Source organism: Acinetobacter sp. G18 (assembly GCF_052660225.1).
In genome coordinates this window covers 2364534-2479876 of sequence record NZ_CP109658.1, presented here as the reverse complement: position 1 = coordinate 2479876, position 115343 = coordinate 2364534, and the positions used below count along the sequence as shown (strand labels likewise).

At 37.7% G+C, this 115343-nt stretch carries 106 protein-coding genes, 1 pseudogene and 1 riboswitch (2 of these 108 cut by a window edge); of the genes and pseudogenes, 88 read left to right on the top strand and 19 right to left on the bottom strand.

What is annotated here, in order from left to right:
• The 10 genes and pseudogenes from NE363_RS11810 to NE363_RS11765 form a co-directional block, all read left to right on the top strand.
• Nucleotides 1-2402: the 3' portion of a type VI secretion system Vgr family protein gene (locus NE363_RS11810; protein ID WP_445535126.1), read on the top strand. The gene continues 745 nt to the left of window position 1, outside the view; 2402 of the gene's 3147 nt are visible here — the last part of the coding sequence; its start codon lies off the left edge, out of view; it ends in the stop codon at nt 2400-2402.
• Nucleotides 2403-2414: 12 nt separating this feature from the next.
• The gene (locus NE363_RS11805) at nt 2415-7316 is read left to right on the top strand and encodes an RHS repeat-associated core domain-containing protein (RefSeq protein WP_445535125.1); all 4902 of its coding nucleotides are present in this window, start codon (nt 2415-2417) and stop codon (nt 7314-7316) included.
• An 11-nt stretch (nt 7317-7327) separates the two neighbouring features.
• Nucleotides 7328-7741, top strand: a complete 414-nt coding sequence (locus NE363_RS11800) for an NTF2 fold immunity protein (protein WP_416715711.1) — start codon at nt 7328-7330, stop codon at nt 7739-7741.
• A gap of 331 nt (nt 7742-8072) precedes the next feature.
• Entirely contained in the window at nt 8073-8741 is a 669-nt protein-coding gene (locus NE363_RS11795; protein ID WP_445535124.1) for a hypothetical protein, read from the top strand.
• Between the two features lie 500 nt (nt 8742-9241).
• Nucleotides 9242-9547 carry a hypothetical protein gene (locus NE363_RS11790; RefSeq protein WP_336930890.1) on the top strand — a complete coding sequence of 102 codons (306 nt, stop codon included), beginning with the start codon at nt 9242-9244 and terminating at the stop codon, nt 9545-9547.
• A 422-nt stretch (nt 9548-9969) separates the two neighbouring features.
• Nucleotides 9970-10362, top strand: coding sequence for a hypothetical protein (locus tag NE363_RS11785; protein WP_445535123.1), 393 nt, complete (start codon nt 9970-9972; stop codon nt 10360-10362).
• Between the two features lie 404 nt (nt 10363-10766).
• Nucleotides 10767-11093 carry a hypothetical protein gene (locus NE363_RS11780; protein WP_445535122.1) on the top strand — a complete coding sequence of 109 codons (327 nt, stop codon included), beginning with the start codon at nt 10767-10769 and terminating at the stop codon, nt 11091-11093.
• A gap of 183 nt (nt 11094-11276) precedes the next feature.
• Nucleotides 11277-11555, top strand: coding sequence for a hypothetical protein (locus NE363_RS11775; protein ID WP_445535121.1), 279 nt, complete (start codon nt 11277-11279; stop codon nt 11553-11555).
• A gap of 142 nt (nt 11556-11697) precedes the next feature.
• On the top strand, nt 11698-12138 hold the full coding sequence (locus tag NE363_RS11770) for a hypothetical protein (protein ID WP_039248258.1): 441 nt from the start codon (nt 11698-11700) through the stop codon (nt 12136-12138).
• Between the two features lie 23 nt (nt 12139-12161).
• A pseudogene (locus NE363_RS11765) lies at nt 12162-12347 on the top strand (hypothetical protein); the annotation flags it as partial.
• A gap of 33 nt (nt 12348-12380) precedes the next feature.
• Here NE363_RS11765 and NE363_RS11760 read toward each other — a convergent pair.
• From NE363_RS11760 to NE363_RS11745, 4 genes are all read right to left on the bottom strand, one after another.
• Nucleotides 12381-13271 (bottom strand): hypothetical protein, encoded by an 891-nt coding sequence (locus NE363_RS11760; protein ID WP_445535120.1) that lies wholly within the window; start codon nt 13269-13271, stop codon nt 12381-12383.
• Nucleotides 13268-14335 carry a peptidogalycan biosysnthesis protein gene (locus tag NE363_RS11755; protein WP_107973733.1) on the bottom strand — a complete coding sequence of 356 codons (1068 nt, stop codon included), beginning with the start codon at nt 14333-14335 and terminating at the stop codon, nt 13268-13270. Before NE363_RS11755 ends, NE363_RS11760 begins: the two co-directional genes overlap by 4 nt.
• A gap of 9 nt (nt 14336-14344) precedes the next feature.
• Nucleotides 14345-15784 (bottom strand): aspartate aminotransferase family protein, encoded by a 1440-nt coding sequence (locus tag NE363_RS11750; RefSeq protein WP_191102783.1) that lies wholly within the window; start codon nt 15782-15784, stop codon nt 14345-14347.
• Between the two features lie 78 nt (nt 15785-15862).
• Nucleotides 15863-16630: a MipA/OmpV family protein gene (locus tag NE363_RS11745; RefSeq protein ID WP_445535119.1), complete on the bottom strand. Its 768-nt coding sequence runs from the start codon at nt 16628-16630 to the stop codon at nt 15863-15865.
• Nucleotides 16631-17065: 435 nt separating this feature from the next.
• Here NE363_RS11745 and NE363_RS11740 point away from each other — a divergent pair, with 435 nt between their 5' ends.
• From NE363_RS11740 to NE363_RS11715, 6 genes are all read left to right on the top strand, one after another.
• Nucleotides 17066-17785: an MtnX-like HAD-IB family phosphatase gene (locus NE363_RS11740; RefSeq protein ID WP_077168276.1), complete on the top strand. Its 720-nt coding sequence runs from the start codon at nt 17066-17068 to the stop codon at nt 17783-17785.
• Entirely contained in the window at nt 17782-18666 is an 885-nt protein-coding gene (locus NE363_RS11735; RefSeq protein ID WP_445535118.1) for an alpha/beta hydrolase, read from the top strand. Before NE363_RS11740 ends, NE363_RS11735 begins: the two co-directional genes overlap by 4 nt.
• Nucleotides 18663-19022 carry an EamA family transporter gene (locus tag NE363_RS11730; protein ID WP_077168278.1) on the top strand — a complete coding sequence of 120 codons (360 nt, stop codon included), beginning with the start codon at nt 18663-18665 and terminating at the stop codon, nt 19020-19022. The genes NE363_RS11735 and NE363_RS11730 overlap by 4 nt, the downstream gene beginning before the upstream one ends.
• Nucleotides 19019-19417 (top strand): DMT family transporter, encoded by a 399-nt coding sequence (locus NE363_RS11725; RefSeq protein WP_410566017.1) that lies wholly within the window; start codon nt 19019-19021, stop codon nt 19415-19417. Before NE363_RS11730 ends, NE363_RS11725 begins: the two co-directional genes overlap by 4 nt.
• Before the next feature lie 299 nt (nt 19418-19716).
• Complete coding sequence (locus NE363_RS11720; RefSeq protein WP_445535117.1) at nt 19717-20661, top strand: DUF4424 family protein; 945 nt, start codon at nt 19717-19719, stop codon at nt 20659-20661.
• A 91-nt stretch (nt 20662-20752) separates the two neighbouring features.
• On the top strand, nt 20753-21550 hold the full coding sequence (locus NE363_RS11715) for an SDR family NAD(P)-dependent oxidoreductase (RefSeq protein WP_445535116.1): 798 nt from the start codon (nt 20753-20755) through the stop codon (nt 21548-21550).
• On the opposite strand, the gene NE363_RS11710 is transcribed toward NE363_RS11715, so the two are convergent.
• Nucleotides 21547-22149, bottom strand: coding sequence for an HvfX family Cu-binding RiPP maturation protein (locus tag NE363_RS11710; protein WP_004702534.1), 603 nt, complete (start codon nt 22147-22149; stop codon nt 21547-21549). The two genes, NE363_RS11715 and NE363_RS11710, sit on opposite strands and share 4 nt — an antisense overlap.
• A 164-nt stretch (nt 22150-22313) precedes the next feature.
• Between NE363_RS11710 and NE363_RS11705 the strand changes: the two genes are divergently transcribed.
• From NE363_RS11705 to NE363_RS11630, 16 genes are all read left to right on the top strand, one after another.
• Nucleotides 22314-22622 (top strand): HvfA family oxazolone/thioamide-modified RiPP metallophore, encoded by a 309-nt coding sequence (locus NE363_RS11705; RefSeq protein WP_445535115.1) that lies wholly within the window; start codon nt 22314-22316, stop codon nt 22620-22622.
• Between the two features lie 69 nt (nt 22623-22691).
• Complete coding sequence (locus NE363_RS11700; protein ID WP_445535114.1) at nt 22692-23555, top strand: HvfB family MNIO-type RiPP peptide maturase; 864 nt, start codon at nt 22692-22694, stop codon at nt 23553-23555.
• Nucleotides 23506-24267, top strand: a complete 762-nt coding sequence (locus tag NE363_RS11695; protein WP_445535113.1) for an HvfC family RiPP maturation protein — start codon at nt 23506-23508, stop codon at nt 24265-24267. The genes NE363_RS11700 and NE363_RS11695 overlap by 50 nt, the downstream gene beginning before the upstream one ends.
• Nucleotides 24264-24884: an RNA polymerase factor sigma-70 gene (locus NE363_RS11690; protein ID WP_086497297.1), complete on the top strand. Its 621-nt coding sequence runs from the start codon at nt 24264-24266 to the stop codon at nt 24882-24884. Before NE363_RS11695 ends, NE363_RS11690 begins: the two co-directional genes overlap by 4 nt.
• Nucleotides 24878-25057, top strand: coding sequence for a zf-HC2 domain-containing protein (locus tag NE363_RS11685; RefSeq protein WP_004702527.1), 180 nt, complete (start codon nt 24878-24880; stop codon nt 25055-25057). The genes NE363_RS11690 and NE363_RS11685 overlap by 7 nt, the downstream gene beginning before the upstream one ends.
• Before the next feature lie 90 nt (nt 25058-25147).
• A complete protein-coding gene (gene mumR, locus NE363_RS11680) occupies nt 25148-26059 on the top strand; it encodes a LysR family transcriptional regulator MumR (RefSeq protein ID WP_107972503.1) in 912 nt (303 codons plus the stop codon).
• Nucleotides 26060-26401: 342 nt separating this feature from the next.
• Complete coding sequence (locus NE363_RS11675; RefSeq protein WP_077168285.1) at nt 26402-27655, top strand: NRAMP family divalent metal transporter; 1254 nt, start codon at nt 26402-26404, stop codon at nt 27653-27655.
• A 34-nt stretch (nt 27656-27689) separates the two neighbouring features.
• Nucleotides 27690-28454, top strand: coding sequence for a LamB/YcsF family protein (locus NE363_RS11670; RefSeq protein WP_174744805.1), 765 nt, complete (start codon nt 27690-27692; stop codon nt 28452-28454).
• A gap of 12 nt (nt 28455-28466) precedes the next feature.
• Nucleotides 28467-29273, top strand: coding sequence for a putative hydro-lyase (locus tag NE363_RS11665; RefSeq protein ID WP_445535112.1), 807 nt, complete (start codon nt 28467-28469; stop codon nt 29271-29273).
• A gap of 32 nt (nt 29274-29305) precedes the next feature.
• Nucleotides 29306-30889, top strand: a complete 1584-nt coding sequence (locus tag NE363_RS11660) for a 5-oxoprolinase subunit B/C family protein (RefSeq protein ID WP_445535111.1) — start codon at nt 29306-29308, stop codon at nt 30887-30889.
• The gene (locus tag NE363_RS11655; RefSeq protein ID WP_445536387.1) at nt 30889-32607 is read left to right on the top strand and encodes an acetyl/propionyl/methylcrotonyl-CoA carboxylase subunit alpha; all 1719 of its coding nucleotides are present in this window, start codon (nt 30889-30891) and stop codon (nt 32605-32607) included. Before NE363_RS11660 ends, NE363_RS11655 begins: the two co-directional genes overlap by 1 nt.
• A 262-nt stretch (nt 32608-32869) precedes the next feature.
• A complete protein-coding gene (locus NE363_RS11650; RefSeq protein WP_039255009.1) occupies nt 32870-34090 on the top strand; it encodes a chloride channel protein in 1221 nt (406 codons plus the stop codon).
• Between the two features lie 254 nt (nt 34091-34344).
• Nucleotides 34345-35517 (top strand): dsDNA nuclease domain-containing protein, encoded by a 1173-nt coding sequence (locus NE363_RS11645; protein ID WP_445535110.1) that lies wholly within the window; start codon nt 34345-34347, stop codon nt 35515-35517.
• Complete coding sequence (locus NE363_RS11640; RefSeq protein WP_191028446.1) at nt 35514-36008, top strand: hypothetical protein; 495 nt, start codon at nt 35514-35516, stop codon at nt 36006-36008. Before NE363_RS11645 ends, NE363_RS11640 begins: the two co-directional genes overlap by 4 nt.
• On the top strand, nt 35995-37776 hold the full coding sequence (locus tag NE363_RS11635; protein WP_445535109.1) for an AAA family ATPase: 1782 nt from the start codon (nt 35995-35997) through the stop codon (nt 37774-37776). The genes NE363_RS11640 and NE363_RS11635 overlap by 14 nt, the downstream gene beginning before the upstream one ends.
• Before the next feature lie 1002 nt (nt 37777-38778).
• Nucleotides 38779-39333, top strand: a complete 555-nt coding sequence (locus NE363_RS11630; RefSeq protein ID WP_445535108.1) for a TetR/AcrR family transcriptional regulator — start codon at nt 38779-38781, stop codon at nt 39331-39333.
• Between the two features lie 52 nt (nt 39334-39385).
• On the opposite strand, the gene NE363_RS11625 is transcribed toward NE363_RS11630, so the two are convergent.
• A complete protein-coding gene (locus NE363_RS11625) occupies nt 39386-39817 on the bottom strand; it encodes an SRPBCC family protein (protein WP_445535107.1) in 432 nt (143 codons plus the stop codon).
• Nucleotides 39818-40042: 225 nt separating this feature from the next.
• Nucleotides 40043-40138, top strand: a riboswitch (guanidine-I (ykkC/yxkD leader).
• 28 nt (nt 40139-40166) lie between these two features.
• Here NE363_RS11625 and NE363_RS11620 point away from each other — a divergent pair.
• The 3 genes from NE363_RS11620 to uca are packed head-to-tail and all read left to right on the top strand — an operon-like array spanning nt 40167 to nt 45184.
• Nucleotides 40167-40907, top strand: a complete 741-nt coding sequence (locus tag NE363_RS11620; RefSeq protein ID WP_445535106.1) for an urea amidolyase associated protein UAAP1 — start codon at nt 40167-40169, stop codon at nt 40905-40907.
• Between the two features lie 15 nt (nt 40908-40922).
• Nucleotides 40923-41576, top strand: a complete 654-nt coding sequence (locus tag NE363_RS11615; RefSeq protein ID WP_000217380.1) for an urea amidolyase associated protein UAAP2 — start codon at nt 40923-40925, stop codon at nt 41574-41576.
• 2 nt (nt 41577-41578) lie between these two features.
• The gene (uca, locus tag NE363_RS11610) at nt 41579-45184 is read left to right on the top strand and encodes an urea carboxylase (RefSeq protein WP_445535105.1); all 3606 of its coding nucleotides are present in this window, start codon (nt 41579-41581) and stop codon (nt 45182-45184) included.
• Nucleotides 45185-45222: 38 nt separating this feature from the next.
• Here the strand turns inward: uca and NE363_RS11605 are convergent, their stop codons facing one another.
• On the bottom strand, nt 45223-45759 hold the full coding sequence (locus NE363_RS11605) for an NAD(P)H-dependent oxidoreductase (RefSeq protein WP_410565963.1): 537 nt from the start codon (nt 45757-45759) through the stop codon (nt 45223-45225).
• Nucleotides 45760-45851: 92 nt separating this feature from the next.
• On the opposite strand from NE363_RS11605, the gene NE363_RS11600 reads away from it, so the two are divergent.
• From NE363_RS11600 to NE363_RS11575, 6 genes are all read left to right on the top strand, one after another.
• Nucleotides 45852-46205 (top strand): winged helix-turn-helix transcriptional regulator, encoded by a 354-nt coding sequence (locus tag NE363_RS11600; protein WP_191108417.1) that lies wholly within the window; start codon nt 45852-45854, stop codon nt 46203-46205.
• A gap of 86 nt (nt 46206-46291) precedes the next feature.
• Nucleotides 46292-46831: a hypothetical protein gene (locus tag NE363_RS11595; RefSeq protein ID WP_311087910.1), complete on the top strand. Its 540-nt coding sequence runs from the start codon at nt 46292-46294 to the stop codon at nt 46829-46831.
• Between the two features lie 171 nt (nt 46832-47002).
• Nucleotides 47003-47128, top strand: a complete 126-nt coding sequence (locus NE363_RS11590) for a hypothetical protein (RefSeq protein ID WP_001000625.1) — start codon at nt 47003-47005, stop codon at nt 47126-47128.
• A gap of 4 nt (nt 47129-47132) precedes the next feature.
• Nucleotides 47133-47567 carry a CopG family ribbon-helix-helix protein gene (locus NE363_RS11585; RefSeq protein WP_001118705.1) on the top strand — a complete coding sequence of 145 codons (435 nt, stop codon included), beginning with the start codon at nt 47133-47135 and terminating at the stop codon, nt 47565-47567.
• A 12-nt stretch (nt 47568-47579) separates the two neighbouring features.
• Nucleotides 47580-49391 carry an allophanate hydrolase gene (gene atzF, locus NE363_RS11580; protein WP_445535104.1) on the top strand — a complete coding sequence of 604 codons (1812 nt, stop codon included), beginning with the start codon at nt 47580-47582 and terminating at the stop codon, nt 49389-49391.
• Complete coding sequence (locus NE363_RS11575; RefSeq protein ID WP_445535103.1) at nt 49388-50410, top strand: ABC transporter substrate-binding protein; 1023 nt, start codon at nt 49388-49390, stop codon at nt 50408-50410. Before atzF ends, NE363_RS11575 begins: the two co-directional genes overlap by 4 nt.
• Before the next feature lie 50 nt (nt 50411-50460).
• Here the strand turns inward: NE363_RS11575 and NE363_RS11570 are convergent, their stop codons facing one another.
• The 4 genes from NE363_RS11570 to NE363_RS11555 all read right to left on the bottom strand — a co-directional run bounded on the left by NE363_RS11570 (nt 50461) and on the right by NE363_RS11555 (nt 54116).
• Nucleotides 50461-51342, bottom strand: a complete 882-nt coding sequence (locus NE363_RS11570; RefSeq protein WP_445535102.1) for an ABC transporter ATP-binding protein — start codon at nt 51340-51342, stop codon at nt 50461-50463.
• Nucleotides 51342-52286 carry an ABC transporter permease gene (locus tag NE363_RS11565; RefSeq protein ID WP_445535101.1) on the bottom strand — a complete coding sequence of 315 codons (945 nt, stop codon included), beginning with the start codon at nt 52284-52286 and terminating at the stop codon, nt 51342-51344. Before NE363_RS11565 ends, NE363_RS11570 begins: the two co-directional genes overlap by 1 nt.
• A gap of 95 nt (nt 52287-52381) precedes the next feature.
• Nucleotides 52382-52783, bottom strand: coding sequence for a hypothetical protein (locus NE363_RS11560; protein WP_445535100.1), 402 nt, complete (start codon nt 52781-52783; stop codon nt 52382-52384).
• On the bottom strand, nt 52776-54116 hold the full coding sequence (locus NE363_RS11555; protein WP_445535099.1) for an MFS transporter: 1341 nt from the start codon (nt 54114-54116) through the stop codon (nt 52776-52778). Before NE363_RS11555 ends, NE363_RS11560 begins: the two co-directional genes overlap by 8 nt.
• Before the next feature lie 98 nt (nt 54117-54214).
• Here NE363_RS11555 and NE363_RS11550 point away from each other — a divergent pair, with 98 nt between their 5' ends.
• The 19 genes from NE363_RS11550 (at nt 54215) to NE363_RS11460 (ending at nt 77890) form a co-directional block, all read left to right on the top strand.
• Nucleotides 54215-55111, top strand: coding sequence for a LysR family transcriptional regulator (locus NE363_RS11550; RefSeq protein WP_445535098.1), 897 nt, complete (start codon nt 54215-54217; stop codon nt 55109-55111).
• Nucleotides 55112-56176: 1065 nt separating this feature from the next.
• The gene (locus NE363_RS11545) at nt 56177-56866 is read left to right on the top strand and encodes a hypothetical protein (protein ID WP_445535097.1); all 690 of its coding nucleotides are present in this window, start codon (nt 56177-56179) and stop codon (nt 56864-56866) included.
• A gap of 16 nt (nt 56867-56882) precedes the next feature.
• The gene (gene tssB / locus NE363_RS11540; protein ID WP_107973378.1) at nt 56883-57386 is read left to right on the top strand and encodes a type VI secretion system contractile sheath small subunit; all 504 of its coding nucleotides are present in this window, start codon (nt 56883-56885) and stop codon (nt 57384-57386) included.
• Complete coding sequence (gene tssC, locus NE363_RS11535; RefSeq protein ID WP_004702469.1) at nt 57379-58860, top strand: type VI secretion system contractile sheath large subunit; 1482 nt, start codon at nt 57379-57381, stop codon at nt 58858-58860. Before tssB ends, tssC begins: the two co-directional genes overlap by 8 nt.
• Nucleotides 58861-58909: 49 nt before the next feature.
• Complete coding sequence (locus NE363_RS11530; protein ID WP_000653195.1) at nt 58910-59413, top strand: Hcp family type VI secretion system effector; 504 nt, start codon at nt 58910-58912, stop codon at nt 59411-59413.
• A 79-nt stretch (nt 59414-59492) separates the two neighbouring features.
• Nucleotides 59493-59969, top strand: coding sequence for a type VI secretion system baseplate subunit TssE (gene tssE / locus NE363_RS11525; RefSeq protein WP_039255167.1), 477 nt, complete (start codon nt 59493-59495; stop codon nt 59967-59969).
• A gap of 16 nt (nt 59970-59985) precedes the next feature.
• Nucleotides 59986-61797 carry a type VI secretion system baseplate subunit TssF gene (gene tssF, locus NE363_RS11520; protein ID WP_445535096.1) on the top strand — a complete coding sequence of 604 codons (1812 nt, stop codon included), beginning with the start codon at nt 59986-59988 and terminating at the stop codon, nt 61795-61797.
• Nucleotides 61761-62759, top strand: a complete 999-nt coding sequence (tssG, locus tag NE363_RS11515) for a type VI secretion system baseplate subunit TssG (RefSeq protein WP_191012997.1) — start codon at nt 61761-61763, stop codon at nt 62757-62759. The genes tssF and tssG overlap by 37 nt, the downstream gene beginning before the upstream one ends.
• Nucleotides 62756-64168 (top strand): hypothetical protein, encoded by a 1413-nt coding sequence (locus NE363_RS11510; protein ID WP_191012998.1) that lies wholly within the window; start codon nt 62756-62758, stop codon nt 64166-64168. The genes tssG and NE363_RS11510 overlap by 4 nt, the downstream gene beginning before the upstream one ends.
• Nucleotides 64169-64198: 30 nt before the next feature.
• Nucleotides 64199-68044 (top strand): type VI secretion system membrane subunit TssM, encoded by a 3846-nt coding sequence (tssM, locus tag NE363_RS11505; RefSeq protein ID WP_445535095.1) that lies wholly within the window; start codon nt 64199-64201, stop codon nt 68042-68044.
• A gap of 37 nt (nt 68045-68081) precedes the next feature.
• Complete coding sequence (tagF, locus tag NE363_RS11500; protein ID WP_017398210.1) at nt 68082-69041, top strand: type VI secretion system-associated protein TagF; 960 nt, start codon at nt 68082-68084, stop codon at nt 69039-69041.
• Nucleotides 69042-69043: 2 nt separating this feature from the next.
• A complete protein-coding gene (locus NE363_RS11495; protein WP_004702456.1) occupies nt 69044-69811 on the top strand; it encodes an OmpA family protein in 768 nt (255 codons plus the stop codon).
• 16 nt (nt 69812-69827) lie between these two features.
• On the top strand, nt 69828-70091 hold the full coding sequence (locus NE363_RS11490) for a PAAR domain-containing protein (protein ID WP_002048345.1): 264 nt from the start codon (nt 69828-69830) through the stop codon (nt 70089-70091).
• 217 nt (nt 70092-70308) lie between these two features.
• On the top strand, nt 70309-72993 hold the full coding sequence (gene tssH / locus NE363_RS11485; RefSeq protein WP_445535094.1) for a type VI secretion system ATPase TssH: 2685 nt from the start codon (nt 70309-70311) through the stop codon (nt 72991-72993).
• Nucleotides 72994-73014: 21 nt separating this feature from the next.
• Nucleotides 73015-74109, top strand: a complete 1095-nt coding sequence (gene tssA / locus NE363_RS11480) for a type VI secretion system protein TssA (RefSeq protein ID WP_445535093.1) — start codon at nt 73015-73017, stop codon at nt 74107-74109.
• Between the two features lie 16 nt (nt 74110-74125).
• Nucleotides 74126-75490 (top strand): type VI secretion system baseplate subunit TssK, encoded by a 1365-nt coding sequence (gene tssK, locus NE363_RS11475; protein ID WP_445535092.1) that lies wholly within the window; start codon nt 74126-74128, stop codon nt 75488-75490.
• Between the two features lie 17 nt (nt 75491-75507).
• Complete coding sequence (gene icmH, locus NE363_RS11470) at nt 75508-76314, top strand: type IVB secretion system protein IcmH/DotU (protein WP_198071306.1); 807 nt, start codon at nt 75508-75510, stop codon at nt 76312-76314.
• A gap of 12 nt (nt 76315-76326) precedes the next feature.
• The gene (locus NE363_RS11465) at nt 76327-76929 is read left to right on the top strand and encodes a hypothetical protein (RefSeq protein ID WP_019457588.1); all 603 of its coding nucleotides are present in this window, start codon (nt 76327-76329) and stop codon (nt 76927-76929) included.
• 7 nt (nt 76930-76936) lie between these two features.
• Nucleotides 76937-77890 (top strand): M15 family metallopeptidase, encoded by a 954-nt coding sequence (locus NE363_RS11460; RefSeq protein WP_019457589.1) that lies wholly within the window; start codon nt 76937-76939, stop codon nt 77888-77890.
• A 4-nt stretch (nt 77891-77894) separates the two neighbouring features.
• Here NE363_RS11460 and NE363_RS11455 read toward each other — a convergent pair whose 3' ends face one another.
• Nucleotides 77895-78746, bottom strand: coding sequence for a LysR family transcriptional regulator (locus tag NE363_RS11455; RefSeq protein ID WP_445535091.1), 852 nt, complete (start codon nt 78744-78746; stop codon nt 77895-77897).
• A 268-nt stretch (nt 78747-79014) separates the two neighbouring features.
• Between NE363_RS11455 and NE363_RS11450 the strand changes: the two genes are divergently transcribed.
• The 3 genes from NE363_RS11450 to NE363_RS11440 all read left to right on the top strand — a co-directional run bounded on the left by NE363_RS11450 (nt 79015) and on the right by NE363_RS11440 (nt 81966).
• Nucleotides 79015-79497: a nucleoside deaminase gene (locus tag NE363_RS11450; protein WP_068935607.1), complete on the top strand. Its 483-nt coding sequence runs from the start codon at nt 79015-79017 to the stop codon at nt 79495-79497.
• The gene (locus tag NE363_RS11445; protein WP_445535090.1) at nt 79497-80690 is read left to right on the top strand and encodes a cyanate transporter; all 1194 of its coding nucleotides are present in this window, start codon (nt 79497-79499) and stop codon (nt 80688-80690) included. The genes NE363_RS11450 and NE363_RS11445 overlap by 1 nt, the downstream gene beginning before the upstream one ends.
• A gap of 118 nt (nt 80691-80808) precedes the next feature.
• Nucleotides 80809-81966, top strand: a complete 1158-nt coding sequence (locus NE363_RS11440) for a winged helix-turn-helix domain-containing protein (RefSeq protein WP_445535089.1) — start codon at nt 80809-80811, stop codon at nt 81964-81966.
• 66 nt (nt 81967-82032) lie between these two features.
• On the opposite strand, the gene NE363_RS11435 is transcribed toward NE363_RS11440, so the two are convergent.
• Nucleotides 82033-82488, bottom strand: a complete 456-nt coding sequence (locus NE363_RS11435) for a GNAT family N-acetyltransferase (protein ID WP_445535088.1) — start codon at nt 82486-82488, stop codon at nt 82033-82035.
• A gap of 113 nt (nt 82489-82601) precedes the next feature.
• On the opposite strand from NE363_RS11435, the gene pdxR reads away from it, so the two are divergent.
• Nucleotides 82602-84077 carry a MocR-like pyridoxine biosynthesis transcription factor PdxR gene (gene pdxR, locus NE363_RS11430; protein WP_445535087.1) on the top strand — a complete coding sequence of 492 codons (1476 nt, stop codon included), beginning with the start codon at nt 82602-82604 and terminating at the stop codon, nt 84075-84077.
• Between the two features lie 293 nt (nt 84078-84370).
• Here the strand turns inward: pdxR and NE363_RS11425 are convergent, their stop codons facing one another.
• Nucleotides 84371-85030: an epoxyqueuosine reductase QueH gene (locus NE363_RS11425; RefSeq protein WP_004702432.1), complete on the bottom strand. Its 660-nt coding sequence runs from the start codon at nt 85028-85030 to the stop codon at nt 84371-84373.
• 424 nt (nt 85031-85454) lie between these two features.
• On the opposite strand from NE363_RS11425, the gene NE363_RS11420 reads away from it, so the two are divergent.
• The 4 genes from NE363_RS11420 to NE363_RS11405 all read left to right on the top strand — a co-directional run bounded on the left by NE363_RS11420 (nt 85455) and on the right by NE363_RS11405 (nt 88854).
• Nucleotides 85455-85742: a hypothetical protein gene (locus tag NE363_RS11420; RefSeq protein ID WP_004702430.1), complete on the top strand. Its 288-nt coding sequence runs from the start codon at nt 85455-85457 to the stop codon at nt 85740-85742.
• Between the two features lie 196 nt (nt 85743-85938).
• On the top strand, nt 85939-86391 hold the full coding sequence (gene soxR, locus NE363_RS11415) for a redox-sensitive transcriptional activator SoxR (protein ID WP_019457597.1): 453 nt from the start codon (nt 85939-85941) through the stop codon (nt 86389-86391).
• A gap of 158 nt (nt 86392-86549) precedes the next feature.
• Complete coding sequence (locus tag NE363_RS11410) at nt 86550-86984, top strand: I78 family peptidase inhibitor (protein ID WP_445535086.1); 435 nt, start codon at nt 86550-86552, stop codon at nt 86982-86984.
• 490 nt (nt 86985-87474) lie between these two features.
• Nucleotides 87475-88854 (top strand): L-serine ammonia-lyase, encoded by a 1380-nt coding sequence (locus tag NE363_RS11405; protein WP_445535085.1) that lies wholly within the window; start codon nt 87475-87477, stop codon nt 88852-88854.
• A gap of 44 nt (nt 88855-88898) precedes the next feature.
• On the opposite strand, the gene paaZ is transcribed toward NE363_RS11405, so the two are convergent.
• Nucleotides 88899-91001 (bottom strand): phenylacetic acid degradation bifunctional protein PaaZ, encoded by a 2103-nt coding sequence (paaZ, locus tag NE363_RS11400; RefSeq protein ID WP_445535084.1) that lies wholly within the window; start codon nt 90999-91001, stop codon nt 88899-88901.
• A 265-nt stretch (nt 91002-91266) separates the two neighbouring features.
• On the opposite strand from paaZ, the gene paaA reads away from it, so the two are divergent.
• From paaA to NE363_RS11335, 13 genes are all read left to right on the top strand, one after another.
• Nucleotides 91267-92205 carry a 1,2-phenylacetyl-CoA epoxidase subunit PaaA gene (gene paaA / locus NE363_RS11395; RefSeq protein ID WP_445535083.1) on the top strand — a complete coding sequence of 313 codons (939 nt, stop codon included), beginning with the start codon at nt 91267-91269 and terminating at the stop codon, nt 92203-92205.
• Nucleotides 92206-92237: 32 nt separating this feature from the next.
• Nucleotides 92238-92528, top strand: a complete 291-nt coding sequence (gene paaB, locus NE363_RS11390; RefSeq protein WP_000389648.1) for a 1,2-phenylacetyl-CoA epoxidase subunit PaaB — start codon at nt 92238-92240, stop codon at nt 92526-92528.
• A gap of 12 nt (nt 92529-92540) precedes the next feature.
• The gene (gene paaC / locus NE363_RS11385; RefSeq protein WP_445535082.1) at nt 92541-93296 is read left to right on the top strand and encodes a 1,2-phenylacetyl-CoA epoxidase subunit PaaC; all 756 of its coding nucleotides are present in this window, start codon (nt 92541-92543) and stop codon (nt 93294-93296) included.
• 16 nt (nt 93297-93312) lie between these two features.
• Nucleotides 93313-93813 carry a 1,2-phenylacetyl-CoA epoxidase subunit PaaD gene (gene paaD, locus NE363_RS11380; protein WP_445535081.1) on the top strand — a complete coding sequence of 167 codons (501 nt, stop codon included), beginning with the start codon at nt 93313-93315 and terminating at the stop codon, nt 93811-93813.
• 23 nt (nt 93814-93836) lie between these two features.
• Complete coding sequence (gene paaE, locus NE363_RS11375) at nt 93837-94898, top strand: 1,2-phenylacetyl-CoA epoxidase subunit PaaE (protein ID WP_445535080.1); 1062 nt, start codon at nt 93837-93839, stop codon at nt 94896-94898.
• Nucleotides 94899-94906: 8 nt separating this feature from the next.
• Complete coding sequence (locus tag NE363_RS11370) at nt 94907-95680, top strand: enoyl-CoA hydratase-related protein (protein ID WP_445535079.1); 774 nt, start codon at nt 94907-94909, stop codon at nt 95678-95680.
• A complete protein-coding gene (gene paaG / locus NE363_RS11365; protein ID WP_014206400.1) occupies nt 95680-96471 on the top strand; it encodes a 2-(1,2-epoxy-1,2-dihydrophenyl)acetyl-CoA isomerase PaaG in 792 nt (263 codons plus the stop codon). The genes NE363_RS11370 and paaG overlap by 1 nt, the downstream gene beginning before the upstream one ends.
• 2 nt (nt 96472-96473) lie before the next feature.
• Nucleotides 96474-98012 (top strand): 3-hydroxyacyl-CoA dehydrogenase, encoded by a 1539-nt coding sequence (locus NE363_RS11360; protein ID WP_445535078.1) that lies wholly within the window; start codon nt 96474-96476, stop codon nt 98010-98012.
• 12 nt (nt 98013-98024) lie between these two features.
• On the top strand, nt 98025-99233 hold the full coding sequence (pcaF, locus tag NE363_RS11355; protein ID WP_445535077.1) for a 3-oxoadipyl-CoA thiolase: 1209 nt from the start codon (nt 98025-98027) through the stop codon (nt 99231-99233).
• A 40-nt stretch (nt 99234-99273) separates the two neighbouring features.
• Nucleotides 99274-100563 (top strand): phenylacetate--CoA ligase PaaK, encoded by a 1290-nt coding sequence (gene paaK, locus NE363_RS11350; RefSeq protein ID WP_000377865.1) that lies wholly within the window; start codon nt 99274-99276, stop codon nt 100561-100563.
• Between the two features lie 53 nt (nt 100564-100616).
• A complete protein-coding gene (paaX, locus tag NE363_RS11345) occupies nt 100617-101582 on the top strand; it encodes a phenylacetic acid degradation operon negative regulatory protein PaaX (protein ID WP_000062822.1) in 966 nt (321 codons plus the stop codon).
• The gene (locus NE363_RS11340) at nt 101569-102174 is read left to right on the top strand and encodes a DapH/DapD/GlmU-related protein (RefSeq protein WP_445535076.1); all 606 of its coding nucleotides are present in this window, start codon (nt 101569-101571) and stop codon (nt 102172-102174) included. Before paaX ends, NE363_RS11340 begins: the two co-directional genes overlap by 14 nt.
• Before the next feature lie 77 nt (nt 102175-102251).
• Nucleotides 102252-102635 (top strand): PaaI family thioesterase, encoded by a 384-nt coding sequence (locus NE363_RS11335; RefSeq protein WP_445535075.1) that lies wholly within the window; start codon nt 102252-102254, stop codon nt 102633-102635.
• Between the two features lie 165 nt (nt 102636-102800).
• On the opposite strand, the gene NE363_RS11330 is transcribed toward NE363_RS11335, so the two are convergent.
• A complete protein-coding gene (locus NE363_RS11330) occupies nt 102801-103517 on the bottom strand; it encodes a FadR/GntR family transcriptional regulator (RefSeq protein WP_270907032.1) in 717 nt (238 codons plus the stop codon).
• Nucleotides 103518-103675: 158 nt separating this feature from the next.
• Here NE363_RS11330 and NE363_RS11325 point away from each other — a divergent pair, with 158 nt between their 5' ends.
• The 6 genes from NE363_RS11325 (at nt 103676) to NE363_RS11300 (ending at nt 110518) form a co-directional block, all read left to right on the top strand.
• A complete protein-coding gene (locus NE363_RS11325; protein WP_140947342.1) occupies nt 103676-104554 on the top strand; it encodes a fumarylacetoacetate hydrolase family protein in 879 nt (292 codons plus the stop codon).
• Nucleotides 104551-105339 carry an alpha/beta fold hydrolase gene (locus NE363_RS11320; protein ID WP_270907034.1) on the top strand — a complete coding sequence of 263 codons (789 nt, stop codon included), beginning with the start codon at nt 104551-104553 and terminating at the stop codon, nt 105337-105339. Before NE363_RS11325 ends, NE363_RS11320 begins: the two co-directional genes overlap by 4 nt.
• Before the next feature lie 31 nt (nt 105340-105370).
• Entirely contained in the window at nt 105371-106729 is a 1359-nt protein-coding gene (locus NE363_RS11315) for a metal-dependent hydrolase family protein (RefSeq protein WP_174757237.1), read from the top strand.
• A 70-nt stretch (nt 106730-106799) separates the two neighbouring features.
• Nucleotides 106800-107579 (top strand): outer membrane protein OmpK, encoded by a 780-nt coding sequence (locus NE363_RS11310; protein WP_270907036.1) that lies wholly within the window; start codon nt 106800-106802, stop codon nt 107577-107579.
• 778 nt (nt 107580-108357) lie between these two features.
• Nucleotides 108358-108942, top strand: coding sequence for a TetR/AcrR family transcriptional regulator (locus NE363_RS11305; protein WP_445535074.1), 585 nt, complete (start codon nt 108358-108360; stop codon nt 108940-108942).
• A gap of 235 nt (nt 108943-109177) precedes the next feature.
• On the top strand, nt 109178-110518 hold the full coding sequence (locus NE363_RS11300) for an aspartate aminotransferase family protein (protein WP_191011184.1): 1341 nt from the start codon (nt 109178-109180) through the stop codon (nt 110516-110518).
• A gap of 150 nt (nt 110519-110668) precedes the next feature.
• On the opposite strand, the gene qhpR is transcribed toward NE363_RS11300, so the two are convergent.
• The 3 genes from qhpR to NE363_RS11285 all read right to left on the bottom strand — a co-directional run bounded on the left by qhpR (nt 110669) and on the right by NE363_RS11285 (nt 114412).
• Nucleotides 110669-111703 (bottom strand): AraC-like transcriptional regulator QhpR, encoded by a 1035-nt coding sequence (qhpR, locus tag NE363_RS11295; RefSeq protein WP_002157169.1) that lies wholly within the window; start codon nt 111701-111703, stop codon nt 110669-110671.
• 307 nt (nt 111704-112010) lie between these two features.
• The gene (locus NE363_RS11290; RefSeq protein WP_445535073.1) at nt 112011-113336 is read right to left on the bottom strand and encodes a haloacid dehalogenase-like hydrolase; all 1326 of its coding nucleotides are present in this window, start codon (nt 113334-113336) and stop codon (nt 112011-112013) included.
• 74 nt (nt 113337-113410) lie between these two features.
• A complete protein-coding gene (locus tag NE363_RS11285; RefSeq protein WP_013198390.1) occupies nt 113411-114412 on the bottom strand; it encodes a phosphotransferase enzyme family protein in 1002 nt (333 codons plus the stop codon).
• Nucleotides 114413-114592: 180 nt separating this feature from the next.
• On the opposite strand from NE363_RS11285, the gene eat reads away from it, so the two are divergent.
• Nucleotides 114593-115343, top strand: partial view of an ethanolamine permease gene (gene eat / locus NE363_RS11280; protein ID WP_445535072.1) — the 5' portion only. The gene runs 665 nt beyond the window's last position; only the first 751 of its 1416 coding nucleotides appear in the window; it begins with the start codon at nt 114593-114595; its stop codon lies off the right edge, out of view.

Sequence of the window (115343 nt, the reverse complement as noted above, 5' to 3'; positions counted from 1 at the left end):
AGCGTACTCTTCAACCTAACGTTATGCATATACAACGTTGGCAAGCAGAAATATTAGAACAAGAAGAAGGGATTGGAAGCGTTCAAAGTAAGCATCAGCATAGCGAACAATATGACAATGCTACACTTGGCTTAGAGCAAGCTTGGAACTATGCGCCTGCATGGATTGGTGATTTAAAGGGTGAGGATGGTGTAACTAAATCTGGAAATCAACAAGTTGAACGATTAAACCAGAACCTCCACAATTACTACGAGGCGCAGGCGAAACGCTTTATTGCGCAAACGACAGTCCGCGATGCCTATGTGGGTTACTATTTCGAATTAAATGAACACCCAGAAATAGACCAGCATGAAAGCTCAGATAAAAGCTTTTTGATTGTTTCTAAAAACTTCTTTAATCAGAATAATTTACCTAAAGATTTAAATGACCAAATTAATGGTCTATTGGCGCAAAGTAACTGGTCAATACAAAACCCCGAGAACAGTGATGAACGCCAAGCGAATCAACTGATTTTACAACGTCGTCATATTCCAACAACACCAGCTTATAACCCACAAATTCATAGCCCTACAACTCATCCGCAACGTGCAAAAGTGGTGGGTCCTGAAGGTGAAGAAATCTATGTAGATGAATGGGGGCGTATTAAAGTCCGTTTCCTGTTTACCCGTAGTGATGATCATAGCCATGATGGTGGAGCAGGGACCAATAACAATGACACCGATTCTGCTTGGATTGATGTTCTAACACCGTGGGCTGGAGAAGGTTACGGTGCACGTTTTTTACCGCGTATTGGTGAGATTGTTGTTATTGACTTCTTTAATGGCGATATCGACCGACCATTTGTGATGGGTCGAATTCATGAGGCACAGCGCCAACCAACCAAGTTTGATAACAAAGGTAAACTTCCCGATACTAAAAAACTGAGTGGTATCCGTTCCAAAGAAGTGTCTGGTGGTGGGTTTGGACAACTTAGATTTGATGATACACCGGGCCAAATTAGTACCCAGCTACAAAGCAGTCATGGTGCAAGCCAGTTAAATCTGGGGAAACTCAGCCATCCTAAAGAAAAAGCGGAAAGTGAAGACCGCGGTGAAGGTTTTGAACTGCGTACGGACCAATGGGGAGCATTGCGTGCGGGGCAAGGTTTATTGGTATCCACCCATAAACAGGATAATGCCAAAGGCGAGCACCTCGATGCCGAAGTTGCGAAAAAGCAACTTGAAGGTAGTCAAACGAATAGTAAAGCACTGAGTGACATCGCTAAAAACCAGAAAACCGATGAAATAGAATCGATTGAGCAGTTAAAAGACTTTGCCTCACAAATTCAGCAGCAAATCGCTAAATTTGAAAAAGCTTTACTGCTTTTAAGTTCACCAGATGGCATAGCCTTGAGTACGTCCGAAGATATTCATATCTCGGCTGATGCACAAATCAATCAGATTGCTGGAGACAGCATCAATATAAGTACTCAAAAGAATGTCATTGCCCATGCCCAAAATAGGCTCAGTCTCTTTGCAGTGCAAAGTGGACTAAAAGCAGTAGCTGCGCAAGGCAAGGTAGAAATACAAGCCCAGTCAGATGCTTTAGATGTGCTTGCTAATAAAGGTATTACCATTTCTTCTACAGAAGATCGGATTGAAATTAGTAGTCCTAAAGAAATTGTAATTACTGGTGCAAGTTCACAAATTACCTTAAATGGTTCAGGAATCTTTCCGAAAACTGGCGGGAAATTTCAGGTCAATGCCGGACAGCATGTGTTCCAAGGCGGCGCATCGGCAAGTGTTCAATCTAGTTTGCCACCACCACCAAAACGTGCACAAGGTGTACTTGAGCTTTTGCACGACTACTCACATGGAGCTTTTGTTAAAGGAGCTGGTTATACCGTAACTGATAATCTGGGTAAAGTCGTTAATGGCAAGCTAGACGATAAAGGTTTTGCTCGTGTTTCAGGTTTGGCAACGGGCTCAGTGAAAGTTCTGTTCGATCCAGACCCTCGTAATCCTTGGGATGAGGCAAGTGATTTTAAACGCAAGGTAGAGTGGCCAAATCAAAATGATGTAGAAGGCAGCATTGGTATTGCATCTGGCAGTAAAGGGTTAACTGAAACATTGAAAAATGACTTTAAAAAGTTGAGCCAACTTGCGAGCAATGTGAAATCTGTACAGCAGAAGATTGAATCGGTTAAAAAAATCAAAGATCAAGGTGCTAAAGCATTATTACCAATGGCGATGGAACAGGTTTTAGGAGGGAGTGATGGATCTAAGTTAAGTCAATCATTTGTTAGTCAAAATAGCTTTATGCCTTCAAGTCAGCAGAGTAATCCACTCAGAAGATTGGCTCAAGCAAGCTCTGACAAAAAAGCAATAACAGAAATCCGATCACCTTTTGAAACGTTTGTATAATTTGAGAAGAACATGTCACAAAATTCAGTGGTTGCTCCTTTAAATACTTTTAGTCCCAAAGATTTAACAGCAAAGAAATCAGCAGTTGATAAATGGTTTAGGGAATATACAAATGGTGTGGTTACAGTTGACCGATTAGAGACAATCTGTAGAAGTGTACCTGTTTTAGGAAGTGCCTTTGCTGTTGGTGATATCATTATTGATATCATAAGTATGCTCAATAAAGGTGTTGATAAAGTTGAGATTTTTGATTGGTTGAATTTAGGAATCGATGTTATTGGATTGGTACCAATGGGACCGGTTGGACCTTCTGTGCGTGGTGCAGCACGGCCAGCATTATTTTATGTAAAGAATGAATCAGAACAAATTATTAAAGCACAAGCAAAAAAATTAGGTAAAAAAACATTAACTTCTCAAGAAGTAAAAAAAGCTTTAAGTACAGGGTTTAAAGACAGCGCAAGTGTATTTTTAACTACCATTATTGCTGAAAATGTAGCGGGGACTTTAGAAAACTTTGCTAAGAAAGGACAGAGTTTACTTAATCAGGTATTAAAAGAAGTTGGTAACTGGATTGTCTTATTAACAAAAACTATTGATGACGGCTTTAAGAAATTAGTCAGCGGCTCTTTAAACGGACTTCCAAACCTTAAGCGAGCGGGTCAACAGTCTTTAGGAGTTATAAAAGGAATATTTGAACTTGACGGAACTCGTATAGTAAATAATGCAAAATATGCTACCGAGAACGTTGCAAAAACTGTAGGTAAAGGGTATGTCAACCTAGCCAATTTGGCAGTCTCCGATGAAGCAAGAGCCAAAGTGTTAGCTTTAGGCGCAAAAATAAGATCTATAGGACAAGTTGCCCAAGGAAAAGTAAATAGTTTAAGTGACCCTAATACTTTATGGACCATTGGTTGGCTATTTAGCATTATGGGAATGGTTGCAGCAAAACATCGGCAAAAGAAAGCACAGATTAAGGCAAAAGAAACGACAAAGGCCAATGCAACTCATCCATCAAGTGCCACTGACAAATCAACTAAACAAGCTCATGCAGAGAACAATGCCAAACGATGTAAAAATTGTATGGGGGGGACGGGTGGTTCAATTACCTTTGCAATGGGTACAGAGTTCTTTACTCATGTTGATGCACAACTTGGCAGCATAATTGAGGACAGCATTAGCCGTACTTATGTTTCAAACCTTTACCAGATGGATGACTCTATTTTTGGAGCACGTTGGGTTACACCATTTACAACAAAAATTTCTCGTAAATTTAAATATAGTCCAAAGAAAAAAGATCACAAAGACTATTTAAATGGACTTGAATACATTGGTTTAGATGGCCGAGCAATTGATCTGCCTGACCTAAAAAAGGGTCAAAGTATTTATGATCCTATTGAGCAATACACTTATACAGTTTTATCTGATCAGCTTCATTTAATTGCCTACGGTGAAGACGAGAAACACTATTATGAAAAATACGGCGAGGACTATCGTCTATCCTATATAGAGCGTAAAAATGGTTTCAAAGTCGCTTTACGTTATGACCATGTTTCTATCGATAATAAAACAATTTTATCGGACATTTTATTTAAACAGGACGATAATTTGCTGGCTCATTTAGCTTTGCAATTAAATCCACAAGGTCTGGTTTCCGATATTTGGACAATCAAAAATGGCCAATTAGATCGTGTGTTGGCAAGTTATGATTATAATCAACAAGGTGACTTGATTCAGGCAACAAATGAATTTGCAGCTTCTTATTATTATCAATATACCCATCACTTAATTACACGTTATACAGATCTTACACATCGTGGGATGAACCTAAAATGGGATGGTATTTTACCTACTTCAAAAGCCATTGAAGAATGGGCCGACAATGCTAGTCGTGCTTCAAAGCTGGAGTGGGATAAAGATATCAGAAAAACCACAGTGTTAGATGTTGAAGGGAATAGCACTGAACATTACTACGATATTGATGGTTATACATACCGTATTGTTTATCCTGATAATTTTGAAGAGTGGTTCTTTCGAGATGATGCGAAAAATATAACGCTCCATATTGCTAAAGACGGTTCGAAAACTTCTTACACTTATGATGAGCGCGGTAATGTCTTGACTACAACTCAAGATGATGGTGCGACAAGTTATTTTGAATATGATGAAAAAAATCAACTCACTGGTATGGTTGATGCCGAACAGGGACGTTGGTTTAAGCAATATGATGGTTCTGGAAACCTGATCAAAGAAATTGATCCACTTAAGCATGAAACTGCTTATGCTTACAATGCCATGGGCTTAGTCACTTCTATTACAGATGCTAAAGGTGGAAGTAAGTCACTCAAATATGATGATCAAGGGAATTTAATTAGTTATACAGATTGCTCAGGTAAAGAGACCAAGTGGCAATATGATGAGCGTGGTCGTGTAATCAGCATTGAAAATGCATTAAAACAAAAAGTTGAGTATTTTTATACTGAACTGACCTTAGAAAATCGGGAACCAATTATAAAGGGTTTACCTCTGAATGCTTTTGGTCAACTTGAAAAGATTAAACATGCTGATGGAACAGAAGAACACTTCATTCATGATGCGGAAGGACGTTTACTGGCACATGTAGATCCTAAACAGAACATCACTCGCTATGAATATGATGAGGCGGGTTTAATTCTGTCTCGTACAGATGCTTTAAACCACAAATTAAAATATAAATGGGATCGATTGGGACGTCTAACCCGACTCATTAATGAAAACGGTGCCAGTTACCAATTCTTCTATGATGTCGCAAGCCGACTCGTTAAAGAAATTGACTTTGATGGTAAGGAAACGGTTTACCACTACAATGAAAACTCGGGCCAACTTGCAACCAGTATTGAAGTTGCATCTGCTTATGGACAAGACCTCAAAGACCGAGCTGCACCGAAAGATCGTATTCAGCAATTTATCTTTGACAGTATGGGGCGTTTAGAACAGCGTACTGCAGGTTATGGACACTATGGTTTAGAACTTGAAGAAAAGCAGACTGAAGAATTTGCCTATGATTATATGGGGCGAATCATTCAAGCTAAAAATGCTCAAAGCAATTTACAATGGTTTTACGATGCAGCTGGTAATTTAATACGGGAACACCAGCAAGACTATAAAATCAATAAAACTGCGGTGTGGAAACACCAATATGATGAAATTAATGATCGAATCAAAACGACTCGCCCAGACGGGCAGATTATTGACTGGTTGACCTATGGTAGTGGTCATGTACAAAGTTTAATAGTGAATGGTCAAGACCTTGTTAGCTTTGAGCGTGATGATTTACACCGAGAAATTTCACGTCACTATGCCAACGGAGTGAGTCAAGAACAGCAATATGACTTGGCAGGTCGTTTGACAAGCCAAATCATGTTGAGTGAACATGAAAATGGCTATCAAAACCAATATAAACCACGAAACAATGCATTAGAGCAGACCAGTCAATTGGTACAGCGTCTTTATCAATATGACAAAACAGGTGAGTTAACTGCAATTCGAGATACTCGCCGTGGCAATATTGTCTATAAGTACGATCCTGTAGGTCGTTTACTTGAAGCGAGCAGTAAACTTGGAAAAGAAACGTTTAACTTCGACCCTGCCAGTAACATTATAGATTCATATCATAGTCAAAAGACTCAAAGCCATTCACAAAGTGCGGAAGAAAAAGACTATGGTTATAACCGTTTAGTTAATAACGTAGTTAAAGAATATCTAGATCAACAATACCAATATGATGCTTATGGACAACTCGTACGACAAAAAACGAGCCAAGGTGATTTAAACCTTGAGTGGGATGTCTATGGCCGCATGGTGAAGAGCCATAATAGTAAATACACGGCAGAATATCGCTATGATGCTTTAGGCCGCCGTATTCAAAAGCGGAGTAAGCATCACCATACAGGTCAAGAACAGAACATCATTTATGGATGGGATAGCGATACGCTTGCTTATGAGTCTACCGAGCAGTTGACCAAGCATTACATCTATGAAAAAGACAGTTTTGTGCCAATGCTACAGGCTGTTTATTTAAATCCAATAGAATTACACCAAACTCCAGATTGGTCAGATAGACCTTATAACATACACCGTGACCCGCTTTGGAAAACTGAAAAACAGGGTAAAGAATTTGATGATGTATGGTTCTATCACTGCGACCATTTAGGCACACCGCAAGAAATGACCGACCATACAGGTGCAATTATTTGGAAAGCCGAATATAAAGCTTGGGGCGAGTGTAAAGCAGAGAAAGCCAAGTCGAATTTCTTCGAAAACAGTGAAATTATTTCAAATAATATCCGTTTTCAAGGTCAGTATTTTGATGAAGAGACAGGGTTACATTACAATCGTTATCGTTATTATTTATCTTATTTAGGGCGGTTCATAAGTAAGGATCCATTAGGGCTTTTAGGAGGAGAAAATAAATATTTATATGCTCCAAACCCTTTAAAATGGACAGATCCATTAGGGCTTTTAGTTACCCCGACATATACTAGAGGTGCCAATGGGCGTGTTGAGAGAGTTCAAGCAACAGTATTAAAGAGTGATTTAAATACAGGAACTAGTACAAATGCTAGTTCAATTGCTGAAGCAAGAAGAATGGGAAATTGTAGTAAGGTACAAGCTGGTCATTTACTAGCTAAAAGATTAGGGGGAAGTGGTGGTGTTGGTCATGTATTCCCACAAACTCCTGGGATAAATATGGGAACTTATCGCGTTTATGAAGGAAAAGTGGCAAAAGATGTGGAAGCTAATGGTTCTGCAAAAATAGATATAAGATTTATTTACCCTAATCCAACAAGTAAAATGCCGAGTGGTATAATTTATCAATATGAATCGGGAGGTAAAACGCATGTTCAACCTTTCGCTAATCCAAATCCGTGTAAATAAAGGTAATTATTATGAGCGTAGAAAATGCAAAATTAGTATTAGAAAATTTTATTAATAAAATGAAAGATTGGGAGAAAAAATGGGGGGGTGTTTTAGAAAAAAATCCTGATCTTATTTTTAATGAGGAGGGAATGGAAAGCCGTTTAAATGAATTAGTAATGATCCAGAATGAATATTTGTCAGATAAAGCATTATCATTAAAACAAGATAGAAGGGTTACTTTAACTTTTGGTATTCCTCCTGAGTATGAACAACTCATATCAAAAGAAAATATTATAAATGAAAAGAAAATTGAGTTTTATACGAAAAATAATGAAGGTAAAGAATGTAGAATTTATACATTAATTTGTGAAAATAATAATTGGAAAGTTGATATTATGAAAATTGATTCATTAGATTGGAAGTCTAGTCGACAAGTATTTTAATAAATAAAATATCTTGATAAAGATATTTATATGAAAAGGGTAATCTTCATTAAATATTTAATTGGAGAGGTAAGTGACATAATTTACAACGTGACCCATTATAGAAGGTAATGAAAACTGGAAAATATTTTAATGTTTTATAATTATGGGTCACTTTCTATATGTTTTGTAGGTGTTAATTAAAAATTAGGATGAATTGAGTCACAAATTAATAATGGTGAAATTACAGTTTATTAAACTAACGAAAAGAGTTGATCTATATTAGTCACTACGAGTTGTTTTATTAGCACCACGAACAAAATCGATTCGATTAAGTTAGGATTAAATAAATATGAAGTATTTTGTTTTAAGTGCGATGCAAAGTAATTTTTGTCCAATTTCACTTGTGGATGATGCTGTTCTATATATGAATAAAGAGCAAGTTAGCCAAAATATCGAATGTGGATCTTTACCGTGGTATAGCTATAAAACTAGCAAAAACTGTGATTTACCGATTGAAGGTGTACTTATTTTAAAAAGTAAAAAAATAGAAATAAGTATTAGAAATATAAATGACAATATATATGTTGTTGATGAGATTTTTAAAAATATTTTTGGAAAGTATATTGATTCTGATTTTATAAGGGTTGAAGTGTTAAGTGAAAGTTTAGAAAAAATAAATAACAAAAATTATTATATTTTTAGGTTTAATCAATTTTTTGATTTTACTAGTGTCTTGGATTTAAATAATTCATCTTGTAGATTGATTAATGATTTTTTAGTTTTAGAAAAGGCAGAGTTTTTAAATGATTTAGATGTTAATGTATTGAAAATTAATAATATAGATACTGCTCAAGATACTTTTTTTATCAGTGAGTTTGTTAAAGAAGAAATTGAAAAAAATAAATATCAAGGTATAAATATTTTTGAACTTAGTTTAGCTCAATGGAGAGATTCTGATGATTTTAGTTTTATGTTTTTGAGCGAGGATGAGGTGAATAAATTTGTGTGGCCAATTTAGTAGATATCTCTCTCATATAAAAAATAATATTTGTAATTATTTTTGATTTGATAAAATGTATACGTAATAGTTTATTATAAACCTATTATCCAACTTTATGGGTTTCTAAAATGGAGCATGAGGTATGATTCTATTGTTGTGATCATGCCTTTTTAATCTGTCCTATGTGAAAATTCAATAAATATTGGATAGAGTAATTATGTACCACAAAATAAATTAAGTTGGAAGCAGATAGTAAATAGTACAAAAAATGGTAATGCTGCTAAATATAAATCTGATATTAATATTCAGGCACTTGAGCGAGTAGCTTGGGCTAATGGTACTAAAGTAAATGCTAGTGTAGGTAAGAATTCAACATGGAAAGTATATAAATCATCCGATATAATGGGAGCTAATAGTGGAAAAGAAACAGAATATATGCGTATTGAGTGCTCGCAAGGGATAATACATGGTCATCCGATATCAAAAGATACATACAATAAATATCTAAAGAGGTCATAATGAATATTTGGTGGAATATTGATATTAAAGATGGAGTTGTTAGTCATGACTCCATTTCTTGGATTGATGATAATTTTGAAATAAATGAAGATACAGTTTTTGATTTATCTGAAGATTTATTACAAATTTCTTTTAATAATAAAATATTAGATGTCGGATGGTATCCGGATCTAGAGGTAGATGGTTTTTTTAGAGTTGTATTAATAAAAGATATGAATTGGGAATCACCTATAATTGAAAAAGAGTGTGGGGATATAAAGAGCTTAAAGGAGAATATATCAAATATTATATCTAATAATATTTAGGTGCTGAATGTGTTGGTTTTGAATATAAACTTTGTTTAAGTCTAGCTAACTCAAGTGAAAAAATAAAATTTTAGATTTTATTGAGTTTGATGTGGGAAATATTTTTAATTTATTAGAGCTAATTAATATTTTTTATCATTTTTATCGCTTAATTTAAATGAAATTATTCAAAATAAAAGCTATCAAATTAGTAATTTTTTAGAAGATTTAGTAAGGAAGAGTAACTTAGGGAAAAAATATCAAGAGATTGATATTTTGATTGCGAAAAACTGATAAATATTGATAGAAAAATATATAGAGCTTGTGTTAATGGTTTTAAAAAGTTCTATATATTTTTATTAAAATTTAATTAATTTAGATAGGGTGATAAATACACATTTATTGTATAAAAAAGATTTGATCGTAGATGGGAGAGGCTGTTGGTGAAAAATAAGCTCTGGAAAAAATATAAATTTCAAACTGAATCTAATAAATTTTATTCTATTTTATCAGATTCAGATTTTAATAAGGAGGATGGAGTTAAGTTAAATCCTTATATAAATAGTGAAAATTTAATGGATAAAGAGATTTTAGTAATTCAGGAAATGGATTTAATAGACTTACCGTGTTTTAATATCCGAAATACAGATATTGGTATTTTTTTGGAAATATATAGTTTAAATCAAACAGAAGTGTATATTGTTGATAATAACTTTAATATTAAAGATGTGCTTGAATTAGTAAATAAGCTGAGCCAATTTAGTTATGTCTCTGCATTGAAATATATTAAATTTAAATATGGGTTTAAAGATCAGTATATTTTTTTTGAAAATTAATTAATACTTATATTTTAAATTAATCTCTTGAGGCTTAATTTAAATAAAGTTTTATAAAAAATTTAATTTAATAAATGTATATAACGCCTGATAGTGTTCAGGATTTATATACATTCAATAGCTCAAAGGAAAGTAAATGGATGGGAGCAATATTTATATAAAGTTGGTGCCAATCCAAATGATGTAAAATCCTATAGAATAGTTAGTCATCATCAACCTGATAAGCAGCATGTTTATGCACATTGGCATGTTGGTATACCTTAAACGACTTCATAGTTATAATTTTTCTTTAGCTGATCAGAGAATAACTATGGCAGCAAGATTAAAGAACCGTTGTCATAGTCATATTTGGGAACACCAAGCGGGAAATTTAAAGTTAACGGTCCAAAAGGCGATTATGAGTTATGAGTAATAAAGAATGGCGCGAACATTTTAATAGAAATGAGTATCACGAAATTACGGGATCTTATCTTTTAGTTATTGAGGATGCAAAGAGAAAATTTGAGGAGATTTCCAAGGGGGAATGGGATCTGAAGAAATATGTATTATGGCTACAAATCTCAATTAATCAAAAATATGCATCAATAGGTTTTATTCCAAATATTGAAAACTTCATTGATGGAATACCATTTGAAATTCCTAATCAAGGAATGTATCAAAACGGACGAGGTGTACAATTTTATTATGAAATTGATAATGTAGAGCTTAAAGAAACTATCTTTATGAGATGATTCATACTGTATGTAATTAACATATAAATTCGGGCTATATAAAGAAAAGTCAATCACACGAAAAGTATTTTTGTGGTTGGCTTTTGTTTTGTAAGTTATTTTTTCTATTAAAGATTAATAAGTAATGATTAAAGTCTCAATTCCATCTAAGGCGTATCGGATTATAAACTGAGGTAATTAACTATGAAATTTGAAGGGTTTAATCAACTTATAGATAAGCTTTCGGAACAGGAAAAATATGAAAAAGTTGATGAAATCTTAGATGATCAAATAGATGAAATAATAAAGTTAGATAGTAAAGAAATTGAAAAATATTTAATGCTTTATGCCTCATTAGCAGGAGATGCTGAATCTTTAGCTAGATTTGATAAATTATTTAATAAGGCAGTATCTTTAGGGAAAATTAAACAGACTGATTTAAAAAAACATGAGGAATTATCACCAGCTAATAGATGGTTGTAGTTTGTATAAAATTTCAAAATAGAACTTTATATTTGCTATTAGGTTCTATTTTTTAGGTAATTATGAGAATTTTCATATATAAATCAAAAATGAATTTATATTTTTATTGTAATTTTAATATAGTAGGGTTAGTGCGTAAGTTATGGATTTAATTAAAGATATTGAAGGGTTTTGTAGAAAATATGAGATTGATTTTTTAATAATGTCTTTAGATTTAACTGATGAAATTAATGAGTTTATGAGTCCTTTATGGCAGGGAACAACAGGGGAAATGAATTGGGAAATCACTAATACAGAATTTTTAAAATTGAGTTTTCCAAATGAAATTGATAATACTGTGATAAATAAAATTGTCTCAAATTTAAAATTTAAATTATTAAATGAGGAGAGCGTATATTTATATTTTTCCGGATTTGAAGCAGTGATCAAGATAAATACTAACAAATTTTTTCTGAATTTATTTAACTTTATGGATGAATTTTGTTTTCTAGATTTTATTTATTTTTTAAGTATAGATAGTTCAAAAAAAGATATAAAATTAGTGGAGTTGAGAATTTTTGAATATATATGCGGAAATTTATGATTTTATATTAATCTTGATAATTAGCAATTGAACACGGAATTTTAAAGCCTGAACAAGTAAAAGAGTTAGGTGAGCTTACAGGTCAAACCCTTAAGAAAGATTATGCTTCTGTGGCATCAAAATTTAAGTTTTCTGAAAAGCAGTTAGGGAATGCTTCTGAAGGTTCTAATTGTAGCCAATTTATCGTTGGTGTGAATGCAGCGAAATAATTAAAAGAAAACCCACATGTTGTGGGTTTTTTCTTATTGATTTGACCAAGCTGAATCTATGGCATGAATTAACCGTAGGTTCAGTGCTTTCTGTTCTAATTGCCAATTTGAGAGTTCTTCGGCAGTTGGTTCTTGTTGTCCATCCGAAGCTGCTAAAAACCGTTTAAAGTAGTTTTTATAATGATAGGCGGAAACATCGCCAGTAATATCAGCTGCTACTAATCGGCCCTTGCATGCTTCAATTAAGCTCTTTAAGTGCTTCTCTAGAAACTTACCTTGATCCCAGTTTGTCATGACGACTTCGCTTGAAAGCACATCCTTATCAATCGATAAATAAACATGTAAGTTCGATGCTTTTATTTCTGTGAGAAATGCGGTTAGTAACTCATCTGGATGATCGAAGTTTTGCCATGCATTCTTTTTGCCCGTAAAACGTACCCATGAAGCATTTTGCTGAATACTCCAGTAATGTAGTTTTCCTTTTATTAAAGGCGACCAATGGTTTTCTACTGCATGTAACCATCCAATATCACTTGAGCTAATTCCAAGTACATCTATTCTGGCAACTTGTGGAAGCTTACTTGCCCAATACACCCATGAGCCACAGTGAATACCAAAAGGATAACGCATATTGTCAGGGTGGTTATCACACACAATCAGATGAATTGGCTCATCAGATGGCAGTCTTTCTAGTAAAAGCTGAGTAACATGGTGATAATCACCACTACCTAACAGGACACAACCCAACTTTGAAGGTAAATGCTGATTTAGGTGAGTACGTAACTCATCGAACTCTTTTAATTTACAACCAAAGCGAATTACTTCTTGCCATGAGGTGAGATCAACGCGTACAGCATCATCAGGATCACCAGCAGAATCATCAAAGTTTAAAACGACAGGTGTTCTGTTATTTACTGAACTCATGATCGTGTTTCCTGTTTAACATGCCACTGATGATCTGCTTCAAATAAAGGACGTAATTTCTTTAAAATAAAACGTAAGGCAGGAGAATGTATCCATACCAGATGTCGGGTAAATGTAAATTTAGCACCCAGTTGAGCTTTGACTTCAGGGTCTGTCCAGCCTGCGATGTAAAATTTGAGGTTATTAGCTAATGCATAGTCTAAATTTACGAACCAGCTAATAAAATATAAATTGTAGTCTTTTGCGAGCGGGTAATTGAGACCAATATATTTATCAACCAAATTGTTTTTATATTCATAACAAATGTTATAGCCAACTAAGGTTGTATTTGCCCAATATAAAAAGACTTTACCGCCACTGTGTACATCTTGAAGAATTTCTGAAAAAAACTCAGGGCTGAGTAGGTCAAAATGTATTTCGCTTTGGTGATAAACGGCCAGATAGAGTTCATATAAATATGTTCTAAACTCAGGATCATTAAAGCGTTCATCCCCCGTAGACAGTTGTTCAATGTTTAATTCGTTTAAACTTTTGAGTTTACGTTTAAAGTTTTTACGGCGTGGCCTAGATAATCTAGAGAGATATTCTTCACGGCTTGAAAAATCGATAGGGACATAAGCTAAAGCTTGTCCCTCTACAGATAGAAAACCTTTTTTTTCTGCTTCTTGAATAAAATTGTGACTGTAATTATTTTCAAGTTCGCTGAGTAAAGGTGAATCTAACGGAAGATCTTTAATAATACCTAACTTAATGTTTTGATCATTATTTTTTAAAAAATCTGCTATTGAGTCTAGAGGAAGTTCACTAGGTAATAAGCTGTATTCTGTGACAGTTGTCCCGATAAAACATGTTTTAAAATGAAGAATTTTTCCCCAGGTTGAATACCCTGGCAATGCTTTAATTTTTTTAAGAAGGTCTGTATCTAGAGTCGTTAATAAATCAAACTCTGTATAAAAATAAGGTAAAAAATCGCTAGGCGAATGAACCTGAAAACTTAAAGGTGGATGCTTTAAAAAAGCATCCACCACTGCCTGAGGTTCTAACTGATTCAGGTTTATAGTCATAAAGTAATTTTATATTTCCCGTTTAGCTCGAACTAATAATTGGTCAAGTAATACCATTGCTTGATCGATTTCAGCTCTTGATATCTCTAGTGAAGGTGCGAAAGTAATTACGTTCTTGTAATAACCGCCTACATCTAGCACCAAACCACATTGCTGTCCTTGATATTCAAGGGTACCTGAAAGGCCGATATCGACCATTTTATCCAACAATTCTTTGTTTGGAGTAAATCCATCAGCCTGACAAATTTCTGCACGTAATGCTAGTCCTAATCCATCAACATCACCAATTTCTGGGTGACGTGATTGCAAGTCTTTTAGACCTTCTAGGAAATAAGCACCACTTTCCATGATTTGCTTTTCATAGTCTTTTTCAGCCAACATGTTCATGACTTCAAGACCTACTGCCGTACCAAGTGGGTTAGATGCAAACGTTGAGTGAGTTGAACCCACTGGGAAAATTTCAGGATTAATCATTTCTTCTTTTGCCCAAATACCAGCAAGAGGATTTAATCCGTTGGTCAACGCTTTACCAAATGCAACAACGTCTGGCGTAATATCGAAATGTTCGAAAGACCAAAGTTTACCGGTACGGTAGAAGCCCATTTGAATTTCGTCTACAACCAATAAAATACCATGGTCATCTAGAACTTTTTTCAAACCTTTGTAGAAGTTCTTCGGTGGAATAACATAACCGCCAGTACCCTGAATCGTTTCGATATAGAAAGCAGCAAATTCACTTTCACGAACTTTAGGGTCCCAAACACCGTGGTATTCATTTTCAAAGAGACGTGCAAATTCAGCAACTAACTTATCTGCATATTCTTCTGGTGTCATACCTTTAGGACGACGGAAAGGATATGGGAATGGAATGAATTGGGCACGCTCACCAAAATGACCATAACGGCGACGGTAGCGATAGCTTGAAGTAATTGAAGATGCACCTAAAGTACGGCCATGATAACCGCCCTCGAAAGCGAACATACGGCTTTTGCCTTTAGTAAAGTTACGTACAACTTTTAGAGAGTCTTCAATTGCTTGAGAACCACCAACGTTGTAGTGAACGCGACCTTGTACACCCGTCTTTTTGAGAATGTCTTCAGCAATCACTTTACTGAGTTCAATTTTAGTTGGATGTAAATATTGGCTGGCAATTTGAGGAAGTTTATGAATTTGGTCGATAAGCGCTTGATCTAAACGTGGGTTTTTATAACCAAAGTTGACCGCTGAATACCACATTTGTAAGTCTAGATATGGGATATTCTGGTCATCAAAAATATAGCTGCCCTGACAATCCGTAAAAATTTTAGGTGGGTTTACATAGTGTACTGTATCGCCGTGTGAACAATACTTTGCCTCATCTGCTAGAAGTTGCGCTTCATCTAGTGGAACGCGGTTATTAGAACTAGTTGCAGAAGTGCGTTCTTGTTTGAATGTATGATTGTTGTTCATACTTCTATTCCTTTTACGGTTGGTATTTTCAGTATGTATGTTTTAGATACAGAGGCTGAGTGAAAAGAGTTGTCATGTTTAAAAGGTAAAGGTAAGTCCCACAGCTGGTGTAATATCTGTGCGTTTTTTTACCATCGGACTTTTAAACTGTTCGTTTGATAGATAATTAAATTCAACAGAACTAAAAGCATTCACATGTTTGGAAAGTTTGTAGTTGGCTGTCATGCTTACAAAAGGCGATATACTTTGGCCCGGTTCATATGCTGCGATACCACTACGTTTACTTTCAGCATCACTGACGCCGTAGTAATATTGGTTATATTTTGAGTTGTTCCACTGAAAACCAGCTTCTGGATAGACGGTTAAATTACCTTTGTCCAATTCAGCAAGGTAAGAAGCTCTTAAAATGGTTCCTTTACTACGTGATAAAGTATCGGTATTAAGCCGTGCTTTAAAACCGCCATAAGGTGTAATTCGCATATAACTTGCACCTGCTAGGACAGACCATTTGCGTTTATCTAATAAATAGAGTTCGCCGCTTGGATCATAAGTGTTGCCGTCATAGTGAGCATCGAGTCGTAATTGATTTTTGTCATCTTTGAATAGGTAATAACCGGCATCATCGCCTTCAATATAAAACTTGTCATTGTCATAGAAAAAAACAGGTAAAAGCGTTTGAGAGGTTTTATGACCTTTATAAGCTTGAAAATTTACAGAATAGTTAAAACCCATTGTGAAATCTGGTGATGAGCTTTCTTCTTGCGCATCTTGTGCATAAGCAGAACAGTAAAAAAAGCTACTGCTCATTACTATTGCTATGGAAATTCTTTTCAATGGTTTAATCATATTCAGTTTTTCTAGCTTTGTAGGGTGAAAAATAATCGTTTTTTGGTCGTGTTCTGTTCAAAATTTTTTTGAATATAAAAGTTAATTCTTATACAAATCTTAATAAAAAATTAAAAAAATCTTAATTTTGTATTTTCCTGTCAAATCCTTCTAATTTTGAATAAAAAATAGTCTATATGAAGGGGATTAAATATTTATTTCATTAAAAAATTATTTTAATTAATTGATTAATAATAAATTAAATTTAAAAAATGGAATTTTTGAATTTCTAACTCATTTGTTCACTATTTATGCTTTTGTAATTAGTTGAATCTTATAATACTGGATTCAAAATTTTTTTGAATACTCCTAATTAAAGAAATTTTTAAGATTTCCCGCCTAAAGTCAGACCGTGATTTTTATAAAAATTCTTAAATTATTCGTATGAGGCATTTTATGTTCATGGTCGACCAGCATTACTATACAGATCACACTGTACCTTGGCATATTTTATGTGACTTTGATGGAACAATCAGTTTAAAAGATACAACGGACTATTTGCTTGAAACTTATGCAAAAGCTGGTTGGGAAGAAATTGAGGAAGAGTGGGAGCAAGGGAAAATTGGTTCCAAAGTCTGTATGCAAAAACAGATTGAACTCTTGGATGTCTCTATTGATGAGCTGCGAGATTGCCTTGATCAAATTGAAATTGACCTCGGCTTCATCGAATTAGTGAAGATCACTGCTCAGTATAAAATTCCGTTGACTATTGTGAGTGATGGGCTCGATTTTGTTATTCGCCATATTTTAAAAAAATATCAGTTAGATCATTTACCTATTATTGCGAACCATTTGATTCAGACAGATGAAAGGTCATGGAAATTAGAGTTTCCAAATCAAGAAGCGAGTTGCGTAAGTCAAAGTGGAACATGCAAATGTAAGGTTGCAAATCAAAAACCTCAAAAGCATATTATCTTGATTGGCGATGGACGTTCAGATTATTGTCTAGCGGGAAATGCAGACTATGTTTTTGCAAAGAAATCTCTAATAGACCATTGCAAAGAAAACCAGATTTTCCACACAAAGTTTGAAAACTTTGTAGAAATTTGCCAACCCTTGGCTAAGCTACTCAGTAGTGATTTTGGAATAGATACTCCAGTAACGGTGATTACATGATAAAAGACAATTCATTTTTTTTATCGGGAAACCGAACTGGTATTTTACTCATTCATGGTTTGACGGGCACACCGAATGAAATGAGAGGAATTGCGCGAGTACTTCATCAGGCAGGCTATAGCGTATATGGTGTGCAGTTGGCTGGACACTGTGGTGATGTCGAAGATTTGGTGAATAGCCAATGGGAAGATTGGTTTAATAGTGTTGTCGCAGCCGCAGAAAAGTTAAAAGAACATACAGATGAGATATTTGTTGCCGGTTTATCAATGGGTTCTTTGCTGGCATTAAAATATGCATCGGCATATCCAGTTGCTGGCGTTATTGCCTATAGTCCGACTTTCCAATACGACGGTTGGAGCATTCCTTTGTGGTCAAAAGTGCTTGCACCTATTGTTCTGCCGAGTGTTCATTATTTAAATATTTGTCGTAACAATACTTTTGACGAAGCTGAACCTTATGGCATCAAAAATAAGGTATTGCGTTCTCGTATTGTTCAGGCGATGAACAGCGGCGAAAGTAGTGAAGCTGGTTTGCCGGGCAACCCTTGGCATTCATTGTTCCAGTTACAACGTCTTTCGCGGAATGTTCGTAAAAATCTCTCAAATATTACGGCTCCATGTCTGTTATTGCATGCCTATGATGATGATATTGCTCACCGAAGAAATAGTGAGTTAATTTATGCCAAAGTGAAGGGGCCTAAGACCTTAATCTGGCTTTATAACAGTTATCACATGATTACGATTGATAATGATCGAAAACAAGTGATTGATGAATCCATTCGATTTATTGAACAGTACCAACATCCAAAAAAGCAGTTAGAGCATCCATCAACTTGTCAAGAACGTAAAACTTCACCTGAAAAAATTGGTGAGCTTTTATGAATATTGTGGTGTTCAGTGTATGGATGCTAACCATTTTGATTGATACTGTTGGGCAGTTGGCTTTTAAGGCCGCTGCTCACGAAAGTAAAACCAATGAAGGCCTAGAACATTGGTGGTTCATGGCGAAACGTCCATGGATATGGCTCGGTATTTTTTGTTATATCTTTGAGTTTGTCGTTTGGCTTGCTTTCCTCTCGCTGGTTCCACTTTCTGTTGGGGTCATGTTAGGTTGTATCAACATTGTTGTGATTATGCTTGCTGGACGCTTGTTTTTTAATGAAAAATTAACTCGAAATCGATTAATTGGTGTAGTTCTGATAGCGATCGGTGTCACTATTGTTGGGATTGGGGCATGAAAAAATTTTATATTATTGGTTTTTTAATATTAATGCTCTTCGATACTTTGGCTCAGATTAGTTTTAAGCTAGCTTCCATTCATGCGATGCCTTTGACTTTTGATGTACATTGGTTAATCAGAGTTTTTGGGCATCCTTGGATTTATGGGGCTTTTATTGGATATATAGGTGCCTTTTTTATCTGGATGAATTTGTTAAAGCATGCGCCTATTGGGCCTGCTTTTGCAGCTTCACATTTAGAACTCATCACGGTGATGTTTTTGTCGATTTGGCTGTTTAATGAACCGCTAACATTTACAAAAGTTACTGGCGCTATTCTTATTTTTGCTGGTGTTTGCTTCTTGGCTAAAGATGAAGAAGAGAGCCATAGTCATGAAGAAGTCCCCACAAAATAAACTTTAATCAATTATTCTTAAAACCGTCGTAACACCCGTAACTAATATTTGCGAATGTTAGTGTAATGCTAAATAAGCATTATGAGTGTATGGCGGTTTTTATTGTTTCTGAAGTTAATAAATTGAAAATTAAAAAAGCTTCAAAATAAGCAATCTAGTTATATATAAATAAATATGTTCTTATCCATTACTTATTTTTCTTAAATAGCATTATGTAATGCTTACTGTGGCAAAGCTAAACCGTTATTATTTATATCAGATTGATACTCCATAATGAAAAACGATATAGAGACTTTAAAATGAAAAAGCTTGCAATGACTTTAGCTGTTTTGGTTCCACTCTCAGGCTATAGCTTCGCCAATGACTCGACGGGTTATGTCGGTACAGGTGGCATTCAGTATTTAAAAAACGCACAAGTTGCGATGCAAAGTGAAGATTTATTTATTAGTAAAAAGATAATTAAAGTTGATTATCTATATAAAAATTTAAGCAATAAGGATGTTACTGAAACCGTTTTATTTCCACTACCACGTGTAAATAACTTTTTTGAAGCAGATTTTGCAAATACTGAAGCACTTTTAAAAAGCTTTAAAATTGTAGTGGATGGTCAAAATATAAAACCCGAAATGCATGTCAGAACGTTTATTCAAAAAGATGAAAAATCGCCTTTACTGGATGTAACCGATGAGTTTAAGCAATGCGGTTTTACTGAAAAAGACATGCTCAATCCATGGATTCGTAGTAACTATGATTATTTGAATTATCAAGATAAGCTAAGCAAATGTAATAAACCACAAATGCAGAAAATTTTAGCTCAATTTGAAAAAGATGATGTGATTCCGTGGTCATCTCAAGTTATTTATAGCTGGAAGCAAACCTTCAAAGCAAATGGCTTAACTAAAATTCACCATGAATATAAACCTTTAGTTGGCGGGTCTGTAGGTCTCACACCAGAAGAAGATAGCAAGCAATTTTGCATGGATAAGCAATTTAAACAGGGTCTTAAAAAAGCACAGGCAGAAAATTCGCCGTTTAGTGCTTTAGGTTATATTTTGACGACAGGTGCTAACTGGGCAAAGCCTATTGAAAACTTTAAGTTAACGATTGAGCGTGATAAAGACGAACTGGTTTCATTTTGTTGGGATGGCAAAGTCAATAAAATTAGTCCGACTCAATTTCAAATGACCAAAACCAAGTTTGTACCAAAACAAGACTTAGACGTTATTTTTGTTCATCTGCCATAAGCTCATACAAACTTTAATCTGTATAAAATTGCATCACTTTTGATTGTGTGTCATAACCTAACTATGGCGCACAATAACAAGAGGATGCCGTATGTTGCTCAAGGGAAAAGTAGCAGTAATTTTTGGAGGCAGTGGCGCGATTGGAACTACCATTGCGCAGGTTTTTCTTCGTGAAGGAGCACATGTTTATTTATGCGCAAGAGATTTAAATAAACTGCAAAACATTGCGATACAACTGCAAAAATACGAAGGCGCGGTACATACCGTCAGTGTCGATGTGCTAGATAGCCAAGCAACCAGTGAAGCAGTTGCTCAAATTGCTCAAGCGACGAGTGGTTTAGATATCGTCATCAATGCGACCAGTTTTATTCATAATCAAGGCAAAGAAATTTTAGAATTAAACCTTGAGGAGTTTGTCGGGGGAATACAGCCATTTCTTACAGCACAGTTTAATATCTCTAAAGCTGTGGTTCCTTATATGGGCGGTAAGCGCGGCGGAACCATCATTTCAATTGTGGCACCTTCAGCACGAATGGCGATACCAGGACATTTAGGACATATTGTGGGCTGTGCTGGTATTGAGGCATTTATTAAAGCGCTTGCAAGTGAGCTAGGCCCTAAGAATATACGGGTACTCGGTGTGCGCTCACATGCAATTATTGATGCTGTTCAAGCGGGTTCTTATACGCGCGAATTGTTTGAGTCTAAAGCACAGGCCATGGGGCTCAGCATAGGGCAATGGCTTGAAGGTGCGGCTCAGAGCACCATGCTAAAACGACTACCTACACTTTCACAAGTTGCAGAAACCGTTGCTTTTCTTGCCTCGGAACATGCGAACTCAATGACCGCAACGGTTGTAAACATGACTGCTGGTGCAATAATCGATTAGCGTAGTTTATTTTTAATCCAATAATCTAAACTAAAGTAACGGCCACCTCCAAGTACAAGCAGGGCAAGTAGCATAATCATATAGGTCGCGGCAAATTCAATTCCGTTATTTAAAATAACAAACGAACCGCTCGATGTAAGCCAGTCATAGTTGCCATAGTTCTGTAGGATTTCACGAGCTTTATCTAACTTTTCAGCAGAAGCCAATACTTGCATGTTCGCGAAGGGCGCATGCGGGTCTGCGATTGCTTGCCATCCATTTGGGAGGTGTACAGTAAATATTGCAACCAACATGGTAATAATAAGTGGAATACTAATTAAACGGGTAAACAAACCCAGTGTTAAGAGTATTGCACCTGCCAGTTCAGTTGACGTTGCAAGCACAGCCATTAAATAGGGGAAAGGAAGTCCCAATCCTCCATCTGAACTGCCAAACCATTCTACAATGTCATTGAAGTGCATCAATTTATTTGTACCCGCCATCCAAAATATAGGGACGAGGTACAATCGAAGAGCAAGTGCTGCAATGCCATCAATATGTTGTAAAGACTTACCGAGATTTTGATAATATTGAGATAAGCCATAAATAAAGTTCTTCATGATAATTTCACATCCAATGCGATTGAATAATAATTAGTCGGATGGAAACTGTATTTCTTACATAAAAAATTTTTTTATTTACGGTGTAATAAAAAAGGATTTGGTCCGTCTAACTTTATGTACATGTGTACAAACCGAGAAATTAGCATTAAAGGAATACGAAAATGAACAAACTCAACTCAATGACTTCAGTGGCAGCATTATTAGCACTTTCAGTTGCAGGTGCTACGCAAATGGCTGTAGCAGCAACCAATACAACAACTGAAGTACATGCAACTAAAGCAGCTGATGGTAAATGTGGTGAAGCGAAATGCGGAGCTAACAAAATGAAAAAAAATGAAAAATCTGCGGAAGCAAAATGTGGAGCAGCTAAAAAAGCAGCAGATGGTAAATGTGGTGCAACTAAAAAAGCAGCGGACGGTAAGTGCGGTGCAGATAAAAAAGTTGCTGATGGCAAGTGTGGCGCTAAGTAAACCATCTGATCATGGATGATGTCGGCCTTCTATTAAGTGTCGGCATCATTTCCAAAAGGAGAAGTCACCATGATGCAGTTGAATGGTGTAGGGCTTGGTTTAAGACGTGACTTTATAGATGCATTTCTAACGGCAAAAACATATCCCGACTTTATTGAGGTTGCCCCAGAAAATTGGCTAGGTTTTGGTGGTCGACATGCAAAATTACTTGCACAGTGTGCAGAAAAAGCACCGTTAATTTGTCATGGCTTGTCATTATCTATTGGAGGACCGCATCCACTTAATCTCGAATTTATAGGTAAAGTAAAAAGCTTTTTAGAACAATACGAAGTACCAATTTATTCTGAACATTTAAGCTATACAAATGATGGTGGCTATTTATACGATTTGTTGCCAATACCGATGACAGAAGCCGCTGTTAAATATGTGGCTGAACGCATTTTGCGTGTACAGGATATTTTAGGGAAAAGATTAGTCATAGAGAATGTTTCTACTTACGTCATGCCGAATGCCGAAATGAGTGAAGCCGAATTTATTCGTGAAGTGATTCAACATGCTGACTGTGATTTGCTGCTTGATGTAAATAATGTCTATGTCAACAGTACCAATCATGGTAGCGATGCATTCGGATTTATTCAGAACATGCCAAAGGAACGAATTCGTTACTTACATATTGCTGGACATGAAAAAGTTCAGAAGAACTTATTAATCGATACCCATGGGGCGGAAGTTTGTGACCGTGTTTGGGAGTTGTTGAGATATACCTATCAAGTATGCGGAATAAAACCGACATTATTGGAACGCGATTTTAATATTCCATCATGGCAAGAATTAGAAGAGGAACTCGCCAAAATCAAACTCATTCAACAACAGGAGACTGGCTATGAAGGGAAATCAAATATCCTTCCAAACCATGCAACGTCAGTTTTGTGACTGGATTCGTGATCCTGATTTGGAATTACCTCAAGCACTTCCTCCTCAAAGAATGCAAATTTATCGGGATTTACTTTTTAATAATATTTGTTCATTTATTGACTTAGTTTATCCAGTAGCTCGTGCCATGTTGCCAGAGTTAAAGTGGCAACAATTGCTGTTAGAGTTTTTTCAAAAAGCTAAAAGCCGCTCACCTTTATACAATGATATCTCTTTAGAGTTTAGAGAGTATTTAACAGAGCAACAGCATCCGATATTACAAGAGTATCCTTGGTTGGCTGAGTTATTACAGTTTGAATGGCTAGAATTATATTTAGACACTGTTGAAATTGAAGATGTTGTTTTACATGAAAATTATGTTTGGCAGTTAACCACCAAAGTATGGGTATTGGTTTATCAATATCCCGTTTATACGTGGACGACTTTAATGACTCCAGAACAAGTAGAACTTGCACCAGGCGCTGTAATGGTCTGGCGCGATGAACAAGATAAAGTATGTATTGAACAACTCTCTCCACTTTTTGCTATGCTGATTGAACAGTTAACGCAAAATATAACCTTAACTGACCATGATATTTTCACCCTTATTCAATCTGTACTCGCTAACTTGTCTGAGTCTGAAATTTATCTGCAAATTCAAGAACTCAAAAACCTCTTATCTCGACTACAATTAATCCAAACTCTCCATGATTTTAAAGAGGCACAAGTATGACTTCAGCCGCGGCATCACGTCATGACGACTTAGGGGATCAACTGCATAACCCGGCCTTTTTACAAGACTTAAGGCAGCAAATGATTAAATTTGCTTTTTTACAGTTATCCTCACTTCCGCAAGCTGAAGATGTAGTGCAAGAGGCTTTAACCAGTGCTTTTCAAAACTTAGATTCATTTAAAGGGCGGGCCGCGTTCAAAACATGGGTATTCGCTATTTTAAAAAATAAAATTATTGATGTGGTTCGGCAAAAGTCACGTTTGGTTGCCATGTCTGAATTATTTAAAGATGAGGAAAGCGAACTCAGTGTTGATGAATTGTTTGATGCTTCAGGACACTGGCATAAATATGAAGCACCTCAAGTATGGCAAAGTCCTGAAGAAATGATGGAGCAGTCAGATTTTTGGATAATTTTTGAAGCCTGTTTAGATCATTTGCCTGCCAAATATGCTCAGGTTTTTATGATGAGAGAAGTGGTAGAGCTGAGTTCTAACGAAATTTGTAGCAAGCTGGAATTGTCTATTTCAAATTTTAATGTGTTGATGTATCGAAGTCGTACCCGTTTACGGGAATGCTTAGAAAATAAATGGTTACTGAAGGAGGATTGTTCATGTTGACATGTCGACAAGCCACCCAACTGTTGTCTGAAAAACAAGATAGACCGCTTTTTTTACGTGAGCAAAGTAGTTTACAACTGCATTTGTTGGCATGCCGATCATGCCGCCGTTATGCAAAACAGATCAAAACAATTAGTCAGCTTTCCAAAGCATTTAAAAATTTGGATAACTAACTTTAGTTAAAAATTTATTTATTGCTGGCCTTAACACGCTAAAAGCTTACATACTATAAAAGTAAAGGAATTTTTAAGACAGGATGAAACGTGAATTTAAAGAATCTTGAAGCATTTTATTGGGTTGTGACGTTAAATAGCTTCAATAAGGCGGCAATTAAATTACAAACGACGCAGCCTGCTGTCTCTCAAAAAATCACATCTCTTGAAAATGAATTAGGTTTTAAGGTTTTAGACCGAAGCTTGCGGCAGTTTAAACTGACCCATAAAGGTATGACTTTATTTAAATATGCCGAAAAGTTTATGCGTTTAGAAACAGATCTGGTCGCAGAGCTTACCGAAAACCAGCATCTGACGGGAACCATACGTTTAGGCGTTTCCGAAACCATTGTGTATACGTGGCTCGTTGAATATATCGAAAAAGTTCAACAAGAATTTCCAAAAGTTTCGGTCGAAATTGTGGTTGACCTGACACCTAATTTACAAGAAGGCGTTCGTACAGGTGACTTGGATATGGCCTTTTTACTTGGGCCAACGTTGGCTTTTGAGTGTATTGAACAGTCGCTATGTAACTTTGAGCTGAGCTTCTTGGCAGCACCTTCATTTAAAGGTGGAATTGGGCAAATGTCTTTTAAAGCCTTAATGTCGCATACCATTTTAACCTATCCAAAAATTACCTATCCCTATAAAGAATTAAAGGCCAAAATGAAAGAAAAGGGCATTGATGAGCCGCTTTCAATTACCAGTTATTCATTAGCGACTTTATTACGTCTTGCCGAGCAGGGCTTGGGTATTGCAGTCGTACCGACTTTAACGGCGTTAAAGGAAATTACCGATGGTCGGCTGGAAATATTAAATACGCCTATTCGCTTAAAGACCTTTCATTTCACCTCTATTTATATTCATGGCAATGATGTTGCCTTGAAAGAAAAACTGACAGAAGTTGCTGTAAAAGTGTCGGCAAGTGCCATGAAAAGACTCAATGAGCAAATCAAAAAATAAGCAGGATTGATGATCTTTTCATCTCATTTTTCTTATCTAAATTACTGCTGCTTGTATGCAAAGTCATAAAAGCAGCTTATATAGTTTGATAAGTAAAATTTATCCTGATTTTTAATAAAATTAAAAAATAATAAAAATCAAAAACTTAAAAATTTTAATTTATGTAAAAAGTCTTATTGTTCGTAGGGATTAGCTATGTTTTTATTTGAGATACAAGATTTGATCACCGATTAAGTTGATTGGGGAATAGGGAATCTTTGTCATTTTAAAGGATTAAAGAATATCGTTTGGGACGAAAAATGGTGTTCTTGGTTCAACTTGAAATAGCGTTGTTAAGCTCAAATGGATGAGGAACGCATTAATATGTCTTTACTGAAATCTTCTTTTTTATCAGATCGCCAATGGGCCATTGTTGCCTCAATCTTTATGATGGCGACCTCTGCAATGGGGCCAGGATTTTTAACCCAAACTGCTGTATTTACAGTGAAGTTAGGTGCTGCATTTGGCTTTGCAATTTTAGTTTCCATTCTCATTGATTATGTAGTTCAACAAAACATTTGGCGAGTGGTAACACTGACTCAAATGCGTGCATCAGATATTGCCAATAAAGCATTACCGGGTAGTGGTTATTTACTGGCGTTTCTGGTGATTTTGGGCGGTTTTTTCTTTAGTGTTGGTAATATTGCCGGTGCAGCTTTAGGTTTAAATGCACTTTTTGGCCTAGACACAAAGTGGGGCGGTATTTTAAGTGGTGCATTAGCGATTTTGATTTTTGCATCAAGAAAAGCAACGCTTGCCATGGATAAAAGCATGATCGTGTTGGGATTGCTTAAAATCTTGCTGATTATTATTGTTGCCGTCATTGTAATGCCTCCTGTGGGACAAGCTGTACATCAAACTTTTGCTCCAGATCATATCGACTTTGCCATTATTACCACCATTGTTGGCGGTACGGTTGGTGGCTATATCTGCTATGCAGGTGCACATCGTTTACTCGATAAAGGCGCGGTTGGCCCTGAAAATATTGATGAAGTTGCAAAAGCTGCGACCAAGGGCATTGTTGTCGTTGGTATCATGCGCTATGTGCTGTTCTTAGCATTCTTAGGTGTGGTGGTGAGCGGTGCAACCATTGATTTAGCCAGCCATGATGCCAATCCGGCAGCTCAAGCATTCCAATATGCAGCGGGTACATTTGGTTTTAAATTATTTGGTTTAATTTTCTGGGCAGCAGGTATTAGTAGCACGATCGGCGCAGCATATACTTCGGTTTCATTCTTTACTGCATTTAAAAAGAATTTAACGCCAAAACAAACCAACTATACGACCATTACCTTTATCGCATTGGCTTTATTGCTGTATGTGTTATTGGGTGCAACTCCAGCAGGTCTGCTCATTTTTGTAGGTGGTTTTAACGGTTTGGTGTTGCCAATTGGTCTTACAATTTTTGTGTATGTTGCTGCATGCCGAAAAGATTTGATGGGTAATTATAACTATCCAAAATGGTTACTTATTTTGGGTGGTTTAACATGTCTGTTGACGTGGTGGATGGGTTATATGTCATTTACGACAGTGTTTAACTATTTGACCAAGCTTTAAGCCAGACTGCGTAAAGTAATAAAGGAATAATGCCATGTTTGTAGATTTAAATAGTGATTTGGGTGAAAGCTTTGGCTCATGGAAAATGGGTAATGATGACCAGATTTTACCAGTCGTGACCAGTGCCAATATTGCTTGTGGCTTCCATGCTGGCGACCCGCTTGGCATTTTAAAAACGGTTCGTAAAGCAGTGGAGCTTGGTGTAACTATTGGCGCTCACGTGTCTTATCCAGACCTTGTAGGTTTTGGCCGCCGTAATATGGATTTGTCACGTGACGAACTGATTGCCGATGTGCTTTACCAAATTTCTGCACTCGATGGCTTGGCAAAAGTAGCAGGCTCAAAAGTGCAATACGTTAAACCACATGGCGCACTTTATAACACTATTGCACATGACCAAGCACAGGCAGCGGCAGTAATTGATGCGATTAAAATGTATAACCCTGAACTGGTTTTGGTGGCTTTGGCTGGGTCAAACTTAGTCGAGCAGGCACGTGCGGCTGGTTTAAAAGTTGTATCTGAAGCATTTGCAGACCGTGCTTATACCAGCGATGGTTCATTGGTATCTCGCCGTCTAGAAGGTGCGGTTTTACACGACTCGGCATTTGTCGCAAGCCGTGTGGTGTCTATGCTTAAAAATGGTGGGGTCGAGTCAATTGATGGCGTATTTACCCCAATTCAAGCCGACACCATTTGCTTACATGGCGACACCGACGGTGCGCTTGAGATGTCGGCTGCAATTAAAGCCGAGCTTGTAAAAAACAATATTGAAATCCGCCCATTTGTAAATAAAGCATAAGGATGAGTAACCATGTATAAGGATATTAAAGTCGACCCAGCTCAGCTTGAAGCCGCATTAGACGCGCGTTTAAAAATCCGTGCAGGATTTGATAAACCGACAGCTGGTATGGCTGCGGGTATGACACAGGTCAACATGATTTCGGTGCCAAAAGAGTGGGCTTACGATTTCCTTCTTTATGCACATCGCAATCCGCAAAGCTGTCCAGTGCTTGATGTGCTCGAAGAAGGCATTTATGCAACTAAGCTTGCAGCAGATTCAGACATCCGCACCGATTTTCCACGTTATCGCATTTGGAAAGATGGCGAAATGGTTGATGAGGTGACTGATGCGAGTGAGATTTATAATGCACATCCTGATTTGGTGACTTTCTTAATTGGTTGCAGTTTTTCGTTTGAAACAGCTTTGCAAGAAGCAGGTATTGAAGTTCGTCATATTCATGACGACACCAATGTTCCGATGTATTTGAGCAATATCAAGTGCGAACCGGCAGGGCGTATTTCAGGAAATATGGTGGTTTCAATGCGACCAATTCCATCTCATCAAATTAGTGAAGCGGTAAAAATTACATCACGTATGCCAAGCGTGCATGGTGCACCTGTACATATTGGTCACCCTGAAGGTTTGGGCATTAAGGATGTAAATAAGCCTGACTTTGGTGATGCTTCTCGCATTGAAGCAGGTGAAATTCCAGTGTTTTGGGCATGTGGGGTAACACCGCAAGCCGCTGTGATGAACTCGAAAATTCCTTTTGCGATTAGTCATGCACCAGGTCATATGTTTATTACTGACATTCCTGACCGAGCTTGGATTGGCTAATTGGATTAAAGAAGAATTAAAAGGATAAGCAAATGCGTTTTTTATCGGTAAACGCCGATTGTTTTCTGATTGAGCTTGCGAGCTTAGAGGAAACTTTGGCGTTGTACAATAAATTGCAAAATACGCAATTGAATGGAATTAAAGACTTAGTCCCCGCTGCAAAAACAATTTTGGTTTTTTTTAACGAGATCGAAACCAACTTTAAAACGCTGGTTGCTTCAATTCAGAGCCTTAAAGTTGATTCTGGATTTGAGCGCAGTAGCCAAGAAGTGATTGTGCCGATTCGTTACGATGGCGAAGACCTTGCTCAGGTTGCCGAGCTACAAGGTTTATCTGTAACCGATGTGATTAGAAAACATCACCAAAGCGTGTGGAATGTGGCTTTTATTGGTTTTGCACCAGGCTTTGCTTATATGAGTAGTCCCGATAAGCCTTTTACCGATATTCCACGCTTAACGGTTCCGCGAAAAAAAATACCGTCAGGCTCTTTGGGTTTGGCTGGAAAATACTCTGGAATTTATCCAAAAGACAGTCCGGGTGGTTGGCAGCTGATTGGAACCACATCGGAAAAAATGTGGGATCTAGAGCGTAAAAATCCTGCATTGCTGTTACCAGGCATGACTGTACATTTTGAGGATGTGACGCATCGTCCAACTACAGTGACCATACCGCAGCAAATTACGCGTAAGGTTGAACCTCAAAAATCGGTGCCACTGTTTAAGATCACTGCGCCAAGTTTACAGATGCTCATTCAAGACGAAGGGCGTTTAAACCAGACCAATATTGGGGTTGGGGTTGCAGGTGCAATGGATTTATCTGCAATGCATAGTGCCAACCGTATTGTGGGTAATCCAACCGATACACCCGTTATTGAAGTTTTAAATGGCGGCCTAAAAGCCAAAATGGAGCATGCTGGCGTTATTGCGGTGGCAGGTGCCATTTCAAACATTCGTGTGAAATTTGCCGACGGTCAAACCGCGGACTTTGCAAGCTATCAACCGATTGATTTAGATGAAGGCGATGAATTTCAAATTCAGCCACCAACAGCAGGCTTAAGAAATTATTTGGCAGTTCGTGGTGGTATAGACGTTGAACCAATACTCAATAGTGCTTCGTTTGACAGCTTGGCAGTATTAGGGCCAGAGCCTTTAAAGCTTGGAGACATTATTTACCAAGGGCAGGTAAAGGCAGCCAATATTAGCGTAAATGAAGTGTGTAAAAGTGACTTACCGCGAACTGGCGAAGTGGTTGAGCTAGATATTGTGATGGGGCCACGTACCGATTGGTTTGAACAAGACAGTATTGAACTGCTGTGTAAGCAAGAGTGGCTTGTGACCAATGAAAGCAACCGAGTCGGGCTAAGACTTTCAGGTGAGCAGGCTTTAACTCGCAAAATTACCTACGAGTTGGAAAGTGAAGGCACATGCATTGGTGCTTTGCAGATTCCACCGAGCGGTCAACCCGTTTTATTTATGAATGATCACCCTTTAACGGGCGGATATCCAGTCATTGGCTCTGTTGCTAAACACCATTGGGACTTGGTCGCACAGATTCCGGCAGGTTGCCGCATCAAATTTAAAAAAATTGCCGAATTTACAGATTTTGAGAATGAATGATGAATACAGAAAAATTATTGATTGCTAACCGTGGCGAAATTGCCGTTCGTATTATTCATGCTTGCCGTGATATGGGCATTTCATCGATCGCGTTATATGCAGATGATGACATTGGCAGCATGCATGTCGAACTTGCAGATGAAGCATGGGGCTTGGCTGGTGCGACTGCCAGTGAAACCTACCTAAATATTCCTGCCATTATTGAAGTTGCTAAGAAATCAAAAGCGACGATGGTACATCCCGGTTATGGTTTTTTATCTGAACGTGCCGAGTTTGCCCAAGCCGTGATTGATGCAGGCTTAAAATGGGTAGGGCCATCACCAAGTGCTATTGAAAAACTGGGTGATAAAATCGAAGCGCGTAAAATTGCTGCTTCAGTTGGTGCACCGTTAGTTCAAGGTACGCAAGATCCACTCAACAATGCAGACGAAGCTTTAGAGTTTGCTAAACAGTTTGGTTTACCGATTGCCATTAAAGCGGCGTTTGGTGGTGGTGGGCGCGGCTTAAAAGTTGCTTGGAAACTCGAAGAAGTGAAAGAGCTTTATGAGTCGGCAGTACGCGAGGCAAAAGCTGCCTTTGGTCGTGGTGAATGTTTTGTCGAGCAATATCTCGATAAACCGCGCCATGTAGAGGCACAAGTCATAGCCGACCAACATGGCAATATTGTGGTACTTGGTACACGTGATTGCTCGTTGCAACGCCGTAACCAAAAGTTAGTCGAAGAAGCACCAGCGCCATTTATTAGTGATGAGATTTATCAGCAAATTTTAACTTCGGCAAAAAATATCTGTAAGGCTGCAAACTATGTGGGTGCGGGAACAGTTGAATACTTACTTAGTCGTGATGGCAAGCTTTCATTCTTAGAAGTAAATACGCGTTTGCAAGTTGAACACCCAGTGACTGAAGAAACTTCAAAAGTCGATTTGGTGGTTGAGCAAATTCGCGTGGCACAGGGCCATGAGCTTTCGATTAAAGAAACACCAAAAGCACAAGGTCATGCGATTGAGTTTCGTATAAATGCCGAAGACCCAGCACGTGGTTTTATTCCAGCCTTTGGTGTGTTGAGTTTATTTGAAGCACCATTTGGTAACGGTGTACGCGTGGACACTGGTGTTCGCACTGGTTCTCTAGTGTCTAGTCACTTTGACTCACTCATGGCAAAACTGATTGTGACTGGCCCAACTCGTGAAGTTGCAATTGCTCGCGCTAAACGTGCTTTAAAACAATTTAAAATTGAAGGCGTAGCTTCGGTTTTAGACTTTCACCGCGCGGTACTCAACGAGCCTGACTTTACCGAAGAATTTAATGTACACACGCGTTGGATTGAAAATGACTTTAAACAAGAGTTAAAGCCGACTAAACGTGGTATTCCAAACCATCAACAGCCGATGTTACTCAGCTACATTGAAATTGATGGCAAGTTACACCGTTTAGGTTTACCAGCAGGAATGTTTGCACAATGCCCAGCAACCGCCGCTCAAGCCCAAACGAATGAGCCAGAAGTGAGTGCCGAGCATTTACTTGCGCCTATTAATGGAGTGATTAGCGCTTGGAAAGTCGAAAATGGTGAGCAAGTGACCGAAGGGCAAGTGGTTGCCATTATGGAAGCCATGAAAATGGAAGTGCAGGTACTGGCACACCGTAGTGGTGTGATTCAGATTAGCGCAGAGAAGGGTGCGACCTGCCATGCTGAAACCGTGATTGCGAGTATTAATTAAGTATTTACTTTATTGATTGTTTATTAATTAATTGAGTCGATGGTTTTAACCTTTCATTAACCAATTTCAACTTGAAAGCCTGTACTGGTTATGAGATATTTATCACAGTTAAGTGATATAAATATTGATCACTGTATTTAAAGCTCGCTTATGCGAGCTTTAATTTTTAGCCCAGTTTAAGCATTTCTCACTTAATGAGCTGGCTGCATAAAAAATAATTTGAGAATTTGGCACTCACTCAAAGGCGAATTGAAGAAAGCGAATGAAAATTCTACCTTCATCTGAATATGATCAAATTCTAAAATACAGTGTTTATTGGCTCGTCATATCCATTGTGATTGGAGTCGTCGCGGGGCTGGCATCGACCTCAATTTTTGTGGCTTTTGATATTTCAAATAAAGTCAGAAGTTTGCACCATTGGCTCATCTACTTTTTGCCTTTTGTGGGTTTTGGTATTGGTTATCTTATTAAAAAATATGGATCGCCGATTGAACGCGGAACACATTTACTCATAGATGAGATTCATCAGCCCAAGTCCTTCATTCCAAAACGAATGAGTCCCATCATTTTTATTACATCAATTTTAACGCAGTTATTTGGTGGTTCCGCAGGGCGTGAGGCACCAGCGGTACAGCTTTCGGGTGCTTTAATTGACCACTTAAGCCATATTTTAAAAATCTCGGAAGACAACCGCAAAATCTGTTTAATCGCCAGTATTGGTGCTGGTTTTGCTGGCGTGTTTGGTTTGCCTATGGCTGGTGCAATTTATGGTTTAGAAATTACCGCTTTAGGTAATTTAAGATACTCAGCTATTTTTCCATGTTTTGTGTCAGCTCTGATTGCTTCGACCATTCCTGAGCTGTTCGATATAGTTCATCCACATGTTTTTTACGTCATAAGTGAGTTTCCAGCCATTCATTTTGGCACGCTCATGAGCTTAATTGCGGCAGGGTTAGTATTTGGCTTTGCTGCACGTTTCTTTATTGCTGCCATTCATTTGGCGAGTGACCTCTTTTATAAATACATTCGCTATTTGCCATTAAGAACAATGGTAGGCGGTATTATCATTATGCTACTTACGCTGTTCACTGCACATCAGCAGTACAACGGTTTGGGTACAGATAAGATCATTGCATCTTTTTATGTACCGATTGAATTTTACGACTTTTTTAATAAGACCGTTTTTACTGCTATTACTTTAGGTTCTGGTTTTAAAGGTGGCGAAATTACGCCATTGTTTTATGTTGGTGCGACATTAGGTAATGCTTTAGGTGCAGTTTTAAACCTACCCATTTCACTGCTTGCAGGCTTAGGGTTAGTTAGTTTGTTTTCAGGGGCAAGTAAGGCGCCGTTAACGTCTATTATTTTAGCAATTGAACTATTTGGAATGAATGTTGCCACTTACGCGATTATTACTTGTTTATTGGCAGCGCTATTTTCAGGAGATTGTGGGTTGTATCGCCGTAAAAAGTTGATGGATTAGGGGGGAGTTTATAGAGAAAAGGACAAAGAATTATAACTATATTCTTAGTTACTATATAAAAAAATATTAATAGAATTGATTTGCTAAAAAGAAGATAAATAAAAAAATAACTAATCGGCATAAAAATTAGTAATAGAACATGTATTGTAATTTTTTTTTTATTTTTTGTTAATATATTGTCTATACATTCATTTAAAGTTCTAATTATATAAATTTTAAAATTGACTACTTTAACTCTTATGGTGGTAGGGTAAATGCTTCATACAAAAAAACCTAGAGAACAAAATGGCCGAGATTCTTTTAGTCGTTTTAAAGCTCAAATACGTTCTGCTGCTATTGCCTCACTTTCTATTTTAGAAGGGAAAGAGATTGATTGGGTGTACTGTGACTTTCATGATGATTTCGTTGTTAGGAAAAATGATAAAGGAAAGCTAAGTTACTTATTTTATCAAGTAAAAACGAAAGGTAAACAGAATCATAATTGGACAATTAATGAGTTGATAGGTATTCATTCAAAAAAAAGTATTGAAAAACAAGATTGTAATAGAATAAAAGAAAGTTTTATTGGTAAGTTATTATTACATACTATCATTTTTGAAAATTTTTGTAGTGCCGTAATTTTTCAAACTAATATTAATAATTCAGATGAAGTTGAAGATTTTTTTTATGATATAAAGAACAATAAATTTGAAAATAAAAATAGTAAAATATTAATTGAAAAATTTAATGAAATTTATGCAGAAGATTTAAACTCTGAAGAAATTACCGATGAAGTTATTAAAAATAAACTTGGTAAGATAGATTTTGATACTGATGTTGAATATTTGAAAGATACCAAAGATAATTTTGAGCCTATAGCTAGGAAAAGGATATATAACTTTAGTGAAATAGATTTAAGTCAGACTGAATGTAAAGAAATAATTATAAAACTCTTAGAGTTAGTAGAAAAAAAGTCTAGTGGAATCATTAAGGAGTTGACTGAAGAGGAAATTGATAAGTTAGCTGGTATTTCAATTGAAGAATTACTTGAAATATTAAGTATTACTTACGATGCTTATCAAATTCTTTTAAAAAATGGTGATCCGAAAGCAGTTAAAAGTGCATCCATTATTCAGCGAATTTTATCAGCTTCTGGTGCTGGAAAAGAAACTATTGAATATTGCTCAAGATGTAAGTCTGAATGGGATGTTTGGTTGAGAAATGCTCGGCATAGTGTTCCTGAATTCGACCTCCAAATGATAATAGGTGGTATTCGAAAAATATTAAATAATTGTATGGGGTTCGATAATAGTCTAGATATTGATGTATTAAAGAAACCTATTAAAAATTATTATAAAGAACTTTCAGAAGAAGATGGATTATATGGTTTAAATCAAAATCTTATTTTGGGTGGGGTTTTTGCGGAAATAGTAAAGGGTAGAGCATGAATTTTGATGACTTTTTTGAAAGTATACCAAAAACTGTAATTACAGATATTAAATTAGAGAATCAAAAAAAAGAGAAGAGCACTTTTTTAAGCAATGAGGCACTTTTCCAATTACCATTGATATGTTTAATCATTTTAATGTTGTCTAAAGATAGACGTAAACCTGATATAGCAGAAATTGGTCAATTAGTTGGAGAGTGTATTGAAGCAAGTTTTCATGGATTTAAAAGTTCTGCTCAACATATAGGTTGGTCAGCTAATTTAAGAATTAGAACTATTAAGGCCGTAAATTTTTTAGAAATCACTAAATTAATTGAGGTCGATTACAGAAAGAAAAAAATTATTGCAACAGATCTAGGAATGAAAGTCATTAATAGTGCTTTGTTAAAAGAAGATGATCTTTCATACAATTTGGCTAAAATTTCAAGATCATATAGAAATATTTGTTTATCTAAAAATCTGGATATGGAGTTGTGGAATGAAATTAATTAATATTCAGATATTTCCTAAAGGTAATAATGGTTGGGGGTCGGATCTTTTAACTTTTGGTGATGATATAACACAATTATTTGGGCCAAATGGATGTGGGAAAACACCTATCATTCAGTCAATTGCATATTGCTTAGGATACCCTTGTATTTTTCGACAAGATATTTATGATCGCTGTCATGATGTTCAATTAAAGATAAAAACAGAAAAAGGCAACTTAGTTATAACTAGAAAATACCATAAAAGTGACTTTGAAATAAAAGTAATTGAACCTTTAGCAAATACAAAAATTTTTTTTAATGAATTTGAATATTCTAATTATATTTTTGAATGGTTAAATTTCGATGTTAAAAATTTAGTTTCCTCTTCTAACAAGAAAGTCCAGCCTTATTTATCTACAGTTTTACCTTTTTTTTACATAAATCAAGATAGTGGATATTCAAAGATTTATTCACCTGCTCAAAATTTTATTAAAGATCAATTTTCTGAAATGATAAGATTTTTATTTGATTTACCAGTTAGGAATTCTTTTGATGAAAAGAAACAAAAGATATTAGCAAAAGAAAATTTAGATTTGTTGGATAAACAAGTTGAAGAACAAAGGCGACAATTAGATAATGCTAAATTACTTCTTACCAAAAAAATAAATCTGAGAACTCCAGAAGAGCTAAGGGCAGAAATTCAAAAATTAGAACAGGAAATTGATAGCCTAAAATCAATGGGAGCTGATCAACAACAGGTAATTTATGCTTTCGATAAGTTAATAGTATCTCACATGAACTCAATTTCAAAAATTAATAATAAAATTTCTGAAATTAAAAATAGGGCGAATGGAATAAATCAAATTATTAATGAAATTGAAACTGAGATAAATACATTAACTCTTAATGAAAGTGCAAGAAGAGTTTTTTTATCTTTTGAGGAAATCTGTAGTTTTAATTCTTGTAATCTGTTTTCACGCAGCTCAGATTCGTATGCAAAAAATCTTCTATATCTTAAAGATCAAATTAAGGATTTAGAAAGAAATAGAGAAATCGATGTATCTTATGTGACTGAATTAGAGAGTGAAAAACAGCTTTATGAAATAACTATTAAAAATATTGAAGTTGAAAAAAAATTAGCTTCCGAAAAAAGTGAAATATCTTCAATAGTTGAGTCAATATCTGAGTTAAAAAATATAATTTTTGATTTAAATAATCAATTGAGTGAATGTGAGCAAATAGATTTTTTTGAAAATAAATATGTTTCAAGCCAAATTAAAAGAAATCAAGCATTAGAGACTTATAACTCATTCTCTAAAAGTGAACAAAAATCTATTCCCTCGATTCTTAAAATTAAATCAGAACTTAAAAGTTTATTGATAAAATGGTTGTGTGTTTTAAGAACGAAAAATATTAGTCTAGATATTTCTTTTTCTAATACTCAAGAGTTCATGCCAATTTTAGGAATTGAATCAATACATCATTTAACCGGTAGTACGAGGATTCGTGCTGTACTTGCATATCATGCTGCTATAATGGAGCTGCTTCTTAATAATGATAAAAATAAGTTTAATTTTTTAGTTCTTGATACACCTAAGCAGCATGAAATACAAGTTGAAGACCTAGATAACTATATGAAAGAGCTTAAAAACCTATGTAGTAAATTTGATATTCAAGTTATATTCTCTACTACTGAATACCATTATAACTGTCAGAAGGGTGATGCTGAATGGATCCCAAAATATCAAGGTAAGGAACAAAAAATGTTTCTTTATATGCTTTCAGATTAATTTGAATTAATTGATTGATATTTATCTTTTGGTAGTTAATAAGAATGAGTAATTATTCTTAGACTTTAGTTCGTTCATTTATAATAATCTAAGCCATTACTAAACCGTAATGGCTTTTTATTCCCCAACCGCTCTACTTTAATACAAATGTCATTTCCCACGCTTGACGATAACAAAAGCGAATACTATGCTTTTCTCGGGTAGAGTGAAAAGGGGACATCTTTTGATGTGCCAGATTCTAGATGTCTGGTCTGCTAACCCTTCTTCATTCTATCTATCACTATCATTATTTTGTAGAGATTAAACTTTATATTCATTTATATCTGAGTTTACCTTTAATAAATTTTTACCTATCGAAATTTTATATTTTCTTAATTTTTATAACTATATTCTATATACCCATATTCAATTAAGTTTAAAATCTAACTGAAACGCTCGAACTTAATACAAACTATATTTCCTACGCTTGACGACACGAAAAGCGAATACTATCCTTTGCGGGCTGGCCTACATTGCCAGTTGGTTTTAGCAGACCATCAGCCAAAGTACACGAAAAAGTAGTAACTTTATTTGTGGAAATCCCTGTGTGCCCCCCTTTGCGGTGGAACGGAAGGGGGACACCCTCGGGTGTGCTGGATTCTTTGGCTCCAGTCTGCTAACCCTCTTTCGTTTCACCACCATTATTTAGCAGTAATGCGGTGAAACTTCTTTTATAGCCAAAGGAGTCCGCTATGCGTACTAATTCTTCTCATTTATTGGCCTACGCCAAAATTTCTCTATTTATACCATTTAAATACTCTCTAAATCGGTTTAATCGACTCTAGGTTTTCTACACCTTAAGAATCGTTACGCCTCAAAAATCATAGCAACAATAAACCCGAGATAGGCGAGCATACCTTTATTGTGCTGCTTCTGCATGCCCGTTTTTAGCACTCAATTTAAGAGTGACGGCATTTCTATCTCTTTTACATACAACAAAAAATTATTTTAAACGGTACAAATATGTCACCTTTAATACTTTCTACACGTGCTTTAAAAGTTGTGAATCAGGCAATTCATTTATTCCATCAATACGGATTTCACCCTGTTGGTGTCGACAGAATAGTGAAAGAGTCTGAAATTACAAAAATGACGTTTTATCATTACTTTCAGTCCAAAGCGCGGTTTATCGAAATTTGCCTACTTGTGCAAAAACAACGGCTACAAGACAAAGTCGTCGCAACGGTGGAATATGACCAAGACTCAAATGTGAGAGACAAACTCAAAACACTATATGACTTACATACAGACTTAGAAGGAATGTATTACCTGCTATTGAAAACCATTTTTGAAACTAAAAATAATTACCCAAACGCTTATCAAACTGCAGTGAGATATAGAATGTGGCTAACCAATGAACTTTATAGCCAGCTTAGAACATTAAAAGCGGATGCTTCATTTCACGATGCCAAACTACTTTTACATATAATTGAAGGAACCATTATTCAAAGGCTCAGTCATACCGATGTAGATGAAAGAGACAAGCAATTTGAATATTTTATAGCAATACTTTCGTAGAAATATTTAAAAAATAAAAGCCCATAATAGGGCTTTTATTTTTTAGGATGGGTTAAAACTTAAGTTTTTTAAGACCACGGCTCACGCCATTTTCTAAGGCCGCTTTGATAATCGGGCCAATAAAAGGAACGCGACCTTTAAAGCTAATGGTGTAATTCAAACGAGTTCGGTTATTTCCCAAGTCAGTAAATTGCATCACACCGCGATGCGCCTTAATTGGGCTAATGCCGCTTGTAATCGCGTACTCGATCAGTTCATTTTCTTTATAGACTAAATTTGTTTCAACAAATGAAGGTGTAAACGGAATAGACATCTTGCGGGCAGAGCCAACACCGTTACGTGCATCCTTGCCATTACTAATACGAGTGACTTTAGCAGGAGCAAAAAGTTTGCTTAGGTTTTCATGTTCACTCAAGGCTGCAAAGACCTTGTCTATAGGTGCATCAAATTCTTGTACGATGTTGATTCTTTGAGTTTTTAACATCTTGTTCCCTCTAAAGTAAATTTGACATGAGTAATTGTCAGAATTTGGATATTAGCACGCTTTTCACTAGGGTGGAATTTTTGTTCAGTTACTTTTAAATGCACAATTTTGAGTGCAGTTTTTTATTTTTGAACTCAAATCGCACCTAAACGGCTCAAGTTTAGTATTACTTTTAACCAAAACCGTAATACTAAGCTGGCATGTCCTTTGCATACTCTTAAGCAATCAAAAGTGATCTAGGGTTCCGATACTTTACGTATGACTGGACCGAGAGTTCACGGTTCCTAGCGAACTACACGGAGGGATAAAAGCCCGGGAGGAAGTCTAAAACTATCCGACAGGAGTAGCTATGAACACTGCAAGTTATCATAACAATCAGGCGATTTGGACCGAACTTTTACCCGGAGGACATCACTGGTCGGGTCGTATCCAAAAGGGAACTATTCTTAGACTTACATCGCTTGGCGCTCAGGCAAATGTTTCTTTGTTTTGTGTAAATGCTGCCGATGTGCTTGAACGTTTCAACATGCCCGACAGTTTAAAAGGGCAACATACCGCCTATTTAAAAGCTTCCAATGTGCTCTATTCAGACTTAGGCCGTGTCATGGCTTCGATTGTTCATGATGACCATGGTTGGAATGATGCACTTTGTGGCCCAAGCCGACCTGAGCAAATTGAAAAGCAATTTGGCAATCGTACATTTCAAGATGCCCGCAATGATATGTACCAAAACGGCTTAGACAGCTTACTCATTGAAATGTGTAAATACGGGCTTGCCAGCCAAGATCTGAGTGCCACGATTAACCTATTTTCTAAAGTTGTACCAGATGAAAACGGGGCTTTGTCTTATGTCAGTTCTGACAACACCAATCAAACTATTGAACTGCGCTTTGAAATGGACTGCTTGGTATTTTTATCTGCCGCGCCTCATGGCTTAGACACCAGCCCAAGCTATCAACCTGCTGATATTCAACTCAGTTTATTTAAAGCCAATTCTCTAGCAGACAGCGATATTTGTCGTGATGCATGTTCGCAAAATCAGCGTGCCTTTCAAAACACAGCCCGCTACTACGCGCTTAGTAATATTTAAATCAGGAGAAGCATCATGACAGTTTTACAATCATTTGAAAAAGCAGTTTTAAATGAAGTTTGTCCTGCGGGCGAAGCGTGGATGTGCGAGGTTAAAAAGGGCCAATATTTTCGAATTATTGATCTGGAGGGAAACCAAGCGGTCGATACTTTGTTTATGAGTGCCGAAAATCCAACTGAGCGTTATAGCGCAATGGATACCTTGGCCATCAATCAACAAATCTATTTAGAAAAGGGCACCAAGCTCTACAGTAACTTTGGTCGTCCAATTGCTGTTATTCATGATGATAACTGCGGTCGCCATGACACCATTGGCGGTGCTTGTTCATGTGAAAGTAATACTGTTCGCTATGCACATGAAACGTACCCTATGCATAGTTGCCGTAACAACTTTATGTATGCCTTGGCAAAACACCCGATTGCAAAAAAGCATGGGCTAAATGTTCGTCATATTGGCCCAAACATTAACTTTTTTATGAATGTGCCAGTAACACCAGATGGCCAGCTTAAATTTGATGATGGAATTTCAGGTCCGGGTAAATATGTCGAAGTTCGTGCAGAAATGGATCTGATTGTTTTAATTTCTAATTGTCCGCAGCTTAATAACCCATGTAATGCCTATAACCCAACCAAAATTCAATTGGTTGTCCGTGAAGCGGAAGGGGTGTAAGCATGTTCAAAAAAGTTCTGATTGCCAACCGTGGCGCTATTGCTTGTCGCGTAATTCGCACCCTAAAAAAACTCGGGATCGCTTCGGTTGCAGTTTATTCTGATGCCGACCGTGATTCATTACACGTGACTTTAGCCGATGAAGCTTTTCTGATTGGCCCTGCGCCTGCGCATCAAAGTTATTTAAATATTGAAAAAATCCTTGAGGTAGCAAAACAATCTGGTGCAGAAGCCATTCATCCCGGTTATGGTTTTTTGTCTGAAAATGCCGAGTTTTGTGATTTGTGCGAAAGCCAAGGTATCGCTTTTATTGGGCCTACTTCAAGCCAAATGCTCGATTTTGGTTTAAAACATACTGCACGTGAACTTGCTATTAAAAGTAATGTACCTCTACTTCCGGGCAGCTCACTACTTGCCGATGAAGCCGAGGCTTTGTTTGAGGCAGCCCGTATTGGCTATCCAGTCATGCTGAAAAGTACCGCGGGCGGTGGTGGTATTGGCATGCGTCTGGTATGGAATGAAACCGAGTTAAAAGATGCTTATCAAACCGTGTCTTATTTAGCTCAGGTCAATTTTAAAGATGCAGGTTTATATTTAGAAAAATTTGTACAACACGCACGCCATATCGAAGTGCAAATTTTTGGTGATGGGAAAGGGCAAGTTTTAGCGTTGGGTGAGCGTGATTGTTCGGTGCAACGCCGTAATCAAAAGGTGATTGAAGAAACACCCGCTCCACACCTAAATGAGCAGCAACGTGACTACCTGCAAAAAGTTGCGATTCAACTCATGCAATCGGTGAACTACCGCTCGGCAGGCACGGTTGAGTTTGTCATGGACACCGAAACCCAAGAATTTTATTTCTTAGAGGTCAACACGCGTTTGCAAGTCGAGCACGGTGTGACCGAGCAAGTGTTTGGTGTCGACTTAGTGGAGTGGATGGTTACTTTGGCAAGCGGTGACTGGTCAGCACCCACTGAAAAGTTAGAGCCAACAGGACATTCCATTCAAGTTCGTCTTTATGCCGAAGACCCGATTAAACAGTTCCAGCCGAGTGCAGGTCTACTCACACATGTTAAATTTGACCCGCAAGCCCGAGTCGAAACATGGGTGGAAACAGGTTCAACGGTGTCATCTTTTTATGACCCAATGATTGCCAAAATCATTGTAACTGCTGCAACACGGGACCAAGCTATACAGGCAATGAGTGCCAGTCTTGCCAACACGCAAGTGGCTGGTATCGAAACCAATTTGGAATATTTACAAAACATTATTGCTTGTGATGTGTTTGCTTTAGGTACTCAAACCACTCGGTTTTTAAATACGTTTGAATGGAAAACTCAAAAAATTGAGGTGTTGCAGGCTGGTATTCAAACTGCCATTCAAGACGTAACAGGTCGGTTAGGTTATTGGGATGTTGGTGTGCCACCATCAGGTGCCATCGACCCACTCAGTTTAACTGTAGCAAACCAGCTTTTAGCCAATGAGCCAAATACCGCAGGGCTTGAATGTACCTTGCAAGGGCCAACTTTAAAGTTTCACTGCGACAGCCAAATTGTGATTACGGGCGGTGATATGCCTTCAAAACTTGATGGTGAACTTGTGCCGATGTGGCAAACCATTAATGTGAAAAAAGGCCAGATTTTAAAATGTGGGATTATCCGTTCAGGTTGCCGTAGCTATATAGGCATTAAAGGTGGTTTCGATGTTCCTGACTACTTAGGTTCACAGGCAACTTTCACTTTAGGGCAATTTGGTGGACACGCGGGCCGTAATTTATTAATTGGTGATATGCTGCCGATTACTGAATATTCCGCTCAATCGACCACAGCTTTAGCTCAAGCACAAATTCCTAGCTTTACCCAAAATTGGGAAATTGCAGTGATGTATGGCCCACATGGTGCGCCAGATTTTTTCACCAAACAAGATATTGATACGTTCTTTGCCAATGAGTTTGAAATTCACTATAACTCAAGCCGTACAGGCATTCGTTTAATTGGGCCAAAACCTGAGTGGGCACGTGAAGACGGTGGTGAGGCAGGCTTACATCCATCCAATATTCACGATAATGCTTATGCGATTGGGGCAATTGATTTTACGGGCGATATGCCAATTATTTTGGGGCCGGATGGTCCGAGCTTAGGTGGTTTTGTTTGCCCTGCGGTAGTCATTCATTCCGAGCTTTGGAAAATTGGGCAGCTAAAAGCAGGCGATAAAGTTAAATTTGTCCCTGTAAGTTATGCGCAAGCAAAAGCACTCGACCAAAAATATCATCAAAGTTTAATCGCGGCTGATACAACTTGTCTTGATTTCAACCCAATCATTCAAGCAGAACCAGCCACTTTAAAAGATGCAGTTTTAGCCACTTTAGACGGTAAAGCTGACTTACCAAGCGTGACCTATCGACCAGCAGGAAATAGCTATTTGTTGGTGGAATATGGTGAGTTAGTACTCGACCTAAATTTACGTTTCCGTATTCATGCGCTCATGCAATGGGTCAAAGATCAAAACATTCAGGGTATTATCGACTTAACACCGGGTATTCGTTCACTACAAATCCATTTTGATTCAATTCAACTCGATCAACTGGAGCTTCTACAGAAACTTCAGCAAGCAGAAGCCGAGTTACCCGATATTCAAAATATGCAGGTACCTTCACGCACTGTCTATTTGCCTTTGGCTTGGGAAGATTCGCAAACTCAGCTTGCCACCGAACGCTACACACAAATTGTTCGACCAGATGCGCCGTGGTGCCCAGACAACGTCGAGTTTATTCGCCGTATTAATGGCTTAGCTTCTAAGCAAGCAGTTAAAGATGTGGTCTATAGTGCGAACTATTTAGTAATGGGTTTAGGCGATGTGTATTTAGGTGCACCCGTGGCGACACCGCTCGACCCACGCCAACGTTTAGTGACCACAAAATATAACCCTGCGCGAACTTGGACACCTGAAAATGCGGTCGGCATTGGCGGTGCTTATATGTGTGTATACGGTATGGAAGGGCCGGGTGGCTACCAGTTTGTTGGTCGTACCACTCAAATGTGGAGTCGTTACCGTAAAAATGCCAACTTCGAAGAAGGTAAACCGTGGTTATTACGCTTTTTTGACCAAGTTAAGTTTTATGAAGTTTCTGAGGCTGAACTTTTAAAAATGCGTGAAGACTTTAAGGCGGGCCGCCTACAACTTCGTATTGAAGAGGGTGTGCTCAACTTAAAAGAATACAACGAGTTTTTAAAAACACATCACGACAGTATTCAAGCCTTTAAAGATATGCAACAAGCTAACTTTGAGGCTGAACGCCGCCGTTGGCACGAAGCGGGCTTGCAAGAATATATTTCTGAAAGCCTAGATGCTGTTGATGAAGGTGAAACCGTGGTGATCCCTGAAGGAGGCTGTGCAGTCGAATCACACATGCCGGGTTCAATCTGGAAAATCGAATGTGCATCAGGAGATATTGTTGAAGAAGGTGCAACCCTTGCAGTGATTGAGGCAATGAAAATTGAAATTCCAATTATTGCACCCGAACGCATGAAAGTTGAAACCATTACTATTGAAAAAGGTCAAACTGTAAAAACGGGACAAGTGCTATTTACCTTGGCACCAGTTGCTTAAACCAAAAGAGAGCATCAATACCGATGCTCTCTTTTTTATTATGCTTCGGTCAAATGCTTTAATACTTTATGACCATGTTCAACCGCTTTTAACTTAATTTCAGACTCTGAATGACCTGATAACGGAGAAACTTCATAAAGCAAGAATGTGCTGCTTAACTGCATTTGCGTATATTGAATTGAATATTGAACCGATTTTAAAAAGCTATCAATTAAGTTTTCTCGTTCATTTACCATATCTGCTTCTTTCTGCCCGACTGTCATACTAATAATGACTTTTTTATCTTTTAATTTGTCGCCCTGAGAGCCATAAGCAAACTGATACGTAAAGACTTCATCAAACCATAACTTCAAAATTGCCGGCATATTAAACCAGAACATTGGATATTGCAGAATGATGGTGTCATGGCGTAACAACGCTTCTTGTTCAGCGCTGACGTCAATTTTATAGTCTGGATAAAGCTGAAAAATATCTCGGACTTCAAGGTCCGGATAGGTTTTTATAAGTTCATTCACTATCGTTTTATTTGCAATTGATTGAGCGTAGTAGGGATGGGCCAAAATAAGTAAAGCCATAATAATGCCTTGTAGCTATAAAAATCATAGTCACTATAATTTTTATAGTATGCGTGTACAATAACTATCAAAGTTGATAGGTGGCGTTAAAAATGGCAAATACTGAAAATAAATGTGAAATCAGCATGAATGGAAAAACTTATCCATGTCATATCAGTATGGCTATGGATTTGGTGGGTGGAAAATGGAAAGGCGTTATTTTGTATTATCTAAAAGATGGGCCAAAACGTTTTAATGAAATCAATCAATTAATGCCAACGATCACAGAAATGACCTTAAGCCTTCAACTCAAGCAATTAGAGCAAAGTGGCTTAATCTCTCGAACCGTTTATGGTGAAAAAGCACCGATTAAAGTGGTCTATGAAATGACAGAATTAGGCCAGTCTTTTAAGCCTGTTTTAGAGTCTTTATCGTTATGGGCACATACAATGATTAATCAATCATAAGACTAAAAATATTAAATTATTGAATAGATTAGACTATTTTAGTGATATTTAATATTATTCTTCATGAATAAAAAAAGGAAATTATTATGAAGAGAATATTATTACTATCATTTATTTTTTTTAATTTACTTACTTCGACATATGCTCAAGAAGTAAAATATAAAAATATTGTAGTTAATTTAAAAGATCACTGGGATATTAGTAAAGGTCAAAATGGAGAACTTGTTGCAATAAAACAGGAGAGTAAACAGGCAATTATAATTTCAATATATTATCCCAAAGGTATAGAAGAAGGTATGCAATATCTGGTTGCTTCTCTACAAATTCCTAAACAAGGATTAGTAACAATGAAAGGGGTAACATTGGTTAATGAGGATATTAATATTCCATTGAGTAGTGGTATGAATTATCAAGCGAATGTTTTTACAACCAACTTTGATAAACGTTTTCTTATCAGTGCTTCATCAGGTACTAATGCTGGAGTTGTCTTAGTAACATATGAAGGCGAAGGTAACGATACAAATAAAGCAATTAATGATTTTAAAAGTTTAATAAATAATATAAAGATAGAGGCTCCTAAAGATGGATTCCTTTTTAATCAGAATGATTTATTGAAACATAACTAAGGATTAAAAGAGATAGCCCCATCCCTGTGCATGGGGCTTTTTTTTGCCCAAAAATCACTCATAAATACCCATAAAGCCCATCAAAACGACGCTTAAAAACTGGCACATTTTCTGCATCTCTTATCAGTAATACAAAAACTGAATTTGGTAATACCAAACTAGAGGTGCGATATGAACGATGTAAAACCTGTGGTTCAACCAAAGCCAACGTTAAAAGCCTTTTTAGTCGAATTGCTTAGCGTACGTGCAGGCGTATATATCAAGCAAAACAATCAGCCGCCTAAAACAAAAGGATAAGACTGTGGCAAAACAAAAGTTGGCTCGAATCAGTATTACTGTACCTGAAACGACCCTCAACGCACTCGACCAAAAAATTGTCGAGCAGAACTATGAAAGTCGCTCGCAAGCTATTGTCGACATGATTAATAAACACTTGATTGCAGAGCAGGCGCAGGCCAATGAAGTCATGGTGGGCACATTAACGCTACTTTATGACGCTAGCCAAATGACCTTACGTAATCAATTGGTCGATTTACAGCAACAGTTTTTAGCACAAGTGATTAGCTCACTTCATATCCAGCTCGACCAACAAAAGATATTGCAAGTCATGTTAATGCAGGGCGCGAGTTCTGAACTTAGACAAATTAGCCAGCAATTTATTGTGCTGAAAGGGGTGATCAAAGGACATCTAGAACTGATGGATGCCGTCATGCCGCCTATACAGCAAAATGACTAAATGAGGAGTAGCGTGTTGAAAAAATTATGGGCTATCCAAGACTGGAAAACAGCATATCAAAACGGGAAAATCCATCTTACAGATCTGATCAGCTATCTTGCAGAAATTAAAAATGATGACCATGCGTGGATTGAAATTGCATCGAACGAGCAGATTCAGGCACAAATCGATGTTTTAAAAAACCAGAATATTGCTGACTTACCACTATATGGTGTGCCATTTGCAGTTAAAGACAATATTGATGTCGCTGGCTTTCACACCACTGCAGCCTGTAAAGAGATTCAATATTTAGCGAACCAAGATGCTGCCGTAGTTGCCAAACTAAAAAAAGCAGGGGCGATTGTGGTCGGTAAAACCAATCTTGATCAGTTTGCAACTGGACTGGTTGGCGTTCGTTCTCCCTATGGCGCAGTAAAAAATAGTTTTAACCCCGAATATATTAGCGGTGGTTCAAGCTCAGGTTCTTCGGTGGTGGTTGCCAACGGTATTGTACCTTTTAGTTTGGGTACAGATACGGCGGGGTCAGGGCGTATTCCTGCGGGCCATAACAATATTGTGGGCCTTAAGCCGACAAAGGGCTGGTTTTCTACCACAGGTTTAATTCCTGCATGTCGGACCATTGATGTCATTTCTATTTTTGCACTGCATATTGATGACGCTTGGACCGTTGCCAACTTAATGCAGGGCTACGATGAAACAGATGAATATTCACGAGCACATCCAGCCAATGTACCAACTCAGTTTTCTAAACGAAAAATTGCCATTCCTGCACACCTTGAGTTTTATGGCGATCTTGAATCTGAAAAAGCGTTTCTAGTTGCAGTCGAGCGCGTAAAAAAACTGGGCTATGACGTTGAGAATATTGATTTCAGCGCGTTTAATGAGCTTGCTGCCGCATTGTATAACGATGCATGGATAGCGGAAAGAACAGTCGCCGTTGAACGCATGATAACACGTGAAAAGGCTCATCCAGTCATTGCTCAAATTATTGCGCAGGCAGATAAATTCAAGGCAACAGATGCACTTCAAGCTGAATATAACCGCGCCGTTCTGGCTCGAAAAATTAATTTGGCATTACAACCTTTTGATGCATTGATGGTTCCGACAGCGCCAACCATTTATACCATTGCAGAAGTTGAAGCCGACCCATTGATTAAAAATGCGCACATGGGAGCCTATACTAACTTTGTAAATTTTGCTGATCTTTCTGCTTTAGCCTTACCAAATGTACTTCGTGAGGATGGCTTACCAAGCGGGGTAACCTTTATTGCACCTGCGTGGCACGATCAAGCGCTTGCTAATTTTGCACAGCTTTGGCAAGTCGAAACATCGCTGAGTTTGGGTAAATCAACTCAACATTATCAAAAAAGTATAAATATCCACTCGAATCATTCAGTGCAGCTCGCTGTTGTGGGAGCGCACTTAACAGGCATGCCACTTAATTTTCAGCTCACTAGCCGTAATGCCACTTTGCTCAAGAAAACACAGACCGCAGAAACTTATAAACTCTTTGCCCTAAAAAATACCACGCCACCAAAACCGGGACTGCAATGCGATGCAGCAGGTACTTCAATTGAAGTTGAAGTATGGGATGTTCCTTTAGCAAATTTTGGAGCCATTGTGGCCGAAGTTCCTGCACCACTTGGTATTGGTAACCTGAAATTAAAAGATGGAACATGGGTCAAAGGCTTTATTTGCGAAGCGTATGCCATTCAAGATGCAACCGATATTAGTCATTTTGGAGGCTGGCGAGCTTATATACAGTCACTCAATCAAACCGCTCAAAGTGTTGTTAATAAAAATGTTGGGGAAGTTTCTATATGATTAAAAAAGCGTTGTTATCCGTATCTATTTTATCGACAGTTGTATTGGGTGGGTGTGACAATACCGCTAAAGTGCCTGAGGCTAAACAAGATGCTCAGGCATCTACAAATACAAAACCAATTACGATTGGATATAGTGATTGGCCAGGCTGGGTGGCTTGGCAAGTGGCTATTGAAAAAGGCTGGTTAAAAGAAGCAGGGCTAAATGTAGAGTTTAAATGGTTTGATTATTCGGCTTCTCTTTCAGCTTTTTCGGCAAATCAGCTTGATGCTGTTTTGGTCACCAATGGCGATAACTTGGTAACAGCTTCGGGTGGCACGCAAGGCATGATGATTTTGGCAACGGATTATTCTGCGGGCAATGATGTCATTATTGCAAAAGAGGGTATTAACACCATTCAAGACTTAAAAGGAAAATCAATCGGTGTCGAAAAAGGCTTGGTTGATCATCTTTTGCTAGCAACAGCTTTGACCGACCATAACATTAAAGCGAATGAGGTGAAGTTGATAAATTCGGCAACGAACCAGTTACCTCAAGTATTTAATAGCCCTGATATTTCCGCGATTGCTGTTTGGCAACCTGTTGCAGGTCAGGCATTAAAAGCAGTGGCGGGCTCTAAAATTATTTATACTTCTAAAGACAAGCCGGGTTTAATTTATGACACCTTGACCGTCAACATGAGCCATTTAACTGCTCATCAAGAAGAATGGAAAAAAGTCATTCAGGTGTGGGACAAAACCGTTAAATATATTAATGACCCTGCAACCCATGCCGATGCGGTTAAAATTATGGCAAACCGTTCAGGGGTTGATCCAAAGCAATATGAGTTGATGGTCAGCGGTACGCATTTATTAGATATCAATGCCAATAAAAAAGTATTTGCTAAATCACAAGGCTTTGACTCGATTTATGGCTCGACCTATCACGTCAATAAATTTAATGTCGAAAATGGGATTTATAAAACCGAACAAAATGTAGATGGGCTTATTTATCCGACACTCATAGAACAGCTCAAATAAGCCAAATAAATAAAAAGCCCAAGTTCAACTTGGGCTTTTTAATGTCTTTCTTATTTTTCTGTACTGACCTGAGTCATACGCGGTATTTTTGGTAAATCTTGTAAAGCTGGGTCAAGCTCATCTTCTTCAGCGTGAACTAAATAATCTACCCGTGAACGGAGCTGTTTAAACTCAGGTGTGCTCATTAAGTCGAGTGAGCGTGGACGCGGTAAATTAACTTCAATAATTTCCTTAATTTCACCGGGGTTGGCTTTGAGTGCCACAATTCGGTCTGCCAGTAAAATGGCTTCATCCATGTCATGGGTCACAAAAATAATAGTGATATCAATGTTTTGCCATAAATCCATCAAGTGCTTTTGCATTTTTTGACGGGTGTGTGGGTCGAGTGCACCAAAAGGTTCATCCATGAGTAAAATTTTAGGTTGATTAACCAAAGCTCTCGCAATCGCAACGCGCTGTTTCATGCCACCAGAAAGTTGATGTGGATACTGATTTTCATATTTTTCTAAACCAATAATATTAATCCATTCACGTGCTTGAGCTTCGGCTGTCATTTGGCTAGCCCCACGCATTTGCGGACCAAACATCACGTTTTCTTTTACAGTTTTCCACGGGAAAAGGGTATAGCCCTGAAACACCATGCCGCGTTCAGGACAAGGTCCCGTAATGCATTCTCCCTCTACTAAAATTTCTCCACTATGGTATGGGTCTAAACCTGCAATAACACGGCTCAGTGTCGATTTGCCGCAGCCAGAAGGGCCAATCACACAAATAAATTCTCTTTTATGAATTTTTAAATCGAGCTTATTTAAAACAGTACGTTCACTTTGACCATGCTTAAACACTTGGCTCAGTTGTTTAGCTTCTAAAATCACAGGACGTTCATAAATTTTTTGAAAGTATTCATGTGCGTTAAATGTTGAATCGTTCATTATTTTACTCCTACTTTCCAAGTGAACATCCGTTCACCTAATTTCATTAATACCCAATCACAGACCAGACCAATTACTCCGATAATCAAAATAGCCGCATAGACATTGTCAAAGTTTTGATAGCGTGCCTGTTGGGTAATAAACCACGTAATACCCGAGGTTGTACCAATCAATTCTGAAACAATTAAGTAGGTCCAAGCCCAGCCCAGTAACACACGTAAGTCACGGTAAATATCAGGTAAGGCAGCAGGAATCACTACATGAAATAAACTTTTGAGTTTATTGGTACCAAGTGTATAGCCAGCTTCAATTAAGCTTCGATCTACCATTCGGGTGGTATTGGCAATAATTAGAATTTGCTGAAAAAGAGTACCAATCACAATAATGGCAATTTTAGGTGCGTCATTAATTCCTAAAATTGCCACTGCAAGTGCACCAAACGCAGGTGCGGGTAAGTAACGGAAAAACTCAACAAACGGTTCTGTTAACAGAGATATCCGCTTAGAAAAACCACACAAAATACCCAGTGGAATTCCAATCAGGGAAGAAATAAAAAACGCTGAAAATACCAGTTTAATACTGTGCCATAAACTTTGGTGAAACCACGGCGAATCAGGTTGTTCAGGTGGTGTAGTAAAGGCGGTGACTAAAGCCTTAGCGACCTCATAGGGAGCGGGTAAATAAATCGGATTGACCAAAATACCTTGTGGTGGTGCAGAATTTCGATTGACTGCATTTTGTGCTTCGAGATAGAACACATTTTTATCAACGCGACTGCCTACTTGTAAGTAAGGAACACTGCCTGAACTTGTGATTTGTACTTGAGGATGCCAAACAAAAGGTAAGTAACTGATTGCGCACCAAAGACATATTGGAATAACGAAAGAACAAATACTGAGAATCAGCTTGTTCTTTCGCGTAAATTCCTTTGCAACATAACCCATATCGAGAGCTCCCCATTTTGATCAGTATTACGATTTTCATAAAACGTAATATTGTTAAGCAAAATAGGTGCCATCTTTAAGGTGCTTTAGATGAGTTAAGAAGATGAGGGAATTAAAGTTTCATGCAAATAAACCCAATAACACTTTTCATCTTCTACTTTAATGCAGGCCGTCGAAGTGCGTAATGTTTCGGTTTCATCAGTTTGCTGATGTTCCTGATATTGCACCCAACAATAATTTTCAAATTCGTATAAAGCTGTACTCTTAATAATGTCGATTTTTAAAGAAGGTTTCTTCCCGATATTCTGGCTAAATAAACTATTCACTTCAGCGAAACCAATACTCTGGCCTTGAACCGTAACCATCTTAAAATTCTGAACAAAGCTATCTAAAAGCGGACTCAGACTTTGCTCTACATTTTTGCCTGTAAATACATTTTCTATTAAAATATGTAGGTCAATGACACTTTGAATGGCTTGATCCATTTGATTAGACATGGGTTTTCTCCTTTAAAACGGGAATGAGTGAGAGTAAACAGAGCAAAGCTGCAATTAAAAAAGTATGTTGATAGCGCAGCAGATCGCTTGAGCCAGACATCAAGTTATATATCGAAATGAGAACGACAGTACCGACACTAAATGAAACCTGTCGATTAATATTCCAGAGCACACTTCCTTGTAATAAATCTTGGCCTGAAAAATCAATTAATGAGCTAATTTGGGCAATATTGGCACTTAAGCCCCCACCCATACCCATCAATAAATAAGCAACCACTAAAAAGCTGATTGGACTAGTGCTTGAAATACAAAACAAAAGAAATATGCCAAAGCTATGTAGGGTTATTCCAATAATAAGAAGATACTTTTTTCGTAACCGTTGATAGAGCAGGCCACCACTAATCATGGCTGCGAGTGCTCCAGTTGCATAGAGCAACATGAATAAACCAGTTTGTTTTGCATTAAAGCCAAAGTTAAGCTGTAAATTAAAAATATTGAGTAAATTTACGCCTGTAAAAATACCCGGAACAGCGTAATAGACAATAAATGCATTACGTAAATTTTTATTTTTTAATAACTGAAGATTAAGAACAGGATGGGAAATTTTTTTCGCATGTCGAATATAAAAAATAAGCATTCCGACTGAAATTAGAAAACTCGTTAGAGCGAATGAGGCGTTATGGTAATCACTATAAAATGAAAAGGAGAGTAATAAAGATAATAGGCTTATATTAAAAAAACCTAAGCCTTTTATGTCTGGTTTTTCACTCGATACATTCTCTGTTTTTTTAACCCATAACCATGCCAGAGCTGCTGCCAGTAAAGAAAAAGGAAGGTTTGATAAAAATACCCATCGCCAATTTAATGAATCAATAATCACGCCCCCAATCGCAGGTGAAAAAGCTGGTGCAATTAAAGCAATTGCCATAATTAATGTAGAAATGCGTTGGCGTTCTTGGTTCGGGAAGAATGCGTATACGAGAGCTTGCCCGACTGGAATTAATAAACCTCCTGCTACACCTTGAATAAATCGCCAAAAAATTAAACTATAAATCGATTCGCTAAAGCCAATAAAGCAGATGCTTATCGAGAATAACAGCATCGAATAACACAATAATTTTTGGTTCCCCAGTTTGGTGGCTAACCATAAACTCATGGGCATAATTAAAATGAGGCCGAGAATATAAGCATTTGTTACCCAAGCGACCATGCTTTGGCTGACTGAAAATGTCGATGCAATATGAGGCAATGCAATTGCAGACATAAAAATGTTGATGCAATCAATAAAGAACCCAAGTAAAAACACTGTCGCTATTTTATATCGATAAGACATACCTACCTCCGTGCAGGCAGGGTAAGATTCAGCTCTTTTATTGTCGATGCAAGCGAAGTAAAATCATTGTTTGATAATTTTAAACAATTGGCTTAATTGTGCAAAAAAACCTCAAGCAAATTACCAGTTTTTTACAAGTCGTTGATTCAGGCTCTTTTACTAAGGCTGCTGAAATTTTAGGCTTAAGCCGATCAATGGTGAGTATTGATATAAAACAATTAGAAAAGCAACTCAATACAAGCCTATTAATTCGCAACACCCGTAATATTGCATTAACTGAAATTGGCCAGCATTTTTATGAGGATTTTAAACAAATCCAACTTCAGATTGATGAAGCATTTGAACGAAGCCAACACTTGGGTACAAGCATTACAGGCACTTTACGTTTTTCGTCTACCAATGAGTTTGGCCAACGTTTTATTCTGCCTTTACTTCCTGAGTTTTGTAGGCTTTACCCAGATTTACGTTTACAGTATTCATTTAATTCATCTCTCGATGATTTAGTCACTGAAAAATTAGATCTGGTTGTTCGCTTAGGAAATTTAAAAAACTCATCTCTAAAAACTCGGAAAATTGGGGAATATCCCATTTATCTTGTCGCTACTCCGCAATTTATACAAAAACATCCTGTAGAAAATATATCCGCTTTGGCAGATGTCCCTTGGATTGGACACACCTTATTAAATTGGCAAGATTCACAATATATTTTGCAAAACAGTTTAGGGGAGCAATATGCATTACCTTTTATTCGAAGTCAGTATGAATCAAATTCGGTAACAGCTATTCATCAAATGGCTCTTTCATCTTTAGGTGTGGCAATTTGTCCTGCATGGTTAGTTGATGAGGATATTCAAAACAATCGCCTAATGCAGTTATTTCCAGATTTTTCGTTGCCGTTACAAAGTATTCAATTACTTTATCCTCACGCCTCTAGATTGCCTGCCAAAACACGTGCCTTGATAGACTTTTTGGTGGCTCATCTTTCGTTTAAGTAAACTAAAATATGTAAGTTGCAGAAGATAAGTTATTTTAAATAAATAGACAATTCTGTCTTTTTTTTATAAAATGTTTTCCATCGAAATGGAGCAATACTTAAAAGCTATTTCGTGTACCACTAGGATGTGCTTGTACTGACGTGGTATCCAAAAAGTTGTGCGGCATTCGACTAAAAAGATGCTTTAAATAAAGCAACGCAACGCTGACTTAATAATCAGTAAAAGAGTCTGAACGAAATGGAGGTTGAATAGACTTAAAAGTGTGAGAAGCATTCAAGAGTTTATTTTGAGATTTTTAACATATATTAATGCTTATTTAAAAATAAATCTCATAACGCGACTATCCTTAAGATTCAGTATCATTTACCAAGCATATTTTGACTAAAAATAAGTTGATTAGGATTGGAAAATCCAGAATAAATTAAGTTTTTATAAATATAGATTAACTTTATAAATTAAAATTTTAGACTATATAAAGTGCAAAATTTATCTTTAGTTAGAATAAATTTTTCTATCTCAATTTTGATATCAATAATAAAAAATGCATCAGAAAATTCTTTTATGTGATAATGGCTTATGTTGATTATGAGTTTATTTTAAAATAAATTAGACAGATTAGTCTTGACAAATTTTGTACCTTTATGTATTGGGTGGTTTTTTATGAATAGAGCTGATTTGTTACTAGCCAAACAGAATTAACTTTAATGTCATTTATGATTAAATATTCTTAAGAAAATGTTTCATATGCAATAAGAAATTAATAATTAAATAAATTTCAATCAATTTTATTTTTTTATAAAAATGATAAATATCAATTGTTTATTTTTATTTACAAAAATAAACAATATTATTTTTTTGTTAGAATAACTTTATTAAGCTATATTTTATAAGCATCTTAACTATTTACTTTTAGTTTAAGTTGATATGTTTTTTATATAAAATTTGTTTGTTTATATGATAAACTGCGTCTAAATTTTTTGAATAGAAGGTTTTTTGAAAGATTTTTTAATATTTTAAAGATATTAAATTTTGAATAAAACCTTGAATAAATAAGAAAACAGAGGAATGAAAGTTGTGTTGAAACGAAGTATTTTGATACTTTTTTTGACTGGAAACATTATCGGTCTATCATATGCTCAAGCAGCAGAACAAGAGCCTGTAAAACTTAAAAGAAGTTGTATTAAGAAGAATCCATTAGTAGAAGGTCAAAATGATCCTGAGCTATTGAATATTTTTAAACAAGTTTGTGATAGTGATAATACAACTCAAAAAAATGATTTATTAGCTAAAGCTGCTATGCGGTTTTATCAGACTAATCAACCAGTTAAGGCATTGAATTTAGCAAGTCAATTGCAAAGTCAAAATATACGCGGTTCATTAATAACAGATGTCTTGTTTTTGTCTGGTGTAAGTATTGCAAACACTTCTTTGCAACAAATGCGTAGTCAGGAAATGCGTTATTTAACAAATGACGTTACATATCCTCCAGCAAAGCAGTTAATTGAAAATATTCATACGGCAATGCCAGCACCTGATCCGTCAAGTTTTAAAGCTAGCTCAGAAGGTAGTTCGGCTGATAATGAAAAAAGAAGTTATAGAAAACAAAAAGTAGTACGTAATCGAGTTTCTAGTTCTCGATCAACAACTAAACATACAGTAACGCCAGTAAAAACATCTACTGTAAAACCAAAAACCGCACCTGTTGCAAGTGTTACTAAATCAAAAAGTTCACCTTTTGACCCTTTAACTAAATAATCTGGGATAGAACCTTATGGCTAAAAGAGAAAGCGTACAAAAGAAGCTTCAACGAATTCGACCTCCTCGTGTTCAACTTACTTATGATGTTGAAATCGGTGATGCGAGAGAAGCGAAAGAACTCCCGTTTGTTGTAGGTGTGATGGGTGATTTTTCTGCGGCATCTGAGCTTGAACGTACAAAGTTAAAAGATAAAAAATTTATTAATGTAGATTTAGACAATATTGATGAAGTAATGGAATCGTTGTCTCCAAGAGCTGCTTTTCAGGTAGATAATACGCTAACTGAAGAGGGTGGGCGAATGGCCGTTGATTTAACATTTAAGTCAATGGAAGATTTTCGTCCAGAAAATGTTGTTCAACAAGTTGATCCATTAAAGAAACTCGTTGAAGCGCGTGAACGTTTAACTGATTTAAGAAACAAAATTTCTAACAGTGAACGTTTAGAAGATTTGCTTGATGAAGTTCTTAAAAATACTGATCAAATTCGTAAATTAAGTGCGGAGGCTGATCATGAATAATACTCAATCAGCAGCGATGCCACTTGTTGAAAATGAAGAAGTTAATCTTTTAGATTCGATTGTTGAGCAAAGTCGTATTGCACGAAATGACGAAGAACATACGCGTGCTAAAAGTCTAATTGGTGAACTTGCTAAAGAAGTAATGGCTGGAACCATTACTGTTTCTGAAAATATGACTTTATCAATTGATAAGCGTATTGCAGAAATTGATGCACTGATTTCAAGTCAGTTAAGCCAGATTATGCACAATGAACAATTTCAAAAAATTGAGTCAACGTGGCGTGGTCTTTATTACTTCTGCCAAGAAACTCCTTCAAATCCGCTCATTAAAATTCGTATGTTAAATACGACAAAGAAAGAGTTGGTAAAAGATTTTCAGGGTGCTACAGACTTCGATCAAAGCACTTTATTTAAGAAAATTTATGAAGAAGAGTACGGCTCTTTTGGTGGTGCTCCATATTCAGCATTAATTGGTGATTTTGAGTTTGATCGCACACCATCTGACATGTATTTGCTAGAACAAATTTCTCATGTTGCAGCAGCAGCGCATGCGCCATTTGTTTCAGCAGCTAGCCCAAGTATTTTAGGCCTAGAGTCATTTACAGATATTGATCGTCCTAGAGATGTTTCAAAAATCTTTGAAACGGCTGAATATGTTCAATGGCGTTCATTCCGTGACAGTGAAGATTCACGTTATGTTGCATTGACGTTGCCGCATGTTCTAGGTCGTCTCCCATATCATCCAAAAGAAGGTACTGCGACAGAAGGGTTCAATTTTATTGAGGATGTTTCTGGTGAAAACCACAATGAATATTTGTGGATGAACGCAGCTTATGCTTTTGGTACACGTTTAACAAATGCATTTGATATGCATGGTTGGTGTGCTGCTATTCGTGGTGTTGAAGGTGGTGGTTTGGTTGAAGGTTTACCAGTCCATACATTTAAAACACAAGATGGTGAAGTCGTATTTAAGTGTCCAACTGAAATTGCAATCACAGATCGCCGTGAGAAAGAGCTAAGCGATCTAGGCTTTATTCCGTTAGTACATTGTAAAAATACAGATTACGCAGCTTTCTTTGGTGCGCAATCAACTCAAAAACCTAAAAAATATGACAATGATACTGCCAATGCAAACTCGGCTTTATCAAGTCAAATTCAGTACATCATGGCTGTTTCACGTATTGCACATTACTTAAAAGCAATGATGCGAGATAAAGTGGGTAGTTTTGCTTCTGCCGGTAATGTTGAAGCATTTTTAAATGAGTGGTTGTCACAGTATGTATTACTTGATGACGGTGCTTCTCAAGAAGCAAAAGCTCAATACCCATTACGTGAAGCGTCTGTAAAAGTTGTAGAAGATCCTGCTCAACCAGGTCACTACAAATCTGTGGTTTTCTTGCGACCACATTTCCAGCTGGATGAGTTGTCGGTTTCTTTACGACTTGTCACTGAGTTACCTCAGTCCTCAAATTAATCAAGGTCAGCTAAAGAATAACTTTAAATTAAAAATAGGAAAGTTCTAAATGAAAGATATATACGTTGAGTTTCGCGGTAAATACAAAGTTGATGGAGAATCTCGTGATTCTGAGCACAAAGGTTGGTTAGAAGTTAACTCTTGGTCTCATAACATTCGTCAACCTAAATCTGCTACTTCAAGTAGCGTAGGTGGCCACACTGCTGAACGTGTTGAACATTCTGACATGGTTTTCGTGAAAGACTTAGATGCTACTAGCCCGAAATTATGGGAAGCATGTTCAGCTGGTTATACATTTGATGAAGTACAAATCGACTTTTATCGTGCAAATGGCGATAAACGTATCAAGTACTTACAAATCAAATTGAAGCACGTTCTAGTTTCTAGCGTGACTCCAACTGTTAACGAAGAAGGCGTTCCTACAGAAGCATTTGGCTTGAAATATGCTGCTGTTGAGTGGACTTATAACCAACAAGATATTAACGGTACTGCTAAAGGTGCTGTTACTAAAAAATGGTCACTTTCTAATAATACAGCTTCTTACGCAGCTTAATTATTTAAGTGAATATTTGGTGGAGGCTGACATAAAGTTAGCCTCTGCTGTCTCTAAATATGCTTTGTTGTGAACTCGAATGAACTTAGATCGGCTTTATCCATACGGATTTCGTTCAACTTTATTTGATCGCTTAATTCCAGAAAGTGAAGATTATGCAAAAGGTCTTTCTATTCAGCAATTAAGAGAATCAGTCGCAAACGATTTAGAAGACTTGCTCAATAGTCGGGTAGCAAAGTTAGATCATGTGGTTGATGACTATCCGCTTGTAAAAAAATCGATACTTCAGTTCGGGATTATTGATTTTGTTGGGCTTTCTACAGCCAATCCTCTGGATCGGGATAAAATCTGTCAATCCATTGAGCAATCAATAGCAGCTCATGAACCTCGGCTAAGACAAATACGGGTAGAGATGTTGTTAGATGGACATAATATGGGCGCATTATGTTTAAGTATTCAAGCTTATCTAAATATTCACCCTCTATATGAACCTGTTGTATTTGATGCATTGTTAAAACCAACAACGCAGCAGTATGTAATTTCAGCGAGAACTTAAGCTTAGTGGGTGTGTTGTGATAGAAGAGCTTTTACCGTTTTATGAAAAACAATTACAAGAATTTGGTCAGCAATCTCGAGAATTTGCCCAAAAATATCCAAAAATTGCTCAGCGCTTATCTTTAAATCAAGAGCAAATTGATGACCCGCATATTGAACGTCTGATACAGGCTTTTTCGCTGATTGCCGCTCGAATCGATAAAAAACTTACAGACAGTTATGATGTTTTTACTCGTTCTTTATTTGAGGTAATGTTTCCTCAATACTTGCGTCATTTTCCTGCTTGTTCAGTTGTTAGCTTTGAAGATATTAATAAAATTAAACAGCTTACAGAGCCTCATCTTGTACCTGACCATACGGTTTTGAAATCTCGTAGTTTCAAGGGGGTACAGTGTGAGTTTAATACAACTCAAGATGTTAAATTATTACCTATTCATTTATGTGGTTTAGATTTTAAAACTACACCTAGTGCACATATGCACTTAAACCAAAATGCGACGTTGAGCCTTAAATTTGAAATTTTCAATAGTGCTCATGCATGCTTAATTCATGAGAAGCTTCCTATTTATTTAGATGCTATCTCTAATTTTCCTTTACAAGTACTTGATAGTATTTTCAAAAAAGGGACCAGTTTTGCTGTTAAACATGGTCAAACGATTGTAGAGTTGGGTAAGAATCCATTCGAATTAATAGGTTTTTCTGAACAAGAAAGTTTATTGCCTCTCGATCAACATACGCATCATGCTTATCGTTTGTTGATGGAATATTTTTGTTTCCCAGAAAAGTTTAGCTATCTTAAACTCGATTTAGATTTTTTAAAGTCTATACCTCAGCAAGTATCCGAATTTGAGCTTTTAATTCATTTCAAATTAAATTTAAACGATCAAGCCGTTGTTAGAAACTATTCTGAATTAAATATTGCAAACTTTAAATTGTTTACTACCCCAGTAATCAACTTGTTTGAAAAATATGCGGAACCTCAAAAAATAGTTCATAAGCAACTCGAATATCCACTGGTTACAGACGCTCACCATCCTGAATTTTATCAAGTATATTCAATACTTGAGATGAATATGGTGCGTGAAAAAACAAATCAGGAAGAAAGCTATGTTCCTGTTTTACCGTTTTTTGCGATGAGTCATTATCACAATGATACAGCTCGCTTTTTTTACTCAGTGAATTATCAAAAGTTACAGTCTAATTTCGTTGAAATGGGCTATTCCATTATTTCTAAAAATCTAAATCCATTTTCAACACGTTCAGATTTTATTAGCACCAAATTATTATGTTCAAACCGTGACTTGCCTCATGAAGCGCTGGGTCAGTCTAATAACGTATTAAATTTAAATGACAGTAGCTTGGCTAGACGTGCCATTGTTTTAAAGCGACCAACAAAGCCTTATAAGTTTGAACAAGGCCAAAGTGAGCAATGGCGTGTGATTTCGCATCTTTCATTAAATAGCTTAGCGCTTATGAAAGGGGATGCTGTTTCTCATGTTAAAGAGCTGCTGGCTTTATATAACTTACCGCAGTCAAAAGAAAATTATTTAATTATTGAATCAATTAAAAAATTAGAATTTTCACTTACTCATAAACTTGTAGATGGCAAACCATTTCCAATGTTTGTGAGAGGGGTAAAAGCTGAATTACAAATTGATTCATCAGTGTTTAGAGGGCATAGCTTATATATTTTTAGTCAACTATTAAGTCGTGTTTTTAATTTAAAGGTTCAAATTAATAGTTTTGTTGATTTGGTGGTTAAGGATTATTCATCTCAGCAGGAGTTATACCAATGCAGTCAGAACGTTGGTGGCAAGACTCTTCTATAACGGCTGAGTTATTTCAACGCCCTAAATCTTTTGAATTTATTCAAGCAACACGGTTATTGCGTCATAGCCCAGCTAATGATGCTTTTTCGTCGTGGACTGATCATTTTAAGTTTGAGACCTCATTTAACTTAAACTTTCCGGCTACTGAAATTGAAAGTTTAGAATTAGTAGATGAGCGTGTTCATTTAACAAACTTGATCGTTGGTCTTACCGGTATACAAGGTGCGTTACCTTATACCTATACAAATAAAATTAAGCAGGCTCCACGGCAGCAACGTGCCGAAACTAAAGAGTTTTTGAGTTTATTTAATCATAAATTAACGAGTCAGTATGTCGAGTCAAGTATTACTTATCACTTGCCTGTGCGATATGAAATAGAAAATAAAAATGATTATTTAGATATTCTGCATGCTTTAAATGGTTATGTCCGATCACAACATCAACAACAAGATTTAGATGAATATTTTGCCGAATTTTCAGGCTTAATGCAGGGGCAAAATAATACCGTTCATGCTTTGAAAACAATGTTGAGTTGTATATTTAAGCATGAAATTACAATTAAAGAGTTCATACAAGAATCATTTAAGTTGGCAAGTGATCAGTTAACAACTTTGGGCGGAAGCCAGCCTAGCTTACTTGGTATAAACACGTTTTGTGGAGAAACGATTCAACAAATTGATGGAAAAATTGAGATTCAGATTGGTCCGCTTAAGCGTCAGCAATATTTAAAGTTTTTACCTCATCAAGAGCTTAGTTTAAAGCTCAAAAAAATCGTAGAAACATGGTGCAGTCCGACTCTATCAATCGATTTAAGATTGATACTGGATGAGTCGGAAATACAACCTGTTCGCCTAACTCAAAGCCAAGAAAGTGGCTTAGGGCAAGGTGCTTTTTTAATGTCTCGCAAGCCTAGTACACATAGTCATGAAACATGTTATAGCCTTATTGGAGAGCAAATATGATTAAAAAAATATTACTCTCATTCATCGCTATTTTTACAGTTGTTAGTGGATTGACTATTTTCTACTGGCGCGATGTTCAATATAACCCTGATAAAGGAGATTTTTTCCTTTATTTTCTTTTGTTACCAGCAATCATTACAGTGGCGATTTTATCGCCTTGGCTGATTTATAGTGCTTATAAAAGCTATAAAGAAAAGAAAGAGAAAGCTGCAAATCAAAGTCAAGATGATGATAGTCAAAAACAACAGACTACACCTGATCAGCCTTTAGAACAGCTAGATTTTCATATTTACTCTGCTTTCGCTATACATGCGTTAGGTGAGAATGAAACGATTATTGAAGAAATACAAGATTTCAAAAGCCCAGAGCTTGATGATCAGTTGTTAAATTCTTATGGATTGCCTCTTTTATCTTATCGAATTAAAGATTTAGCTGAGTCGAGTGAAGAGGATTTTCAATACGCAGCTTCACCGAGACAAGTTCGTATTATGTCTTTAATAAGACAGCAATTAGAACAAAACATAGAGAATTTGTACCACTTGGCTGAACATTTAAAGCGCTCAATTATATTTTATGAATCTCATCAGATCCGTGAATATCACATGCATCCTGCATGGGTTGATCCAAATTCTGAATATGGAGATACAGAAACACCTGTAGTTGAAGTACATCGTTTAAATCGTCTGAATTTACATATTCTTCTTCCAGAGGATTTATTGCATATATGGAATGATGAGCAAAGTAATGATTTGATTTTAGAATTCTTTACTGAAATTGGCATTATTTCCCAAAAAGTTCATATCGAATATCACTTTTTGGGAGAGCGTGTAGCTTATCAAGAATTTATTCATTTATTAAAACGTATTCAAAAGAAAGAGCATGAAGTTTTTCTCGTGCTTGCTGTTGATTCAGAAATAGATCAAGACCTGATTGATGAAAAGTCTTGGATGGTTAAGGACTATATTCCGGCGGAGTTCGCGGCAAGCTGCCTTATTGCAGATCCCTCTTTAAAAATTGAAGAACTTGAACCCGCTAAAAACTTAAAAATTGTGATTGGTCAAGAAAAAACAGCAAAAGTTCTTAATACGCTGAACTTAAATGAATTACCGCAGTACGCAGGGGAAGAGCCATATGTACTTATTCTTTCAGACCAGACAGATATAAAAGCAGCGAAGCATTTGCAGCAGCAATTTACACAAACTTCTGTTGAACCACATCACTTTATTTATGTGAAATCTTCATTGGGGCATACCCAGCATTTAGTTGATATTTATGGCTTTATGCTCAGTATGCATTTTCCTGAACATATCGTTCCTTTTGTCTTTGGAGAAAATACGGTGTCAGCACATACCTTTGTGCAGAATGTCACTGAAAATTCAGAAGATGATGCGATGGTGTTGAATAGCTAATTTAAACTTTGAACTTAGAACGAGAATAGAATGCATACAATTTTAGGCTACTTGTGGCAGTACATCACGAATCCTAAAGCAATTATCGCCTTGTCATTGTTCGTGGCATTGATGTCTTCCTATACTTCAATTCCTCGCCATATATTTTGGGCTTTAGCATCTGCATATGCTTTAGGGCTCATTGTTTATGGAATTTATTGGCTAATTCAGCGCAAGAAGCATGCGGTTCAAGGTGAAGAGCTTGCTGAAGCGATTGAAAAAGATACTCAAGCAGAGTACGGCAAAAATAAAGATAAAGATAAAGAAGAACTGCAACTTATCAGCCAACAAATGAAAGAATCTATTCAATTGATTCGTAAGTCAAAGTTAGGCGATAAGAAGGGTAATGCAGCACTATATGAATTGCCGTGGTATATGGTTATTGGTAACCCAGCCGCTGGTAAAAGTTCTGCGATCTATAATTCTGGTTTAAAGTTTCCTTTTGAAGAAACCCATCAAAAAATGGTTTCGGCTGGTTTAAGTGGTACCCGTAATTGTGACTGGTTCTTTTCTACAGAGGGTATTTTATTAGATACGGCTGGTCGTTATTCGGTATATAGCGAAGATCATTCAGAGTGGTTAGGTTTTTTAAATATATTAAAGAAGAACCGTTCTAAAGCTCCGGTAAATGGCTTAATTCTTATTGTAAGTATTGCTGAGCTGGTGAGCCAAAGCCCTGAACATTCATTGAAGCTCGCTAAAAATTTACGTGCTCGTATTCAAGATTTAACTGAACGTTTAGAAGTTGTAGTGCCTGTTTATTTAGTCTTTTCAAAAATGGATTTGATTGCGGGTTTTACCGAGTTTTTCGAATTCTATGAAGTACAAGAATATAATCAGGCATGGGGTGCAACATTACCATATGAGCAAAACTCTTCTCATAATGCGGTAGATCTTTTTGAGAAACATTACACTATTCTTTACGATGGTTTAAAAGGGGTGAGCTCGACTCACCTTAGCCGTCGACACTCTCAAAATATTTCACCGAGTGTGATGACTTTCCCATTAGAATTTAAAACATTAAAACCTGCACTCAAAAGTTTTATTGCTACATTGTTTGAAGACAATCCTTACCAGTTCCAGCCAGTTTTCCGTGGTTTCTATTTCACAAGTGCCTTGCAAGAAGGTGTGATCGAAAGTCCAATGACTGAGCAAATTGCACAAGAATTTCAGCTTTCTCAAATTGCACAAAATGAAGTAAGAGATCAATTAAAAACAACACCTAACCATGGTTATTTCTTAAAAGGCCTATTTTCAGAAGTCATTTTAAAAGATAAAGATTTAGTTAAACAGCATGTTAATACAAGCAGAAAACGTCAACGCTACATTGCATTTATCGGTGCTTTAGCGGGTGTTTCAATTATTCTGGGTGTATGGGTTTGGTCGTATCGCAATAACCAACAGCTTATTTCTGAAGTTCAAGCTGATTTAAATAAAGTTGTTCAGTTAGAGAAGGGTTCGGGTCAACAATTATCAACTCAATTGGAAGCCCTACTGATTTTACAAAGACGTCTACAGCAATTAGACGAGTTTGATGAAAATAGACCTCTAAAATTTAGTTTTGGTTTATATCAAGGCAATGAGTTACGTGAAAAATTAAAAGCTGAATATTTAAAAGGCGTTAAACAAATTGTTTTAACACCTACTCAGCAAAATATTGCTCAGTATTTGCAACGTGTGAAAAATAACGAAGCGACTTTAAAAGCAAATCATACCAACGTTGAGATTAAGCAAACTGCTCAAACTCAGCAATATTTAGAGCCGTCAGATACCAATCCACAAGATGCTTATAATGCGTTAAAAGCATATTTGATGATGAGTAATCCACAATATATGGATGCAAGTCACTTAAGCGATCAGGTAACGCGTTTCTGGCGTTCTTGGCTGGATGCCAATAAAGGGCAAATGCCACGTGCAGATATGATTCAGGAAGCTGAACAGATTTTGTCGTATGCAATGACATTAGCAAATGACAAGCAATTCCCGATTTTGGATGCTGACTCTCAATTAGTTGATCAGACACGTCAAGTATTGCTCTCTGTGATTAGAGGTATGCCAGCACGTGACCGTGTTTATAACGAAATTAAAATGCGTGCTGCTGTTCGCTTCCCAGCTTTGACAGTAAGTCAAATTGTTGGTGAGGCAAATAAAAATGTTGTATTGGGCAGCTATGCATTACCAGGTGTATTTACTCAAAAAGCTTGGAATGACTATGTAGAAAAAGCCATTGAGGAAGCAGCAGATAAGCCTACAGATAGTAAAGACTGGGTGTTAAATAGTCGTCAATCTGATGACTTAACTTTCTCTGGTAGCCCAGAGCAAATTAGAAAGCAGCTCACAGCACTTTATAAACAAGAATATATCGCTGAATGGAGAAAATTCTTAAGTGGTATTCACTATGCAAAAGCAAATCAATTTGCTCAGCAAGTCAAAAATATTGATGTATTAGGTGAGCCACAAAATTCACCAATTCGTACTCTTATTGAACGTGTAGCTATTGAAACAAATTGGGACAATCCAGTTGTCCAAGCAGAGTTAGCTGCTCCTCAAAAAGGTTTTGTCGCATGGTTCAAACGTAAGGTCTTAAACCGTGATGACAAACAATTAGCAAACCAAGCAGTTGCTAATGCTCAAGGTGCTATTTCTCAAGAATATCAAATGTTCTATCAGTTGGTTCGTAAACGTGATGATCAACAAGGTAAATCTTTACTTGATGAATATATGACGAATCTTGCTTTAGTACGTAGTAAGTTTAATGAACTTAAAAATGCGGGTGAGGTTGGACCAAGTGCAATGACATTGGTTAAGCAAACCCTAAATGAGCAGACATCGGTATTTAACCAGACTCAAAAAATTGTAGATGAAAAAATGGCGGTTGGTTTCAGTGAAATTGATCAGCAACTTTTACAAAAATTAGTGGTAAGTCCTCTTACACAAGCCTTTGAAAGTTTAATTACACCTACACAAGATGAAATTAATAAACTTTGGGTTATGCAAGCGTATCAGCCATTTACTACAAATCTTGCTAAGAAATATCCATTTAACTCATCCGCTTCTTTACAAGCAACAAGTAGTGAAATTGGTCAAATTCTTGGTGAAAACGGTAGCATTTCCCGTTTTGTTAAAGAGAGCTTAGACCCATTTGTTATTCGTCGCGGCTATACCTTAACTTCAAAAACATGGAAAGATTTGGGTATTAGTTTAAACCCGCAATTTGTGATGAATTTCCAGCGCTATGTTGCACCTACAAATGGTATGGCAACTGGGGAATTAAATAGTCAAGCACCAGCGGCTCCAGCAACGAATCAGTCTAACTTCCAGTTCTACCCAATTCAAAACCCGCAATTGCTTTCATATACCGTTGATATTGATGGTCAGCGTATGACTTATGAAAATGGTGTACAGCAATGGGTTAACTTTATTTGGCCAAATCAAGGCAGTATTCCTGGTGCGCGTATTACGGCTGTAGATTTACAAGGTCAAACGCATACGATTTTTGATGAACCAGGTGAATATGGTATTAACCGCTTAATTGATAGTGCACAGCGTAAAGAGCAGAACGGTGGGTTCGAAATGCTTTGGCGCAGTAAGACGGATCCATCATTGTTTGTGAAAATGAATTTCCGCCTTATTAGCAGTAACTCAGGCAGTATTGGTTCAAGTCGCGGTTACTCTGGTATGCAATTGGTTGACAAAGTTACTGCTGATAAAGCTGCCCGTGTTGTATCGGCGCAGCAAGCACCAGCTCAGGCTGCTGCTCCTACGAAACCTGCAAATCCCGTTGCTGCATTAACACAACCTGCTGCAACTCAACCAGCTGCGGGAGTTAAGCCATGACAGGGAAAATAACCTCAATATTAAAGGAGGTGGTCTAATGCATACATTAAAAACAACTCCTCTGTATTACGGGAAAAGTCCGGCACGCGGTGATTTCTTAAAAACAAAGGGTCAATATGCCTTAATACAGGTGCTTGACCAGTGGATTACAGAAGCACTGGAATATGCAATGCAATCCACTACGTTCAAAGAGGCATATGGTACGTTGCCTCCATTGGACTTCTTTATTGCAAATCCACAAGAGAATATGTTTTTAGCTGCAAATTTACTGGCGAGCGAAGACAGTTCAGGCCGAGCTTTTCCAATGGTACTCAGTCATTTACTTGAGATTGATTTACCTTATGAAAATTTATTATATGCCCCTTATAGTTATAAGCATGTTTTAGTCGATTTATTTCAAAATAATCGTGCTTTAAGAGGTATTAAAGATTCTGACTTATTATTTGGTAAGCTCAATCATTTACCAAATCAAATTCAAGTCTTATCTGAACGTGAATGTGTCGGTTTTTATGAAAACCATACAATGCATTCGTTTGCTCAGTTAATGAAGCTGAGTATTTATGAATTAGCTCAAAGTATGATTGGGTTAGGATTATTACTGCAGCCCATTTTACAAAATGGAACCAGTCGCTTAAATAAAGTGCTGATTTTGCCGATTAATAATCCTGCTTATTGTTATGAAATAGCAGCATTCTGGGTCAGTATCATTTGTCGTTTTTTAAAACAACATAATACTGAAGTCTTGATTGGATTGTTACATCGAGAGCAGCCAGTATTATTCTTTGGTTTTCAGGGTGCGGATATTTTAGCTCTTAGCGATATTTTTACTCAGAATATGGATAGTAAACATTGGGTTTCTTTAATAGAGGCTCAATGGATTGATACTTATTTGGAACAAAATGCTGGTTTAGCTACGCTAGAACAATCTTTATGCCAACGCCAATTAAGTTTAAATCAAGGTTTAAAACTATTTAGACAGACTTTTTTGGGTGAATAACAATGAATCAAAAATATCAAATTAAACTTTCACAATTAATAAAAGGCTGTTTTATCTATGCGATTGCGAATTATGCTTTAGCACAGCCAATTGTTGTTGAAGGTGTTGTGCCAAATGAAGCGAGTAAACAGGCTATTTTAATGAAAATGCAGTCTGTTTATGGTGCAGACCAAGTGGTAGATAAAATACAAGTTCGACCAGTAGCAGCTCCAAATGGCTGGAGTGATTCTGTAACAAGAGTGATTACACCAGATCTTAAAAAAGTTTCTCAGGGTAAATTAAGCGTTAACGGTACGCGATTTGAACTGACTGGAAAAATGCTAAATCCTACAGAAATACAACCAACTATTCAGATATTTCAAGGTTTAGTACAGCCACCATATCAATTATTTTCACAGCTTTCTGTAAATCAGGCAGAGCAGAAAGTCATTGATGATGCTTTGAAAAATCGAATTATTGAATTTGAATCTGGTAGTGCCGTGCTCACAGATGCTGGCCAAAAAATTCTTGATGAAATGGCGGTTGCTTTAAATAAAGTTGGCGGTAAAAAAGTCAAAATTGTAGGACATACCGATAGTTCTGGAGATGCGACTAAAAACTTAAAACTCAGTCAGGACCGTGCATTAGCAGTTAAAAACTATTTAGTGAGTAAAAACATTCCTGCCGATCATTTATCTGCAGAAGGATTGGGTTCTTCTAAACCTGTAGCGGATAATACCTCTCCAGAAGGAAGAAAGAAAAACCGTCGAATTGAGTTTACCGTTTTATAAACATGAGGAGAAGGATATGGCTAGCCCTTATATTACGATTGGTTGCCCAACGACAGGTGGAGGGCAAGTCATTTCTGGTAATAGTGCATTTTTAATAGATGGAATCGCAATTGCGTGTGTAGGTGATAAAGCAACTTGTCCGGCGCATAAAACGGTTTCTACGATTGTTTCTGGAGATCCAAATATGCAAGTCATGGGAAAATCAGCAGCAAGAGTAAATGATTCATTATCTTGTGGTTGTAAATTATTACCGAAACAAAGTTTGGTTAATCAAGGATAGCAGAGGATATATCTTTTCACTTAAACTATTAACTTGAAAAGATATATGTACTAATTAAATGTTCTTAATGGTATTAGATTTTTTATATAGAGATAAGAAATCGAACAAATCATATTAATGATTATGATGCTAGGTTATTTGTCGGATAAAGCTAAATTTTGGTAATATACGGGCATTATGATTTTAAGTATTAAATTATTTAAAAATATTGAGAGTAATGATGAGTAGTTTAAAAATTTTAATTACAAAACTTTCTACAGTTGCGCGCACTGCTTTAGAAAAATCAGCTAATGCTTGTGTTCTTCAGCAAAACTACGAAATTGAAATTGAACATTTATTTTTAGAGCTACTTAATCAGCCTTTAGAAAATGATTTAAAAATTTTATTAAAAAAATATAAAATCTCAGCTGATGCTTTAGCAGATGATTTAAAAGAGACAATCTCTCAATTACCAAAAGGGAATACACGTACTCCAATTTTTGCCAAATCAATTGTGCGTTTATTTGAGCAAGCTTGGTTACTGGCTTCAGCAGAACAAAACCCTGTCATTCGTAGTGGTCACTTATTGGTTGCATTATTAACTGCACCAGATTTATATCAAATCGCAACAAGAGCTTCGAGTTTATTTGATCTTTTACCTATAGATTCAATGAAACATAAGTTTCTTGAGATTTGTGAAAAGAGCGTAGAACAACAAGAAGAAACTAAAACCTCTTCACAAGAAGAAAATGAGCTAGAACAAGTCGCTACTCCAGCTGTAAAAACTCAAAAAACACCAGCTTTAGACCAATATACGATTAATTTAACTGAAAAAGCGAAGAATGGTGGAATTGATCCTGTTATTGGGCGTGAATTTGAAATTCGTTTAATGCTCGATATTTTAATGCGCAGACGCCAAAACAACCCGATCTTAACTGGCGAACCAGGTGTAGGTAAAACAGCTGTAGTTGAAGGGCTAGCTTTGAAAATTGCTCAAGGTTTAGTGCCTGAAGCTTTAAAAAATGTACATTTGCATGTTTTAGATATGGGCCTTTTACAAGCAGGTGCAAGTGTTAAAGGTGAGTTTGAAAACCGTTTAAAACAAGTGATTCAGGAAGTTCAGGCTTCGGCTCATCCTATTATTTTATTTATTGATGAAGCTCATACGCTTATTGGTGCAGGTGGTCAAGCAGGGCAAAACGATGCTGCTAACCTTTTAAAACCTGCTCTTGCACGTGGTGAGCTACGAACGATTGCTGCAACAACATGGGCTGAATATAAACAGTATTTTGAAAAAGATGCTGCCTTAAGCCGTCGTTTTCAGGTCGTAAAGGTTGAAGAGCCGACCGAAGAAGTTGCTGTTGATATGCTTCGTGCAATGATTCCAGTAATGCAGAAGCACTTTAATTTACAAATTGATGATGAAGCAATTATCACAGCTGTACATGCTTCTCATCGCTATATCAGTGGTCGTCAACTCCCGGATAAAGCAGTAAGTGTTCTAGATACTGCGGCAGCACGCGTAGCGTTGACCCAAAATGCACAGCCAGTCAAACTTGATCAATTGAAGGCACAAGAACATAACTTAAAGCTTGAGCAACAGATTTTGGAAAATGAACATCGTCAGATTCCAATACATCATGAACGATTAGAGAACCTGAAAAATCATTTAGAGTCTTTACAAAATGAGATTCAAGAGACTCAGGAACAATGGCAAAAAGAATTAGAGCTAGTTCGTAACATTCAGGAATTAGAAGCGCAGAGCCATTCTAATGAGTCTGAAGCCTACGATCAGATTAATTTAATGCGCAAAGACCTTGCTAATCTTCAAAGCCAACAGCCATTAGTTTTTGAGCGTGTAAATTCTCAAATTATTAATGAAATTATTTCTGATTGGACCGGTATTCCTGTTGGGAAAATGGTAAATGATGAAATTAAGCAAATCTTAACGCTTGAAGATAAATTGGGCGAGCGTGTAATGGGCCAAGATTATGCACTTACACAATTGGTTCAGGGCATTAAAACATCAAAAGCTAAATTAGAAGATCCAAATAAACCTCAAGGTGTATTCCTTTTAGTTGGACCTAGCGGGGTGGGTAAAACTGAAACTGCAATCACCTTAGCAAATGAGCTGTATGGCGGTGAGCAGCATTTAATCACGATTAATATGTCTGAATATCAAGAAGCGCATACGGTATCTTCACTTAAAGGTGCACCTCCAGGATATGTGGGTTATGGTCAAGGCGGTGTGTTAACCGAAGCAGTACGCCGTAATCCTTATAGCGTTGTACTACTCGACGAAATTGAAAAAGCACATAGTGATGTGCAAGAGCTTTTCTACCAAGTATTTGATAAAGGTACTTTAGAAGATGGTGAAGGTCGAGTTATTGATTTTAAAAACACGACAATTTTATTAACTTCAAATGCAGGTTCAAGTGCAATTATGCAGGCGTGTTTAAATCAGCCTGTTGAAGAATGGCCTACAGCAGAAGAATTAATCGAACACTTAAAACCAAGTTTATATAAACAATTTAAACCAGCCTTTTTAGGGCGTATGAGAGTTGTGCCATATTTCCCATTGCATGACGATTTATTGGTTCGAATTATTAAACATAAATTGGGCAAAATTACCGCTCGAATTGAAAAACAATATGGAACTGAAGTCCAATATTCAGATGACTTGGTCGAGTTGCTACTCAGCCGTTGTACTGAAGTGGATAGTGGTGCCCGTAATGTCGATAACATCTTAAATTCGACAGTTTTACCTGCTTTGGCAACTGAAATTTTGGTAGCGCTAGCAGATCAAAAATTGCCGAAAGTAATCATGATTGATGCGAAAGATGATGAAATCCAATATTTATTAGATCCAGTGGCGAAGCCTGCTAAAAAACGGACTAGTAAAAAGTTGAAATCAGAAGTTTAAAATTAATAGAGCCAAAATTAGATGAGTATTGATATTTCTGAACTACTTAAACCCATTAATGACAGCTTACTTTGTGGAGAGGATTATTCATTTTCTAATGAATTTCACGAAATAAAGAAAGCGAGAACAGAGGATGATCTACTATTAGATCAGGGGGATTGGGTTGCTGAGCGGAAACAGGCAGATTGGGATTTTGTTGCAAAGAGCGTAAGCACTTTGCTCACAGAAAAAACCAAAGATATCCGTCTATTAACATGGTTAATAGAAGCCTGGACTCATCTACACGGCTTTGAAGGTATGGTAAAGGGTTTAACGTTAACCCATACCATGCTGAACCAGTACTGGCAGGATATTCATCCGATTATTGAAGATGATGATTTGGACCAACGTATTGGTTTATTACAAGGTTTAATTAATCAGTTGCCTGGTTTGTTGAAGAAAGTCTCTTTAACTAACACAGTGCCTTATTACAATTTGCTTGATTACGATAATTTTCTATATCATGAAAATATTCGTCGTAAGCAAACTGAAGATTACGACAGCCAATCAGGCCCATCTGAATTGGAACAATTTGATCAAGCGATCTTTAATACATCTAAAACCTTTCAATATTCAAATTATCAAGAATTTACTTCAGTTTTAACTGAATGGAATGTCTTAAAGCAGACGCTTGATCATTTAATGGGATTGGATGCACCAAGTTTTGCTTCAATTGATTCTGCATTTGAAACAATTCACAGCACTTTACGCAAGATTTATAAAGCAGAGGCTTTTGGTGCTGGGCTTACCCAAACCCAAGAACAGGCTGCTGTTATCACGACTCCTTCTATGGAAAATCAAGTGCCTGTACAAATCGTATCGGAGCAGCCTATGTTTCAGCCTCAAGCACAAACTCACTTGGCTAACCGTGAGCAAGCAATGAAAGTGCTACAAGAAATAGCCGATTATTTTCAGGCCAATGAGCCACATAGCCCTGTGAGTTATATGCTTCAAAAGACCATTAAATGGAGTCAAATGCCATTACATGAGTGGTTGGCACAAGTCATTAAAGATGAAAATCCATTACAAATGGTTCAGGAAATGTTAGGTGTACAGCCTAAAAATGAATACGAATAAAGATTGGTAAAGACATATGTTTAAAGCTGAAAAAGTCCTGTGGGGCGAAGGTTTATTTTTAAGACCTCAACATTTCCAAATTCAAGATACTTATCATGAACAACGCTTAAATCACACCGTTCGCGCTGTTGTGCCATTTTCATATGGTGTTCAAAAACTTAGTTTTGATGAAGCACAGCTTAGTACACATATTCTTGCGCTTGAGTCGGTAGAAATGATTTGGCAAGACGGTGAAATATACCAAGCACCGGCTTATGATTTATTACCTGAACCAATTTTGCTTGATGAGCTTAATTTGCGTGGTGAGATGGTCATTTATTTGGCATTACCATTACTACAAGCCAATAAACAAAATTTAATCGATCAAAACCAGTCACAGAAGGGGCGTTATCAATCACATTTGGTTGAGACACACGACCTTTTCACAAATGCGACAGAAGCTGATATCAGCTTATTACGTCGTCGAGCTGTATTTAAATTATTAGATGCAAACAGCAATCCTGATCATAATCTGGATGGTTTCCTCTATTTGCCAATAGGTAAAATCAAACGTCAGAGTTCAGGTGCTTTTGAAATTGATCGCAAATTTATTCCACCTATTTTGCATGTCGATGCATCTGAGACATTGGTTTCGAATTTAAAAAGAACATTGAATGTTATTAAGGCAAAAATTAAAACCATTCAAACCAACAACCGTGAAAATGAACAGAAATTAATTGAATTCCGTTCAGGTGATATCGTTTCGTTTTGGTTGGTCAATGCTTTAAATACTGCACATGCTGGTCTGAACCATTTCTTACAATATCCGCAAATTCATCCAGAACGATTATTTTTTGAATTATTGCGTTTAGCAGGCTCATTATTAACTTTTTCGACAGCTTATGAAGTCGATCAGTTACCTGCATATAAACATCACAATTTGCAAGAAAGCTTTACTCAGCTCGACACCATTTTGCGTGATTTATTAGACACCATTATTTCTAGTCGTTACATCAGTATTGCACTTAAAGAAATCCGGCCTTCATATTGGGTGGGAAGTCTTGAGACAGATAAGATTACTCGTGACACTAGATTTTATATAGCCGTATCAAGTAGTGCAATGCAGACTCACGAGTTGATTCAGATTGTACCTCTACGATTTAAAATTGGTAGTACGCTGGATGTTGAGCAGCGTGTTATTGCAGCATTGCCGGCCATTCCATTACACCACTTAATTCAAGTTCCAACGGCTATTCCGGTACGTTCTGGCGTGAGTTATTTCGAAATCGAACCACATCATGAACTCTATCAGCGCATGCTAGATTCAGAGACGATTTGTATTTACGTTCCAGCTGGCTTCCAAGATATCAGTATTGAGCTGATTGCGGTCATGAACGCTTAAAGATAAAGGAGAGAAAAATGTCACAATCTACAGGTGCTCCTTCTTTATTTGATGATGGTCAAATCGGGACTGGGGGAAATAACAATAGTCAGTCCCAAGCAAAACTGCAGGTAATTAATCTGATCGATTTATTGCACGATGGTTTTTATTTAATCTTTTTGATTCGAAATCAGTATGTGCCAGCTGACCCACAGCGGTTTCGTGAAAAGATTTTAGATTTGCTTAATAGATTTGAACAACAAGCTAAAAAGTTGCAGTTTTCAGCAGATGATATTCATGATGCTAAATATGCATTTTGTGCATTGATTGATGAAACAATCGTGACCCAACAAGACCCAAGCTATTTTAATTTGCAAAATGCTTGGTTGATTAGCCCGTTGCAATTGAGCTTATTTGGTTCTCAATTGGCGGGTTATCAGTTCTTCGAAATATTAGAACAATTGCGAAGCCGTGGAAAAGACCGTTTAGCTGCTCTTGAAGTATTTCATTACTGTCTATTATTAGGTTTTCAGGGTAAATATCGAATTGAGTCTATCGAAAGCTTAAATCATTTGGTTGCACGAGTAGGCGACGAAATTGATTATTTAAAAGGTAAAAAAGTTGCTTTTTCGCCGTTCTCGGCAATTCCCGATCAGATACGAAATATTATTCATCGCGAATTACCTTTTTTCTGGATTTTGATTTTCTTGTTGATTTTTGCATTACTTACTTTCGCGGGTCTAAGATTTATGCTCAATAATCAAAATGATAAAGCATTATCTAGCTATCAAAATGTGATTTCTGCCCCACAAGAGCAGGCACATATTACAATTTATTTACCTTGATGATGGAACGAAATGGCTCAGGAAAAACCAACTTCTATTCGAGTTTTGCAATCGAATAAAAAAAAGTCGAGATCACCAGTAATCTATATCATCATTGGTATTATTGCAGGGGTGTTTGTAAGCATCTCACTGTTCCTGTTCTTGTCTCAACCGTATTCGTCAGAACCTACAATTGTTGAGAATAAATCAACTCAAGATCAAGAACGTGATCCAGTATTAATGACGAGCTCCTCTACACATGAGCAAGCTACAAATGATCAGCAAGAACAAACTGATCCAATGAGCCATGATGGTTTTGAACAACCTAAAGAAAATGAACTGAGTGGTATTTTTAAACCTGCTCCTCATAAAAATGTGGCTCCAACAACTCAGCAACGTGTTTCACCTTTTGATGCCCAGTTAACAGGTGAACGGGTAGCACCTAAGCAACAAGTTGTGGCTAAGCCAACTCAACCCATACACCCAGCTCAGCAAAAACCTATCGCTCAACCTAAGGTAGTTCAAGCTAAACCTGTTGAAGCTAAGCAAGCTCCAGCTGAGCCAGAAGCTGAGGCGGAAACACCAAAAGCATCGGTTGATATCAAAGTGACTCGCAGCCCGTTTGCGGTGAATTAGTAACTTCATGATGATTTTTCTAATTTTCTTTTGTTTTGCCTGCCTTGCTATAGGGCTGGCATTTTTAATGTCTTACGAACTCAGAAGTAAGGGTAGAACATTTGTTCTATCTTTATTACCTCAAGGGCGTCGACAACTGAATCAAGTACGGCAATTTGCCCAAACCATGAATCAGGCAGCTGCACCTGAAAAATTACAATCTCATTGGCATTTGCAGCAATGGTGGATTGTAATTGCAGGATTTTTCTTATTTGCCAGTATTTTAGTTTTTGCTTTTACTCGCCCAATTAGCTCAACTCGGATTGAAGCCGAATATTTGAAAAAAACTGATCCGCAAATTTATGCGTTATTAAATGGAGAAATCTTATCACCACCGCCTGAAGTTGATGAAGGTCTGATTGAAGCGGCAATTGTTGAAGCGACGCAATTAGAACAGCAATATGCTTCTCAAGACAGTGGTGCAATCAATTCTTCACCTATTGATAAAGCAAGTTTTGATGGTCGTGCAATTTTAGATACCAACATGGTCAATCGTAAGTGGGACAAAATGAACCCACGCTATAAGCAGCGTTTACTCATGGTCTTTAAAATTATGAAAGAGCAATATGGTTATGAACTTGTTTTGCTTGAAGGTTATCGCAGCCCAGGGCGCCAAAATATGTTGGCAGGCAACCCGAATACAACCAAGGCAAAAGGGTATCAGAGTTACCATCAATTTGGTTTAGCGGCAGATGTAGCATTTAAACGAAATGGTAAAGTTGTTATTTCTGAACGTGATCCATGGGCTATGCAGGGGTACCGATTGTATGGGCAAGTTGCAGAGTCAGTTGGACTGACATGGGGTGGTCGCTGGAAATCTATACAAGACTATGGTCATACGGAGTATAGAATGCCTGGTTTGAGGAAAACTCAGGAAATGGCGGAAAAATTAATTGCTGAAAGCTTAAATGAAATAAGTTAAAAGCTTAAGAGAGCGATTCGAAACGATCGTGTAATAAAGTAGTCATCTTATCAGCAAGCTGGGAAATCATCCCAGCTTTTTCCCATGTGTAAATTGAAACTACCATAGGTGAAGCTTCGCCTAACGACTTATATTTACGTACACGACGACCTATAGTGGTACTTACAGGGAGTAAAGATATTCCTAAACCCGTTTCAACACTCACTAAAACACTTTCTAAACTACTGCCTGTAAAAGCAATATACCAACGTCTTCGTTCACGTTCTAAGGTTTCAAACATTTCGTCTCGATAAAGTCCTCCTTGGGGGAAAGTCACTAAACGAATTGGATCGGACATCGGTGTGGTGGTATTTTCACTTTCAAACCAAGCCATTTCTTCTGGAAAAGATGCATAACAATCAGCACTAGCGGCTGGTTCTTTTACAATAATAATATCCAGCTCACCATTTCGATAACGCTCTGTTAGGTTACGGCTTAGGCCAGAAGTAACATCTAAACGAATAGACCGATGGGCTTGTGCGAACATGCCGAAAATTTCTGCCATAGCGGTACTCATCATATCTTCTGGTACGCCAATCCGAATAGGAATACTACCTGCTGGATCTTTTAGAACGGCCTCTGCTTCTTGTTGAAGTGTCAAAATCCTTTGAGCATAACCAATTAAATATTCACCTGAGGCAGTCAATTGTAAAGGTCGTGATGTGCGATCAATAAGAGAATGACCAACAGATTCTTCAAGACGTGCCAATTGCTGACTAATCGTTGATTGTGTCAGGTGTAACTTATCAGCAGCGGCGGTAAAACTGCCACTTTCGAAAATAGTCACGAATGCACGAAGAAGACGAGGGTCAAACATAAGAATTATCACCAACTAGGCAAAGAGCGGAACGCTTAAGTATTTATAATCTTAATACAATCGATTAAATAATTTAATTTCCAAATACTTTTAGGCACGCTTATTCTAGTTCCAAATTGTTCTACTTTTAAAGTTTACTTAGATCTTTTCATACTTAAGTTTCTTATATGAATCAATCTGCTCGTTGGTACAGCATGCTTGTTCAAGTGAATACCGTGAAATTGAAAGTTACTTTTTTAGCAGGCGCAAAGTTGGTTGAGGATAAATGATGAAAGAAAATCAAATGTTTTTACGCCAAGCGATTGAACTTGCCTATCACAATATTGAAAAAGGCGGCAGACCATTTGGCGCAGTAATTGTAAAAGATGGGAAAGTAATTGGTTCGGGTGTAAATCAAATTTTGACGACTAATGATCCAACGGCTCACGCTGAATTACTTGCAATTCGTGCAGCTAGTCAAGTTTTAGGATCTGCTAACTTAGAAGGCTGCTCGGTGTATGCAAGTGGACATCCATGCCCAATGTGTATGGCTGCAATGCGTTTAGCAGGTATCAAAGCAGTTCACTATGCATATTCTAATGAAGACGGAACACCCTTTGGTTTATCTACAGCTGAAATATATGCTGATCTTGCAAAACCATTTACTGAGCAGACTATGAAAATTGAATATGTACCCGTTCGATTTGAAGACCGCACCGATCTTTATGTCCTTTGGCAAAATTATCAAACCAATAAGTCAGGCTCAGAGTAATGAAGCAGTCTGGAGCTTTCTTGACACGTCCCATGCTCATTGTAACAGTCGCTTTGGTTGGACTTAATTTAAGACCTTTTATAACGAATATTGGTCCATTAGTCTCCAGTATTCGGGCAGAAACTGGATTAAGTCTACAAGGAATAGCTTTACTCACTTTATTACCCATGATGTTGATGGGAGTTATAGCCCTTGTTGGGCCAATCGTGCAGAGCGTGGTTGGGGAACGTAGCGTTGTTTTGGGCTCCTTACTGACTATTTTTATTGGATGCGTACTAAGATTTTTATTTCCTACTGCTGAGGGTTTAATTACCAGTGCAGTCGTAATTGGTTTAGGCGTCGCGCTGATACAAGCAGCTTTTCCTGGCATTATCAAAAGAGAGTTCAGTCAACATATTGGACCGATGATGGGCCTTTATTCAGCCATGCTTATGGGTGGTGGTGCTTTAGGCGCATGGTTAGCACCTGTAGTCTCCAATATAACGGGTTTATGGTCTGTCGGACTGGCTTTCTTTGCTATACCAGCTGTATTGGCATTAATCTCAACATTTATTTTTTTACCCTCTATCGTAAGTTCGAATACACCTCCAGCACCTGTAAATAAGTTGTTAAAGAAACCTAGAACATGGTTATTAATGCTGTGCTTTGGGCTCGTTAATGGTGGTTATTCTTCGGTTGTTGCTTGGTTAGCACCTTCATTTCAAGATCATGATTGGAGTAGTGGACAAAGTGGAAAATTGCTCGCTTTACTTGCTTTAAGCCAAGCAGCATCAGCATTAATTTTGCCTATTTTAGCTAGACAATATAAAGATCGCCGTCCATGGCTATGGTTTACTCTATTCATGCAATTTGCTGGTTTTTCTGGACTTGCATTTATGCCCGAGTTTGCAGCTATTTTATGGGCAATTTGTTTAGGCATTGGCTTGGGAGGCTGTTTTGCTCTAACACTTATTGTTGCACTTGACCATTTTAAAGAACCTAGCAATGCAGGAGCTTTATCTGCACTTATGCAAGGTGGAGGTTTTTTACTTGCGGCAATACCACCTTGGGTTTTAGCAGCATTGCATGACTTTACATGCGCTTATAAAGCGGGATGGATTTTTCATTTATGTTGTGTGCTGCTCGTGATGGCTTTAGTGGTAAGGCTGGCACCTGAAAGTTATAGCAAGATTCAACTATCAAATTTTAAGTGAGTCGACAATATTATCTACCTAAAGAAATGCTATTTGGCTACAAATAAGGTTAAAGAAGAGTGTTAGGATAATACTGAAATTTTTAGATTTTAAATGAATACAACAATATTTGGTTTTTATGACATCTTCATTGAAAAAAATTGCCTTACTCAAACAAGGCTTAGGAAAAAATAGTCTATTTGAGACAGGCATAGCTGGAACTTTACAGGCGATTGAACATTTAGGATATGTGCAGATTGATACCATCTCTGTCGTTGAACGTGCTCATCACCATATATTGTGGAGCCGAGTGCCTGAGTACGATTTAAGTCATTTAAACAGTTTGGTTCGTGAAGGTCAGATTTTTGAATATTGGTATCATGCGGCGTCGTATCTTCCTATGAAAGATTATCGCTATGCTTTGCCTGCCATGATGTCTGTTAAGAATGGAGAAAGTCGTTATTTCAATAGAGGTGATCAACACCTGATGAATGAAATATTGGCGCGTGTTCGTGCCGAAGGTAAAATTCGGCTACGTGATATAGACAAGAAAAATAAAAAAAGTTTAGGGAATTGGTGGAATACAGGTCCGGGTCGCCGTGCTTTTCAGCAGTTATATATGCAGGGCGATCTGATGATCTGTGAGCGTAACGGCATGGAAAAAGTCTATGATTTGACTGAGCGTTGCTTGCCTGAAAATATTGATTTAAGAATGCCTTCACTTTACGAATATGCGCAGTATTTATTTAATAATACGCTTCGAGCACATGGGGCATTTACATGGAAACAATTAGTTCATTTAAAGAAAAATGATTTAAAAGAGGCTATGCGTATTGTGCTCAAAGAGCAGGTTGATGTTGGTGTTGTATCAGCGGTTAAACTTGCCGATGGTCAAACCCTGTATGTGGATGTAGCTGCAATAGAACAAAAAGTGGAGACTGATTTTGGTTTAAAAATACTTTCACCTTTTGATAACTCGCTTATTCATCGTGACCGTTTAACTTCTTTATTTGAGTTTGATTATCGGATCGAATGTTATGTACCAGCAGCCAAACGTGTATTTGGATATTTTTGTTTACCTATTCTTTACCAAGATGAGTTGGTCGGCCGAATCGACTGTAAAGCACATCGGAGTGTGAAAGAGTTAGAGGTAATTAGCTTACATTTAGAAAAAACAGTAAAAGATAAAGAGCATTTCTTTTTCGAGTTAGATCAAGAACTTAAACGCTTCGCAGCATTTAACCAATGTTTAACTGTGAATGACAAAGTAAGTCAGCTTATTCGCAGCAAGAAGTAAATAAACACTATTTTGGGTTAAAAATAAAACACCAAAAGAATTAAAGCTTTTGGTGTTTTTACTTTTTTAGGTTAAAGACATACGGTATTCAATAACACCTGGTTTTTGTGCAATCCAGTCATAGAGTTTTTGAGCCGTATGATTGGTTTCTTGTGTATGCCAGTATAAACGGTCACAGTTTTGTTCAATGGCTTGCTTCTGAATATATTCGATAAGTTGCTTACCAATATGTTGCCCCCGGGCTTCAGGTGAAACATAGAGGTCTTCTAAATAGCAGTAATTATTCTCTGCCCATGTTGAGCGATGAATAACATAGTGCACAATTCCTAAAACATGTTCGCCCTGTTTAGCAACGGCACAATACACAGGTTCTTTTTCATTAAAAAAACGATCCCAAGTTATTTTTGTAACCTGAAGAGGCAAACTAACTTGGTAAAAATTTTGATAGGCTAGCCAATATTTTTCCCACTGTGAATAGTCTTGTTGCTGAACAGGGGTAATTTGAACATCTTGATTTTGCATAAAAAACACACTCTATTTCTTAAGTAATGAAAAATTGACAACTGAAGTGTAGTTTTGAAAGTGGTATTTTTATAAGGTACACTTTTGATATTTTTTACAGTACCAGTTTTGTTATGGCTGCTTCAATTTCTGCGCCTTTTCCACATTTAATTTTGCCAAAGGGCCAGATTAAAAACGGACTATATTCAGCTCTACGTGATGCTATTTTAGATGGAAGGCTCACTGCCGGAACAAAATTACCCTCAAGTCGTGCTTTAGCAGACATGATGTCGATTTCACGAAATTCTGTATTAGCTGCACTTGAACGTTTACTCGACGAAGGATATTTATTTACTAAACCGAGTTCAGGGACTTACGTTGCTGAGGTTGTACCAGATCAACTCATACATATCCAAGAAAGTTCAAAAAAAACGACAACAAGTAAGACTCATACCTTAAATATTAATCCGAATATAGAAGCATTATTGGCTTCATGGCGAGAGCAGTCATCGTCAAGTCAAAAGAAAAAAATGTTCCATGTGGGAGTGGGCTGTGTTGACTTGTTTCCGCATCAGCTTTGGGGGAAGCTATTAACTCAAGCTTGGCGACAATCTTATTATCAATTGGGTCAATTTCATGACCCTCGTGGTTATTTACCTTTACGTCAGGCAATTTGCGAATATGTGCGTTCAACCCGTGGGCTGAATTGTAATGAACAGCAAATCATAATTGTAAATGGGACTCAGCAGGCTATTCATTTGACTGCCTATGCCTTACTTCAAGCAAATGATGAAGTGTGCCTAGATGAGCCGGGTTATGATGCAGCCTTTAATATTTTTCAAAGTTTTGGAGCTCAGGTCAATTTAATCGAGAGTGATGAAGAGGGTATGCAAGTCTCTGACATTACAGAGTATTATTTAAAAAGCAAACTTGTTTACACTGCGCCATCACATCAGTTTCCTTTAGGTGGAACTTTAAGTTTGACTCGCCGTTTTGCATTATTAGATTGGGCGAATAAAGCAGAAAAATGGATTTTTGAAGATGATTATAATAGTGAATTCCGCTATGGCACTCACCCCATCCAAGCCCTACAAGGTTTGGATCAGCAGCAACGTGTTATTTACTCTGGTACTTTTACCAAGATGATGTTTCCTGAGTTTCGCTTAGGTTTCATGGTCGTACCTGAGGCATTAATTGAAACCTTTAGTGCCGCTAAATATTATACTGACGTGCGAAGTTCATATTTAGAACAAGTTGCTTTAGCGCTATTTATACAACAAGGTCATTATGCTAGGCATGTGCGAAAAGTTCGAAAAGCGTGCTATGAACGCCAGCAGACACTAATTAAAGCAATTAATGAGTATCTTCCAGACATACTTGATGTTCAACCCACAGACTCAGGCATTCATCTTATATGCTGGTTAAAAGGCGCATGGACTGAGCAAAAATTTATTACACATTGTTCGACTTTGGGTTTGACGGTTCAGCCTCTATCTCGATATTGTCAACGAACACCGAAAAAGGCTGCTGTTTTATTAGGCTATGCTGCGCATCAAGCTGAGGAAATTATAGAAAATATTAAGAAATTGGCTTTAATTTTAGACAAATAAAATAGCGAGTTTTTTAAACTATATATGAAAGATTGGTTAATTTTACTTTTTAAAAAATAAAGTAAATTATTCAGTAAAATTTAATAATTTTATGAAATTTAACTAAATAGCGAAAATATTTTAAATTTAAAATAATATTAATCTTATTTTAAGCTAGCTTTATTATTCTAAAAACATCAAAGCTCATCTAAGTACACCTTTTAGCCACATTCTCCAGATGTGGCTCTTTTTATGGAAAATTTAAAAAGCTAACAAAATAAATAAACTAATAAGATTAAATATATAGAATAGTTTTAATCTTCTTCCATAGCATTACTATAAAACTTAACGCCTAGTTTAATACGATCTCGGCCATTACTCATACGCCACCGATTTGTATCGCGTAAAGAATATACACAACCACAATATTCTTGTTGGTAGAACTCTTCACGTTTGCTAATTTCGATCATGCGACTAGAGCCACCATTCTTTCGCCAGTTATAGTCCCAGTATTGAATTTCAGGATAGTGAGAAGCAGCACGAATCCCACAATCATTGATTTGCGTCATATTTTTCCATCTTGAAATCCCTAATGAGCTACTGATTAAGCTAAACCCATGTTCATAAGCATATAAAGCAGTACGTTCAAAACGCATATCAAAACACATGGTACATCGGATACCGCGTTCAGGTTCATTTTCCATACCTTTGGCACGCGCAAACCAGTTGTCTGTATCATAATCTGCATCAATAAATGGAATATTATGTTTTTCTGCAAATCTAATATTTTCTTCTTTACGAATAAGATATTCTTTTATTGGGTGAATATTCGGATTGTAAAAGAATATAGAAAAATTTATTTCGGATTCAATTAATGCTTCCATTACTTCACCTGAGCAAGGCGCACAGCATGAATGAAGTAATAGTTTATTATGTCCTAATGGGAGCTCGATTTTTTGACGTTGAATGGTCATAATTTAAAATTAACTTATGTTTCTATATATTTTAAGTTTTTTAAAATCATATTGGAATGAATTTTTTTCAATTTAAGATGAAAATATTTAATTTTTTATTTTGTAATATTAATTGAGATTAAATAAAATTCAATGCTATTAATATAATAAATATATTATATTAACCTAATATTAAAGGTGTGGTTTTTAATTTTATAGTAAGAAAAATTATGGGGCACTAGAAATGATGATAATTCTACATTGCTGTAACTATTTGTCTTTTAGGTATTTATTCTTCACATTTTGATTGGAAATTAGTGTGATGGATGTCACAAATAAGTATTATTTTTTAAAATTCAATTATTTTTTAGATTTATGTTTTTAATAATTTTATAATATAACAGTTATTATGTTTTTCTAATTTGAGTATGTGATATTTTAAGATATGGACGATTGGCAATGTAAGTATTGTAATGGTTACATTATGGTTAATCATTCAAAGATAGGAGTAGGAGAAAAAGTTTACTTTTTGGTATATAAATTCGATGCAAAAAATGAAAGAAAAAAATTATATAAAAAAGGAATAGTGATTGCTCGTTGCGATAATATTTTACATATCGAATCAAGAAAAAAGACATATAAAATTGAAGAAGCTAAAGTCTATCCATTAGGTGCTCCTATGCCATTTGTTTACAACATGTTTTGGATATGTGGTTGTGAAAGAAGGCAATAGCATTTTATAAGGTCTAATAAAATTTGACTTCAAAACATTGTCTGTTTTTTATGCATTATTGAGTGCTAAATACTTTTAATAAATTTTAGTTGTTATAAACAATCCTCATAAATGAATGATTAAAATTTATATTTCTCATTTGACAAAGTTTTCTCATGCTTTTATAAAACCTCAACTAAACTTGAGATTAATAAAAATGACTGAAACGAATCAGAGCCGTTTGTTGACTGTAGGTGAAGTTGCAAAGCGTAGTGGCGTTGCCGTTTCAACACTTCATTTTTATGAATCAAAAGGTTTAATTAAAAGTATTAGGACCAATGGAAATCAGCGCCGTTTTACTTTAGTGGTTTTGCGTTACATAGCGATCATTAAAATTGCGCAAACTGTGGGTATTCCACTAGAGGAAATTAAACAAGCTTTAAGCAAGTACCCAATGGGATCTAAATTAACTGCACAGCAATGGAAAGAGTTATCTCTCGACTGGCGGAAAAATTTGGATGAGCGTATTCAAAAGCTTACGCGGCTGCGAGATGAGATGGATTGGTGTATTGGATGTGGATGCCTCTCTCTAGAGCAGTGCCCATTAAGAAATCCAGATGATAAATTAGGACAAGAAGGCTCTGGACCACGTATTTTAGAAAGACCATAAATCTTGATTTTAGGCTTTAAATCTTGATTATAATTTACCGATCGGAATAACTTAATGTGTTGTAAGCCGCTATCTATAAAGGTTTTTTATTGTAAATAAGTCATATAAAACATGAATTTTTTTGATATCTTTAGCTTTTTTAGTAAGAAGTAAAATTTATGAAAAAAATTATCTTTCTTGGTTTAGCACTTGTTTCGTTAACGGCTTGCTCAGCAGTACAACATAAAGAGTTAACTCCACCAAAAATTGGTTCACCAAACCCAGCAAGTAAATATTGTGTTGAGCAAGGTGGAAAATTAGAAATTAGAAATGAGGCAAATGGTCAGGTTGGTTACTGTCATTTGCCAAATGGTCAAGTGGTCGAAGAGTGGAAATTATTCCGCGACAACCAAGCTAACTGCGTAGCTGAAGAAGCTCAAAAATTAGTAGGACAATCAGGCTTAACCGATGACCAAATCAAACAAAAGACTCAATCAGAAATTGTACGTCGAGTCGCTCCAGGTCAGCCAATGACAATGGATTATCGTACAAACCGTGTCACTGTTACCATTGATCCAGCAACAAAAAAAATTACCAACGCGAACTGTGGTTAATTTTTTAATTAAAAATTGAACCAAGATCTAATGAACAAGCCTGTCAAAAGATGGGCTTTTATTATTTTTCAGCTATTCAAAAAAAAGCCCCTAGCGGACTAGAGGCAGAAAAAATTCAGATGCAAGAACAGGTGAATTATGCATCTGAGTTAAGTAGGTTGTATCAAACCATGTAAAGCACTTTACCAGTAAAAATGAGTAAAAATAGGGGCGTGCGACTAATGGCTAATATATGCTGTTTGTTATTTATACAAATTGATGCATTAAATTAATTTAAGAATCGTTTTAAACACCTACTAAAAAATAGAAGTCTTAAAATTTATGACTATGGACTCATGAGCTTAGGGTTCTTGTTCAACCGTTGTCTTTTTGTGCGACTACCTAAGAGTTATTCGTGATTTGTATTTGGCTTAATGATAATTTTAGAGCTATCCGTAAGGACACAATAATGACGAACATACGAATAATAATGAATCTAAGGTAGGACCCAGTGTTTATTAGTGTATTTGATCTTTTTAAAATTGGCATCGGCCCATCTAGCTCCCATACAGTTGGACCAATGCGAGCGGCAAACAGTTTTGTAGATGATTTATTTAAACAAAACAATTTACAAGCAACGGTTAGAGTTCAGGTGAAGTTATACGGTTCGCTTGCAGCAACGGGTGTTGGTCATGCAACAGACAAGGCTGTTCTGTTAGGTTTAATGGGCTTTGACCCTGAACATATCGATACTCAATTGAGCACAAGCTTGATTGAAGATGTTATTGAAAATAAAGCCATCCAGCTTAATCAACAAAAGAGTATTTGTTTTGACTATAAGCATGATGTGCTTTTTTTAGATGAATCTTTGCCTTATCACCCCAATGCAATGGAACTGATTGCCTATAATGAAGCTCAAGAAATTTTATATGCAGAAACTTACTATTCGGTTGGTGGTGGTTTTATTGTTAGTCAAAGGCAATTAACACAAACCCAGACTGAAACCAACGACGTTAAGGTTCCATATCCATTTCACAGTGCGGCTGAACTTTTAAGCTTATGTAAAACTTATCATTTAACAGTAAGTGAGTTAATGCTTGAAAATGAAAAAAGCTGGCGTAGTGAAACTGAGATTCGTAGCAAGATTATGGAAATCTGGAAAGTGATGCAGCAGTGCATTCACAACGGATTAATTAATGAAGGCATATTACCGGGCGGATTAAACGTAAAACGTCGGGCTAAAAAAATTCACGACAAGTTATTAAATAAGAAAAACTCAAACCTGATTGTGACGACTTTCCATGCGATGGAATGGGTCAATTTATTTGCCTTAGCGGTAAATGAAGAAAATGCTGCTGGCGGTCGAGTGGTGACGGCACCTACAAATGGTGCAGCAGGGATTATTCCGGCAGTTTTATATTACTACGTGACTTTTTCTAAAGACTTTTCTGAAGATAAAGTGGTTCGCTTTTTTCTAAGTGCGGCAGCCGTCGGCATTTTATGTAAACTCAATGCTTCTATTTCTGGTGCAGAAGTAGGGTGTCAGGGTGAAGTCGGCTCGGCATGTGCGATGGCTTCGGCGGGTTTAGCCGAGATTTTGGGTGGTTCACCTGAGCAAGTGGAACATGCGGCTGAAATTGGGCTTGAACATAACTTGGGTTTAACGTGTGACCCGATTGGTGGTTTGGTTCAGGTGCCTTGCATTGAACGAAATGCAATTGCGGCTGTAAAAGCGATTAATGCAGCACAAATGGCACTTCATGATGAAGGTGAGCATTTTGTGACTTTAGATAAAGTTATTCAGACCATGAAGGAAACAGGTAGAGATATGTCAGAGAAATATAAAGAGACTTCAAAAGGTGGCCTCGCTGTTAACGCGATTGAGTGTTAAAAAAAATGAGATGGGGACGAGGTGGCCCCTTCTCATTTTAAACATTAAGCCTCGCGAGCAACTAAAGTTAAAATGTCGTAGGTTGCGACAAGTTCACCACGTTGGTTTTTGACTTTAATATCCCATACCACAACGCCATGCGCAGGCTGAGATGGGTCTTTTTGTGGTTTAGGTGTTTTTTGTTTACAGGTGAGTTCAACCTGAATCGAGTCACCAATTTTAACCGGTTCAACAAAACGTAAGTTGTCCATACCGTAATTGGCGATAACTGGACCTTGTGCTGCATCTACAAATAGACCTGCTGCAGCAGACACAATGAAATATCCATGTGCCACACGCTCTCCAAAGAAAGACTCGGCAGCTGCAATTTTGTCGGTATGCGCGTAGAAGTAGTCACCACTTAAACCAGCAAAGTTAACAATATCTGCTTCGCTTACGGTGCGACGCGCCGTTAATAAACGTTCACCAATCACTAACTCATCAAAAGACTTTTTAAATGGATGTACACGGTCTTCGTTAACTTTCGAGCCAGCAGTCCACGAGTGGGTAATTTGCGTCAAGCTATTTGGAGAACCTTGAATTGCAGTGCGCTGCATATAATGTTTAACCGCGCGAATACCACCTAACTCTTCACCGCCACCTGCACGACCAGGGCCGCCGTGTACTAAATGCGGTAATGGAGAACCATGTCCTGTACTTTCTTTTGCTGACTCTGCATCGAGTACATGCACACGGCCATGCCAAGGCGCGATTTTTTGAATAATCTGCTCAATATTCTCACCATTATTTTTAACGACAGAAGCCACTAAGCTACCTTCACCACGTGAAACAAGGTCAGCGAGTTCTTCAATGTTTTGATATGGCATGAGTGTACATACCGGACCGAAAGCTTCTGTGGTATGCACATGTGTCGCTTGTAAAGGTTGTTCGCAGAGTAATAAAGTTGGAGCGAAAAAAGCACCTTTTTCAGGATGATCTGCATTAAATGTAAAACTATCGTTGCCACCAAAAACAATTTTTGCATCTTTGCTGAGTTCGGCAACTTTTTCTGCAACGTCATGTTTTTGTTTAATGCTCGCTAAAGCACCCATGGTGGTTTCTTCTTTTTGAGGGTCGCCCACCACAACTTTAGCAAGTTTGGCAGTTAGCTTTTCTTGCACAGTCGCTAACAAGTTTTCAGGAACGAAAGCACGACGAATTGCAGTACATTTTTGGCCTGCTTTGGTGGTCATTTCACGGAAGACTTCACGCACAAATAAATCGACAGTTTCTTCATTTGCCTCAGGGCTTAAAATTGCACTGTTTACCGAGTCGGCTTCCATACTAAATGGAATCGAATATTTATTGAGGTGAGGGTGGTTACGTAGTTTTTGACCTGTGTAAGCAGAACCTGTAAAGGTGACACAGTCTTGTGGGCCTAGGTGGTCGAACAGGTCATAAGTTTGACCACAAATGAGTTGTAGTGCGCCTTTTGGTAAGACATGTGTTTCTTCAATGGCTTTTACAACTGCTTGAGTTAATTGTGCACCATCGGTTGCTGGTTTCACTATACATGGCACGCCTGCTAGTAGAGCGGGTGCAATCTTTTCAAGCATTCCCCAAATTGGAAAGTTAAAAGCATTAATGTGAACGGCAACACCTGCTTTAGGGCTTAAAATGTGTTTAGCGCCGAAAGTCCCATTTTTAGAGAGTTGAATCCAGCTATCTTCAGTAATAATTTTTTCATCATTGAGTTCACGGCGAACCAGACTTGAATAAGCAAATAATGTCTGGATCCCGCCTTCAATATCAATCCATGCATCTTTACGAGTTGCGCCTGTCGCATAAGCAAGTTTGTAGAAGTCTTCCTTACGTTCAAGTAAATGTTGGGCAATCTGTTTTAACGCATTGGCACGTTGGTGAAACGTCCAGTTAGCCAGTTCTGAACCATTCTGTTTGGCATATTGAACAACACGCTTCATATCTATGCCATGACTACTTACGGCATAAATCGATTCACCTGTAATGGCATGATAAACGGTACGTAATTCTTCGTCAGACGAATGCCAAGTTCCATAGACATAAGAAGCAAGATGAGGCAGTTGATGCTCAGACTGCTGAAAATCTGTGTCAGTTGAGGTTCCTTCTAGGTGTGCTTGTTCAAGCATGACCAAACTCCTTTTTTATTTGATACATCAATTATAAAAATTGCAAAAATATGATTCATAATTTCAGATTAATTTGTCTAAAAGTCAACTTTATTTTGATTTGTAAACGTAAAAAGATTTTTTGTTTTCAATTAATGTTTATTAATTTCAAATATTTAGTCATTGTTTGCTGGCTGGATTTAATTTGATACTAAAAAATTAGTTGACTTTGTTTTTTGTGTATCGAAAAATAGATTTAAGGGTGATACCTACAGGGAATGAAAGAATGGAAAACAATTACCAGAAATTTGAACAAAATATTGCCAATGAAATTACGATCGAGGCTAAGGATCAAATGCCTGATGCCTACCGCAAAACATTGATTCGTCAAATCGGGCAACATGGCCATTCTGAAATTGTAGGTATGTTGCCTGAAGGAAACTGGATTACGCGTGCGCCGACTTTAAAACGTAAAGCGGTTTTGCTCGCGAAAGTACAAGATGAAGCGGGTCATGGTTTATATCTGTATAGCGCGGCAGAAACCTTAGGTGCTGACCGTGATGACATGATGGAAAAGTTGATTAATGGGAAAATGAAATACTCATCAATCTTTAACTATCCAACTTTGACTTGGGCAGATGTCGCTGCAATTGGTTGGCTTGTCGATGGGGCAGCCATTGTGAACCAAGTTGCGCTTTGCCGTACTTCATATGGGCCATATGCACGTGCGATGGTACGTATTTGTAAAGAAGAAAGTTTCCACCAACGCCAAGGTTTTGAAGCCATGATGGCTTTGGCAAACGGTACACCGGAACAAAAACAGATGGCACAAGATGCAGTGAACCGTTTCTGGTGGCCAGCACTGATGATGTTTGGTCCAAGTGATGAGCACTCTCCAAACAGCGCACAAAGCATGGCGTGGAAAATCAAACGCTTTAGTAACGATGAATTACGTCAAAAGTTTGTCGATAACACCGTACCACAAGTGTTGCAACTTGGCTTGGAAGTACCAGACCCAGATTTAAAGCTCAATGAAGAAACAGGCCACTATGAGTTTGGCGAGATTGACTGGCACGAATTTAATGAAGTAATTGCCGGACGTGGACCATGTAATCACGAGCGTATCGAAGCACGCCGTAAAGCATGGGAAAGCGGCAAATGGGTTCGTGATGCAGCAGTAGTCTACGCAAAAAAACAGCAGCTTGAAGCGAACAAAGTGGCTTAACAAGATTTATGGAAAAATTTGAGGAAATCAAAATGGAAGATAAAAACAACTGGTCGCTCTACGAAGTATTTGTACGTAGTAAACAAGGCTTAAGCCACCGTCATGTAGGCAGCTTAAGAGCACCTGATGATGAAATTGCACTGCAACATGCTCGTGATGTTTACACGCGTCGTAATGAAGGAATTAGCATTTGGGTGGTTCGTTCTGAACTGATTAAGTCATCACAGCCAGATGAAAAAGCAGAATTTTTCGATCCTTCTTTAGACAAGGTTTATCGTCATCCGACTTTTTACCATATCCCAGATGGCATTGAGCACATGTAAGGGAGATGACACATGAATCATTCAGTTTTATCTAAATTCTTATTGCATATTGGCGACAGTCAACTGGTTTTATCTCAGCGTTTGGCTGAATGGTGCGGGCATGCACCTGAGCTTGAGGTTGATATTGCCTTAGCAAATATCGGCTTGGACTTGTTAGGTCAAGCAAGAAACTTTCTGACTTTGGCTGGTCAATATGATGAAGCTAAACGTGATGAAGACCAACTTGCGTATTTCCGTACAGAACGAGAGTTTTTAAACCTATTGTTGTGTGAACAACCCAATGGCGATTTTGCACAAACGATAGTACGCCAGTGGTTGATGGACCATTACCATCTTCATTTATTTACGGCTTTAACGCAAAGCTCACTTCCTGAATTAAGCGCACTTGCCGTTAAATCTTTAAAAGAAGTGAAGTATCACATCCGTTTTTCAACAAGCTGGATGGAACGTTTAAGTTTAAGCACAGATGAAGCGCATCAACGTGTACAAGATGGATTAAATAATTTATGGCGCTTTACCGCTGAATTATTTGAACTGAGTGCAGACGAGCAAGCACTAGTTGCAGAAGGTGTGATTCCAGATTTTTCAAATGAAAAAGAACAATGGAACCAAACCATCGCAGATGAGCTTAAGCGTTTTGAATTAAATGTTGCTGTGAACGGTGCTTATCGCCGTGGTGCGAAACAAGGATTGCATACCGAGCATTTGGGTTATTTGTTGGCTGAAATGCAATGTATTCAAAGAACTTATCCGGGCATGACCTGGTAAGACAAGGAGGTGAGCCATGCAAATGATTCGTCATTGCATCGACCAATGTTGGGATGTTCTACAAACGGTCAGTGACCCTGAAATTCTGGTTTTATCGGTTGTCGATTTGGGGATGATCCGCGGTGTAGAGATTAACGATCAACAAGAAATTATTGTTCGTCTAACTCCGACATATAGCGGTTGCCCAGCAACAGATATGTTGAAAGCACAAATTGTTGAGGCATTTACCGCAGAAGCTTTGACACCGGTCAAAGTCATGGTCGATTTGTCAGAAGCATGGACCACGGACTGGATGTCTGAAGCGGGCAAAAAGAAACTGCAAGTCTATGGCATTGCACCACCTGAAGGGTTGGCGCATCAATGTGGAACTCATGTTCACTTAACAAATGGTGTCGAGTGCCCACGTTGTAAAAGCCGACATACCCGACTGTTAACAGAGTTTAGTTCTACCGCCTGTAAAGCACTTTATAAGTGTCAGGACTGTCTTGAGCCTTTTGATTACTTCAAATGTATTTAAGTCTTTAGATAAGGAAATCAGCCATGAGCCAATTTGTACCATTAAAAGTAAAAAGTATTACACCGCAAACCGATCAGGCAATTTGTATTGCATTTGACGTTGTACCTGAACAACAAGAACAATTTCAATTTCAACCGGGTCAACATTTAACCATTCGCCATTTAACCGAAGCGGGTGAAATCCGCCGTTGTTATTCAATTTGTAGCTATGCGGGCAAAGAAGACATCAGTATTGCGGTTAAAAAAATTGATCAGGGTCAATTTTCAAACTGGGCAAATGACCATTTAAAAGTGGGCGATGTACTTGAAGTCATGCCACCACAAGGTGTGTTTTTTCAAAAAGCAGCCAAGATCGGTGGACAAAACTATTTAGGCGTTGCTGCGGGCAGTGGTATTACCCCAATTTTATCGATTGTTAAGCAAGTGTTGTTTGAACAACCAGAAGCTAAATTTACCTTGCTCTATGGCAATCGTTCATGGAAACAAACCATGTTTGCCGAGCAAATTATGGATTTGAAAGATCAGTTTAAAGAACGTTTTCAGCTCATCAATATTTTTTCTCGTGAGTTTAACGATAGTGAGCTGATGAATGGTCGTATTGATGAAGAAAAGCTAAAACAGCTTTTTGATTTTGATGTGCTTGAAACGAGTTTTGACCATGTGTTTGCCTGTGGTCCAGACGAAATGATGAATGCCGTAGAAAGCACTTTGCCAAACTATGGTATTGCAAAAGAAAAAATCCACACTGAACGTTTCCACACAGGCCAAGCGCGTAAACGTAGTGTTGAAGCGGATGCAAATCGTAAAGAAGAAAAAGTAAACATCATTTTAGATGGTCGTGAGCTGATTGTTTCTGTGGCTCAAGATGATGAAAGTATTCTTGATGCGGCTTTACGTGCAGGTGCCGACTTACCGTATGCATGTAAAGGTGGGGTGTGTGCGACCTGTCGTTGTAAGGTACTTTCAGGCGAAGTCGACATGTTCCTTAACTATAGTCTTGAAGAAGATGAAGTTGAAAAGGGCTATGTGCTGAGCTGTCAGACCTTACCAAAAGGCTCAAATGTTCGCTTGAGTTTTGATGAGTAGAGGCTGTCATGCAAGAGTTGATCAAAGCCAGCACAGCTGCTGACGGTGTTTTGTTATTAACCCTAAACCGTCCGGAAAAAAGAAATGCTTTAAACAATGCAACATTGCAGTGTTTATGCGAGTTGCTCGAAGAAGCTGAACATAATGCTCAAGTCAAAGCAGTGGTTTTAACGGGTAACGCTCAGTGTTTTGCGGCTGGTGCAGATCTTAGTGAGTTGGCTGCAATGGATGCCGTGTCTTTACAACTCGATATTCGCCCGAAGCTTTGGCAAAAAATTGATGCCTTTAGTAAGCCACTGATTAGTGCAGTCAATGGTTATGCCTTAGGCGCTGGGTTTGAGTTGGTTTTGCATTCAGATATGGTGATTTGCGGTGAAAATGCCCGTTTTGCTTTACCTGAAATTACCTTGGGTATGTTGCCGGGTGCAGGCGGAACACAACGTTTAGCACGCTTGGTTGGGCAACAACTCACCATGCGCTGGGCCATGACAGGTGAGATGATTTCGGCAAAACAAGCCGAGCAACATGGCATTTGCAGTCAAGTGGTGCCAACCGAATTAACCGTTGAATATGCGGTTCAACTGGCAGCCAAAATTGCCAAACAAGCGCCTTTAGCGATTTGTGTGATTAAACAATCAATTAAAAATATTCATGAAACGACTTTAAGTCAGGGACTCAAGTTTGAACGTCAAAACTTTGTCTGGCTGGCGGCTACAAAAGATCGAAACGAAGGGATTAATGCTTTCTTTGAGAAAAGAAAGCCAGTGTTTAGAGGTGAGTGATGGACTATCAAAATATTATTGCTGAAGAAAAAAATGGTGTTGGCTACCTGACATTTAACCGCCCAAAAGCACTGAATAGCTTTAACGTTGATATGCATCGTGAAGTGGCTGAGGTTTTAAACCTGTGGACCAAAAATCCGGATGTTCGCTGTGTTGTGATTAGTGGCGAAGGCCGCGGCTTCTGTGCAGGGCAAGATTTAGGTGACCGTGTAGTAGACCCAAACGCTGAAGCACCAGATTTAGGATATTCCATTGAAACTTACTATAACCCGCTCATTAAAACGATTGTAAATATGCCAAAGCCTGTGATTTGCGCGGTAAATGGTGTGGCAGCAGGTGCAGGGGCAAATATTGCACTGGCGTGTGACTTGGTGATTGCAGCTAAATCGGCAAACTTTGTACAAGCCTTTTGCCGTTTAGGACTGGTTCCAGACTCTGCGGGTACATGGTTTTTACCACGTGCTGTAGGCCATGCGCGTGCGATGGGTCTGACCTTGTTAGGTGACAAGCTCCCAGCAGAAACCGCAAAAGAATGGGGCATGATTTGGGATGTGGTTGAAGACGCTGAGCTTAAAACAAAAGTCACTGAACTCGCTGAACGTTTAGCGAAACAGCCTACATTTGGTCTATCTCTTATTAAAAAAGCCATTCATCAATCAAGCAATAACACCTTTGAAGAGCAAATGCTGTTAGAGCGTGACTTACAACGTATTGCAGGTCGTTCAGAAGATTATCGTGAAGGGGTACAAGCCTTTATGAATAAACGGGAACCAAATTTTAAAGGGCGCTAAGCATGACAGATTTAGATTTATCTCGTGCCCGAATTGCCGTTATTGGTTCTGGCACCATGGGCATCGGCATTGCCCAGTTAGCCATCGTCAATGGGCACTCGACCGTTTTATATGATTTAGATGCTCAAAAAGCGCAACAAGCAGTTGAGGGCTTGGAGCAGACGTTTAAAAAACTGGTTGAAAAGAGCAAGCTCACAGAGCAGCAAGCTGATGAAGCTTTAGCGCGTTTAACGGTGGTCAACCAAGTTGAAGCGCTGCGTGATGCTGACTTAGTCATTGAAGCAGTCGTTGAGAAAAAAGAAGTTAAACAGTCTTTATTTAAACAGCTCGCTGAAATTTGTAGTGCGCAAACCATTTTTGCAAGTAACACATCTTCAATTTCAGTGACTGCAATTTCGGCGGGTATTGCTCATCCTGAGCGCGTAGTGGGTTTACACTTTTTTAACCCTGCGCCAGTCATGAAATTGGTTGAAATTGTACAAGGTTTAAAAACACCAAACAGCTTATGTCTGGCTTTAAAAAACTTGATGTTGAATTGGAAAAAAATTCCAGTACTCACCAAGTCGACTCCTGGTTTTATTGTTAACCGAATTGCTCGTCCGTTTTATGCAGAAGGCTTTAGAGCACTGCAAGAACAAGTTACCAGCTATGACCAGCTAGATTATGCCTTGAAGCAATGCGGCGGTTTTGCGATGGGACCGTGTGAACTTACTGACCTCATTGGGCAAGATGTTAACTTTTCAGTGACCCAAAGCGTTTACCAAGAGTTTTTTTACGAGCCGCGCTACCGCCCAAGCCTCATTCAAAAAGAATTAGTCGATGCAGGTGCTTGGGGTCGTAAGTCAAAACAGGGTTTCTATAGTTATAACGAAAAAAATCAGTACGAGACATTTCAGCCTAAAGCTGTTGTTGCCAAGCCAGTCGATGCTCATATTCAGCTAAAAGGTGCTTGGTCTCAGATACCTGCATTTTTAACGCGTTTGAGTTTAAAAAGCGGATCTGCGAGTGACGACAATATTCTTCAAATTGATGATATCGACTTGCGTTTAAGCCAAGGTGAGTCAGCCAATATTCATTACTTAAGCCGTAAAGTGGTTTTAATGGATTGGCACCATGATTTTGAGCAAGCAGAGACTTTAGTACTCAGTCATAACGAACTTTGTGAAGCAAGTGATTTGGCTAAAATTGAGGCTTACTTTGCACAGTTTGGTATGAGTGTGATGTGGATTAAAGACCATCCGGCACTATTAACCTTACGTACCATCGCTTTACTCATTAATGAAGCCTGCGAAGCAAGTTTACATGGTGTTGCGAGTCTGGAAGATATTGATAATGCCATGAAATATGGAGTGAATTATCCTAAAGGTCCTTACCAGTGGTTGACACAAATGGGCGGTGCTTATGTGCTCCAAACTTTAAATAACTTATATGCACTGTATGGAGAGGAAAAATATCGCGCGAGTATCTACCTCAAGCAATACGTAGCAAAAACCCAAAACATTGCTACTCAATATTCACGTGATATGACCGAATTTGCATAATCAGGAGTCAACATGGAAGACGTTTTAATTTGCGATTTTATTCGTACCCCAATTGGACGATATGCAGGTGCCCTAAGTGCTGTACGTGCAGATGATTTAGCTGCATTGCCCATCAAATATTTAAAAGATAAACACCCGAACCTACCATGGAATACGGTAGACGAAGTGTTTTTAGGATGCGCTAACCAAGCAGGTGAAGACAACCGTAACGTTGCACGTATGGCAACACTTTTGGCAGGCTTACCTGATACAGTGCCAGCGATGACAGTCAATCGCTTATGTGCTTCTGGCTTAGATGCGGTAGGACTTGCGGCACGCTCAATTAAAGCAGGTGAAGCACAGTTCGTTTTGGCAGGTGGTGTAGAGTCAATGAGCCGTGCGCCATTTGTACAAGCTAAACCAACAGAAGCGTTTAGCCGTACACCTGAAATTTATGACACCACTATTGGCTGGCGCTTTGTAAATAAGCAACTTAAAGCACAATACGGCACCGACAGCATGCCGGAAACTGCCGAAAATGTAGCTGAAAAATATCAGATTAGTCGTGAAGACCAAGATGCGTTTGCATTGCGTAGCCAACAAAAAACGGCCGCTGCACAACAAAACGGTTTCTTTAACGATGAGATATTGCCTGTCGAGATTACAGACCGTAAGAAAAACGTGGTTGTGGTGAATCGCGATGAGCATCCGCGTGAAACGACACTTGAAGCACTCGCAAAACTAAAAGCGCCTTTTAAGAAAGAAGGCGGTTCAGTGACTGCTGGAAATGCCTCTGGTGTAAATGATGGTGCAGCCTGTGTGTTAATTACCAACCGTGAATTTGCAAATACACATGGTTTAAAACCTTTAGCACGTGTGATAGGCATTGCAAGTGCAGGGGTTGAACCCAAATATATGGGTATAGGTCCTGTTCCGGCTGTGCAGAAAATTTTAAAGCAGACAGGTTTAACGCTAGATCAGATGGATGTGATTGAGCTGAATGAAGCATTCGCAGCCCAATCTTTGGCTTGTATGCGTGAACTTGGTCTAAAAGATGACGATCAACGTGTTAACCCAAATGGTGGTGCGATTGCGTTAGGACATCCGCTTGGCATGAGCGGTACACGTTTAGTGATTACGGCAACACGTGAGCTAAAAAAACGCGGTGGACGCTATGCACTTTGCACGATGTGTGTGGGTGTTGGACAAGGCGTTGCACTGATTTTGGAAAACTTAAATTAATTCAGACGGTTTTTAAAATTACATAATGAGGAGAGAGGCGATGGACAGCCTTACAACGGATAATGTTGAGCAATTAACACTTGCAGAGCTTAGAGAGCTGCAAACTAAACGGTTAAAGCAAACCCTGACTTTTGTATATGAAAATAGTCCGGTCTATAAGAAAAAGTTCGATGAAGCAGGTGTACATCCTGACGACTTCGTGACTTTAGACGATCTGGCAAAGTTTCCATTTACCACCAAACAGGATTTAAGAGACAACTATCCGTTTGGGATGTTTGCCGTACCGCAAGAGCAAATTGTGCGTTTACATGCATCATCAGGCACAACGGGTAAACCGACAGTGGTGGGTTATACCCAAAAAGATATTAATACTTGGTCTGACATTGTTGCGCGTTGCTTACGCATGGCCGGTTTAACCGCGAAAGATATGGTTCAGGTGGCTTATGGTTATGGACTCTTTACAGGTGGTTTAGGTGCACATTATGGTGCCGAGCGCTTAGGTGCAACGGTTATTCCAATGTCTGGCGGTCAAACTGAAAAGCAAGTTCAGCTTATTCAAGACTTTAAACCGACTGCAATTATGGTTACGCCATCGTATTGTGTGAGCATTATTGAAAAGCTGGAACAGCAATTTGGTACTGCACGTAATACGTCTTTAAAAGTGGGTATTTTTGGTGCCGAGCCGTGGACCAATGAACTCCGCCGTGAAATTGAAGAACGTCTTAATATTAAAGCACTCGATATTTATGGTTTGTCTGAGGTCATGGGTCCGGGTGTTGCCATGCAGTGCTTAGGTGAGGGCGAGGGATTAACCATTTGGGAAGATCATTTCTACCCAGAAATTATTAACCCTGAAACAGGTGAAGTCTGTAAAGATGGCGAACTTGGCGAGCTAGTCTTTACGACCATTACCAAAGAAGGCTTACCGATTATCCGTTACCGTACTCGTGATCTGACCCGCTTACTACCGGGTGAAAATCTGGCAATGCGTAAGATGGATAAAATTGTGGGTCGTAGTGACGACATGCTGATTATTCGCGGTGTGAACGTTTTCCCGACCCAAATTGAAGAGCAAATTTTGCAAGTTCCGCATTTAGTTCCAAATTATGAAATTTTGGTGACTAAAAAAGGCCATATGGATACTTTGCATATTCGTACAGAGATGTGTCATAACTGTACTATACAGGCCAATCAACTTGCTCAGGAGTTGATGAAACGCATTAAAACCATGATTGGGATTAGCGTTACTGTAGAAGTTGTGACAGAAGCGACCTTACCTCGTTCGGAAGGTAAGGCAAAGCGGGTAATCGATATGCGTCAGATTGCTTAACATCAAGATCATTCAGGGTATAGAATCTATACCCTGAAACTAAACGCCAAGACATGAGTATGAGTGCAAAAATACAGCAAATAATTGATTCTGTTGTAAAGAATGAAACCTTAAGTGGAACTTCGCTTATTTCGACAATTTTTGGAGATTCAGTACTTCATCGGGGTGGAAACATTAGTCTTGCGAGCCTGATTCAGTTATTAGAGCTGTTTGGTTTTAATGACCGTGCTGTAAGAACCTCTGTTTTTCGTTTAGTTAAGAATGATTGGTTATGTTCGGACAAAATCGGCAGAACCAGTTTTTATCGAATTACCGATTCGAGCCGTTCGACTTATTTGCAGGCCGAGCAACGCATTTATAACGACCAGATGAAAGAGTGGGACCATTATTGGGATCTTATTCTGATGTCTAGCCTCGATACTGAAAATAAAGCGTTGTTAAAGAAAGAACTCGAATGGTTAGGGTTTGCCAATATTTCGACAAACTTAATGGCTTATCCGGGTTGTAACCGTATTGAACTGCAACGTTTGTTGGTTGACTTAAATATGAGTGAGCAAGTGGTGGTGTTTAAAGCCGAAACATTGCAACTCTTTAATAATTCGGTCGATACCATTGGTCGTATGCTCAGAACTAACTGGCCAATCGATGAATTGCGCCAAAGATATCTACAGTTTCTCGATATTTTTAGAGAAATTGGCGTGTTGCTGATGCAGGAAAACGAACAACTCGAACCTGTTCAGGCCTTTCAAATTCGAACTTTGCTGATTCATTACTATCGACGGATTTTGTTGAAAGACCCTGCATTACCGCTTGAGTTGTTGCCAACTGACTGGCCCGCGATTAGTGCACGAACGTTATCAATGAATATTTATAAAAAAGTATTTGAACCTGCGGATGAATACTTCTTGTCTGTTGCCGCAACAGCAGAAGGACCAATGCCAAATGCCACAGCACATTATTGGCGCCGTTTCGGAGGTTTGGTGGCGACAAATGAGAGGTTAAATCATGCCTTGTTATAGTATTGACGGTGTTATTCCAGTCGTTAGCCCAGAAGCTTTTGTACATCCAACGGCTGTTTTAATTGGTGATGTGATTATTGAAGCGGGTGTATATGTAGGGCCATTTGCTTCATTGCGTGCCGATTTTGGCCGTATTCATATTAAGCAAAATGCCAATATACAAGATAACTGCACCATACATGGTTTTCCGCAAAGCGTAACTTTAGTTGAGGAAATGGGGCACATAGGGCATGGCACAACTTTGCATGGTTGCCGTATTGGAAAAAATGTTTTGGTCGGTATGAACAGCGTAATTTTGGACTATGCCGAAATTGGTGAAAACACCATTATTGGTGCAAATAGTCTGGTCAAAACCAAAGATATTATTCCGGCAAATGTATTGGCAATGGGAAGTCCTGCCAAGGTTGCACGTGATTTATCAGAACAAGAAAAAAAGTGGAAAACTAGAGGCACGCAAGAGTACATTGAACTTGCACAGCGCTGCTTAAATTCAATGCAAGAAGTTCAGCCTTTAAGCTCAGAGTTGGATGACCGCCTGACCTATAAGGACTTTAGTTCTTCAAACTATCAGATTAAACAAGATAGCGTTTAACGGCTTTTAATCAGTCGATTTCAATACATATAGGTTTATAACACTTAAGGAATACTCGCACGAGTAGGGAGACGTTTGTGCAAAATATGGAAACTACCGCAGTTGATCAATTCGCAGAGCTATTGGGTGTACAAGTGCTGCATCGCAGTTTTGATGAAGCGCGTTGTCAGCTTAATGTAAAAGACGAACACATGAATGCCTTGGGTGGTGTGCATGGTGGAGTCATATTTTCTTTAGCCGATATTGCTTTTGCGATGGCTTGTAATGCAGGGGATGCGCCATATACGGGCCTACAGGCGGATATTCGCTATATGAGCGGTGCGAAAGATAAGATGTTATTTGCAACGGCAACCAAGGTTGGAAGTAGTAAAAAATTTGCGCATTATGAAGTGTTAATAACGGACGGTTTGAATAATAGAGTCGCTTTGTTTACATCGACCTGTTATAGGCTTGCGCCGTGATAGGCGGCTAGTTAGGGGGTGGATGGGCCTTTTACTCTGAACTAATATTGTTTGCCAATCCACGCGAATACTGCAAATTTAACAATTTACTTTAAGTAAATAAAAATCCATATAAAAAATTGATTTATATTGAATTAATGGGGTTATTGTTTAACTTTAAAAGTACTAGATTTCACCAATCATACTATTTCTAACTTCTATCAAGTGCTGATAAATAGCCTCACTTGCTGCTTTTGAGTCTCTTTGTCTAAGAGCATCTACAAGTTTTCGATGTTGATCTCGATAATGCGCTAATCTTTCCGGAGTTAAGCTTCGTTGTTTTAAAGATTCCCACTCTGGCTGTCTACGAACACCATTAATAACTTCATAAAGATCAGTTAATAGATTATTGTGAGCTGCACCCAGAATTGCTTGATGCAACATACCATCCCAATGTTCAAAATCTAAAATTGTATTAGCTTTCTCACTTTCTTCTAAACAATGAATAATTTGTTGTAAATCTCGGCTAGATGCTCGAGTTGCTGCTAATTCCACAAATTGTGGTTCTAGCATTATACGTAATTCCATTACTTCAACGGGACTAGCGCCATGAATGCGTTGTATTAATGAATCAGCTTTCTCAATATTAGTACTTGAAGGGGTATCTGAGACAAAAGTGCCACGACCCACGTGGCGGGTGATTATTCCTTCTTGTTCTAATTGATCCATTACTTTTCGGATTGTATTTCGAGCAATACCAAATTGTTCAACTAGATCACGTTCAGGTGGCAGTCTATATCCTGCTGGCCAAGTTCCATCGGTTATACGTTTACGAATATGCTGTATTAGCGCTGTACTACTATGTCTTGCTTTTTTTCGTAAGCCTTGTACCGCAATTTCCATAACATCTTTCACCTCTTACAATTGTGATCCAATTCTAATCCAATTTAAAAAAATAGTCCATTTTTTTAAAAAATGGTTCAAATATGATTGACAATAAAAGACCAATTAACAATAATGGTTCATGTAATAACTGATATGGTTTACAATTGGATCAAGATATGAAGCTATTAACATTTCGTAATGCTGCAGGCGATAATACTGTAGCCAAGTTAAATACTGATGGAACAGTTCAGCCACTTGCTTACCCAGATGGACGAGTTGTAAATGATTTATTAACTCTAATTAAAGAGGATATATCTTTAGAAACCCTAATAGATTTCGGACCGGCTCAAACTTTAGAATCAATAAAGTTATTAGCACCAATTCCTAAACCAATACGAAATATCTTTTGTGTTGGGAAAAATTATATTAATCATGCCCAAGAATTTACTAAGAGTGGTTTTGATGCAGGGCAAACTGCAGCAGATGCAATTCCAACTGATCCAATTGTTTTTTCAAAAACTCCTGAAACTGTAATTGCACACAAGGATCGTATCTGGGATGCAGCTGGTGTAAGTGATGCTTTAGATTATGAAGCTGAATTAGCAGTTGTGATTGGCCAGGGTGGACGTGGTATTAATAAAGCTGATGCTATGAACCATGTTTGGGGCTATACCATTATCAATGATATGACTGCACGTGATTGGCAAAAGCGTCACAAACAATGGCATTTAGGTAAGTCCTTCGATACCTTTGGTCCTATGGGTCCTGTAGTTGTTACGGCTGATGAAATTGACGGACATAATCTTGACTTGAAATGTTGGGTAAATGATGAGTTACGTCAAAATACCAATACTAAAGATCTTATTTTTGATATTCCAACTCTAATTGAAGCGATTTCTTCTGGTATTACTTTATTACCTGGGGACATTATTGCTACTGGCACTCCAGAAGGTGTGGGTATTGGTTTTAATCCACCACGCTTCCTTAAAAGAGGGGACGTTGTAAAAATTGAAATTAGTGGTATTGGCCAACTTGAGAATGAGGTGGGTGCGTGACTTCTTCAGTAATTAATGGTCTTTGGGTTGAAGACACTGGCCTTGGTGAAGAGGTATTTTTGTGTATCCATGGGTTAGGCGGGACTTCAAATTTTTGGTCCCCAATTTTAGGAGCTTTTGGTAATTATCGAGTAATTCGACCAGATTTAGCAGGCGCTGGTCGTAATTCTTCAGTATCTGGAAGCCTAACTATACAAGGTCATGTTGAATCGTTAATCAAAATTTTAGATATTCTTAATATCACGAAAGTACATCTTGTCGCACACTCTATGGGGACAATTATTGCGCAACATTTGGCTGTAAACTATCCTCATCGTGTTCTTTCTATGTCTTTGTTTGGACCTTTATCTGCTCCAGCAGATGGGGCTCGGGAAGCAACACGTAATCGTGCAAAACAGGCAAGAACAGGCAATGCAGCTATGCAAGAAATTGCTGATGCAATATGTAAAGCTGCAACTAGTTCAGAAACAAAGACTGAAAGACTAGTTACACTAGCATTAATTCGTGAATCAATTATGCGCCAATCTCCGGATGGATATGCTCTTAACTGTGAAGCACTTGCTGAAGCTGAAAAAGCTGAAATTGAGAGATTAGATTTACCTGTTTTACTTGTTACTGGTGATGAAGATGGAGTAGGGACTCCTGAAGGAACCCAAGCTTTAGCTCATCGGTTAAAGAATGTTCAGCAATTTGTTTTACAAGGATGTGGTCACTGGACGGTTTATGAAAAGCCTTTTGAGTGCATCCGATTAATAACAGATTTTTATAAAAAATTGGGTTTATGAAATAATTGATTCAATTGAAGGAATAAATAGTATGGATACTATAGCTATTACAAATATTTCAATTTTTGATGGAAGTGGAGCAGATCCTTATTTAGGTGAAGTTCTTGTGGAAGGCAATAAAATAAAAGCTATTGCAAAAAATGGTGAATATTTAGAAACAGGAGATGCAAAAATTATTGATGGTCATGGGGCTTTCCTCATGCCTGGTATGACTGAAGGACATACACATTTTTCTTGGAATGATCAACCTAGTTTATCCGCAATTCAATTCATGCCCCCTGAAGAGCATATCCTTTGGTGTATTCGTGTAGCTAAAAGATATTTAGAAATGGGCTGGACAAGTGCATTAGGAGCAGCAACTGCTAAACCTCGTTTAGATGTAGTAACTCGTAATGTTATTGAGGCAGGAGCTTTCCCAGGACCGCGATATCTAGCAGGGAGCCAAGAAATTACGACACCTGGAGGGCTGGGTGATAATACTTTGCCTCATCTTCCAGATACTGCAATGAATTTTGGTGCTATTTGTAATGGCCCAGAAGATATGCGTCGTATTGTGCGTACATTTGTTAAATATGGTGTAGATCACCTAAAAATTAATCTTTCAGGAGAATATATCGCAGGAATTCCAGCAGAAGCTAACCCTTTTTCTGAAGAAGAAATTGCTATGCTGGCATCAGAAGCCAAAATAGCAGGCAAAAGAGTTGCTGCACATGCTCGTTCAAATGAGTCAGTAAAAGCATGTATAAAACATGGATTTGAATTAATTTTCCATGCTAGTTTCGCTGATGAAGAAGCTTTAGATATGCTAGAAGCTAATAAAGATAAGCATTTTGTCGTTCCTGGTTTAGGTTGGTTGATAAATACACTTTATAACGCCAGTGATTATGGTATTACTGAAGAAATTGCAACCAAAATGGGATACAAGCGTGAGTTAGAAGTTGCTTCCGAAACACTTTCCAAAATGCATAAAAGAGGTATACGTGTCTTACCAGGAGGTGATTATGGTTTTGCTTGGATGCCTCATGGGACAAATGCTAAAGATCTCGAATATCTTGTCAAATATGTAGGTATGACTCCTAAAGAAGCTTTAATTTCAGCTACTAAATATGGAGCTGAATTAATGATGAGACCAAATGATTTAGGTCAGATTAAAGAAGGATTTCTTGCAGATATTATATTGGTTGATGGAAATCCAATCGAAAACCTTGCCTTATTACAGAATCCTGAAAAGATTTTAATGGTGATGAAAGATGGTGAGATCTATAAAAATATGCGAACTGTCCTTCCACCACGGGGAGTGATTCGTTCTGTTTATGGTGGAAATCCACTAGTAGAGGCAGGAGTACGCAAAGTATCTCCCAATGATCCAATGAGTTCTCATACTACCTAAATCATTTGATGGTTTTACCTTTGTAAATCGCGGGGTAAAACCACTTTCCATCTTTTTTCGGAGAATTATCATGTCCCGATTCTATTTAATGGGGGCAATAGCTTCGCTTATTGTTTTTTTTACAACAAGCGTATCTGCCCAAAATTTTACGATTAATTCATTTTCATTATTAGCAACTAATAAAGCAAAATCTGATGCTATCTATGGTTACGGTACTAGTGATGAAGATTTGCAGATGTTTCAATATGAACATTTCAGTACTCATGATTGGGGCGATATTTATTTTGATGCGGAACTATTCCATGGAAATGATGTAGGTTCGCCTGTAGTGAGCGGAAATGATTTTCAATCACTATTTGTATTAAACCCAAGATTAAGTATTAGTAAATTAACTAATAATCCAATGAGTTGGGGGCCTATCAGTGATGTAAGTCTTATAGGAAGATGGGAAGTTAGTAGTTATCCATCTAGTAATAATTTCCATTCACAGAATTATGGAATCTCTCTAAATTTTAATGTGCCTTATTTTTCTTGGTTTGAATCGGGTTTGCTTTATCGTGACACCAATTTTGATCCCGATACGTGGTTATGGCGTACTGTGTTAATGTCTAATCCAATAAAAATAAAAGAACAAAATTTTCATATTAATTTATTATCTTTAGTAAATGGTAGTAGCCACAATGGAACAGAAATATTTGAGAGGGGAGATTTATTATGGGAAATAGGAAAAAAATCTAAAACTCAAATTGGAGTTCGACTCGAATATGTGAATTATGCTAATGATCCTTTAAAAACTAGTGGAGACTATAGCCGATTTACTCCTTTTTTAATGATTAAATACACACCTTAATTTTTCTAAACAATTTTAAATTATAGTAAGACGTGTAAGCAGGGATATATATACCTGCTTACTTATAGCTATCTTTCAACGAGCCTTTTCAGAAACTAATAGAGAATCTCATCTTTGGTATGAGATGGCTTTATTTGTTTATGTGAATGAAAGTTTAATAAATATTCCCCTCTACAACCCTCACTTAACAATAACCCACCCATTATTTAGCCTTACTTTTCTAATGATTTAATTTAAAACAAATGGCATTTTGCGTGCTTGACTGCAAAAGGGTTGGGCACTATTCTTTGCCTGCTGGCCACATTGCCAGACGGTCGTCGCGGACCGTGATGAAAGATCGCATCAGAGTTATTCCTTCTGAGGGATAGTCTTATGCGTGAACTCCTCGTCTCCTCCCGTTGCGGTAGGACGGGAGAGGGACACCTTCGGGTGTGCTGGTTATATCTTTCACCAGTCCGCGAACCCTTTCTCGTTCTGCCACCATAATTCTATAAATGTCTGGCAGAACTCCCAATAAAAAGGAGTTGGCTTTGCACATCCATTATTTCTTGGCTCTCAATGCCAAAAGCTATAACGACACAGCTTAAAAAATTTTAAAGCAGCTTGATTGCCCTAAGGTTTTCAGGCTTTAAGTCTTTTTTATTTAAAACTTAGTCATAAAAAACTTGAGATGTGCCAAGCACAGTCTTTACGGCTTTGCTGTGCCTTTTTTTCTCCCAAAAGGGGCACAGGCTTTTTATCTCATTTAGAAACAACAAGAATTTATAACGGAAAAATTATGCGCAATTTAGATATCTCTTCCAAAAAACTACAGGTTGTTCAAACTGCAATCCAACTCTTTACTACTCGTGGCTTTCACACTGTAGGTGTAGACCTGATTGCTAAACAATCCCAAATCACTAAATCTACGTTTTATAAATATTTTGGCTCAAAAGAACACTTAGTTGAAATGTGCATCGCCTTTCAAAAAAGCCTGCTCAGAGAGAAAGTGCTCGCTATTATTTACTCAAGCCGTTATTACGCGTCAAAAGATAAACTCAAAGAAATTATTGTATTACATACCAATTTAAACAGCCTCTATAACCTTTTACTAAAAGCTATTTTTGAAATAAAACTCCTTCACCCGCAGGCTTACCGTATGGCGGTTGAATATCGAAAGTGGCTGCGCCATGAAATTTTTGACCTGATTTTTAGCGGAGAAATCCGTGAGCCACAATTCGATGCCAACATGGTGGTAAACCTGATAGATGGTTTACTCCTACAGGTTTTAGGCTCACAAGGTTTGGAGGAAAGAGATGTAGTGTTGGATTATTTTTTAAATTCTTTTGTTAGAAACTTTAGCCCACGATTACGGGAAGCATAAGCCCTAATGATAAATAGCGATTAGATGAGCTTTGAGCGTTGCAATAACAGAGCAATAAGTTGACTTCAAATTGTGGCTTAAGTGGTCTGAGGTCAAGTTTTTTTAAAGAGACTTAAGCAATATGGTTTGCGTAACTTCAATCAAATACTGAAATATGTCGAATCAGCGTATGAGTTGCCTACATCAGTCATCGTGTCACGCAAAAGTATGCTGAATATAAATAGAGGAGTCATTCATGGGTACGCGTTCAACCATTATGGATACCAATAGCTTTCGTCCAGAACATGCTGCTGAGCTGGACCATGCTACCCGCAAACTGACCGATAAAAGAAATAAAATTTTAGGCGAATCCTATCGCTTGTTTTATCGTAATCCCGTGCATCTGGTGAAAGGACAGGGGCAATATTTATGGGATGCAGCAGGTCATCAATATCTAGATGTTTACAACAATGTTGCCAGCATTGGTCATTGTCATCCTGCGGTGATTGAAGCGGTAAATGAGCAAATGAAAATGCTCAATACCCATACCCGTTATTTACATGAAAATATTTTGGATTATACCGAAGAACTTTTACAAACTACTCCCGATGAAATTGACCGTGCCATGTACATGTGTACGGGTTCAGAAGCGAATGATTTAGCGATTCGTATTGCCCGTGAATATAGCGGCGGTACAGGAATCATTGTGTCTCAAGAGTCGTATCATGGAACCAGTAGCTTAACGTCAGGATGCTCTCCAGCGCTTGGAACTGAGCAGCCTCTAGATGCGACAACTCGTCTAGTTCCAGCACCTGATTATTATCGGGTTCAAACTGATGATTTGGGCGAATGGTTCGCACAGCAGATTCAGCAACAAATTGACGATATGAATGCTAAAGGGATCAAGTTTGCAGGTTTTTTAGCGGACTCAATATTCTCTTCTGACGGTGTAATGCCTAATCCTGTTGGGTTTTTACAAAAAGCGGTTGATGTTGTGCATGCCAATGGCGGTATTTTTATTGCTGATGAAGTACAACCGGGTTTCGCACGCACTGGCGATTCTTTCTGGGGCTTTGGTCGCCACAATGTTGTGCCTGATATCATTACCACAGGTAAACCAATGGGTAATGGGGTGCCAGTGTCAGGGCTTTTAGCCAAGAGTGAAGTCCTCGCTGCTTTTAGCGATAAAATTCCATATTTTAATACCTTTGGCGGTAATCCTGTTTCTATGGCAGCGGCACAGGCTGTACTTAAAGTCATTCAGGAAGAAGAATTGCAAACCCATAGTAAATATGTGGGAGGGCTACTTCTTAAAGAACTCACTAAACTTATGGACAAACATGAGATGGTCGGTGATGTCCGTGGCGCTGGTCTGTTTATCGGGTTTGAACTGGTTAAAGATAGAGCGACAAAAGAGCCGAATAAAGCATTGGCTTTGAACCTTATTGAAGAGCTCAGAAACACTCATCGAGTTTTAACCTCAGTTGCAGGTCCCTATGGCAATGTATTAAAACTGCGCCCACCTTTGGCTTTCCAAATAAAAGACATCGATTGGTTAGTCGGTGCTTTAGATCAAGCCTTAACAAAATTAAAGTAAGACCTTATATAAAAAATACCCTTCAAGTTGGATGTTAAATCTAATTTGAAGGGTATTTTGTTGTTCAATTATCTTATGTGTCTTTAGACGTTATCTCGAATTACTTACATAATAAAAAGGCCTTTATTCAAGGCCTTTATTTGCGATTTTTTAGTGTCTTAATTGACGTGGTGTAACACCAAACCAGCGCTTAAATGCACGAGATAAAGCACTTACTTCTGAGTAACCTAGCAGGAATGCCATTTCTGAAATTGGAATATTTTTTTGTTTAATATAATGCTCGGCCAACTCACAACGAACCTGATCGACTAAATGGGTAAAGGTGAGCCCTTCATTTTTTAAACGGCGGGTAAGGGTGCAACTGGTTAAACCAATATCGTGAGCGATTTTTTCAAGATTTGGTTCACCTTCACTCAGTTCAAGTTGGATGTGAGAGCGAACCTGATCTGCAAGACTTTGGCTTTGAGACGAGCGATTGAGTAACAGCAGCGTATCTAAAATCACTGTTAATAAAATAGAATCACGCCCCGGCATAGTATGCTGGACGTCTTTTTTTGAAATGATGATGGAGTTAAAAGGCTGATCAAAATAAACAGGCGCGTTAAATAATTTGCTGTGTTCTTGCCAGAATTCAGGTCGAGTATGCTCAAAGTGAATCGCGCGAGGTGAATAATGAGGACCCATCACTTCACGGATCACATTCATAAACATGCCCATGGTCAGTTCTGCATCTTGGCGGCGAGTTAAAATCGCGCCGTGTTGAACTTGATAATCTATGCGCCAGCTATCTCCCAAATCGACCATTCGATTAAGCGTATCTTTCTGATGCAAATAAAAGTTATTGGTCATGTTCATGAGTGCAGATTCTAATGTGTTTGAACAAAGACCAATGTACCCAATGAGTCCCAATGATTTGGGTTGAAACTGTTGACCATAATGCAGGCCAAAATTATCACAACCAGAAACCAGTGCCGCCTGTTCTAGCACTTTGCAATAATTGGGCAGTTGTAAGCTCAACGTTGGGCTAATTAAAAGTTCAGGATTAATACCACTAATACCTAAAACGCGATCAACATCTGCACCTTTTTGACGAATAAACTCGCTTAATCCAGAGGCAGCTGCAGACAATACACCTTGATTACACATATTTGAGTCGACAAGATGAGCTGGGTTGAGATGTAACATGTCAAGTCTCATGATATTTATTCCTACTATTCTTATATTAAGCAAAAGCCATACCAGTTTTTGCTTACGTCCTTGATTTTGTGTTGTTAAAAATTTTTATAAAATAATGACTTATGTGTTGCTGTTTTAAGTTTCAGGCTTGATTCTTTAAGAAGAGATCAAGAGTTGTATTTAACGTGGGGTAGCGAACTAAAAGAAGGCAGAAAATGCATTAGAGATAGGCAAAAAGGGCAGAACTAAAACAAGAAATTAAGCTGCTTCTCATGCATACAACATGTATTGTAGGCATGAGAAAATAAGTGAAATACTAATTTTTTGTAGTTTTCGCCGTTTGCGCGCCATAACTTAAACTGGCCATTGAGGGTCTAAATTGACCTGTATTGGCATCGCGGCCTTGTAGTAAGAACTTAGTATTGGCTTGACCATAGCCTTGCACAGCCTGCTGAGAAAATTTTCCAATATCAGAACTCGGACTGCGCAATCGATTAATAATGAGAACCTTCTGAGTCGCCGCAAAATCTTGCATCATATTTTGATCGCCTTCACTGTCACCTGCGATAAAAATTGGCCCATAACCATATTTAGAGACTAAAAAACGCTGGATGGTTGCTGTTTTGCCTTTACCTTGAGTTTGCGCATAGCCATGACGAAACTCAGGTAAAATTCGATTTTGTGCATCTCGTTCTAACTCCATGGCGTAGGCATTTTTTTCATTAATGTTATAGCCGATCTCTGGATTAGAAATAATTTCCTTAATCACATCAATAAAAGATGCCGAGCAGACATAGACATCAATGCCATTGTCCTGAAAGGCCTTAAATAGATTTTGCATTTCACGGTATGGCCTTAAACCATTTTCCCAAGTGGTTTTCACAACGCCTGCTTGGCCCGAAAGTGCTGCTGGGGAAGTCCATGTCACAGGTCCAATCGGTTGCTGCATTTGCCAAGCCACCGTTGCTTTTACCAAATTACGGACTTCTTGTTCGGTAAGCCCGGTAAATAAATAAGTGACCCACGGATATGCAACTTCATGATCAAACGTGTCTCCAATCGCCGCATATAGATATCTCATTTTAGTAATGAAATCGAGATAATGCGGATCTTGTTTAATTTGATCCAGACTTTGCTTGCCTTTTAGACCGCTATAGTGGTGATAAAGCCATGTGTAGCTCGCAATAATATCTGGGGCAATTTTATCAATATTGACGGCTTGGCCTTGCTGGTTATTGTAGGCCGCTTCAAAGTTTTGCGAGCTAATTCCTTTACGAATAATCTGATTAAGCTGATCTGGCGTAACATTAAAGGCTAAGTGTTCAAGCTGATAAATTAAAGTTGCTTCTTCGATGTCTAAAAATACCGAGGTATTGTCAAAGTCAGTGACAATATACGGGCGCTTGTCAGGATTGTAGTTTGGGCTATCTTTTCCATAGCTAGCAATTAATTGATTAAGTTGGTCAAAGTTAAAAGCGTCCCATTGACCTTTTTGTATATATTCCTTTTTGGGAATAGCGACTGCGGGAGATGTGCTTTGTATAGGGTTATAGTTACATGCGCTTAGAGCAATCATGCTTGCCAGACTACTGGTGAGTAATAGTGCTTTGGCAACTTTGCTCAGTTGATGGGTAGCTTGCATAAACCCTTCCTTTAAATTCTATAAAATTTAAAAACTAAAAATTGAAAATGAAGAAAAGCGATCTAAATCACTTTTCAAATTCCGACAGGCATTTGTCCGTTTAGATATTTTTTACAAAGACGCACAGTTTCATTGGACCATTGATCGCCAAGACTTTGAGCCATTTCTGTTTGTGCGTGAGAACCATTCCAAGCCATCATTTGAATCCGGCGTTGCATAATAAAAGTCGGAATCATTTCATATTCTTCAGACTGAATATGACCTACGCGCTCGTAGCCTTTTAACCAGTAATCAACCCAATGCGGCGCATTGGCATAATGTTCATTGAAGCTAATTGCAGCAGCGAGGTCATGCATAAACCAGCTCATTCCGCAGTCATCAAAGTCGATCACGCCGATACGTTCTTGTTGTAGTAAGAGATTGGTTAAACGCAAATCGGCATGAATCAGGCCATAGCGTTCTTGGGTTTTGCCAAAGAAATTTAAATCTTTCGAAATCTGTGCAATGGCTTCTTCAATTACGCCGTGATCTTGTGGTCTTAAATGAGGTGCATTTTTCCAGTTTCCCCAGTGTCCATCTGCACCAACCATGGTTTCATGGTTCCATACGATACGTTGAAAGTTTTCAGGCGCTTGCCATGTCTTACTATGTACGTGCAACTTTGCGGTAATCTGTCCTAATTGCTCAAATGCAGTGGGGTCAACTTCAACAGTCGGCATATCGCCCTCAACCCAGTTGAAAAGAACTGCATAACGATAAATATCATTCGATAGTTTCAAGGTAATGACGCGTTCACCCGATTGATCTGCAATCGCAACAGGAACTTGAATACCACTCGCATTTAAAGCATCTAACCATTCAAGCTCACTTTGTATATCGAGTTTGCTGTGATAGTTCGGACGGTGAATTCGAAGTGCATATCGGGCAGATCCAGTCGAAACTTGATAGGTTGCATTTTCAGACTGACACAGTAGTTTGACCTGTCCTTGATAGTCTGATGGATATTGCTTAATTGCTTGTTCTGCCAGTATTTGTAATTGAACTTGGCTTAAAAATTCATTTTGTTCTACAGACATAACCCATCTCCTCAATTTAATTTTTAAACACGTTTCGTGTTGAGATGCCGTCGATCTTATAAAAGAAAAAATGAATCAACTTGACTTCAAGTGGTCGGGGAGATGTTTTGCTGTCAAGTTTTATGAATATCTTTTGCGCAACTATTGGTGGTGTAAATTTAGTCGATAAGGCATACGACAATGAAAGAGTCTGAATTAAGCGTGGATGTTGGTGCTTTACAACAGGACGCAGAGTATTTTGCAAAACGTCAGTTAAAAAAGGGGGCAGTAGGTTGGTTACTTTTAGTGGGGCTTGGTGTTTCCTACGTCATTTCGGGTGACTTTGCGGGTTGGAATTTTGGGCTGGCACAAGGCGGCTGGGGAGGACTCTTTATTGCAACAGTCATCGTCGCGTTTATGTATCTCTGCATGAGCTTTGTGATGTCTGAGATGTCGACGATGTTGCCCACTGCTGGCGGTGGCTATAGTTTTGCCCGCGTTGCATTTGGTCCTTTTGGAGGATACCTAACAGGAACTGCGATTTTAATTGAATATGCAATTGCACCTGCTGCGATTGCCGTATTTATTGGGTCATATTGCCAATCACTCTTTGGCATTGGCGGCTGGGCCGTTTATTTAATTTGCTATTTGGTTTTTATGGGCATTCATCTGAAAGGTGCAGGTGAAGCGCTTAAAATCATGTTTGGAATTACCGCCGTTGCTTGTATTGCACTGGTGGTATTTATTGTCGCGATGCTTCCACATTTTGACAGTGCGCGCTTATTTGATATTCCAGTCAGTTCTCATGCAGGCACGAGTAGCTTTTTACCATTTGGCTATATGGGAATATGGGCCGCAGTACCTTATGCCATCTGGTTTTTCCTTGCGGTTGAAGGGGTACCATTGGCTGCCGAAGAAGCAAAAGATCCAGTACGTTCATTGCCACGTGGCT

What these genes read in the sequence shown, in the direction of transcription:
- NE363_RS11780 (WP_445535122.1), top strand. Translation starts at nt 10,767, where the DNA reads ATGAGTAATAAAGAATGGCGCGAACATTTTAATAGAAATGAGTATCAC.
- tssB (WP_107973378.1), top strand. Translation starts at nt 56,883, where the DNA reads ATGGCTAAAAGAGAAAGCGTACAAAAGAAGCTTCAACGAATTCGACCT.
- uca (WP_445535105.1), top strand. Translation starts at nt 41,579, where the DNA reads ATGTTCAAAAAAGTTCTGATTGCCAACCGTGGCGCTATTGCTTGTCGC.
- NE363_RS11530 (WP_000653195.1), top strand. Translation starts at nt 58,910, where the DNA reads ATGAAAGATATATACGTTGAGTTTCGCGGTAAATACAAAGTTGATGGA.
- NE363_RS11565 (WP_445535101.1), bottom strand. Translation starts at nt 52,286, where the DNA reads ATGGGTTATGTTGCAAAGGAATTTACGCGAAAGAACAAGCTGATTCTC.
- NE363_RS11330 (WP_270907032.1), bottom strand. Translation starts at nt 103,517, where the DNA reads ATGGAAATTGCGGTACAAGGCTTACGAAAAAAAGCAAGACATAGTAGT.
- NE363_RS11465 (WP_019457588.1), top strand. Translation starts at nt 76,327, where the DNA reads ATGGCTCAGGAAAAACCAACTTCTATTCGAGTTTTGCAATCGAATAAA.
- NE363_RS11595 (WP_311087910.1), top strand. Translation starts at nt 46,292, where the DNA reads ATGAAGAGAATATTATTACTATCATTTATTTTTTTTAATTTACTTACT.
- tssK (WP_445535092.1), top strand. Translation starts at nt 74,126, where the DNA reads ATGTTTAAAGCTGAAAAAGTCCTGTGGGGCGAAGGTTTATTTTTAAGA.
- NE363_RS11450 (WP_068935607.1), top strand. Translation starts at nt 79,015, where the DNA reads ATGAAAGAAAATCAAATGTTTTTACGCCAAGCGATTGAACTTGCCTAT.
- paaB (WP_000389648.1), top strand. Translation starts at nt 92,238, where the DNA reads ATGGAAGATAAAAACAACTGGTCGCTCTACGAAGTATTTGTACGTAGT.
- paaC (WP_445535082.1), top strand. Translation starts at nt 92,541, where the DNA reads ATGAATCATTCAGTTTTATCTAAATTCTTATTGCATATTGGCGACAGT.
- NE363_RS11620 (WP_445535106.1), top strand. Translation starts at nt 40,167, where the DNA reads ATGAACACTGCAAGTTATCATAACAATCAGGCGATTTGGACCGAACTT.
- paaD (WP_445535081.1), top strand. Translation starts at nt 93,313, where the DNA reads ATGCAAATGATTCGTCATTGCATCGACCAATGTTGGGATGTTCTACAA.
- NE363_RS11360 (WP_445535078.1), top strand. Translation starts at nt 96,474, where the DNA reads ATGACAGATTTAGATTTATCTCGTGCCCGAATTGCCGTTATTGGTTCT.
- NE363_RS11675 (WP_077168285.1), top strand. Translation starts at nt 26,402, where the DNA reads ATGGATGAGGAACGCATTAATATGTCTTTACTGAAATCTTCTTTTTTA.
- NE363_RS11285 (WP_013198390.1), bottom strand. Translation starts at nt 114,412, where the DNA reads ATGTCTGTAGAACAAAATGAATTTTTAAGCCAAGTTCAATTACAAATA.
- NE363_RS11660 (WP_445535111.1), top strand. Translation starts at nt 29,306, where the DNA reads ATGCGTTTTTTATCGGTAAACGCCGATTGTTTTCTGATTGAGCTTGCG.
- tssE (WP_039255167.1), top strand. Translation starts at nt 59,493, where the DNA reads ATGAACTTAGATCGGCTTTATCCATACGGATTTCGTTCAACTTTATTT.
- NE363_RS11425 (WP_004702432.1), bottom strand. Translation starts at nt 85,030, where the DNA reads ATGACCATTCAACGTCAAAAAATCGAGCTCCCATTAGGACATAATAAA.
- NE363_RS11650 (WP_039255009.1), top strand. Translation starts at nt 32,870, where the DNA reads ATGAAAATTCTACCTTCATCTGAATATGATCAAATTCTAAAATACAGT.
- NE363_RS11420 (WP_004702430.1), top strand. Translation starts at nt 85,455, where the DNA reads ATGGACGATTGGCAATGTAAGTATTGTAATGGTTACATTATGGTTAAT.
- NE363_RS11700 (WP_445535114.1), top strand. Translation starts at nt 22,692, where the DNA reads ATGATGCAGTTGAATGGTGTAGGGCTTGGTTTAAGACGTGACTTTATA.
- NE363_RS11720 (WP_445535117.1), top strand. Translation starts at nt 19,717, where the DNA reads ATGAAAAAGCTTGCAATGACTTTAGCTGTTTTGGTTCCACTCTCAGGC.
- NE363_RS11570 (WP_445535102.1), bottom strand. Translation starts at nt 51,342, where the DNA reads ATGAACGATTCAACATTTAACGCACATGAATACTTTCAAAAAATTTAT.
- NE363_RS11795 (WP_445535124.1), top strand. Translation starts at nt 8,073, where the DNA reads ATGAAGTATTTTGTTTTAAGTGCGATGCAAAGTAATTTTTGTCCAATT.
- NE363_RS11735 (WP_445535118.1), top strand. Translation starts at nt 17,782, where the DNA reads ATGATAAAAGACAATTCATTTTTTTTATCGGGAAACCGAACTGGTATT.
- NE363_RS11460 (WP_019457589.1), top strand. Translation starts at nt 76,937, where the DNA reads ATGATGATTTTTCTAATTTTCTTTTGTTTTGCCTGCCTTGCTATAGGG.
- NE363_RS11340 (WP_445535076.1), top strand. Translation starts at nt 101,569, where the DNA reads ATGCCTTGTTATAGTATTGACGGTGTTATTCCAGTCGTTAGCCCAGAA.
- NE363_RS11370 (WP_445535079.1), top strand. Translation starts at nt 94,907, where the DNA reads ATGCAAGAGTTGATCAAAGCCAGCACAGCTGCTGACGGTGTTTTGTTA.
- NE363_RS11560 (WP_445535100.1), bottom strand. Translation starts at nt 52,783, where the DNA reads ATGTCTAATCAAATGGATCAAGCCATTCAAAGTGTCATTGACCTACAT.
- NE363_RS11615 (WP_000217380.1), top strand. Translation starts at nt 40,923, where the DNA reads ATGACAGTTTTACAATCATTTGAAAAAGCAGTTTTAAATGAAGTTTGT.
- paaZ (WP_445535084.1), bottom strand. Translation starts at nt 91,001, where the DNA reads ATGCTTGAACAAGCACACCTAGAAGGAACCTCAACTGACACAGATTTT.
- NE363_RS11635 (WP_445535109.1), top strand. Translation starts at nt 35,995, where the DNA reads ATGAAATTAATTAATATTCAGATATTTCCTAAAGGTAATAATGGTTGG.
- NE363_RS11760 (WP_445535120.1), bottom strand. Translation starts at nt 13,271, where the DNA reads ATGAGTTCAGTAAATAACAGAACACCTGTCGTTTTAAACTTTGATGAT.
- NE363_RS11605 (WP_410565963.1), bottom strand. Translation starts at nt 45,759, where the DNA reads ATGGCTTTACTTATTTTGGCCCATCCCTACTACGCTCAATCAATTGCA.
- NE363_RS11545 (WP_445535097.1), top strand. Translation starts at nt 56,177, where the DNA reads ATGAAAGTTGTGTTGAAACGAAGTATTTTGATACTTTTTTTGACTGGA.
- paaG (WP_014206400.1), top strand. Translation starts at nt 95,680, where the DNA reads ATGGACTATCAAAATATTATTGCTGAAGAAAAAAATGGTGTTGGCTAC.
- NE363_RS11640 (WP_191028446.1), top strand. Translation starts at nt 35,514, where the DNA reads ATGAATTTTGATGACTTTTTTGAAAGTATACCAAAAACTGTAATTACA.
- NE363_RS11300 (WP_191011184.1), top strand. Translation starts at nt 109,178, where the DNA reads ATGGGTACGCGTTCAACCATTATGGATACCAATAGCTTTCGTCCAGAA.
- NE363_RS11665 (WP_445535112.1), top strand. Translation starts at nt 28,467, where the DNA reads ATGTATAAGGATATTAAAGTCGACCCAGCTCAGCTTGAAGCCGCATTA.
- tssH (WP_445535094.1), top strand. Translation starts at nt 70,309, where the DNA reads ATGATGAGTAGTTTAAAAATTTTAATTACAAAACTTTCTACAGTTGCG.
- soxR (WP_019457597.1), top strand. Translation starts at nt 85,939, where the DNA reads ATGACTGAAACGAATCAGAGCCGTTTGTTGACTGTAGGTGAAGTTGCA.
- NE363_RS11685 (WP_004702527.1), top strand. Translation starts at nt 24,878, where the DNA reads ATGTTGACATGTCGACAAGCCACCCAACTGTTGTCTGAAAAACAAGAT.
- NE363_RS11455 (WP_445535091.1), bottom strand. Translation starts at nt 78,746, where the DNA reads ATGTTTGACCCTCGTCTTCTTCGTGCATTCGTGACTATTTTCGAAAGT.
- NE363_RS11630 (WP_445535108.1), top strand. Translation starts at nt 38,779, where the DNA reads ATGTCACCTTTAATACTTTCTACACGTGCTTTAAAAGTTGTGAATCAG.
- NE363_RS11790 (WP_336930890.1), top strand. Translation starts at nt 9,242, where the DNA reads ATGAATATTTGGTGGAATATTGATATTAAAGATGGAGTTGTTAGTCAT.
- icmH (WP_198071306.1), top strand. Translation starts at nt 75,508, where the DNA reads ATGTCACAATCTACAGGTGCTCCTTCTTTATTTGATGATGGTCAAATC.
- tssA (WP_445535093.1), top strand. Translation starts at nt 73,015, where the DNA reads ATGAGTATTGATATTTCTGAACTACTTAAACCCATTAATGACAGCTTA.
- NE363_RS11750 (WP_191102783.1), bottom strand. Translation starts at nt 15,784, where the DNA reads ATGAACAACAATCATACATTCAAACAAGAACGCACTTCTGCAACTAGT.
- NE363_RS11800 (WP_416715711.1), top strand. Translation starts at nt 7,328, where the DNA reads ATGAGCGTAGAAAATGCAAAATTAGTATTAGAAAATTTTATTAATAAA.
- NE363_RS11315 (WP_174757237.1), top strand. Translation starts at nt 105,371, where the DNA reads ATGGATACTATAGCTATTACAAATATTTCAATTTTTGATGGAAGTGGA.
- tssM (WP_445535095.1), top strand. Translation starts at nt 64,199, where the DNA reads ATGCATACAATTTTAGGCTACTTGTGGCAGTACATCACGAATCCTAAA.
- tssG (WP_191012997.1), top strand. Translation starts at nt 61,761, where the DNA reads ATGCAGTCAGAACGTTGGTGGCAAGACTCTTCTATAACGGCTGAGTTA.
- NE363_RS11310 (WP_270907036.1), top strand. Translation starts at nt 106,800, where the DNA reads ATGTCCCGATTCTATTTAATGGGGGCAATAGCTTCGCTTATTGTTTTT.
- NE363_RS11410 (WP_445535086.1), top strand. Translation starts at nt 86,550, where the DNA reads ATGAAAAAAATTATCTTTCTTGGTTTAGCACTTGTTTCGTTAACGGCT.
- qhpR (WP_002157169.1), bottom strand. Translation starts at nt 111,703, where the DNA reads ATGTTACATCTCAACCCAGCTCATCTTGTCGACTCAAATATGTGTAAT.
- NE363_RS11600 (WP_191108417.1), top strand. Translation starts at nt 45,852, where the DNA reads ATGGCAAATACTGAAAATAAATGTGAAATCAGCATGAATGGAAAAACT.
- pdxR (WP_445535087.1), top strand. Translation starts at nt 82,602, where the DNA reads ATGGCTGCTTCAATTTCTGCGCCTTTTCCACATTTAATTTTGCCAAAG.
- paaE (WP_445535080.1), top strand. Translation starts at nt 93,837, where the DNA reads ATGAGCCAATTTGTACCATTAAAAGTAAAAAGTATTACACCGCAAACC.
- NE363_RS11305 (WP_445535074.1), top strand. Translation starts at nt 108,358, where the DNA reads ATGCGCAATTTAGATATCTCTTCCAAAAAACTACAGGTTGTTCAAACT.
- paaA (WP_445535083.1), top strand. Translation starts at nt 91,267, where the DNA reads ATGGAAAACAATTACCAGAAATTTGAACAAAATATTGCCAATGAAATT.
- NE363_RS11690 (WP_086497297.1), top strand. Translation starts at nt 24,264, where the DNA reads ATGACTTCAGCCGCGGCATCACGTCATGACGACTTAGGGGATCAACTG.
- NE363_RS11290 (WP_445535073.1), bottom strand. Translation starts at nt 113,336, where the DNA reads ATGCAAGCTACCCATCAACTGAGCAAAGTTGCCAAAGCACTATTACTC.
- paaX (WP_000062822.1), top strand. Translation starts at nt 100,617, where the DNA reads ATGAGTATGAGTGCAAAAATACAGCAAATAATTGATTCTGTTGTAAAG.
- NE363_RS11625 (WP_445535107.1), bottom strand. Translation starts at nt 39,817, where the DNA reads ATGTTAAAAACTCAAAGAATCAACATCGTACAAGAATTTGATGCACCT.
- NE363_RS11555 (WP_445535099.1), bottom strand. Translation starts at nt 54,116, where the DNA reads ATGTCTTATCGATATAAAATAGCGACAGTGTTTTTACTTGGGTTCTTT.
- NE363_RS11445 (WP_445535090.1), top strand. Translation starts at nt 79,497, where the DNA reads ATGAAGCAGTCTGGAGCTTTCTTGACACGTCCCATGCTCATTGTAACA.
- NE363_RS11755 (WP_107973733.1), bottom strand. Translation starts at nt 14,335, where the DNA reads ATGACTATAAACCTGAATCAGTTAGAACCTCAGGCAGTGGTGGATGCT.
- NE363_RS11775 (WP_445535121.1), top strand. Translation starts at nt 11,277, where the DNA reads ATGAAATTTGAAGGGTTTAATCAACTTATAGATAAGCTTTCGGAACAG.
- NE363_RS11325 (WP_140947342.1), top strand. Translation starts at nt 103,676, where the DNA reads ATGAAGCTATTAACATTTCGTAATGCTGCAGGCGATAATACTGTAGCC.
- NE363_RS11745 (WP_445535119.1), bottom strand. Translation starts at nt 16,630, where the DNA reads ATGATTAAACCATTGAAAAGAATTTCCATAGCAATAGTAATGAGCAGT.
- NE363_RS11805 (WP_445535125.1), top strand. Translation starts at nt 2,415, where the DNA reads ATGTCACAAAATTCAGTGGTTGCTCCTTTAAATACTTTTAGTCCCAAA.
- NE363_RS11740 (WP_077168276.1), top strand. Translation starts at nt 17,066, where the DNA reads ATGTTCATGGTCGACCAGCATTACTATACAGATCACACTGTACCTTGG.
- NE363_RS11730 (WP_077168278.1), top strand. Translation starts at nt 18,663, where the DNA reads ATGAATATTGTGGTGTTCAGTGTATGGATGCTAACCATTTTGATTGAT.
- tssC (WP_004702469.1), top strand. Translation starts at nt 57,379, where the DNA reads ATGAATAATACTCAATCAGCAGCGATGCCACTTGTTGAAAATGAAGAA.
- pcaF (WP_445535077.1), top strand. Translation starts at nt 98,025, where the DNA reads ATGGAAGACGTTTTAATTTGCGATTTTATTCGTACCCCAATTGGACGA.
- NE363_RS11490 (WP_002048345.1), top strand. Translation starts at nt 69,828, where the DNA reads ATGGCTAGCCCTTATATTACGATTGGTTGCCCAACGACAGGTGGAGGG.
- NE363_RS11435 (WP_445535088.1), bottom strand. Translation starts at nt 82,488, where the DNA reads ATGCAAAATCAAGATGTTCAAATTACCCCTGTTCAGCAACAAGACTAT.
- NE363_RS11575 (WP_445535103.1), top strand. Translation starts at nt 49,388, where the DNA reads ATGATTAAAAAAGCGTTGTTATCCGTATCTATTTTATCGACAGTTGTA.
- NE363_RS11715 (WP_445535116.1), top strand. Translation starts at nt 20,753, where the DNA reads ATGTTGCTCAAGGGAAAAGTAGCAGTAATTTTTGGAGGCAGTGGCGCG.
- tagF (WP_017398210.1), top strand. Translation starts at nt 68,082, where the DNA reads ATGCATACATTAAAAACAACTCCTCTGTATTACGGGAAAAGTCCGGCA.
- paaK (WP_000377865.1), top strand. Translation starts at nt 99,274, where the DNA reads ATGGACAGCCTTACAACGGATAATGTTGAGCAATTAACACTTGCAGAG.
- NE363_RS11655 (WP_445536387.1), top strand. Translation starts at nt 30,889, where the DNA reads ATGAATACAGAAAAATTATTGATTGCTAACCGTGGCGAAATTGCCGTT.
- NE363_RS11645 (WP_445535110.1), top strand. Translation starts at nt 34,345, where the DNA reads ATGCTTCATACAAAAAAACCTAGAGAACAAAATGGCCGAGATTCTTTT.
- NE363_RS11705 (WP_445535115.1), top strand. Translation starts at nt 22,314, where the DNA reads ATGAACAAACTCAACTCAATGACTTCAGTGGCAGCATTATTAGCACTT.
- NE363_RS11590 (WP_001000625.1), top strand. Translation starts at nt 47,003, where the DNA reads ATGAACGATGTAAAACCTGTGGTTCAACCAAAGCCAACGTTAAAAGCC.
- NE363_RS11440 (WP_445535089.1), top strand. Translation starts at nt 80,809, where the DNA reads ATGACATCTTCATTGAAAAAAATTGCCTTACTCAAACAAGGCTTAGGA.
- NE363_RS11695 (WP_445535113.1), top strand. Translation starts at nt 23,506, where the DNA reads ATGAAGGGAAATCAAATATCCTTCCAAACCATGCAACGTCAGTTTTGT.
- NE363_RS11725 (WP_410566017.1), top strand. Translation starts at nt 19,019, where the DNA reads ATGAAAAAATTTTATATTATTGGTTTTTTAATATTAATGCTCTTCGAT.
- NE363_RS11495 (WP_004702456.1), top strand. Translation starts at nt 69,044, where the DNA reads ATGAATCAAAAATATCAAATTAAACTTTCACAATTAATAAAAGGCTGT.
- NE363_RS11710 (WP_004702534.1), bottom strand. Translation starts at nt 22,149, where the DNA reads ATGAAGAACTTTATTTATGGCTTATCTCAATATTATCAAAATCTCGGT.
- NE363_RS11770 (WP_039248258.1), top strand. Translation starts at nt 11,698, where the DNA reads ATGGATTTAATTAAAGATATTGAAGGGTTTTGTAGAAAATATGAGATT.
- NE363_RS11510 (WP_191012998.1), top strand. Translation starts at nt 62,756, where the DNA reads ATGATTAAAAAAATATTACTCTCATTCATCGCTATTTTTACAGTTGTT.
- NE363_RS11670 (WP_174744805.1), top strand. Translation starts at nt 27,690, where the DNA reads ATGTTTGTAGATTTAAATAGTGATTTGGGTGAAAGCTTTGGCTCATGG.